Genomic DNA, 112,091 nt, shown 5'->3' with positions numbered 1-112,091 from the left:
CCGCTCCGCGTCGATGCGCTCCTCCAGCCTGGCCACGTCGTCACCCGCCAGCGGACGCCGCCCGCTCACCCGATGCGTGAGCTGCGACTCCTTCAGCGCCCGCCGCCGCTCGGCCGACAGCGTGTTGCGTGCCACGCCGTACAGCCAGGCGATCTCGCTGCCCTTGCCCGGCCGGTAGGTGTGGGCCGAGTCGAGCACCGCGAGGAAGACGTCGGCCACCAGGTCGGCGACCGTGTGCGGGTCGTCGATCCGGCGGGCCAGGAACCGGGTGACCGCTTCGATGTGCCGCCGGTAGAAGGCTTCGAACGCCACGGGGTCCGTGGCGAGTGCCGCCCGTTTCAACCGCACCGGCCATGCTCCCTTCGTCGATCTACACCCCTTCTTGGTAAGAAGCCGCCGAAGGCTTACAAAGCGGGACGGAGGTCCATGTCTTACGCCGCCCTGACCCGGCAACCCTGCTCCGCGGCGTACGGGAGCACAACGATTGAAGACCGCAACTAGTGGACCGTCCCCGGCGATCAGTACGGTTGATCACAAAAATCCAGGATCATCCAGGGGATTGCATGAGCGAGACCTCGACGATGCCGCTGCACATGCGGCGGGTGGAGTTCGATCCCGCGCCGGAGCTGGCGGCCGCGCGGGACGATGAGCGGGTCAAACGGGTCGCGACGGCGTTCGGAGACGACGCCTGGCTCGTGACGCGCCACGCCGACGTGCGGGAGGTGCTCGGCGACGCCGAGCGATTCAAGGTCGCCCCGCAGACCATGGGGCGGCTGCCCGGAGCGCCGCCGATGACGGAGGAGCAGCTCGCCAAAGTACGCGCGGGCAACCTGCTCGGCGTCGACCCGCCCGAGCACACGCGGCTGCGCAGGATGCTGACCCCCGAGTTCACCATCCGCAGGATGCGGCGGCTGGAACCGCGGATCGAGCGCATCGTGGCCGACCACCTCGACGCCATGGAGGCCGCAGGGGCGCCCGCCGATCTGGTGCCGTCGTTCGCGCTGCCGATCCCGTCGCTGGTGATCTGCGAGCTGCTGGGGGTGCCGTACGAGGACCGGGAGGGGTTCCAGCGGCGTACGAACCGGATGCTCGACATGACCGTGCCGGGCGAGGAGCGGATGAGGCTCCAGTTCGAGCAACGGGCGTACATGGAAGGGTTGGTCGCCCGCGTCCAGGCGGACCCGGGCGAGGAGCTGCTCGGCATGCTCGTCCGCGAGCACGGCGACGACCTGTCCACCGACGAGCTGGTGGGGATCGGCGGGCTGCTGCTGTTCGCCGGGCACGAGACCACCTCCAACATGCTCGCCCTGGGCACGCTGGCGCTGCTGCGCAACCCCGAGCAGCTCGACCTGCTCAGGCGGGAGCCGGAGCGCATCGAGGCGGCGGTGGAGGAGCTGCTGCGCTTCCTCAGCATCGTCAACTCGGGCACCACCAAGGTGGCGACTGTGGACACAGAGGTCGGCGGTCAGCAGATCAAGGCCGGGGAGCTGGTGCTCTGCGCCCTGCCCGCCGCCAACCGCGACCCGTCGCTCATGCCGGACGCCGACACGCTCGACCTCACCCGGGGCGCGCCTGGCCACCTCGCGTTCGGGCACGGCGTGCACCACTGCCTGGGGGCGCCGCTGGCCCGCATGGAGCTGCGCATCGCCTTCCCCGCGCTGCTGGCCCGCTTCCCCGGCCTGCGGCTCACCGACACCGCCGCGCGGTTCCGCACGTCCAGCATCGTGTACGGGCTGTCCTCCCTGGAGGTCGCCTGGTAGGGCCCGGCACCGGGAGCCTGGCGTCGTGACCCTGGCGGGGCTCGGCGCCGGGCTCCCGTCGCGTACGGCGCTGGGCGGCGTCCGGCGCTGGGCGGTGCCCGGCAGTGGGAAATTGTCGGAGCGCGCGGATAACGTGCAAGGGTCATGCCTATCGACGTCGCGGCCCACGAGCTGATCGGCAGGGAGCACCCCGCCGCGCTGCTGCGTGCCGAGATCGGCCGGGTCGTCGGCAGCCACGGCGGGCTGGTGCTGGTCACCGGCGAGGCTGGCATCGGCAAGACCACGCTCGTCACCAGCGCCGCACGTGAGGCCAGGAGCCGCGGCGCGCTGGTGGTGGGCGGCGCGTGCTGGGACTCCGGCAGCGCCCCGGGCTACTGGCCGTGGGTGCAGGTCATCAGGGCGCTGCGGCGCGCGGCCGAGCCCGCGGAGTGGGCCGCCGCCGAGGCGGCCGCTGGCGGCCGTCTGACCGCCCTGCTCGGCGAGGCCCCAGGCGCGAGCCGCCGCATCGAGGGCGAGCCGCCCGCCCAGGGCCAGGCACTCGACGGTTTCCAGCTCTTCGACGCCGTCACCTCCGCCCTGGTCGCGCTGGCCCAGCGCCACCCGGTGGTGATCGTGATCGACGACCTCCACGTGGCCGACCCGGCCTCGCTGCGGCTGCTGGAGTTCGCGGCGCAACAGACCTGGTTCGAACGGCTGCTGCTGATCGGCGCCTACCGCGACGCCGAGGTCGAGCCGGTCGACCACCCGCTGCGCGACCTGCTGTCGCCGCTCGTGGCCAAGGCCACCACGATCACGCTCACCGGGCTCGACCAGGCGGGCGTCGGCGCGCTGATGGCCCGCACCGCCGGTCACGAGCCGCCGCCCGACCTGGTAGCCGAGGTCCACCTGCGTACGGGCGGCAATCCGTTCTTCGTCGAGCAGACCGCCAGGCTGTGGCGCAGCGGCGGTTCGGCCAGCGCCATCGCGCCCGGCGTGCGCGACGCGTTGCTGCGCCGCCTGTCGCTGCTGCCGAGGCCGGTGTCCGAGCTGTTGCCGGCCGCGGCGGTGCTGGGCAGGGAGTTCCACCGCCAGGTGCTCGCCGCCGCCATCGCGGCCCCGGTCGCGCACGTCGATCGGCTGCTCGAGCTGGCGGTGGTGGCCAAGCTCGTGGTGACCAAGGGCGGCGGGGTGTTCGCGTTCGCTCATGACCTGGTGCGCGAGACCCTCTACGACTCCCTCGACGACCCGCGCGCCCGGCACGCCGCGGTGGTCGCCGCCCTTGAGGGCTCGCCCGGCCTGGCGGGCAAGCTGCCGCCCAGCGACCTGGCCAGGCACGCCTACCTCGCGGGCGACCGGTTGAGCCCCGACCGCGCGATCGACCTCCTGCTCGACGCCGCCCGCGAGGCCAAGGGCCGGCTGGCGGGGGAGGAGCAGATCGTGCACCTGCGCAGGGCGTACGAGCTGAGCGCGGCCGTGGCCCCGCGCAGGCGCGGCATGGTCGCGCTCGAGCTGGGCAGAGAGCTGCACCACCTCGACGAGCGCGACGAGGCCGCCCGCGTCTTCGCCGAGGCCGCCGCCATCGCCCGCGACGTCGACGACCCCGAGCTGCCCGCCAGGGTCGCGCTCGTCTTCCACAGCCACTACGGCAGAGACAAGGCCCTGTCCCAGCTCAGAGACGCCCACCACAGGCTGGTCGGCGGCGCGGCGCCCGACGAGCGGCTCGCGGTCGAGCTGGTCGTCCACCTGATCAACCTGGCCAGGGGGCGGGGCGACGACGACGGGCTGGCGTTCGGGCTGTGGGCCCACCACGACATCATCTGGGGGCCGGGCACGGCCGACGAGCGGGTGGCGCTGACGGGCGAGCTGATCCACGTGGCGCGGCGCACCGCCGACGCCGATCTCGAACACTTCGCCACCGCCCTGCGCTGGGTGGCCATGATCGAACGGGGCGACCCCCGCTACCTCGACGAGTTCCACACCTACGCCGCCAGGGCGCGCGGCGGCGGCCGGCCCCACCTCGCGATGACCGCAGACGTCGACGCGAGCATCATCGCGGGCCTCACCGGCCGGTTCGACGAGGCCGAGTCCCTGATCCGCGCCGTCCGGCCCGACCATCACCACGACCACTTCCTGTACATGATCGCGCATCACCGCTGGGCGATGATGGCGCTGCGGGGCCGCGTCGAGGAGCAGGAGCGGCTGCTGCGCGAGCTGAGGGGCACGAGCCACCCGTGCGTGCCGCTGCTGGAGTCCCTGACCGCCCTGCACGCCGGCGACCTCGACACCGCGCTGCGCCGATTCGACGACCAGGAGCCCGACGACCGCATGATCCAGCCGATCTGGGTGCGCCTGCAGGCGGAGCTGGCCGCCGCCACCCAGGACCCCGAGCTGTGCGCCAGGGCCCGGTCCCTGCTGGCGCCGCATCGGGGGCAGTGGGCGGTGGCGCTGTTCGGCTGGGAGATCGGCGGTCCTTACGACCTCTGGCTGGGCCTGGTCGACGCGGCCGAGGAGCGCTGGGCGGAGGCGGTGGAAGAGCTGACCGCGGCCTACCGGGCGTCCGACGCGATGGGGGCCCGGCCATGGTCCGTCCTGGCCCGTGCCCACCTGGCCGAGACCCTGCTCTCCAGCGGCGCCGCCACGGAGGCCCAGGGCCTGCTCGAAGGGGTGCGCCGGGAGGCGGAGGAGCTGGGGATGGAGTGGGTACGGCCGCAGCCGGGGTCGCTGTGGCGAGACGTCCACCCCGGCGACGTGTCCCTCACGGGCCCGGCGGCGCGGGGCACCCTGGCACTACTGGGCAACGACTGGCCCACCACCGCCTCCGCGCCCTCGGCCACCGCCTCCGCGTCCCCAACCACCGCCTCCGCGTCCCCGACCACTGCCTTCGCGCCCTCGACCACTGCCTTCGCGTCCCCGACCACTGCCTTCGCGTCCCCGACCGGCGGTGAAGGGCCCGCGCCGGAGCCCGCCCCGGCCGAGGGCAACGCGGTGCCCCCTTCGCCGGACGGCTCGGCGGCCCAGGCCCTGGGCGCGGGCGGACCGATGGCCCGGGCCCCGCTCGATGGAGAGCCGACGTCTTCGGCCTTGACCGATGAGGGGCTGGCGTCCTCGGCCCTGACCGATGAAGGGCCGGTGTCCCCGGTCCCGGTCGGCGGCGGGTCCGCGTCCGCGTCCCCGGGCTCGGGCGAGTTCCGGCGGGAGGGCGCCGTCTGGTCGCTGGCGTTCGCGGGCAGGGTGGCTCACGTGCCCGACGCCAAGGGCCTGCGCGACCTGCACACCCTGCTGAGCCGCCCGGGCGACGACGTACCCGCGGTCGTGCTGCTCGACCCCGCGGGCGGTGAGGTCGTCCTCGCGGCCCGCCGGATGGGCGGCGACGACGTGCTCGACGAGGAGGCCAAGACCAGCTACCGCCGCCACCTCGCCCGGCTCGACGAGGAGATCGACCGGGCCGCCGAGCTGGGCGACGACCGGCGGGCGGCAGAGCTGGACGAGGAGCGGGCCGCCCTGCTGGCAGAGCTGCGGGCGGCGGCGGGGCTCGGCGGTCGCGCCCGGCGGCTCGGCGACGAGACCGAACGCGCCAGGAAGACCGTCACGGCCCGCATCCGCGACACCCTGCGCAAGCTCGATCACGCCCACCCCGAGTTGGCCACCCACCTGCGCGCCGCCATCTCGACCGGCACCACCTGCCGCTACCAGCCCCAGCACCGGATCGCCTGGCGGCTGTAGGGCGTCACCGCCCACGCGGAGGGGCGGCTCGACGGTGGACCGCTCGGGCGCGGGGTAGGCCGGACTCGCGCGGCCTGCTCGCACTGCGGACAGCGACTGGCCGACCCGGGCGGGCGACGCCCGGCTTCGAGGTGCTGTGGCCGCCGGACCTGACCGTGCTGCTCTTCCGGCTGCTCGACACGGACGAACAGAACAGGCGTGTCCTGGGAAACGATCAAATCCGCCCGGCGGGTCCTCCTGAGCGGCACCCCATCGACGGGAGGTTCTTCCTGCGCCTGTGCGTGCTCGGCTTCCGTACCCATGCGGACCGCGTCGAGGAGTCGTTGGGCATCATCCGAACCGCGGCCTCCGGCTGAGCGGAGCCTCCACCGGGTACCGGCCCACACTGCCGCCGAACTGGCCCCTCCGCCCAGGGTGTTTCGGCACTTCAGGGCGGTTTCAGCGGACTTTCAGCACATGCCGTGATCGTGACTCGGAGCAGTTACCCAGATTCACGAGAGAAGAAACATGCGTATTCGTAAACCGTCGGCCGCCGTAGTCGGTGTCGCGATGCTCGCGACCTGGCTCATCTCCGCGACCGCTACTCCGGCGAGCGCGGCGGGTCCCTGCGGGGCCGGCTACAACCGGGTCGGTGTCTACAACATTCCGAAGACCGGGACGAAGAAGGGCACGCTGGAGGTCTACTACAACTCCGGTTCGGGGAAGAACTGCGCGCTCGCCTACGGCTACGGGAGCGCCAACGGCACCAAGACGTACAAGGCGGTGGGCATCTCCCGCGTCGGCGGCGGATCCGGCTGGGACGACTACGAAGCCGGCGACTTTGTGTACTACGCGGGCCCGGTGTACGTCGCGGCGAAGGGCGCGTGCATCGACCTCGTGGGCGCGGTCGGCACCGCCGTGCGGTATGCGACGAACGTTCACTGCGGCTGAGTACCCGCCGTTTCGCGAGATCAGGAACCCGTTCGCGCCGCGTGAGCGGTGGGCCGCGAAGGCGCGGATGGTCGAGGAAGGAAAAACATGCGAATCCGTGGCAAGCTCGCCGCCGTGGCGAGCGTGGCGATGGCTGCCGCCTGGCTGGTGGCGACCGCGGCTCCGGCCAGTGCGGCCGGTCCGTGTGGCGCCGGTTACAACCTGGTGGGCACGTACGACATCACGTTGGACGGCGCGAAGTACGGCAGCCTTGAGGTCCGGTGGAACTCCAGGGCCGGGAAGAACTGCGCGGTGGCCTTCGGCACCGGATCGAACTACGGCCGCAACGCCTACAAGTCGGTGTGGATCAAGACGTCCAGCGCGGGCTCCTGGGCCGACGGCGAATCCGGGAGTTACAAGTACTACGCGGGTCCCGTTTATGTGGGCGCCCGCAACACGTGCATCACCGTTCAGGGGTCCGTCAGGGGCGGGAACGGAAAGTTCGGCTTCGTGAAGAAGGAGCGGGTCCACTGCGGCTGACCCCCGCGCCCGGTCCCGGGCCCGGCGGTCAGCGACCCCCGCGGCCAGGTCCCGGCGGTCGCTGACCGCCGGGCCGGACCAGCCTCGCGCACGCGGCGGCGATCTCGTCGTCGCGTGCGCGTCGTCCAGCGATGACGAGATCGGCCCGCGCGTCCGTGCGTGTCGTCCGGCGAGGGAGAGGTCGGCCCGTGCGCCCGTGCGTGTCGTCCGGTGAGGGAGAGGTCGGCCCGCTCGCGGTGGCCGCCGTCAGAGGGAGACGGCCTGGCCGGTGAGGCGGGCCTGTTCGGCGGCCCATGCCACGCGGTGCGTCATCAGCGTCCGACCGCAGCAGGTCGGCGTCGCCCGAGGCCACGGCGGCGAGGAAGGCGTCCGTGAGACCCTCGCCGCCCCGCCCCGCCCCGCCCTCGCTCTGGCCTCGCCCTCGCCCCCGTAGACCATCGGCCGCCGACGGGCCCTGTGCCTCGTCGGCGTCCGTCGCGATGCTGTCTTGTCATCTGCTCGGCGACGGCGTTGTGGTGTGGCGCTCACGCGCGTCGTACAGAGGGCCGCACTCTGCCCGGCCTTCTCCGGAGTTGGCGAGCGGTGAGAGCGGCGCTCCGAAGGTGTCGCACAGCGTGCCATGGCGTACTGAGCGGCGTTCCGCAGGCGACCACCTATGAGACGCCGCTCACGGCCGAGCCCGTGCACCCGACTTCGAAAACCGGCATTGCCCGCCGCGCACGGTAGCCGTACGGTCACGGTGAGATGTTGTCACAGGTTGAGGGGAGCCGAGCATGGGCGGGAAGCACAGCGGCGAGCAGAAGAAGGACAAGCCGTTCGAACCGCCGCCGCCGTCGAAGGACCGTCAAGGCGGTGGCCGGCACGGCGGCGGCAACGGCAATGCGGGCACCGGTAACCAGGGCGGCGAGGGCAGCGGGAAGTGACGGGCCCCGACGACCGGACAGAGGCGCTGATCCGTGAGGTCAGCGCCCTCTCTCCCGCCGGCGGCCGGGTGTACGACGCCTTCCGCGCCGTGCACCGTCACCTGTTCATCCCGCCGGTCGGGCTCGCCGACGCCAGCGACGACAGCAAACGGATCATCGACCGGGCCGCCGACCCCCAGGACTGGATGGCAGCCGTCTACACCGACACCGTCATCGTCACCCAGTTGGACGACGGCGCCACCCCTCTCCGGGAAGGGGCCGGGGAGTACACGTCGTCGGCTTCCGCGCCCAGCACCGTCGCCGACCTGCTGGAATGGCTGGCCATCGAGCCCGGCCACCGCGTACTGGAAGTCGGCACCGGAACCGGCTGGACCGCCGCCCTGCTGTCTCACCTGGTCGGCGCGGGCGGGGCGGTGACGTCGATCGAGGTGGACGCCTCGGTCGCCGAGCAGGCGGCCAAGAGCCTCGCCGCGGCCGGCGTCCACCCGCACCTGGTGGTGGGTGACGGCGCGGAAGGTTACCCCGAGCATGCTCCCTTCGACCGGGTGCACGTCACCTGCGGCATCCGTACGGTGCCGTACGGGTGGGTCGAGCAGGCCCGGCCGGGCGGGGTGATCGTGGCTCCGTACCGGCCCGGATTCGGCGTCGACCACGCCCTGCGGCTCGTCGTCAGGTCTGACGGTGTCGCGCACGGGCGCTTCCCCGGCTTCGCCTCGTACATGCTGATGCGCGCCCAGCGGAAACCGCGAACCAGAGCGGCGCGGCGGCCGGAGGACAGGCACTGGTCGAGTACGGACATCGACCCGCGGACGGTCGCGTACGCCCCTCCCGGGGCGGGCCTGGCGATCTCGGCGTTGACCGGGATCGCCTCCGTCCACGCCGACGACCGGGACGAAGACGGGGAACTGTTCCGGCTGTGGCTGTCCGACCCGGCTGACCCGTACTCGTGGGGGACGGTGCAGTGGCGGCCCGGCGAAACCGAGTTCGAGGTGTACCAGGTGGGCGGCCGTCCCCTGTGGGACGAGGTCGCCGACGCCTACTTCCGCTGGGTGGGGTGGGGCGAGCCCGGCCCCGACCGGTTCGGCATGACGGTCGGCCCGGACGGGCAACGTGTCTGGCTCGACGACCCCGCCCGCGCGATCTGACCCCGCGCGTACGGCCGCGCGGGATTCCGCCTCCCCGACAGCTTTTGATCCCGGTCGGGGGCATCTGCCCGGGGCGGCCGACCCCTGTCGGCCGCGGCATGATCGGGTCAGGTGAGGCGGCCTACCTTTTGCAGCGTCGGGATGATCGGCCGCCAACTCTCGTGCCTGGGATCTGCGGGTGCAGGCTTGGCGTCGAGAGTCACTATGTCGTATTTGCGAAAGGCGTTCGGGTCGTCGAGAGCGCGGAAGTTGATGGGATACAGTCGCACCCATTGGCTCTTCTCGGGATTCATTCGTAGTGCTGCGACGCACACCGTTTCGCCGTACGTCTGCGATGGGTTTGGCGCTGCTTTGACAACGATCAGTAGTTTAAGTCTTTCTGGGAGGTTTCCTCCGGGCTTATGGGTTGCGGCGTTAGGGTCTGGTGCGAAGAGAGATTGTTGTGTCACGAGCGTGACCCCCTCGCGTTCCGGCCAATCCGGTGCGGCCTGGACCGTTACAAGACCACTATGACCTCATGCATAGCTCAACGAGAGACAGATGTCACTGTGTCTTGTCATGAGCGCGTTGTGAAGCGGCGGCGGGGTTCCTGCACTTGCCCGGCATCGTGGTCTTCGGCAAGATCGGGCGCATCATGGGTGACACATTTGTGGACTTGATGCCGCTGGTTTTCACTGCGATCATCTGGGCTGTGCTTGCGTCTGTGATTGAGGGCGTAAGTAGGCACACCCGGCGCGGCAAATCGCGTAGGGAGCAGCGAAGTGCGCTGTCCTCGGTGGCCATCGCAGGGCTTGTCATAGGCAGTGTGCTGATTGTCTATCTGGGCCTCACCGCAGGGTCCCGTTGACGGTGCCGCCTGAACAGGCGGGGTCTCGGGTCACCCTCTCCGTGGAGGGCCGGGGCTCGGGCGGCGCCCCATAGGCTTCTGCCCTCTGCGGGTTCACGCTCCGGACGTACGCGCACTTGGGTGTGCGTCCTCGACAACCGCGAGCGCCTCCTGCAGGCAGCACGGGCAGTGTTCGCCGAACAGGGCCCCCACGCCTCGCTCAACAAGATCGCCTAACGGGCGGGCGTAGGACCCGGCACGCTCTACCGCCACTTCCCCACCCTCCAAGCCCTCCTGGTCGCCATCATCGGCGGCGACGTCCAGGCCCTCTGCGCCCAAGGCCGCGAACTGCTCGAACACCCATCCCCCGACAAGGCGCTGCACGCCTGGCTACGCGCCGTCGCCCGCCACACGACATCCATGCGGGGCCTGGTCGCGGCTCAGATGATCGCCAAGCCCACCCCGGAGACCAGCACCGCCCTGGCCGCCTGCCACCAGGCGATCCACGCCACAGGAACCGCCCTGCTCACCCGTGCTCAACAGCACGGCAAGGCCCCTGCGCAACTCGACATGGCCGACCTCCTCATACTCGCCAACGCCATCGCCTGGGCCAGCGAGCAGTCCCCACCGACACCGGTCTCCTCGACCGCCTCCTCGCCCTGATCAACACCGGCGTTCCCCACCTCGACCATTCATGAGCCGGGCGTGGCAGACCGGGCGTGAAGGGCAGTGAATGCCTTCTTCGCGCCCGGTACGGCGAGGGCGAGTGCCCTGTGGTGCCTCCGACTGGTTCCCGCAGGTGTAGCGCGTGGGTGTCTACTTGCGGTTGTAGAGGCGCATCGTGAGGGAGCCGAAGATCGCGATGAAGGCGGCGGAGGCCACCAGGACCCAGATGATCTCGCCGGTGTCGGTCGTGCCCCCCATCAACGACCGGACCGCGCTGACCAGGTGGCTGATCGGGTTCGCGTTGACGAACACCTGGAGCCAGCCCGGCATCGTGGACGGGTCCACGTACACGTTGCTCAAGAAGGTCAGCGGGAACAGCACCAGCATGCTGACCCCCATGACCGCCTTCTCGCTGCGCATCAGCAGGCCGAACATCGTCCACACCCACGAGAACGCGAACGAGAACACCAGCAGCAGCAGGATCCCGACGAGTACCCCGGCGAGCCCGCCCTGCGGGCGGAAGCCCATCACCAGGCCGACCAGGAGGATGACGGTCGAGGCGATGGTGTAGCGCAGCAGGTCGCCCAGCAGGTAGCCGACCATCGTGGACGGCCGCCAGATCGGCAGGGTGCGGAAACGGTCGAAGACGCCCTTGTCGATGTCCTTGTTCACCTCCAGGCCGGTGTACATGGTGATCATCACGACGCTCGTCACCATGATGCCGGGCAGCAGGAACTGCAGGTATTCGGTCGGGGAGCCGGCCAGCGCGCCCCCGAACAGGTACGTGAACAGCAGCGTCATCATGAGGGGGAACGCGGTCACGTCGAAGAGCTGCTCGGGCACGTGCTTGATCTTCAACATCGCCCGCCAGCCGAACGTCATCGACGTCGACCAGGCGCTCGGCCGTGCCGGCTTGGCCGACGGGGCGAGGACGGTGGCCAGGGCCTCGGACGCGGGCACGTAGGCGGTGCCGCTCTCGGTGGTCGTGCTCATGCTGCTGCCTCCTCAGTGGCGGGGCGGTCGGTGAGGGCGAGGAAGACCTCGTCGAGGCTGGGCTGTCCGAGGGAGAAGTCGTCGACGACGATGCCCGCCTCGGACAGGTGGGCGAGGGCCCGTGCGGCCTGTGCCGCCTCGTCGCCCGTGCCGGTGATGCGGGCGGTGAGCGCCACCGGGTCGGCCTCCAGGTAGACGGGCGTGTCGAGGGATTCGGCGAGTACGCGTTCGGCGTCGGGGCGGGTGGCCGCGTCGCGCAGGCGTACGTGGATGGAGCCCGAGCCGACGGACGACTTCAGCTCGCCCGGAGTGCCCTCGGCGATGAGCCGGCCGTGGTCGATGACCGCGATGCGCTGCGCCAGCCGGTCGGCCTCCTCCAGGTATTGGGTGGTCAGCAGCACCGTGGTGCCGTGGGCCACGACGATGCGGACGATGTCCCAGACCTGGTTGCGGCTGCGCGGGTCGAGGCCGGTGGTGGGTTCGTCGAGGAAGAGCAGGTCGGGCGTGTTGAGGATGCTGGCGGCGATGTCGAGGCGGCGCCGCATGCCGCCCGAGTACGTCTTGGCCTGCCGCCCGGCCGCCTCCGACAGCCCGAACGCGTCCAGCAGTTGGTCGGCCCGCTCGCGCGCCGCCGGTTTGCGGTGGCCGAGGAGGCGGGCGAGCAGGACGAGGTTCTCGGCGCCGGTCATCTCCTCGTCGACGGAGGCGTACTGGCCGGTCAGGCTGACCCGCGACCGTACGGCGTCGGCCTCGCGCACCACGTCGTGCCCGAACACGGTCGCCTCGCCGCCGTCGGGCCGCGTCAGCGTGGCCAGCATGCGTACGGCGGTCGTCTTGCCCGCGCCGTTGGGGCCGAGCACGCCGTAGACGGCGCCGGCGGGCACGGAGAGGTCGAGGCCGTCCACGGCGCGCGTGTCGCCGAAGACCTTGACCAGGCCGGAGGTTTGGATTGCCAGGTCTGGCATGGACGTGTCCTTTCAGGAGACGTAAGGCTGGGTGCGGCGGCCCTCGCGCAGGGCGCGGCCCCACCAGGTGAGCTGGTCGAGCATGGCCGCGACGGCCCGCAGTCGGTCGTCGGTGTCACCGGGCCGGCCGTACGCGTCGATGCCGGGGCCCAGCAGGTCGAGTCCTACCCAGTCACGCACGGTGACGGCGTGCAGGGCGCAGAAGACCGTACGGAGGTGCTCGACCGCGTAGTGGCCGGACGAGCCGGAGCCGTAGGCCACGATCCCGACCGGTTTGGCGTGCCATTCGTCGTAGGCGAAGTCGATCGCCTGCTTGAGCGAGGCGGGGAAGCTGCGGTTGTACTCCGGCGTGACCACGACGAATGAGTCCGCGGCGCCGACGGCCGCGGCGAAGTCGCGCATGGCCGGCGCGGCCTCCTGCGGGTAGCAGGCCGGGAACGCGTAGTCGGCCAGGTCGAGCACCTCGACGGCGAGTTCGTCGCGGCGCCGGGCCCGCTCGGCGAACCAGCCGCCGACCGTGTCGCACATGCGGCCCGCCCTGGTGCTGCCGATGATCACCGTGACGCTGAGCCGGTCGTCGCCCGCCATGGTGTCACCCCCTTTCACCCAGGAGGCGCTAGATGCGCCGCTAGATCGGATCTAGCGGCGGGGCCTGCGGGTCGGGCAGGTGCGCGAAGCCGGCGAGCGCGCGGCGGCAGGCGCGGGTGGCCTCCGCCAGGGTCTCCTCGTCGGGCCTGCCCTCGGACAGAGAGACCGCCGCCGTCGCGCTCACCGCCCCGATCGCGGCCCCCACCATCGCGTACGCCGTCATCCGGTCGATCCCGCAGGCCGCGGAGAGCGCGGCGGCCAGCCGCTCCAGCCGGGCGTTCGACCGGTCGAGTGACGCCCGCGGCGACTCGATGGGCAGGTCGACCGCCGCGCCGACCAGCCCCGCCGTGAGCCCCAGCTCCCAGCTCTCGGCGAGCATCACCTCGAAGGCCCTGGCCAGCAGTTCGGCGGGCGTCTCGCTCGGCTCGGGGGAGCCGAGCACCGCCACGCCCGCGTCCAGGCGCTCGGCGCTGTTGGTGTGCAGCACGTCGGCCTTGTGCCGGAAGTAGGTGAAGAACGTGCGGGTGGACACCCCGGCCGCCGCCGCGATCTGGTCGACCGTCGTGGCCTCGTACCCTTGCTCGTCGAACAGCCGGCCGGCGGTGTCGATGAGCGCCTGTCGCGTCCGCTGCTTCTTCCGCTCCCGCAATGACATGACGACATGATATTGCATCTGATGCATATTTACAGGACTGCAATTTTAGGCGTACCGTGCCAGGCATGCATCCTGTGATCTCGGTGTCCGGTCTCGTCAAGTCGTACGGGCGGGTGCGGGCGCTGGACGGGCTCGACCTGCGGGTGGCCGACGGGGAGATCCACGGCTTCCTCGGCCCCAACGGCGCGGGAAAGACGACCACGTTGCGCGTGCTCCTGGGCCTGCTGCGGGCCGACGCCGGCGAGGTGCGGCTGCTGGGCGGGCATCCCTGGCACGACGCCGTACGCCTGCACCGGCGGCTGGCGTACGTCCCCGGCGACGTCACCCTCTGGGACGACCTGACCGGCGGCGAGACCATCGACCTGCTCGGACGGCTGCACGGCCGGCCGGACGAACGCCGCCGCGCCGACCTGATCGACAGGTTCGTGCTGGACCCCGGCAAGAAGGCGCGTACCTACTCCAAGGGCAACCGGCAGAAGGTCGTCCTGATCGCGGCGCTGGCGACGCGGTCGGAGCTGCTCCTGCTGGACGAGCCCACCTCCGGCCTCGACCCGCTCATGGAGGCCGAGTTTCGCCGCTGCCTGGCGGAGCGCCGCGACGAGGGCACCACGATCCTGCTGTCCAGCCACATCCTGGCCGAGGTGGAGGCCCTGTGCGACCGGGTGAGCATCGTCAGGCGGGGGCGCGTCGTCGAGTCGGGCACCCTGGCCGAGCTGCGCCACCTCACCTGGACCTCGATCACCGCCCGGCTGGACCGCCCACTCGAACGTGCTCCGGAGTGGCTCGACGGCGTACACGACCTGGAGATCTCGGACGGCATCGAGCGCGGCACCGGACAGGGCACCGAGGTGAGGTTCCGGGTGGACGGCGGGAAGGCGGGCGAGGCGCTGACCCGCCTGGCGGCGTACGGGCTGCGTGACCTGACGGCCCAGCCCGCGACCTTGGAGGAGCTGTTCCTGCGCCACTACCGCCAGGCCGAGGCCGAGGCGGTGACGCGGTGACCACCGGCCGCGCTGCCGACGGCGGGAGTGCCGGAGCGGGCTCGTTCGCCGGGACGGGGGTGCTCGTCCGCTTCGTCGCGCGCCGCGACCGCCTCCTGATCGCCGCCTGGATCGCGGTGGCCGTGGCCGTGCCGCTGTTCAACGCCTACTCCCTGGCCGCCCTGCTGCCCACCGAGGCGACCAGGACGGACTTCGCCGAGATGAGCGCCGCCAACCCGGTCACCACGGCGTTGCTCGGCCCCGTCCACGACAGCTCCATCGAGGGCCTGGTCGCCTGGCGGTCGAGTGTGCAGAGCCTGTTCATCACGGGTCTGGCCGGGCTGCTGTTCGCGATCAGGCACACCCGCGCGGAGGAGGACGCGGGCCGCGGCGAACTCGTGGCCGCCCGCGCCGTCGGCCGGCACGCCACCGCCGGCGCCGCCCTGGTCGTGGCCGCCGCCGTCAACCTGGCCGTGGCCGCGCTGCTGGCCGTCGCGCTGCCGCTCGGGTTCGGGTTCCCGTTCGGGGGGAGCCTGCTGTTCGGGCTGACGGCGGCGGTGGGCGGCACGGGGTTCGCCGCCTGCGGGCTCCTCGCCGCGCAGCTCTGCCAGAGCGCGGCGCTCGCGCGCGGCGCCGCCGTGGGCGTCCTGGCGGTCGGGCTCGTGCCCGGGGTCGTGGTGCCCGACGACTGGATCGGGCTCCTCCCCGCCGGGTGGTCGCGCCTGGCCCGCGCGTACGGGGCCGAGCGCTGGTGGGCGCCGCTGGTCCCGCTCGCGTTCACGGTCGTGCTGGCCCTGGTCGTGTACGCGCTCGCGGCCCGCCGCGACCTTGGCGCCGGGCTGCTGCCCGACCGGGCGGGCGGCACCGGCCCGGTCAGAGGCCGGCTCGCCGGCACGTCCGCCCTGGTCTGGCGGCTGTACGGAGGGCAGACGGTCGCCTGGACGGTCGCCCTGGGCACGGTGGCCGTCGGCGTCGGCTGGGTGTCGGCCTCGTTCGAGCTGCCCACGGTCACCGGGCAGACGCTGCTGGAGATCTTCACGTACGTCCTGTGCATGGCCGTGGGCTGCCTGACCGCGGCGGGGGCGCTGCGGCCGTACGCCGAGGAGCGCCGCGGCCGGGTGTCGCCGCTGCTGGCCACGCCCACCGGCAGGTCACGCTGGCTGATCGGGCACGTCGCGCTCGCCCTGGCCGGGCCGGCCGCCATGCTGCTGGCCGTCGGGCTGGGCACGGGAGCGGGCGACGCGCTCGCCACCGGCGGACTCGGCCCGGTGCTCGCCCGGACGGGCACGGTCCTGCTGTTCGCGCCCGCCGCGTGGGTGGTGGCGGGCCTCACGATAGCGGCGTACGGGCTGCGTCCCCGGGCCGCCGTCCCCGTCGCCTGGGTCACGGTGGTGGCGTCGGGGATCTGCGTGGCGTTGTGGGAGGCCGGGACGATCGGCGAGACGGTGTTCCTGTTCACGCCGTTCGGCTACGTCCATCCCATGGTTTCCGCCGGGTGGCCGGTCCCGGCCGCGTTCGCCGTGGTCGCGGCCGGGCTCGTGGCCGTCGGCGGGGGCGCGTTCGCCCGGCGGGACCTGTTCGCGTGAGGCGGGCAGGACCAGCGTGAACACCGTGTTCCCCGGAACGCTGCGCACCTCCACCCGTCCGTCGTGCGCCGCCGCGACCGCCGACACGATGGCCAGCCCCAGACCGCTGCTCCCGGCCAGCCGGGAGCGGGACCCGTCGCCCCGCGCGAACCGGCCGAACACGTGCGGCAGCACCTTCGGCGCGATGCCCGGCCCGTCGTCGGCGACCTGCACGGCGACCCGACCGGGGGCGAGCAGCACCGTCGTGGTGACCGTTGTGCCGGGCGGGGTGTGCGTACGGGCGTTGGCCAGCAGGTTCGTCACGACCTGGTGCAGCCGGTCGTGGTCGCCGACGACCAGGGCGGGCTGGTCGGGCAGGCTGACCAGCCAGCGGTGCCGGGGCGCGGCGGCGTACGCGTCGCTGATCGCGTTCACCACGATCGGCGACAGGTCCAGCTCCACCCGTTCGAGCGGGCGGCCCGCGTCCAGCCTGGCCAGCAGCAGCAGGTCCTCGACCAGTGTGGTCATCCGGCCCGCTTCGGAACGGATGCGGCCGAGCGCGTGCGCCGTCTGCGGGCCGCGCGGCTCACCGGTCCGCTCGGTCAGCTCGGCGTAACCTGCGATCGAGGCCAGCGGGGTACGCAGTTCGTGGCTGGCGTCCGCGATGAACTGGCGCAGCCGGGTCTCGCTCTCGTGCCGCACGGCGAAGGCCGTCTCGACGTGGCCGAGCATGCGGTTCAGCGCGCCGCCGACCTGGCCGACCTCGGTACGCGGGTCGGTGTCCACCTCGGGCACCCGGGCCAGCCGCACGGCGTCACCGGTGGCCAGCGGCAGCTCCGAGACCCGGGCGGCGGTGGCGGCGAGCCTGCCGAGCGGGCGTACGGCACGGCGGACGAACAGGGTGGACACGCCGGCGGTCACCGCCACCCCGGCGAGCGTCACCGCGGCCTCCACCATCACGAGCCTGGTCAGCGTGGACCGCACGTCGGAGAGCGGCAGCCCGGCCACGAGCACGTCGCCGTCACGGGTACGCGTGCCGACCATCCGGTAGTCGCCCATCGGACCCAGGCTGACCGTGACGGGCCTGCCGCCGACGCGGGCCACGGCGGGCGGGACGGACACGTCGCGTACGGTGCCGACGCCGGTCAGCACGGCGGCGCGGAGCACGACGCCCTCCCGCACCCGCGCCCCGAACGTGTCCACCGCCTGCCCCGGCGACAGCAGGAACGCCACCTCCCTGGCCTCGGGCGGCGGCTGCCCCGCCGAGCCGAGGGAACGGCGGGCCGCGGACGCGACCTGGAGATCGAGCCGGTCCATGAGGACGTCGTCGAACAGCAGCGTCGTCGCGGTGGCGATGGCGGCGGAGACGACGGCGAGCAGCGCGATGGCGGAGACCACGAGCTTGGCCTCCAGCGACATCGCCGGGCGGCGGATCCACCCGGGCCGTCGCCCGGCCTTCATCCGGCGGGGCGCAGGGAGTATCCGACGCCGCGCACGGTGTGGATCATCGGCTTGCGCTGCGCGTCGATCTTGCGTCGCAGGTACGAGATGTACAACTCGACCACGTTGCTCTGCCCGCCGAAGTCGTAGGCCCACACCCGGTCGAGGATCTGCGCCTTGCTGAGCACCCGGCCCGGGTTGTGCATGAGGAAGCGCAGCAGCTCGAACTCGGTCGGGGTGAGCCTGATCTCCTTGCCGTCGCGCCGTACCTCGTGGGTCTCCTGGTCGAGTTCCAGGTCGCCCACGACGAGCCCGGCGTCGGGCCGCGCCTGCGCCGCGCCCGAGCGGCGCAGCAGGCCGCGCAGCCGGATGACGACCTCCTCCAGGCTGAACGGCTTGGTGACGTAGTCGTCGGCCCCCGCCCGCAGCCCGATGAGGCGGTCCTGCACCGAGTCCTTCGCGGTCAGGAACAGCACCGGCACGCCCGGCAGCACCGCCCGGAGCCGGGGGAGCAGCTCGATGCCGTCCATGTCGGGCAACATGACGTCCAGGACGATCGCGTCGGGCCGGAACCCGCGTGCGGCGCGGATGGCCTCGCTGCCGTTGTGGGCGCAGCGGACGTCCCAGGACTCCTGGCGCATGACCATGGACAGCAGTTCGGTCAGCGACGCCTCGTCGTCGACGACGAGGATGTTGATCGAGCTGCCGTCCGCGCGGCGCACGGGCTCGGACAGGTGGTTCTGACGCGTCGTGTGCATAGTCGTGACGATGGCCTCCGTGCATGAGTGTTTGATGAAGGGCCGCTTATGAAACGCCTGTGAGTCCGGCCCCTGATCAGCGGAAGGACCCGGCACGCGGCCGGGCCCCTCCTAACCCTTTAAGGCGCTGTCCGAGCTACCCAGAACCCACCTCCCCTTTCTCTGCGGAACGTTCTCCCTGAACGCCCGGCGGTGGTCAGAACAGCTTTCCTGACCAGACCTTGGCGGCTTCGGCGTAGACGCTCTGGGTCTCGCCGTCGAAGTACGGGGAGCTGACGTAGTCGACCCGGTTGTTCTCGTCCTGGTCGTAGAAGCTGCTGGTCACACCGTTGAGGTAGCCGGTCCGCTTGGAGTTGTTGTAGTTCAGCAGCCAGGGGCCGCCGTCCGCGCCGGCGGTCATGGCGCACTTGAGGCCCACGTGCTCCTCGATCTTCTTCGCGGCCGAGCCCACGGTCTTGTCCGTGGTCGTGCCGTAGCACCACTTCGGCGTGACACCCGTGTACGGCTTGTTCCCGTCGGGGTGCGCGGCCTGCGGGTAGCCGAAGACGTAGTGCGCCTTCTTGAGCGGCTGGTTCCAGGCGATGCCCTGGCCGCCGACGTTGTCGCCCAGGCGACCCGCGTCCGCGACCTGGACCACGTGGTAGGCGTTCGAGGCGCTGTCGTGGTAGCTCAGCTCGCCCTTGGTGGTGTCGGTGGCGGCCTTGGCCTTGTCGGCGGCGTACTCGGACTCGGTGACGGTCGAGTCCTTGACCGTCACGCCGTTGTAGACCGAGACGAACGCGTAGTCGCGGTCGTAGTCCTCGTAGACGCTGTAGTCGTAGTGCACGAACGCCTGCTTGCCGACGTAGAGGCCGTACGGGGCCTTGCCCTGGTAGTAGCCGGGCACGAAGACCCAGTTGTCCACGAGTTGCTCGTCGTTGGAGGTGTCGTACACGCAGTGGCCGGCGGTGGCGACCAGGTTGCGGTAGTTCGACTGGATGGAGGAGGCCGAGCACCAGCGCTTCTCGCCGTCCTGGTCGACGAAGAAGACCTTGCCGATGGTCTTCGGCAGGTTGACGTTCTTCGACGTGGAGGTGGACGTGGTGGTGCCGGTCGGGGCCACCGAGCCCGCCTTGGTGTCGGTGGAGGCGGTGCCGGTGGACTTGAGCTGGTCGACGTCGGTGGTGTCCTCCTCGAGGTAGGTGGCGGCCTTCAGTGCCGCGCCGTTGTTCTGCAGCCAGAACGCGGCGATTCCCTTGGCGGTCGTGGCGCTGACGCTCTCGGACGGTTTCACCGGCGCGGTCTGCGCCTGGGCGGATCCGGCGAGCGAGGCGCCGAGCAGTGCCGCGGCGGCCAGGCCGCCGCCGAGGGGAGTGAGGGTGCGCTTGATCTTCAAGGGATTGCTCCTTGTTCGTCGCGGGAACGCGCGAGGCGTTCGGTGCGTCTATGGGGCAGGAACGTATCCCTCTTGACTGGGGCTTTATGTTCTCTTTGTCCGGATTTATCTGGCGCACAGCTCGTCGTGATCACGCCGTGATCTCAGGCGACGGACCGGCTCGTACGCGTCCGGCGAGGCGGGCGCGGCACCTGGGAGCGAATCCGGGAGAACGCTGAAGGTCGCATAAGAGAAGTTATGTGTCCCAGATCACCGGCCCCGGATCGTGAGCCCCAGGTCAGGCGGCCCGCCTCCGCTTACCGAACTCACAGGCCCGTGATAGGTCCTTCTCACGTTCGGTCGGCAGTGTGCTGGGTGTGGACGACCTTCGGGGCCGGATTCATGGGGGATTCGGCCGGGTCCGTCCAGGATGGGATTGACGACCAGTGCGCTTCGCCAAGCTTTTCACCGTGACCGTCGCCAGTGCGGCCCTCGTCGCCCTGCCCTTCGCCGGGTCGGCCCTCGCCGACGCCCCCCGCGTGCCGCAGACCGTCGCCGCCGCCGCCGTCACCACCGCCAATGCCACTGCCGCCGTCGTGAAGGCTCCGCAGTCGGCGGACTCGTCGGCCAAGCGCAAGGAGGCCAAGCCGCGCCAGGCGGCCTCACTGAAGGTGACGGTCGACCCGGGCCGCGTGAGCGCGGGCTCGTCGTACGACGTGGAGATCGTCGCCAAGGGCCTCTCCTCCGGCACGGCCACGGTCACCAGCCCCGAGGGCAAGACCTACCGCGTCGCGCTCACGGACGGCCAGGCTGCCAAGACCCTGAGCGTGCCGTCGAAGACCAAGGCCGGGAGCAGGACGGTGAGCGTCAAGGTCGGCAACAAGGTCGCCACCGCCTCGTTCACGGTCACCGCGCCGCGCCGCAAGTAGGGCCGGTCTCCGGGGCCGGGAAGGTCTCGGGGGCGACCGGGGGGCCGGAGGGCGCGGGTCAGGGCTTGCGGCCGACGCCCGCGTAGTACACGGCCTCCCGGTCGGCGTACAGGGTCTCGGGTACGGGGCGCCAGCGCGGCAGGGCGACCACCCCGGGCTCCAGCAGTTCGAGACCGTCGAAGAAGCCCGTCACCTCGTCGAGCGTGCGCAGGGTCATGGGGGTGCCGCCGCTCTCGTTCCAGTGCCGTACGCCCTCCTCCAGTTGCCTGCCCACGAGCCCGTGGGAGATGGCCAGGTGGCTGCCGGGGGCCATCGGGGACAGCAGGCGGCCGATGATCGAGCGGGCCGCGTCCGTGTCGGGGATGAAGTCGACGACTCCGAGGAGGGTCAGGCCGATCGGCCGGTCGAAGTCGAGCAGTTCGGCGGCGGCGGACAGGATCGCGTCGGGGTCGCGGAGGTCGGCGTCCACGAAGGAGGTCGTGCCCCCCGGCGCGCCGCGCAGCAGGGCGCGGGCATGGGCCAGAACCATGGGGTCGTTGTCGACGTAGACGACCCGGCAGGTGGGGTCCACCGACTGGGCCACCTGGTGGGTGTTGTCGGCGGTGGGGATGCCGGTGCCGATGTCCAGGAACTGGCGGACCCCCGCCTGCCCGGCCATGTGGCGGACGGCGCGGCCGAGGAACTCCCTGTTCGTGCGGGCCAGCACCGGTAACTCGGGCACGGCGGCGAGGATCTGCGCGCTGACGACGCGGTCGATCTCGTAGTTGTCCTTGCCGCCGAGCCAGAGGTCGTAGATGCGGGCCGGGCTCGGGACGTCGGTGTCGAGGGGGCGGTCGGTCATCGGTGGCGCCTTCCCGGAGATCGTGGGGGGGTTGGGGAGAGCGTACTGGTGCGGATCGCCCCGTACGCGGCGGCGTCCGGTGGGGTGCAAACGGGGGCGGCCCGGCTTTACCGTGAACAATGCCGCCCTAGAGTAATCGAATCACTACTCCTGGTTACGATGGCGAAGTTGGCGTTGCTATCGCTCCAAGGGGGCTGGAAATGAGTGATGAGACCCGGGCCGACAAAGCGCGGCTCGACACGGCGGACGACGCTGTGGAGGAGTCTGTGCTCGGTGGTGAGGCGGCGCTGCTGCACGCCCAGGACGACCCCGTGGCCTCGGCCGCCGTCGACGCGGCCGTCGAGACCGAGCTGCTGGAGGACGCCCCCGCTCGCGAGGCGGTCGAGGCCAGGGGGGAGAGCGAGCGGCAGATCGCCGGGCTCGCCGCCGAGAACCAGGAGCGGGTGCGGCGCCTCCAGCGCGAGCTGCGGACGATGGGCGCCGACGTCTGGCCGGTGTCCCGGTGGTGGGGCTACGAGGTGCACCTCAACGAGTCGGCCGCGCTGCTGGCCGCCGAGATCCCGCAGCTCGTCGGGGAGATCGCGGGCACGGTGCTGGGGTCCTGGCTGGCCCCGGTCGTCGAGCGCTCGGTGCGCGCCAAGGCGGGCTGGATCGCCGCGACCGCGCGTCCGTACGGGGTGAAGCTGGTCTCGCCGTGGAGCGCGCCGGGGATGCTCGTACCGGCCAGGCAGGACGGGCGGCGTACGGGTGGCGCGAGCCTGCAGTGGGCCGTGCACGAGCCGGGCGACGGCTGGAGCAGGGAGCAGCGGTTCGTCGGCCACTTCGCCGTGTCGAAGCCCGCCCTGGCCGTGTTCCAGGACCGCCTCTTCCTGGCCCACCGGGGCGACGCGGGCGACGCGAGCCTGTGGTGGACGGTCTACGACGCCGAGGAGGGCTGGAGCGAGGACCGCCGCTTCCCGCAGCACTTCAGCGACGCGGGGCCGGCGCTGGCGGCGTACGACGGGCGGCTCTACTGCGTACACCGTGGCGCGGACGGCGACGCGGCCCTGTGGTGGGCCCGCTGGGACGGTTCGGCCTGGACCGCCGACGAGCGGCTGCCGCAGCACTTCAGCGCGGCGGCTCCGGCGCTGGCGGCGTACGACGGGCGACTCCACTGCGTGCACCGTGGCGCGGGCGACGACTCGACACTGTGGTGGACGCAGTGGGACGGCGAGAAGTGGAGCCCCGACCAGCGGTTGCCCGGCCACGCCAGCCGGTCGAACCCGGCGCTGGCCGTCTACCGGGGCCACCTCTACTGCGTGCACCGTGGCGCGGGTGACGACACCGCGCTGTGGTGGACCCGTTGGGACGGCGAGAAGTGGAGCCCCGACCAGCGGCTGCCCGCCCACCACGCCGCCGAGGGCCCGGCCCTGACCGTCTACCAGGACCGCCTGTACTGCGTGCACCGCGACGCCGACGGCCAGGGCCTGTGGTCGTCCAGCTTCAACGGCTCCGGCTGGACCACCGACCAGCGGCTGCCCGAGCACTACAGCGCCGAAGGGCCGGCCGTCATCGCCTACCGCGACCGGAACGCCACCCGCGACCAGCTCCTCTGCGTGCACAGGAACGCCCGCTGACACGACGGGTGCCGGCTCGCCACGCGACGAGCCGGCACCCCGCTCCCCCTGCCGGTCACCAAGCCTCACCGGCCGGTCACCAACCGGCGAGCTGCTCCAGGAACCACTCGATCAGCGGCCCGGACACGCTGCCGTGCTCCGTGTCGACGGCGTCACAGCAGAAGGCGTCCAGGAACGTCTCGTCCTTCGGCAGGGCGCTGAGGTCCTGGTACAGGTCCGCCTGCCACTCGAACGGGTCCCTGGCCAGGGCGATCGCGCTGACCGAGGGCACGAAGCAACTGCTCCTGAACCGGTCCTGGATCGGCAGCCCGACCGCGTCGGCCAGGCGGCCCCACGAGTCGAGCGTGCCGCCGGGCGCCCCGTCGAACGCCGCCACGTGTGAGGTGGCGCTCGTCCACACCGGGGCGCCGATGGCGATGGCGCCGACGTTCTGCAGCTCGCCCAGGTCGGGCTGGATCCGGGCGGTGAGCTGCAGCGCCTCGTGCCGCAGGTCGATGACCGGCGTGCCGGGCGGCAGGTCGAGCCCGATGCCGTTGCCGGTCCCGTTGGCCAGACCCAGCTTGTACGGCCGCATCGGGAACCAGCCCACCCTGCGCAGATCCTCCAGGAACTCCTGGCGCAGCGGGCTCGAAGTCGTCACCGGGCCCGAGTAGTCGGCGTCGCCGACCCAGCCCCACAGGAGCTGCTGCGCGGCCGGGCTGCGGATCAGCTCGGCCTGCCCCGGCCCGTCGGAACGCGGGGCCAGCGCCTCGTGCAGGTAGGCGAGCTGCTGGAGCACCAGCGGGATCCAGGCGCCCAGGTGCGGGCTGTCGTACGAGAAGTACTTGTCGGTCTGGTGGTCGATGCGCTCGCTCTCCATGAGGGCCAGGGCGTACCGGGTGACGATGCCGCCCATGCTGACCCCGCCGACGACGAGCTGGTCGTCGCCCCTGCGCTCCTCGATCGCGCGCTGGACGCAGGTGACCGCCACGGCCGCGTTGGCCTGGATGGCGGCGTGCCGCTCGTCGAAGCCCAGCAGTACGACGTCGATGCCCATCCCCCTGAGCTGGTCGAGGAAGCCGGGCACGCCCTTGTGGTACGGCTGGTTGAAGTGCCGCCACAGCGCGTCCAGATCGCTCGGCCCGTGGTTGAAGCCGTCGGCCAGGACCAGCGGCCTGGTCAGCGTGTCGTGGCCGTCGGCCAGGTGCACGGCCGCCCGGCCGGTGGCGATGCGGCCCTGGTGCGGCCGGTCGCCCACCAGGTCCCAGACCAGCTCGGGCCTGCGGGCCTGGCCCTCGCGCTCCGGCGGCGCGGCGAACCACACACCCTGCTGGCCGAGCGCCTCGGCGATGTGCTCGACCTGTTCGGCGGTCAGGCTGTTCTCGATTCCTCGGGCCCTGGTCTCGACGTCGATTCTCGGTTCCTGCGGCATGCTCGCTCCTCTCGCTAGCTGCGGGGCCAACTGGGGCCTCTGACCTCACCTTACGTTCACTGTCAGTGACCATCCGGCTGCAACACGTGCGGGCCGGAGCAGTGTTTCCGCAGGTCAGGCGTGGGTCCGGGACGTGACAGCCGACGGACACGGGGCATAGGGGCATCGAAGGACGACATCGAGCGAGTCGGGGGAAGACCATGGCCGGCACCGGAACGCAGGCGTTCTGGATCGACGCCGCACACGGGGGCACCCAGGAGCGCTACGGCGAGCAGTTGCGCAGGTGGCGGCATGCGTTCGCGGCCTCGGAGGGGGAGTCGGCCGTGGCGGGAGTCACGCTGGATCCACGGCACTTCGCACTGGCCGCCTGGGAGGTGGCCACCCGCCCGGTGGCCGACTCACCCTACGTACGCCGTCACCCCCGCGTGCTGGACGCCACCTGCCACCGGCCGGAGCAGGCGCCGGGCCTGATGGCGGTGGTCGAGCTGGCCGCGCCCGCGCCGGTGAAGCTGCCCGCAGGGTGGGCGGGCTGGCAGCGCCAGGACGGGGGCGACGGGACGTACACCGCGCCGCCGTACGAACGGCCGACCGCGCTGTCCACGCTGGAACTGCGGGTGCCCCTCGGCGTCGAGCGCCTGCCCACACCGACGCACGCGCGGGCGAGCGGGCTGCCCAACCTCGACGACGCGCAGGCCGCGCTCGAAACGCTGGTGGCGGAGCTGAACGCCGTGGTCACCCCGTTCCTGCGGGAGCTGGACGGTGTGCGGGCGGAGAGCCCGCTGCCGGAGTGGCTGCGGACGCAGATCGAGGCGGACAAGGCCACCGCCGAGACGGCAGGGGGACGGGCCTGGCGGTACGTCCCCGCAGGTGACGGCAACCGGCTGGAGATCGACGGGGAGCGCGGGGTCCAGGCGATCGGCTTCCACCACGACGACGTACTGCAGCCGGTCGAGGCCATCCACATCGCCCTGCACGACCCCGCCGACGTCGTCGCGCGCTGCCAGGCCGAACTGGCGCTGCTGGCCGAGCACGGGCGCGACTGCCAGGAGTGCGCGTCCGGCTCACCCTGCGCGACGGTGCGGCGGCTGGCGACCGGCTATCACCTGCGCCCCGGCTGGCGGGACGAGTGGGCCGGATGACCGGCGCGACACCCCGACGACCGAACCGGCAAACGAACCGGCGACCTGAACGACAAGGCCGACGACAAGGCCGACGACGACCCGAACGACGAGGTGAATGACGAGGTGGGTGCGATGCACAGGCGACCTGACGACCCCGGCGACCCCGACGACGAGTTCTTCGCCCCGGTGCTGCGCGAGCCACCCCCTCGGGACGACGGCGACGTGAGCGACACCGGCGTGCCGCACGTCCACGGCGCCGGTCACGGGCAGTGGCCGCAGTCGCCGCCGCCCTCGAACAGGCTGGGCCTGCGCCTGCTGGCCGCCGCCCTGCTGCTGCTCGCCGGGGTGGTGCTGGCCGTGCTGGCGGTGCTGGTCGGGCTGCCACCGCTGGCCGTCCCGCCCGCCCTGCTGGCCGTGGCCGCCGCCGTCTACCTGGTGGACTTCGGCGTACGGCGGTCCCGCTCGGACGGCGGCCCGCCGACGTTCGGCTGAGGTTTCACGCCGGGTGGCAGGGTAAGCGCCCTGCTGGAGCCCATGACAGCCCATCATTGGAGGAGTGGCCCATGTCCGCGATGTCATTGATCGACAGGGAATGCGTCCGCCAGTTGCTGAACTCCCGGGCCCAGGACGCCACGCTCGTGTTCGTCAGGGGCGACTGCGTCGTGCTGCCCGCCTCCGAGGTGGACGAGGCGCACAAGGGCCTGGTCATCGCCCGGCGTGACGAGTTGCTGGCCCAGCTCCCCGACGCCGCCCCGACGGACCAGACGCTCGACGCGCTGGCCCACCGGCTGGACAACATCGTCCGGGACCTGGGCGCCTGAAACTCGGCCTGGAGCTCAGAGGTGTCCCCGGCTGCCGGCGGTCACGAAGGGGCGCAGGTCCTGGGGCAGGCTGTCGCAGACCTTCTCCATGACGTGGCCCTGCGTCGCCTCGCCGGTGACCTCCAGCACCACCCGCGCCAGGTACGTGGCCTGCGGTTTGCCGACCCCGGCCCGTCTGGCGACCCGCTGGACGAACTCCTCCCGCCCGAAGTGCTCCCCGCTGCCCAGGCCGCCCATGACTTCGGTGCGCCGGAGGTTCTCCGCGATCTCGTGCGGCAACTGGGCGGCGACGTGCTCGGCGAGCCCTTCGGGAATGCGCTCGCCGAGCGTCTCCAACGTCGCCCGGCACGCCCGCTCTGCCTGGCCACGGCCTCGGAGGTGCGCGCGTGCCTGTACCTTCGCAATGAATTCATCGTGGTTCACGATTCCTCCAGGGGTCCTTCGCGCGGCTCTGGCCCTCGCGACCCGCTACCCGGGCCCGCTGTGCGGAAACGGCCAGGCATCGCGGCGGCGTACGCGGCAGCGTGACGTGCGTCTGGACGCGCGAAGGTTCCTCGCCCGGCCGGTACGTCGGCAGGCACTGCCCGCCGTCGACCCTGGCTGATTGGTCAAACTTGATTAGTGAAGACTTTGGCTGCGGTGGGGTGTGCCTTCGCGGGTGATGGCAGAGAGTCGAACTGGGTAAAATTTCCCCTTCTGGGCGTGAAAGGGGATGTTTGCATGGAGAAAGCGGTAGAAGATCAGACTGATCAGGAAATGTTCGTACACAGTGAGCTGCAACGCCTCCGCGACAGCATCGACAATCTCGACGCCGCGCTCGTCCACCTCCTGGCGGAGCGGTTCAAGTGCACCAAAGAGGTCGGCCGGCTGAAGGCCGAGCACGAGCTTCCCCCCGCGGATCCGGAGCGGGAGGCGGCGCAGATCCGCCGCCTGCGCGCCCTGGCCGAGGAGTCCAAGCTCGACCCCGTCTTCGCCGAACGCTTCCTGAACTTCGTCATCGCCGAGGTCGTCCGGCACCACGAGCTGATCGCCAGCAGCCGGGCGGCGGCCCGCGCCGGCATGTGACACGGCCGAGGACGGCGAGCACCCCCGGTACGGGGTGCGTTCCCTAGGCGTCCACCAGAGCCACGCGGACGGCTTCCGGGTCGTCGCCGGTCAGGGGCACGGCGAAGATCGCCGTGCGCCCGCGGGCCCCGTAGACGACGAACCGCAGGCCCTCCTCGTCCCACGTCTCCTGGACGTCGGAGGTGAGCTGGTCGGAGGCCGAGCAGAACGCGGGGCTGCGGCGGAGCAGGTGCAGAGAGGTCTCCAGCGGGACCTTCGCCGACGGCCGGGCGGCCAGCGGGCGGCGCACGCGTACGAGGTGGGCGCGCAGCGGCGTGAGCCAGTGGCGGTCCAGCTCCGACGAGAGCGCCATCAGCAGCACCGCTTCCACCACGACCACGGCGGGAACGGGCGCCGCCGTCGCCGACGACGCCAGCAGCGCCACGACGGAGGCCACCAGCAGGAAGGCCGCGCGGGCGAAGGCGCGTACGTCCACGGGCCGGGAGTGGGTGCCGAGGCAGCCGCACGACGTGGTGGGCGCGGCGACGGAGGCGTAGGCGAGATAGCCGAGGAAACCGGCCGACAGCAGCGCCGCGGCGGCCCCGTCCAGCGGATGGAGCGGGGGCGTCAGCAGCGCGGCGGCCACCGCCACCTCGGCCAGCCCGACGAGCCGTAGCGCGGGGACCGCGCGCGCCGGGCCGACCAGCCGGGCCAGGGCGGTGCGCCCGGCCAGTGCCCGCATTCTCCGGCTGAGCAGCTTCAGCAGTCCTGCCCAGAGGAGGAAGAGGGCGATCACGTACGGCTGCGACGCGGCGATCCCTTGCATGCACTGGCTCCTTGACTAGGTCCCGGGGGTGGTTCCCGGAAGGTGGGGTCCCCGGAGTGAGGGATCAGTGGGGAGAGAAGACCGTGGCGATGTCGACCTCGTTCGTGTCCGGTCGCCAGGCGCCGAGGATCTGCACGTGCTGGCTGACCTTCAGCATCGACAGGTCCGCGGTGGGCGGCGACTCGGAGTGCACGGCGACCGACTTGCCGGGTACGACGTGGCACAGCACCTCGTGCCCGTTGTGGTCGAGGCGGAGGGTCTGGCCGGTGATGTTCTTGATGTGGCCCTTGATGTTGACGATGTTGAGCCACACCGACTCGGCGGCGAGCAGGCCGTCGGGCATGCGCACGCCTCTGGCGTACAGGCCGTCACCGGGTTTGGCCTGGTCGAAGCCGACCGGTCCGAGCTTCCACAGGCTCGTGCCGTCCACGACCCTGATGGTGTGGAAGACCAGGTTCGAGCCCAGGACCAGCAGCGTGTTGTCCTTGATCGAGCGGATCCGGCCCTCGGCGAAGTCGGGGTCGGGCGCGCCGGGCTCGACCTTCTGCGCCTTCTGGCCGGCGGCGAAGGCCGCCTCGGGGCCGAGCGAGCCCAGCGCGGTCGCGGCGACGACGCTCGCGCCACCGCCGAGCACGGCGGACCTGAGCACATCCCTTCTGCTGCGCATCGTTTCGCCCCCTCAGGCCGTCGAGATCTCCACCGGCCGCAGGCCGGAAGAGAGGCTGGCGATCTGGCTGTAGGCGGCGGGGGTGAGGTCGATCAGCCGGTTGCTGGCGCAGGTCGCGCCGCAGCAACTCCGCTCGCCGCAGAACAGGTCGGTCTGCGGGCCGCAGTCGGCGATGGCGGTGACGACGCTGCCGCCGCCGCACAACGACGTGATCTGGTGGCGGAAACCGCAGGTCCGGCGGGACAGGGAGACGCCGCAACTGTCCGGACGGGTGATCGCCCAGCAGGCGTCGGAGGTGTTGGGCCAGGCGTGCTGGAGGCTGCCGGAGTTGCAGGTGCCGCAGGCTCCCTTGCCGGTGCTGCTGCACGGGCCCCAGGCGGTGCCGCAGCAGAACCAGGAGACCTCTCCTGTGACGGGGCCGAGTAAGTCGGCGGGCGGGTCGGTGGACTTGCTTCGCGCCATGCGCGTCCTCCTTGGGTGAGCTCGTGAACGATCTCAGCGAGGGGTTTGAAGCTTTCCGACTCGATCCATGAGTACCATGTAAGGATTTTTCGTCAATGCCTGATTTGTGAAAATTGTGATCGTACCGATGGGTTCGATTCAGCGCCGCGCCCGCGCGAGTGTCCCGCCGGAGGTGTGGCGAGGGGGTATCAGGCGGCCGGAAGTTGCAGGTGCCACACGACGATGACGGGGGAGCCGGCGATGGCGGCGTCGGCGGCCTCCGGGACGAGGTCGGTCAGGACCCAGGGCCACACGTCCCACGGCCCCAGGACGCCGGGGACGCGGGGCCGGGGCGGCGGCTGGGGGCGATCGGCGGCGGGCGTCCGGGGTTCTTCGCAGCGGCGCACCTGGAAACCCGCCTTCAGCGCGGCGCGTACGTAGTCGCCGATCCGGTGGTGGTAGGTGGCCACGCGCGCGGGGCGGCCGTCGGGCAGGCGTACCGGGGGGACGACGCCCCGCGCCACCCCTTCCGGATGGATGTCCGAGATCACCACGCTCCCGCCCGGCCGCAGCACCCGCGCGAACTCGGCGAGCACCGGGTCGAGCGCGGGCACGTGCGTCAGGGCCAGGGCGCACACCACCAGGTCGGCGGTGGCGTCGGGTACCGGGAGGCGGGAGAGGTCGCCCCGCAGGAACTCCGCCTGCGGCACGCGCGCCCGCGCCCGCGCCAGCATGTCGGGCGAGCCGTCGACCCCGATCACCTGGTGGCCGTCGCCGGACAGCAGGGCCGCATAGCGCCCGGTGCCGCAGGCGGCGTCGAGCGCCACGCCCTTGGGCAGCCCGGCGACGATCTCCTTCACGAGGGGCTCGTCGTAGTCGAACGTCAGGTTGGGCCCGTCGTACGTCTCCGACCAGATGCGATAACCCTCGGCCGGGTCCAGCCGGACGACGTCGACGCCCGCCTCCGCCAGAGACGCGTCGTCGAGCAGGCGGCGCACCTCGGCCAGCCGGGCCTCGACGAACTCGCGCCCGTGCTCGCCGGTGAACGACCGCATCAGGGCCATGCCCTGCAGACCCAGCACGTAGGCCAGGGGATGCTCGTAGATCATTGTGAAAAGGCTAGCCATGCCCATCGGCTGATCGCCATCGAGTTTCCGCCGGACATCGCGTGCCCGGGGCCGATGAGCGCCGCACCCGAGAGCGGCGGGCGAGCGGATCAGGCGCAGAACTCCGTGATCGTGGCGGCGAGGACGTCGGTGACCCGGTGCACTGAGGCGATGTCGGCCCATTCCGTGTCGGCGTGCGCGCCGCCCCCGTCGACGCCGAAGAGCAGGCACGGGATCCCGGCGCGGGCCAGCAGGGCGCAGTCGGTCCAGAAGGGCTCGGCGCGGATCACCGGCGGATGGCCGAGCGCCCGCTCGGCCTGGCGCAGCAGGATGCGGGCGATCGCGGAATCGGGATCGGCCTCGAAGGGCTCGCGGTGCAGCCCCTCACGCAGCCGGTACGCGAACTCGGGGACGGCGCCGACGAGCCGGTCGAGGATCTCGGTCAGCTCGGCCCGTACGGTCAGCGCCGTCTCACCCGGCACCGTACGCCGCTCGATCGTGATCAGGCACCGCGCCGGGTACGTCGAGACGCCCTCCCCGCCCTCGATGAGCGAGGCGTGCACGGTGCCCGGCCCCAGCAGCCGGTGCCCGCCGGAGGCGGCGAGCCGGCGGCCGAGGTCCTCTAGCGCCACCAGGAAGTGACCGGCCTTGGCGATCGCGTCCACGCCGAGGTCGGGACGCGAGCCGTGCGCGGCCCGGCCCAGCACCTCCACCTCGAACCACGCGAACCCCTTGTGCGCGAGCGTCACCTCCAGCAGGCTCGGCTCGGTCACGACGGCCGCGTCCGCGGTGAACCTCTCCAGCACCTCCTCGGTGCCGAAGCTGGCGTGCTCCTCGTCGGCGAGGCAGGCCAGGATGACGTCCCCGCGCAGCGGGCCGCCGACGGTCGTGGCGCGAACGGCCGCGGCCATCATGGCGGCGATGCCGCCCTTCATGTCGAAGGCGCCGCGGCCGTAGATCTTCCCGTCGTGGATGCGCGGGGTGAGCGCGTCACCGTCGTACGTGCCGTACGCGACGGTGTCGAGGTGCCCGTTGAGCATGAGCGAGCGCCCGCCGCCGGTGCCCCTGGCCACGGCCACCAGGGACGGCCGGCCGGGCCGCCGCTCCAGCTTGTGCGGCTCGAACCCACGCTCGCCCAGCCACCGCGCGCAGAACCCGGCGACGGCCGACTCGCCCGCGCCGCCGGGGGAGAGGTCGGGGTTCACCGAGTCGATGGCGATGAGCTGTTCGAGCAGCGGCAGCGGATCGGCGGTGGGCGCCACGGCTGGCCTCCTGACGAGCGGGCCTCCCGGCGAGCGGGCCTTTGTCGAGCCAGCCTCCCGGCGAGCGGCCCCTTTGACGAGCGGGTCTCCCGGCGAGCGGGCCCTTTGACGAGAGGGTCCCCGCCATCATGCCCCACCGCCCCGGGCCGCCGTCAGAGCGCGTCGGCGTTCTGCGCGGCCTGGTAGACGGCCATCGCCTCGTCGCCGAAGAAGGGGCCGAACATGAAGTTCGGGGCGAAGTTGTAGGTGAAGCTGTTGACCGAGTTCAGCCAGCCCAGCCCGGTGGACTCGTCGAACCCGCGGAACCACGGGCCGCCGCTCGATCCGCCGGTCATGGCGCAGCGCAGCCCCTGGTCCTGCGTCATGACGGTGTCGTTGAACGCGCGTCCGCTGCAGTAGATCAGCTCCGACCCGTCGAACGGCTCGGCCGCCGGATACCCGAAGGCGTACATCTGCTGCTGCCTGGACTGGTTGAACGCCACTCCCTGCCCGCCCACGACGTCGGTCAGCGTACGGCCGTTCAGCGGCGCCATGACGACGGCGGCCAGGTCGAAGTTGATGTCCTCGCGGGCGTTCCACTGCTGGGTGGTGAGCATCCTGGTGGCCACCCACGTGCCGAACGGGGTGCGGCCGTCGTCGAAGGCCGGGACGAACACCCAGTTGCGGTGGGCCGCCCCGTTCAGCTTCACGCAGTGCCCCGCGGTGATCACGACGCTCTCGTTCGCGCTGGTCACGGCCGAGCCGGAGCATGAGGCGTTGCGGCCCTCGGCGGTGGTGAAGAAGACCCGCCCGGTGGTGCGGACGATCGCGCCGTCGTCCGTCCACTGCAGGCCCGGGCTGTTGGGCACCAGCGCCTGCCGCTGGACGGTGGCGGGCCTAGCGATGGGCTCAGTGATAGGTGCGGTGAGAGGCCCAGTGAGAGGCGCAGTGATGGGCAGGGCTGCGGGAGTGGTGCCTGACACGGCCCATGAGGTGCCGGTGCCGCGGGTGGTCCGCGGCGTTCCGCGGGTGGTCGTGTCGGAGGAGCCGCGGGTGGCCCACGGGCTGCCCTCGGACGGCCCGCTCGACTGGGTGCGGCGCTGGGGCGCGGGGGCCGACAGCGGTCGCGCGGCGAGCAGGCGGCCCGTGGTCCAGTACTGCGAGACGGTCCGGCGCTCCGACCACGAATCCGCGGCGTTCCACCGGACGGGCCTGGGGTCGAGCCCCTCCGTGGCGGTGCCTGCCTGCGCTGTGCCCCCGGGGACCAGGGCGCCCGCCAGGGCGAGCGCGATGGCGGGGAACAGGGCGACTCTGCGGTGCATTTGCGTACCTCCAGAAACCCGGAATCTGCCGTAGGGAGGTACGTACGGATCGGTTCATCCTCCTCAATGCCCGCACAATCGGATATAGGTTAATTACCTGGCGAACACGAATGGACACTCAGCGTCACGCCAGTGGGCCGACTATGCCGACGCATACGCATATTCGCTCTTTGCCAAATGGCGGACCGGTATTGACGCTCTTTCACCGCTTCTTTCCCGGTGCGGGAAATTCGACTTCGGCGTGGCGTTGTCATCTGGCTCGCGGCAACTGTAAGCATCGAACCGGTCTGGCGAACATGGGTCGCATTCCGAAGGGAACGGGAAATGCTCACCCCAATGAGAAGGATGGCGAGGCCCGCAATGCGTGGCCTGCTCGCGGTGACTCTTGTGGTCACGATGAACCCGCCGGTGAGCGCGGACGACCCAGTCAGGGACACACTTCGCAGATTCCGCGGCATTCACAGCGACCGCGGCTTCCACACCACCCGCCTCGACGAGGACGGCGGCCGTAACTGCAGACCACGTACGTTCTTCCGGATCCACGAGCTGTCGCCGCGGAACTTCTTCCTGCCCCGTACCCGCTACATCGACGGCCCCGGCGGTTCGATGACGGTGTCGGTCACGCGGGAGCACGAGGTGCTCGCCTTCCTCGAAGCCGAGAACGAGAAGCAGAAAGAGCTCGGAAAGACCTTCGAACCGCGCGAGCCGAGCGCCCCCGCGGCGGACACGGCCGCGGCCGAGGCAGAGGCAGAGGCAGAAGGTGAAGCGGAGGGCGAGGCGGAGGCAGAGGCCGCGGCTGAGGCAGAGGGCGAGGCGGAGACCAGCGAGCAGGCGGAGCCCTCCGCGAGCCCGAAGCCCACGGCGACTCCGAAGCCCTCGGCGACTCCGGAGCCCTCGGCGACTCCGGAGCCCTCGGCGAGCCCGGAGCCCTCCGCGAGCCCGGAGCCGACGAACCGCCGCCTGACCCTCACCACGAAGACGGTGGTCGAGAGGCTGCGCCGGCTCGGGCTGCCGCACCTCGAAGAACGGCACATGGTCTTCAGCGGCCACGAGTACACCAGGGAAATCACCGACGGCAAGTACGGCAACATGTGGTACCGGGTGTTCGGATACCGCATCGGCTGGTCGGCCTGGTCGGTGCTCGGCGCGTGCAACCACCGCAAGGTCGCCGCCGGCATCGCCAACGTGCCCGCCCGGGTCGAGGGCTGGCGCTACTGGGAGACCAAGCACCCGATGTTCAGGCGTCGCCTGCTGTCCCTGAAGTAGTGAGAAATCCCAGGTCGGATGGGTTTCCTGGCGAGTTCGTGGGTAGGTTGGGGTGAGCCCGGCAGTGTCCGGCCGCGCAGCAGACCGGCGCGCCGCACCCCACGGATTCACGAGGGGGACACTATGGCGATTCAGCGATATCTGGGATTCGGGGTCTTCCGTGTGCCCATGCCCACTGTTCCGGATCCTGGAAACGGGCAAGACACCTACGGGCGCGCACGCCGGCGCAGGAGGCGTCGCCGTGGGTGAGGTGGAGCCGCAGGGGATGTGAGGGGCGACCCTCGCATCCCGGGCCGCCGAACCAATCGCTGAAGCCCTGGAAAACACTGAAAAACGCTGTAAAACGCGGTAAATAGTGAAATTTCCCCTAAAAAGGTGTTTCGGGCAACCTGCTCAAAGATGGCGGTGTCGCCGCCGCGCCCTGGGACCCGTAGTCGGACGAGGCGTACCGAGGCTCATCCATGGACCTGATCGGCTGACCGGGTTAACGTCAGATCGTTTCGCCTGCTAACTCGGATCCCACCTGCCGGGAGTACGTCGTGAGAGTCAAGTCGGTCGCCCGTGTCGTCGTCCTGAGCCTTTTAGCGCCTCTGGCGCTGCTCGCCACCGCCGCCACACCCGCCCAGGCCGTGCCGGTGTGCGCGCCCGAGGAACGGGTGTGCGCGAACGTCGAGGGCGGCAGATTCGTCTTCACCATCAAGCCCCCGCCCACCACGCTCACGTTCAGCGCCACCGTGAACGGCGCCCCCGCCACCGGCACCCTCACCCACCAGGGGATGCCCGGCTACCTGCTCGGCTGGTTCAACCCGACTGTCCCCTTGGTCGCCGGTGACGTCATCTGCCTGACCTTCTACGCGAACGGGTTGCCGCCGGGGCCGTACTGCGAGACCGCGCCGTAGATTTTTTTCGCCGGTCGAGATCATGCGCTGCCAGCGGTGATAAGGCCGGTGTCAGGGCCCGGCGGGTGCGGCGATCAGCGGCTTAGTCGGTGTTTACGCGCCATGGATCACTCTCGTGTCATCGGGACACAAGGAGATGACATGGACGCGAACGAGCCGAGCGAGCCTCGTACCGATGGTTGGAGCCAGTTCGGCGACAAGCCGCCCTCGGCCGGAGAGTTCACCCGGCCGAACCCTTCGCTCCCGCCGCCGCCCCCGCCGGCGCGCAAGACCGCGTTCACGCTGACCCGCAAGGCGGTCGCGGGGCTCGCGGTGGCCGCCGTGGCGGCGCTCACGGTGGCGGCGCTGGGCGGTGGCGCGATGGGCGCGTACCTGACCGCGGAGAGCCGTCCGGCGGTGACGACGACGGTGAGCAACCCGAGCCCGGTGTTCCGTACGGCGGCCGATCAGTACACGGTCGCGCAGGTGGCGGCGACGGTGCAGCCGTCCGTGGTGATGATCCAGGGCCAGACGAGCGAGGGCTCGGGCGTGGTGCTGTCGGCGGACGGGCTGATTCTGACCAACAACCACGTGGTGTCCGGTCAGACCGGCGGGCTGACGGTGAAGTTCAACGACGGCAAGACGGCCAAGGCCAAGGTGATCGGCACGGACCCGACCACCGACCTGGCCGTGATCAAGGCCGAGGGCGTCTCAGGGCTGGCCAAGGTGACGCTCGGCGACAGCGACCAGCTCAAGGTGGGCGACGACGTCCTGGCGATCGGCAGCCCGCTGGGCCTGGACGGCACGGTGACCTCGGGCATCATCAGCGCGCTCGACCGTACGGTGACGGCGGGGGGTGGCCCGCAGGAGGGCCAGTTCCCGCCGGGCTGGGGCGGGCGGGAGCAGACGCAGGCGGCCGAGACGACCACGCTGGGCGGCATGATCCAGACGGACGCGGCGATCAACCCGGGCAACTCCGGCGGCGCGCTCGTGAACGCCGCCGGCGAGCTGGTCGGCATCAACAGCGCGGTCGCGGCCGACGGGGTCAACCTGGGCTTCGCGATCCCCGTGAACACCGCCAAGCACGTCTCGGAGCAGCTCATCAGCAAGGGCACGGTGAGCCACGTCTACCTGGGCGTGAGCGTCGCCGACGGCACCGGCGACACGCTCGGCGCGCTGGTCCGCGAGGTGACCCCGGGCAGCCCCGCCGAGAAGGCCGGGCTGAAGCAGGGCGACCTGATCACCAAGATCGGCGACACGGTGGTCGAGAGCGGTGAGACGGTCGTCGGGCAGGTGCGCGGCTACAAGGTCGGGCAGCAGGTCGAGGTCACCTACCAGCGTGACGGCAAGCAGAGCACGGTGACCGTGACCATGGAGGAGAAGAAGTAGCCACCGCCCCGTAAGGAGGGCCGTCGCCCCCTGTCCGCGAACCGCGGGCAGGGGGCGATCTTCGTTCTGGCGCGTCCCGCCGATCGCGCCCTGCCCGATCGCGCCCTGCCCGATCGCGTCCTGCCCGATCGCGTCCTGCCCGATCGCGCTCCATGCCAGGCGCGTCCGATCGCACGAGGTCCGGCCGCACTTAGTCCGATCGCGCGCGAAAGATGCGCGAAAAGACGCGATTACCCTCTCGTCGATCGGCGTAACTCGGGTTACATTCACGTTACTTTGCCCTCTCTTATCCCCCCGAGTAGACAGAAAGGGAGAGGCATGAGCGTAAGAACCGTGATCGCGGCCCTGACTGCTGCGGCGATCCTCACGCCCATGGGCGCCGCGCAGGCCGGGACCACCGGTACGGCGGCACCACCACCCGACGACCAGTTCCAGAAGGTGACACTCAACGACCGTCCGGGCGAGCCGATGGACCTCGCGGTGTTACCGGATTCGAGAGTCCTGCACACCACCCGGCGCGGCGAGATCTGGTTGCACGACCCGAAGACCGGCCTCAACACGCTGGCCGCCGACGTCGACGTCTACCAGCACGACGAGGAGGGACTCCAGAGCATCGCCCTCAGCCCCGGCTTCGGCAGGGGTTCCACGAAGGACGACTGGGTCTACCTCTACTACTCCCCGCCGCTCGACACCCCGGTCGACGACCCGGCCACGCCGGGCGTCAACGAGGGCGACGCCCCTCTCACCGGCACGCCCCAGGACTTCGCCCCGTTCAAGGGGCTGATCCGGTTGTCCAGGTATCGCCTCACAGGCAACACCATCGACCTGCGCACCGAGCAGCGCATCCTCGACGTGCCGGTGGACCGGGGCATCTGCTGCCACGTCGGCGGCGACATCGTGTTCGACGCCGCGGGCAACCTCTACCTGTCCACCGGCGACGACACGAACCCGTTCGCCTCCGACGGCTTCACCCCGATCGACGAGCGGGCCGACCGCAACCCGTCGTACGACGCCCAGCGCAGCTCCGGCAACACCAACGACCTGCGCGGCAAGATCCTGCGCATCAACGTCCGCGACAACGGCTCCTACACGATCCCCAAGGGCAACCTGTTCCGGCCGGGCACGGCGGGCACGCGGCCGGAGATCTACGCGATGGGCCTGCGCAACCCGTTCAGGATCGAGCTGAACCGCGAGAGCGGCGAGCTGTACGTCGCCGACTACTCGCCCGACGAGCAGCAGGCCGACCCCCTGCGCGGCCCGGCGGGGCACGGCAAGTGGACGGTCGTGCGCAGGGCGGGCAACTACGGCTGGCCGTACTGCTCGACGGCGCGGCTGCCGTACGTGGACTACGACTTCGGGACCGGCGCGTCCGGGGCCGCGTTCGACTGCGCGGCGCCGGTGAACGAGTCGCCGCACAACACGGGCCTGCGTGAGCTGCCTCCGGTGGTGCAGCCCGGCGTCTGGTACTCGTACGGCGCCTCGCCGGAGTTCCCCGCCCTGGGCACCGGCGGCATCGGCCCGATGGCGGGACCGGCGTACGACTTCGACCCGAGCGACACCCGCGGCCGCGCCGCCGTGGGCTGGCCGAAGTACTACGACGGGGTCCCGCTCTTCTACGAGTGGACCCGCGACTACGTCAAGGCGTTCCACCGCGACGGACGGATCGAGGGCGTGCTGCCGTCGTTCGTCATCGACAACCCGATGGACATGGAGTTCGGCCCCGACGGCGCGCTCTACGTCCTGGAGTACGGCGACGGCTACTTCCGCGAGAACCCGGACGCCCGGCTCTCCAGGATCGACTACATCGGCAACACGGGCAACCACTCGCCGATCCCGAAGGTCACGGCGTCCGCGACGAACGGCCTCGCGCCGCTCACCGTCGACTTCACCAGCACGGGAACGAACGACCCCGACGGCGACAGGCTCGGCTACGCCTGGGACTTCGACGCCGACGGCAGGGTGGACGCGCGCGGCGCGGCGGGGTCGTACACGTTCAGGGAGAACGGCATCTACCAGGCCACGCTCCGGGTCACCGACCCCAGCGGCAGGTCCGCGGCCACCTCGGTACGGATCGTGGTCGGCAACTCCGCCCCGGTCGTCGAACTGGTCCGGCCCGTGGCAGGCCAGGGGTTCACCTTCGGCGACGTGGTCGAGTTCGAGGTACGGGTCACCGACGACCAGCCGGTGAACTGCGCCAACGTGACCGTCGACTACGTACTCGGCCACGACGACCACGGCCACCCGCAGACCACGGCCCGCGGCTGCACGGGCTCCATCCAGACCACGGAACCGAGCGGGCACGACCCGGAGACCGACGAGCTGAACGGCGTCTTCGTGGCCACGTACACCGACCCGGGCACCGGCGGGCTGCCCCCGCTGACCAGCAGCGACCAGGTCGTTCTCGAGCCCACGAGTTAGGAGACCCCCATGTGTTACGGCTACGGCCCCAGCAGGCGTTCCCTGCTCGCCGCGGGCCTCGGGCTCGGGGCGGCGGCTCTCGCCGGAGCGGCCGCCGCTTCGCCCGCCGCCGCGGCGACGCCCCACCACGGCGGCAGGCAGCGGGTGCCTCCCGGCCAGATCAGCGTCCAGCTCTGGACGGTCCGCGACGACCTCGCCCAGAACTACGACAGCACCCTCGCCTACCTGGCCGAGATCGGCTATCCGAAGGTGGAGCTGGCGCTCGGCTACTTCGGCAGGACGGCGCGGCAACTGCGCGAGTTCCTCGACGGGCTCGGCCTGCACGCCAGCTCCAGCCACGACGGCATCAGCCCCGACGACGCCGCGCTGAACACGAAGATCGAGAACGCGCTGGCCCTCGGCCAGTCCTACATCGTGGTGCCCTACCTGCAGTCCGCCAGCCTGGACGAGTGGAAGGGCTGGGCCGAGCGGATGAACGTGGAGGCGCGCGCCGCCCGTTCGGCCGGGCTGCGGTACGGCTACCACAACCACGCCCACGAGTTCACGACCGACCTCGGCGGCGGCGTCACGCCCTGGGACGTGCTCACCCGTGAGCTGGACCCGCGCCTGGTCCACCTGGAGATCGACATCTACTGGGCGGTCACCGGCGGCGTCGGGCGCGGCGCCAAGGATCCCGTGAAGTTCGCGATCGACGTCATCCGCAGGGCGCCCCAGCGCGTGCTGCAGTACCACGTCAAGGACCGGCACCTGGACGGCGACATGGCCGACCTCGGCACCGGGACGATCGACTTCCGCCGGGTCTTCGAGGCGCACAAGGTGAAGGAGTACATCGTGGAGAACGACACCCCGGACGTCACGCCCCGGCAGACGTCCGACGTCGGCTACCGCTACCTGCACAAGCTCCGGTTCTAGCCGGGACGGCGCGCGGGCGCGCCACGGCGTCGGGCCAGGGTCCGGACCGGCACCGTGGCGTCCCGTGGTCGCCCCCGTCGTATCCTCAGCGGGAAATCAGCAGGGGATCCGCGGGGGATCAGCAGGGGATCAGCGGGACGCCTCGCCCGGTTGCACGAGGCCGCTCTCGTAGGCGAGGTGCACGAGCTGGGCCCGGTCGCGGGCGTCCAGCTTGGTCAGCAGGCGGCTGACGTACGTGCGGGTGGTGGACGGGCTCAGGAACAGCCGGCCGGAGATCTCGTCGTTGGACCGCCCGGCCGCGATCTCGACCAGTAACTCCTGCTCGCGGTCGGTGAGCCGGTCGAGCAGCCGCCGGTCCACGGGGCGCGGCTCGCGGGCGACGGCCGCCAGCACGCGCCGGGTCACCGCGGGCGACAGCAGCGCCTCGCCCCCGGCCACGGTCCGTACGGCGGCCCGCAGGTCGTCGGGCGCCGTGTTCTTCAGCAGGAACCCCGACGCGCCCGCCCGGATGGCGTCGAAGAGGTGCTCGTCGGTGTCGAACGTGGTCAGCACCACCACCCGGACCGAACGCAGCCGTTCGTCGGCCACGATGCGCCGGGTCGCCTCGATGCCGTCCACCCCGGGCATGCGGATGTCCATGAGCACGACGTCGGGCCGTTCCTTGAGCGTCAGCTCGTACCCGGCCCGGCCCTCGGCGGCCTCCCCGGCGACGGTGATGTCCTCGGCGCGCTCCAGCAGCGCCCGCAGCCCGGCCCGCATCAGCTCCTGGTCGTCGACCAGCGCGACCCGGATCACCGTGCGACCTGCCGGGCCGACGGCGTCAGCGGCAGCCACGCCTCGACCAGGAAGCCGCCGCCCGGTTCCGAGCTGACCGTCAGGTGGCCGCCGAGCAGCGCGGTCCGCTCACGCATCCCGTCCAGGCCCCGGCCGGTCCGCTCGGCCCGCAGGTCGGCGCCGCGGCCGTCGTCGGCGACGCTGATGCCGAGCCGGTCGTCCTGGTAGCGCAGCCGCACCTCGGCCCGGGACGCGCGGGCGTGCCGCAGGCAGTTCGTCAGCGACTCCTGCACGATCCGGCAGGCCGTGGCGTCCACGACCATGGGCAGCGGCACGGGGTCGCCCTCCGTGGACAACTCCACCGCCAGCCCGCTGGCGGTGGTCGTCGCCACGAGCGCGTCGAGGTGGTTCAGGCTGGCGGTGGGCGCGCGGCCGTCGCCGTTGCCCTCGTCCCTGAGCAGGCCGAGCGTGTGGTGCAGCTCGCGGTTGGCGTTGTCGCCCGCGCGGCGGATCACGCCCAGCGCGGCGCGGGCCGCGGCCGGGTCGTCGTCGAGTGCCTCACCGGCGACGTCCGCCTGAACCGAGATCACCGCGATGGTGTGGCCGAGCACGTCGTGCAGGTCGCGGGCGATGCGCAGGCGTTCCTCCTCCACCCGCAGGCGCGCCTCGCGGGCGCGTTCCGCCGCCGCCCGCTCGGCCGCGCGCCGCTGCTCGGCGCGTAGCAGCCGGGTCGCGCGCAGGGCCGCGCCCGACCCGATCACGCCCATCATGAGACCGACCGTGGAGGCCAGCTCGAACCCCAGCAGGTACGCGGGGCTCTCGCCGTCGTGCAGCCGGAACACGGTGCTGACCAGCACGAGCGCGCCGCCCACCGCGCAGGCCACGAGGAGCTTGCCCGCCTCGGCCGCCGAGTAGAGCGCCGCCGCCACCGGCAGGGCCAGCCCGATCGCCGGGTAACCGGCCGCGTAGTAGGCGAGCAGGCCGACGGCCGTGGCCATCAGCGCCAGTACGGGGAAGCGCCGCCGTACGAGCATGAGCGCGCCCAGCCCGACCGCGAACACGTAGGCCACGAAGTCGGGGCTGCGGGCGCCGCCGAGGTCCATCGTGACGGCCACGGCGACGACGACCGACACGGCCACGCCCAGAGCCGCGTCGACGAGCACCCGGCGGTTCCCCACGGGGCAGAGGATAACCAGTGCGGCGGGCTGTTCACCATCGTCCGATGTTGATGACAGGTGTCGCCTTCAGCCGGTTAGCGTCCGCGGTCGGGGTGACTAGCGTGGCGCGCATGAGAACGCTTGGGGTCGCCATCCTGGGTCTCTTCGCCGGGCTGGCGGTGGGATTCCTGCTCTTCAACGATCTCGTGGCCAGGCTGTTCGTGTCCGACGGCACGGTACGGCCGCCGTGGACGTTCGTCCTGGGGTTCGGGCCGATGATCCTGGCGGTCATCGGAGCCGCGGTCGCGGTCGCGATCGACAACCGGCGAAGGGGGAGATCATGACGCTGTCCAGACGGCAGATGCTGCGCGCGGCGGCGGGCGGTCTGGTGCTGGCTCCGCTGGCCGGCTGCTCCGACGGCAGCCCCGTCGGCAGTGGCAACGGCGGCACGCCCGGGGGCATCCTGGACGGTCTGGCCGTCGGCGGCGGCGCCAACGTGGAGGCCGAGTCCAGCGCGGGCGCCCTGGTACGCAGCACCGCCCGCCTGCCACAGCCGTTCACCGTGCCGCTGCCGATCCCGCCGGTGCTGCGCCCCACGGGCGGCGGCGCCGACGACCGCTACGAGATCACTCAGCGGGCCGCCGAGGTGGAGATCCTGCCCGGCCTGCGTACGCAGGTGTGGGGCTACGACGGCATCTTCCCCGGCCCCACGATCGTCTCCAGGAGCGGCCGCCAGACCGTGGTCCGCCACCGCAACGAGCTGCCCGAGCCGGTCGTGGTGCACCTGCACGGCGGACGGACCCCGGCGGAGCACGACGGCTATCCCACCGACCTCATCGACCCGGGCGGCTCGTTCGACTACGTCTATCCGCTCGACCAGGCCGCGGCCACCCTCTGGTACCACGACCACCGCATGCAGTTCACCGGTCCGCAGGTGTACAAGGGGCTCGCCGGGTTCCACCTGGTGCAGGACGCCCAGGAGGACGCCCTGCCCCTGCCGAAGGGCGAGCGCGACGTCCCGCTGATGATCGTCGACCGGGCGTTCGCGGAGGACGGCTCGATGATCTACCCCGACGTGCACAGCGACTACATCAGCGGCGTGCTGGGTGACGTCGTCCTGGTCAACGGGGCCCCCTGGCCGCTCATGGAGGTGGACGCCGCCCGCTACCGCTTCCGGCTGCTCAACGCCTCGAACGCGCGCCGCTACCGGCTCGCCCTCGACCCCGCGCCGCCGAGCGGGCCCGCGTTCGTGCAGGTCGGCAGCGACCTGGGGCTGCTCAGCGCGCCGCTGCCGCACGACGAGCTGCAGATCGCCTCGGCCGAGCGGTTCGACGTCGTCGTGGACTTCTCCCAGTATCCGGTCGGGCAGGAGGTGACGATGGTCAACCGGCTGGGCGACGGCGGCAGCGCGAACGTGATGCGGTTCAAGGTCGCGCGCCGGGCCGCCGACGACAGCACCATCCCGGCCAGGCTGGTGGAGGTGCGGCCGCTGTCGCCGTCCGACGCCGTGGTGGAGCGCACGTTCACGTTCCAGCGGGGCAGCGTGCAGCACGAGGGCATGCCGATGTGGACGGTCAACGGCCAGGCGTTCACCCCCGACACCATCGCCGCCGACCCGGCGCTCGGCACGGTCGAACGCTGGCGGCTGCACGCGCTCAACGTCTACCACCCCATCCACATCCACCTCGCCCCCTTCCAGGTGATCGAGCCCTCCCCGTACGCGACCGGCTGGAAGGACACCGTCGACCTGGCCAGCGGCGACCAGGTGGACGTGCTGCTCAGGTTCGAGGGCTACCGCGGCAAGTACGTCTTCCACTGCCACAACCTGGAGCACGAGGACATGATGATGATGGCCAACTTCCAGGTTCGCTGACCCTGCTCCCGCCTCCTCAATCGGTTCCCTCCCTCCGACAAAGACTTCGTGCAGACTCGGCCGACACGCCGGTTGATAACAGTCGTTCCGCTCCTTTGTGGGCACTTGTCCTGCATAGCTCGACATAACACGTGCGTGTGGGTTCGAGGGATATTGCATGGGCCCAGTTCGGGGGAGGAACATGGACCGCTCGATCGGCGTCGTCGCCGTCGCCACCGCCACCGCCACTGTGGCCGCGGTGGCCGTCCTGGCCGTCACAGTCAGACCCGCGTCCGCCGCGCCACGCCACTTGGACGACCTCACCAACCAGGCCGCCCCGGCGGTCGAGTCCGCGCCCGCCGCGCCCCGCCTGGACAACATCGCCCATCGGGGCGGCGCGGCCCAGGCTCCTGAGAACACGATCGCGGCCTGCGCCCTGTCCAGGGAGCAAGGGGCCGACACGTGCGAGTTCGACGTCCAGCAGACCAAGGACCACCGTCTCGTCCTGATGCATGACGAGACGCTGGCCCGTACCACCAATGTGGAGCAGGTCTTCCCCAAGCGGTCGCCGTGGCGGGTCGCGGACTTCACGCTCGCGGAGATCCAGAAGCTGGACGCGGGCTCGTGGTTCTCCTCGCGCTTCCGCGGCGAGGGGGTGCCCACGCTCAAGCAGGTGCTGCAGGCGGTGCGCGGCTCCGGCACCGGGCTGCTGCTGGAGATCAAGCACCCGCCGCACAGCCCCGACATCGACCGCCGCGTGGCCACCGAGCTGCGGGAGGAACGCGACCTGTGGCGGGGGCAGCGGCTGGCCCTGCAGGCGTTCGGCTGGCAGTCGATGCGCGTCCTGCACAGCGTGCTGCCCGACGTGCCCGTCGCGCTGCTCGGCAAGCCCGAGGAGGGAAAGCTGGCCGAACTCGCCCGCTACGCCGACGGCATCACGACCCCGCACGGCAACCTCACCCCGGCCTACGTCAGGAAGATCCACGAGCACGGCATGCGGGTCTACACCTGGACGGCGGACAAGCCGGTCGTGATGCGCCGCCTGATGTCGTACGGGGTGGACGGCATCATGACCAACCGGCCCGACATCCTCCACTCCGTCAGGTCGGCCTGACGGCCGATCGTCTCTCCCGGCACGCCGGTGGAACCGGCCCTGCTCGAAGTCGCCCAGGTCATCGGGCACCGGATCGTGCAGGGCTATCGGCGGCGCCGGATCGTCCGTCAGACTGGTACCGGTGTCGTCGTCCTCGTCCTCGTCCCTGATCTCGGTCACCGCGCTGCTGCCCGTGGCCGTCGTCGCGCTGACCGCCCTGGGCGCGCTCGTGGCCTGGCTGGGCCGGTTGGGACACGGCCGGGGCGTCGTGACGGCCTGCCTGCGGGCCGCGCTGCAACTGGGCGCCGTGTCCGTGGTGATCACCTGGGTCGTCGCCTACTCGACGGCGGTGGTGGCGTTCATCCTCCTCATGTTCGGCGTGGCCACGTTCACGGCGGGGCGGCGCGTCACCGGCACCCGTACGGGGTGGTGGTGGGCGGGTCTGCCGATCGCCGCGGGCACCGTTCCCGCGCTGGCCGTACTGACGGGCACAGGGGTGATCTCCGTGACCGGAATCGTGATCATCCCGATCGCCGGGATCCTGCTGGGCGGCTGCCTGACGGCCACGGCGCTGGCGGGCCGGCGGGCGGTGGAGGAGCTGTTCCAGCGCAGGGGAGAGGTGGAGGCGGCGCTGTCACTCGGCTTCCTGCCCAGGGACGCGGCCATGGAGATCTGCCGCCCGGCCGCTGCCGGGGCGCTGGTGCCGGCCCTCGACCAGACCAGGACCGTGGGGCTGGTCACGCTGCCGGGGGCGTTCGTGGGCGTGCTGCTCGGCGGGGCGAGCCCGATCGAGGCGGGCATCGTCCAGCTCGTGGTGCTGGTGGCGCTGCTGGCCGCCGAGGCGATCGCGATCGTGGTCACGGTCGAGCTGGTCGCGCGCGGCCGCTTCACCACCTCCGGCGGCTCCGCGTAGGGTGGGTGGTGCGCGCCCAGGGCGCCACCGGTCCGCGGAAAGGGCCAAGCCCACCTGATGTTCACCACGCTGTTCGGCTCGACCTCTTTTCCGGCCTGACCATGCGGACACCAGGCCACTCGGAAAGGAGGCCCGCGTGCCCACCCAACGCCTGCCCGACCACCCCAGCCTCGAACTGCTCCGCAAGCAGGCCAAGACCCTCCTGCGCCGCGTACGGGCCGACGTGCCCGAGTCCCTGGCCCTCGTCGCCGAGTTCCACCCCCGGCCGCCTCGGGCGTTCCGGCTGGCCGACGCGCAACTCGTCACCGCCCGCCGGTACGGCTTCGCGAGCTGGCCCAGGCTGAAGGAGCATCTGGTCACCGTCGAGCGCTACACGCGTTCACCACACCTCGTCGAGCCGAGTCAGGAGCCGTGGGCGGAGTTCCTGCGCCTGGCCTGCCTCAACTACGGCGCCGACGACCCCCGCAGGAGGCAGGAGGCCGGCCTGCTGCTGTCCCGGCGGCCCCACCTGGCCACCGTGAACGTCCACACCATGGCCGCCACCGGCGCGGCCGACGCGCTCGCGGACCTCCTGGCCGCCGACCCGGGGGCGGCTCGGGCACAGGGCGGCCCCTTCGGCTGGGAGCCGCTGCTGTACCTGGCCTACGCCCGGCTCGACGGGCCCGGCCGGTACGTCGCGGCGGCCCGGCTGCTCCTCGACCACGGCGCCGATCCGGACGCCGGGTTCCTGTGGGACGGGCTGACCTCGCCGTTCACCGTGCTCACCGGCGCGTTCGGCGGCGGCGAGGGCGACCAGCCGCCGCACCCCGAGGCAATGGCGCTGGCCAGGCTGCTGCTGGAGGCCGGGGCCGACCCCAACGACGGCCAGGCCCTCTACAACCGCGGGCTCGGCGGCACGTTCTCCGACGACACCGCCCACCTCCGGCTGCTGCTGGAGTTCGGGCTGGGCCAGGGGGAGGGCGGCCCGTGGCACGCCCGGCTGGGCCCGGCCCTGCCCTCGCCACGGCAGCTCCTGCGCGACGAGCTGGCCACCGCCGCCCTGCGGGGCGGTCCACGGCGGGCGCGGCTGCTGCTCGACCACGGGGCCGAGGTGGACGGGCTCGGCGGACACCCGGTGTACGGCGGCCGCACCCCGTACGAGCTGGCCCTGCTGAACGGGCACACGGAGGTCGCCGAACTGCTCGCCGCGGCGGGTGGCTCAATGGGCGGCTCAGTGGGCGGCTGAGTCGGCGTCGAGTGCGCGCAGCACGGTGGGGAGGTCGTCGGCGGCGAGCCGTTCCAGGCAGTCCGTGACGAGGTCGCGGAAGACCCGGTCGTCCCGGAGGTCGGCGCCGAAGATCTCCTCGACGGCCAGCAGGCGGCGCACGGTGGCGGCGGCGGTGCTGGAGAAGGAGGCCGTCTCGGCACCGCGCAGCCGGGCGGCCAGCGGGTCGTCCAGCTCGCGGCACGTGGTGACGTGGCGCATCCATCCGGCGACGGCGAGCGCGATCCAGCGGGGCTCGCGGCCGGCGGCCAGCCGGTCGCGCGCCGGGTCCAGCAGGCGCTGCGGCAGCTTCTGCGAGCCGTCCGCCGCGATCTGCGCGACGCGGTGCCGCAGGCCGGGGTTGGCGAACCGGGCCAGCAACGACTCCTTGTACGCCGGCAGGTCGAACCCGTCCAGCCCGCCCAGGGTCGGCGTGAGGTCGTCGTCCATGAGCCGGCGCAGGAAGGCGGCGAACGCGGGATCGGCCACGGCCTCGGACACGTACGTCGCCCCTGACAGGTAGGCGATGGCCGAATGGCTGCCGTTGAGCAGGCGCAGCTTCATCCGCTCGTACGGCCGCACGTCGTCCACCAGCAGCGCGCCCGCCCGCTCCCAGGCCGGGCGGTCCCCGGCGAAGCGGTCCTCGATCACCCACTGCGTGAACGGCTCGGTGACGACCGCGCCCAGGTCGGTCACGCCGAGCCTGGCGGCCACGTCGTCCAGGTCGGCCGCCGTGGTCGCGGGGACGATCCGGTCCACCATGGTCGCGGGGAACGTGACGTTCTCCTCGACCCAGCGCAGCAGCGGCGGCTCGCACAGCTCCGCCACGAGCCTGGCCAGGGTCGCGCCGTTGTCGGGCAGGTTGTCGCAGGAGACGACGGTGAGCGGGCCCGCGTCGGCGGCGGCGCGGGCGCGCAGCCCGGCGACCAGCCTCCCGACCACACCGTGCACCGGGCGACCGGGCACAGCGCCGGACATAGCGCCGGGCACCGTGATGGGCACAGCGCCGGGTACGGCTTCGCGGCGGTACGCCTTCTCCGTGACGGTCAGCGTGACGACCGCGGTCTGCGGCGCGGCCAGTCGCGCGGCGAGGTCGTCACCGGGGACGAGCACCTCCCGCACGGATCCGACCACGCGCACCTCGTCGCCCGCGCGCACGCCGTACAGGCAGTCCTGCGGGCGGAGCCGGTCGGCCACGTCGGTGCTGCGCTGGCTGACCCCGCAGATGCCCCAGCGGTCGTCGCCGGTCGCCGCCATGGCCCGCTCGGTGTAGACGGCCTGGTGGGCCCGGTGGAAGGCGCCGATGCCCAGGTGCACGACGCCGGTCAGGCGCGGGAGCGCCAACGGGCGGGCGTCGGGCGCGACCCTGGGCAGGGTGGCGCGGCTGAGCCTCACCAATGGTGCATGCTCCCGTCCATCAGCCGGTTGACCGGCAGGTACGCCGGTTCGTACGGGTATCGGGCGGCCAGTTCCTCGTCGATGTCGACGCCGAGACCCGGCTCCTCGCTCGGGTGGAGGTAACCGTCGGCGTAGTGGTAACCGTGCGGGAACACCTCGTCGGTGGCCTCGGTGTGCCGCATGTACTCCTGGATGCCGAAGTTGGGGACGGCGAGATCCAGGTGGAGCGCCGCGGACATGCAGACAGGGGACAGGTCGGTCGCGCCGTGCGAGCCGGTGCGCACGTGGTGCAGCGCGGCGAGGTCGAAGATCCGGCGCAGGTGGGTGATCCCGCCCGCGTGCACGACCGTGGCCCGGATGTAGTCGATGAGCTGCTCGCGGATGAGCTGCTCGCAGTCCCAGATCGAGTTGAACACCTCGCCGACCGCGATCGGCGTCGTGGTGTGCTGCCTGATCAGCCGGAACCCGTCCTGCAGCTCGGCGGGCACCGGGTCCTCCAGCCAGAACGGCGCGTACTCCTGCAACCGGGAGCCCAGCCCGCCGGCCTCGATCGGGGTGAGCCGGTGGTGGACGTCGTGCAGGACGTGCAGGTCGAAGCCGAACCGGTCGCGTACGGCGGCGAACAGCTCGGGCACGACCCGCAGGTAGCGCTCGGTCGACCAGTTGGCCTCGCTCGGCAGCCGCGCGTCGGCGGGCTCGTAGAACATCTTGTCCTTGCCCACGCCGTAGGTCGCGGCGAGACCGGGGATGCCGGCCTGCACGCGGACCGCCCGGTAGCCCAGGTCGACGTACTTGGCGACCTCGTCGAGCACCTCGGGGATCGTCTCGCCGTTGGCGTGGCCGTACACAGTGACGCCCTCGCGCGAGCGCCCGCCGAGCAACTGGTAGACGGGCAGCCCCGCGACCTTGCCCTTGATGTCCCACAGGGCGGTGTCGACGGCCGCGATCGCGGTCATCGTGACCGGGCCGCGCCGCCAGTACGCGCCGCGGTAGAGGTACTGCCAGGTGTCCTCGATGCGCGCCGGGTCGCGGCCGATGAGCAGCGGGCAGACGTGGTCGCGCAGGTAGGACGCCACCGCCAGCTCCCTGCCGTTCAGCGTCGCGTCGCCGACGCCGGTGACGCCGTCGGAGGTGGTGATCTTCAGGGTGACGAAGTTCCGCCCGGGGCTGGTGACGATGACCTTGGCGTCGGTGATTCTCACTGGTATGCCTCCAGGTCGGCGAAGAGCGTGCAGTCCGGATGGGTACGCAGGACGGAGGCGGGGCAGCTCTCGTCGATCGGCCCGTCGAGCGCGGCGGCGAGCGCGGCCCGCTTGCTCGGTCCCGGCACCGTGGCGACCAGGGTACGGCCGGCCATCAGCGCGGGCACGGTCAGCGTGATCGCCCGTCGTGGCACGTCCGCGAGCGTGGCGAAGCATCCGTCGCCGACCTGTTGGCGGCGGCAGGCGTCGTCGAGCTCGACCACCTTGACCGCGAGGGGGTCGGCGAAGTCGGCCACCGGGGGGTCGTTGAACGCCAGGTGGCCGTTGTCGCCGATGCCCAGGCAGACCAGGTCGATCGGGCCGCGGCCGAGCAGCTCGGCGTAGCGGGTGCTCTCCGCCTCCGGGTCGTCGCCCGGCTCGATGACGTGGACGGCGCCGGGCCGTACGGTGTCCCACAGCTCCTGGTGGAGGAAGCGGCCGAACCGCTCGGGCGCGTCCTGGGGCAGGCCGATGTACTCGTCCATGTGGAAGACGGTGACCCTGGACCAGTCGATCCCCTCGGCGGTGCGCAGCCCGGCCAGCGTCTCCCGCTGCGAGGGCGCGGCGGCGAAGACGGCCCTGGCCGCGCCGCGGGTGGCGAGCGCCGTGCGCAGCGCCTCCGCCGCGGCCCGCGCCGCCGCGGCGCCGGACTCCGCCCTGTCGCTGAATACGCGGACGTCGAGTCGTCCGGCGACCCGCTCGATCACGGGGCCGGTGTTCGTGGCTGTCACTGCTGTTCTCCCTGAGCGCCGAGCCGGGGAAGCTCGACGATTTGCATGAGGTTCCTGGCGATGTGGTACGGGTCCTTGACCGGCAGGGCGACGACCTCGTCGAGCGGGGCCCCCGCCCGGTCCCTGATCTGGATCCACTCCTCGCCGTCCGCGCCGCCGGGGAACGTGCGCAGCGTGTAGTCCCAGATCCGGTCGAACCAGCCGGCCGCCTCCCGGTCCGCGTAACGCTCGGCCGCCAGCCGGGTGGCGTAGGCGGCCTCCGTGTGGACCCACCACAGCTTCGTCGACCACGTCCGCCTGACCAGGTCCTCGTACGGCCCGCCGTACGGCCGCCCGGAGACGCCGACGTAGCGGAACAGGCCGCCGTGCTCGTCGTCCCACCCGGCCTCGCACAGCGCGGAGACGGAGGCGAGCAGGTCACCGTGGTCGCCGGTCTCGCCGAGCAGTTCGCCGGCCTCCAGCGCCATCCAGATCCCCTCCAGCGCGTGGCCGGGGGTGCGGTGCCGGGCCAGGACCGTGTCACGCAGGCCGGGATCGGCCACGAACGTCTCGGTGAACAGGCCGCTCTCCTCCCGGTGCGCGACCATGGCCCGGCGGGCGGCCCGCAGCTCGTCCGCGTACGGGTTCGTCCGCTCTGCGGCGGCCGCCTGGTGCGCGCGGGCCTGGTCGAGCCGGGCGTTGAGGACGATCATGCGCGCGCCGAACCCCGAGCAGCCGGGCGGCAGCGGGTACGGCGGCGTCGGCGGATCGCCCGCCGCCACGTCGTCCGCGACCCGCTGGACGATCAGGTCGATCGTGGGCAGGTGCTCGGGCGAGCCGGTGTGGCGGGTCAGCTCGGCCAGCCCCATGGCGACGAAGGCGTCGGCGAAGACGCTGCGCTCCGCGGGCAGGGGCGCGCCCCGCTCGTCCACGACGTACGCGCACCGCCCGTCCGGATGCACGGCGTGGTCGAGGAGGAAGGCCGCGCCGCGCTCGGCGTGCCGTACGAGGGCGGCGGAGCTGACGGGCAGGGTGAGCAGCCCGCGGTCGGCCAGCCGGGCGGCGCGGGCGAGCAGCCAGACGAAACGGCCCTGTGACCAGGTGAACTTGTCCGTCGACAGCCGGCGTCGGCCCCTGTTGTCGAAGCAGGTGAAGAACCCGCCGTGCACGGTGTCGATGCCGTGCTCCAACCAGAACGGGAGGATGACGTCTTCGAGTTGCCTGCGGGCGATCTGGTCGGGCTGCTCGGAACCCATGCCGTCCTTTTCGTAGCGGGATGCGGGTGATGTCGGAGAAGGGGGTTCGTCTGAAACAATGAAAGCGATTGCATGATTCTGGCTTCGCTAGAGTACTCCGGTCAAGCCCGGTCGAGCCAATGCTGAGGAGCGCGGTGTGAGCAAGCCGACGATCTACTCCATCGCCCGGCGGTGCGGCGTCTCGGCCGCGACCGTGTCGCGCGCGTTCAACCGGCCCGAGCTGGTCAGCGCGCCCGTCAGGGAGCAGATCATGGCCGTCGCCGCCGAGCTGGGCTACCAGCCCAGCTCCGCCGCGCGCGGCCTGGTCACGGGCCGGGCCGAGATGATCGGGCTGATCGTGCCCGACATCACCAACCCGTTCTTCCCGCAGCTCGTACGCGCGATCCAGCAGGCGGCGGAGCGGATGGGCAGCTCGGTCATGCTGGTCGACGCGGAGGAGAGCGCGGCGGCCGAGGTGCGGCACGTCGCCCAGCTCCGCAGCAGGGTGGACGGGGTGATCGTGGCCTCGCCGCGCTCGTCGTCGTCGGCGCTGCGCGAGGCCGCGAGAGGGCTCCCGTGCGTGCTGCTCAACCGGCCGCTGCGCGACCTGTCCTCGGTGATCTGCGACAACACCAGCGCGCTCTTCGACGCGGGCGACCATCTCCACAAGCACGGCCACCGGTCGTTCGCGCTGCTCGCCGGGCCGAGCGCGTCGTGGGCGGCGGCCCGCCGCGCGCAGGCGATCCGCAGGTGGGCGCGGGGGCGCGGGGTGGAGCTGACGGAGCTGGGCCCGTTCCGCGCGACGTTCAAGGGCGGCAGGCAGGCCGGCGCCGCGCTGCTCGGCACCGACGCCACCGCGGCCTTCGCCTTCGACGACCTCACCGCGTGCGGCGTGCTCGCCGAGCTGGCCGGGCGCGGCGTCTCCGTGCCCGGCGAGCGCAGCGTCGTGGGCTGCGACGACGTGCTGCTGGCCCGTACGGTGACGCCGAGCCTGACCACGGTGACCGCGCCGACGGGCGACCTCGGCGCCACCGCGGTCCAGGTGCTGAGCAGGCAGATCGAGGCCCCGGGCGGCGCGCCCGAGCACGTCAGGCTGCCCGGCGTGTTCGTCGCGCGTGATTCCACGGGGCCGCGGTCGGACTCTTGACCGGGATTCGGCCATGGTCTTAAATGCCTGCAATCGCTTACATCGGTCACGAGGAGCCTGCAGGTGCAAAACGGACGGCACACGTCACTCATGCGGACGTACGCCGAGCAGGTCGTGGGCCTGATCGGCAGGATCGAAACCGAAGAGGCCGACGCCATCGGCGCGGCGGCCGTGCTCATCGCCGACCACATCACCCGGTACGGCGCGGACCGGCTGATCTACGTCTACGGCCCAGGCGGCCACTCGAACCTCGCCGCGCAGGAGGTGTTCTTCCGCGCCGGCGGCCTGGTCAACGTCAGCGCCATCCTCGACGAGGGCACGCTGCTCTCCGGTGGTGCGCTGCGCTCGATGGCGATCGAACGCACCCCCGGCTACGGCCGCGTCGTCATCGAGGACAACGGGCTCGCCGAGGGGGACCTGCTCATTCTGGTCAACGCGTACGGCATCAACGCCGCGCTCATCGACGCCGCGCTGACCGCCCGCGAGCGCGGCGTCACCGTGATCGGCGTCTCCTCCAGGGAACACGCCGACCGGACCGCCCCCGGTCACCCGGCCAGGCACCCCACCAAGCGGAACCTGCACGACCTCGTCGACCTGCACATCGACACGAAGGTGCCGATCGGCGACGCCGTTCTGGAGATCGAGGGGGTTCCCGACCGGGTGGGCGCGATCTCGACGTTCGCGAACGCGTACACGCTCAACTGCCTCATGGCCGCGGCGATCGCCGAGCTGGCCGGGCGCGGCACGGTCCCCGAGATCTGGCGCAGCGGGAACGCGCCGGGCGGCGACGAGCGCAACGCGCTCTTCCTCGATCGCTTCCGCGGGCGGGTTCGATGGCTGTGAGCAGGGGCGGGGCGTCGCTGCTCGCCGGGGTCGCGGTCGCCGACATCACGCCGCCGGTCGGCGGCTCGCTCGCGGGGTACGCGGCGCGCGTCTCCGCGTCCACCGGGGTGCACGATCGGCTGCTGGCCAGTGCCGTGGCGGTCTCCGATGGGGCGACCACGTCCGTCGTGATCTCCGCCGACCTCATCGCGCTCGACCCGGACACCACCCGCCGGATCGCCCGTGACCTGCGGGAGCGTACGGGGATCCCGGAGGAGGGGGTGGCCGTGGCGGTGACGCACACGCACGCGGGCCCCGCGGTGACCAGGGGCGGCATCGGCGGCGTGGCCGACCCGCGCTACGTCGAGGACACCTGCGCGCGGATCGTCGGCGCGGCCGTCGCGGCGCTCGACGCGCTCGCACCCGCCGTGCTCCGCCGGGGCTGCGGATCCCTCCACGGCGTCGCCCACAACCGGCGCGGCGGAACCCTCACCGACCCGGCGGTCCCCGTCGTACGCCTGGAGCGCGCGGACGGCGAGCCCCTCGCCACCGTGTTCTCCCACGCCTGCCACCCGGTGACGCTCGGCCCCGACAACCTGCGGCTCACCGCCGACTGGCCCGGGTACGCGCGGCGGCACGTGGAGGACGCGCTCGGCGGCGTCGCGGTGTTCCTCCAGGGCTGCTGCGGCCAGCTCAACACCGGCCACACCGCGCTCGACAGCCTGCGCGGCGCCGAGCCGCGTCCTGGCCGGACCTTCGAGGCCGCTCAGCGCATCGGGACCCTGGTCGGCGAGGCCGCGCTCGCCGCCGTGCTCACCACCGTGCTCGCCGCCGGGACCGAGGCGGTGGCGGGCCCGGTGTCGGTGTCCGCCACCCGCGTCGAACTGCCGCTCGGAGACCCGCTCACGCCGGACGAACTGCGCGCGCTCGCCGTCGACCGCGATGGGCCGTGGGCGGGGTGGGCGGTCGCCCAGCTCGCCGATCCGGGGCCGGAGTCGGTCGAGGTCCAGGTCGCCGTGCACCGGTGGGGCGGCGTGCCGCTGGTCTTCCTGCCCTGCGAGCCCTTCGTCGAGCTGGCGCTGGAACTGCGGGCCGCGCTCGGCGACCCCGGGCTGCTCGTCGCCGGCTACACCGGTGGCGTGCCCGGCTACCTGCCCTACCCGGAGACGCACTACGCCGCGGGCGGCTACGAGATCGACGAGGCCCACCGGGCGTACGGGCTGCGTGCCGCGTTCACGCCCGACGCCGGTCGCCGGGTGCTGGCCGCCGCGGCAACGCTCGCAGGGGAGGCCCCGTGACGATCGAGGGCAGGCTCGCGGACGGGCGTCCCGTACGCGTCGAGCTGGACGGGCCGCGGATCGCCGCGGTCACCGAGAGCCCCGGCGCGCCCGACGTGCTCGTCCTCCCCGGGCTGGTGGATCTCCAGGTCAACGGGTACGGCGGGCACGACTTCAACGCCGACGACCTCACGACCGGCGACGTCGCCGCACTCGTACGGGAGCTGTGGAAACGCGGCACCACGACGCTGTGCCCCACGATCATCACCGCCCCGGAAGACAGGATCACCAGGAACCTGCGCGTGATCGCGGCGGCGCGAGAGGCCGACCCGCTGGTCGGGCACGCCATCGCCGCCGTGCACGTGGAGGGTCCTTACCTGTCGGCCGAGGACGGCCCGCGGGGCGCGCACGACGCCGCCCACCTGCGCGATCCCGACCTCGCCGAGTTCGGCCGCTGGCAGGAGGCGAGCGGCGGGCTGGTGCGGATCGTCACGCTGGCCCCGGAACGGCCGGGCGCCCTCGACTACATCGCCGAACTCGCCCGGCGCGGCGTCATCGCCTCCATCGGGCACACCGCGGCGACGCCCGCCGAGATCGAGGCGGCCGTACGGGCGGGCGCGCGGCTCTCCACCCACCTGGGCAACGGCGCGCACACGCTCATCCGGCGGCACCCCAACTACCTCTGGACCCAGCTCGCCGCGGAAGGCCTCACCGCGACGTTCATCGCGGACGGGCACCACCTGCCCGCCGACACCTTCACCGCCATGCTCCGCGCCAAGGGGACCGGCCGCGCGCTGCTGGTCAGCGACTCCGTGGCGCTGGCCGGATGCGCCCCCGGCGACTACACGACCCCGGTCGGCGGCCGGATCACGGTGGGCGAGGACGGCCGGGTCACGCTGCCCGGCGGCGAACTGCTCGCCGGGTCGGGCCGCTCGCTGATCGAGTGCGTCGCCTGGGCGGTCGCGCGTACCGAGGTCGGACTCGGCACCGCGGTGCGGCTGGCGGCGGCGAACCCGGCGCGGCTGCTCGGAACCGCCCGCGGCCGTCTCGAACCTGGCGCGCCCGCCGACCTGATCGTCACCACTCCCGACCTGTCCGTCCTGCGCACCTTCGTGAACGGCGTGCCCGTCCACGACGCCTGATCCGCACCACCTCACCTACCACCCCTTCGTCCGCTTCCGTTCCTTCCGTTCCTTCCTTCCTCCCTTCCGACTCGCACTGCTCCCCACACCCCCACGCTGGGAGATCTCATGGGTGTTCTCGACTGGCTAGTGATCTGCGGCTACTTCGTCGTGATGATCGTGATCGGCGTCTGGGCGAAGTCCCGCATCCGCGACGCCAAGGACTTCTTCACCGCCGGGGGCAAGATGCCCTGGTGGTTGTCCGGCATCTCCCACCACATGTCGGGTTACAGCTCGGCGGTCTTCGTCGGGTACGCGGCCATCGCCTACACCGCAGGTTTCACCCTGTACGTCTGGTGGGCGATCGGCATCACGTTCGCGATGGTGGTCGGGTCGTTCCTGTTCGCGCCGCGCTGGCCCCGGCTGCGGCAGCGGCTCGGGATCATCTCGCCGCTGGAGTATCTCGCGACCCGCTACAACGTGCCCGCGCAGCAGGTGCTCGCGTGGAGCGGCACCGCGCTCAAGGTCTTCGACGTGGGCGCGAAGTGGGCGGCGACCGCGCTGCTGCTGCAGGTGTTCGCGGGCGTGCCGATCGGCTGGGGCGTGCTGCTCACCGGCGGCGTCACGCTGATCTACTCGACGATCGGCGGGCTGTGGGCCGACGCGCTCACCGACCTCGGCCAGTTCTTCATCCAGCTCGTCGCGGGGATCACGTTGTTCGTCGCCGTGCTCGCCCAGCTCGGCGGCCCGTCGGCGATCTGGACGCTGTGGGACCGGCTGCCCGAAGGCCACAGCCAGCCGTTCAACGACAAGTACACCGTGGGCTTCGTCATGGTCTACCTGCTGATCAACACGCTTTCGTACAACGGCGGGACCTGGAACCTCGCCCAGCGCTTCATCGCGGCCCCGACGGGAGGCTCGGCCAGGCGGGCCGCGCTGTTCTCGGCGAGCCTCTACCTCTTCTGGCCGCTCGTGCTGTTCTTCCCGATGTGGGCCGCGCCGGTCCTGCTGCCCAACCTGGCCGAGCCCGACCAGTCGTACGCGCTGCTGACCCAGCAACTGCTGCCCGGCGGGCTCATCGGCCTCGTGCTCGCCGGGATGTTCGCGCACACGATGGCGATGACGTCCTCCGACGCCAACGCGATCTCCTCGGTCGTGATCAGGGACATCATCCCCGCGGTCTGGAAGCGGGCGCACCGGATGTCGTCGGCGTCCGAGCTGCTGGCCGGGCGGGTCTCCACGTTCCTGTTCATCGCGCTGTCGATGGGCATCGCGCTCGGCGCGGACAGCTTCGGCGGCGTGCTCGGCCTGCTGATCCTCTGGTTCGGCGCGCTCGTCGGCCCGATCGCCATCCCGATGCTGCTCGGCATGCTGCCGATGTTCCGCCGCTGCGGTCCGGCCGCCGCGATCGGGTCGTGGGCGACAGGGCTCGTGGTCTTCGCCCTGCTCAAGTACGTCTTGCCCGATCAGGGCCAGACCGTGCAGGTGGCCGCGCCCGTCCTGTCGGCGCTGGTGGTGTTCGTCGTCGTCGGACTCGTCGTCCCGGTCCGCAACGCCGAGGCCGACGCGCTGATCGACTCCCTGAACACCGAGCACCCCCAACCGCGGAACGACGAGACCGCGTCGACCCCCACCGGGCGCTGACCCTCGCGGCCCGGGGCTGCGCTCAGGCGTAGCCCCAGGCCGCGGCGTACCTGGCGAGCTTGGGCGGCAGGTCGCCGGCGTCGTCGAAGACGCGGGCGGCCTGGATCTGGCCGGACTTGATGTTGTCGCTGCGGTCACCCAGGTTCGGCGTGAACTGGCCCTGGTGGTGCCGGCCGTATTCGAGCATCCCCGGCTCCCAGTCCACCCCCAGGTACGTGCACACCTCGCGGGTGACGTGCTCGGGCTGCGCGGTCAGTTGCTCGTAGCGCACCGTCAGGCCGTCGAGGGCGCGGCGGGCCTTCTCCAGGGGCGCGAAGTACTTCAGCGCGGTCGCCTCCAGTGACTCCCGGGTGGCGGTGTTGTCCTTGCGGTTCTCCAGGGAGGAGACCACGCCGCGCGGGTGGCGTACCAGGAAGATGAACCTGGCGCCGGGCCAGACGTATTTCAGCCGCTCCCAGACGAAGACGTTGCCGGGGGTCTTGTCGACCACGATGTCCTTGCCGCTGCGCAGCAGCTCCAGGTGCAGGATGCGGTCCCACACCACGTGCTCCAGCTCCACCCGGTCGAGCCCCAGCTCCTGCATGGACGCCTCGGAGAAGCCGGGGGTCAGCTCCACCCCGATGGTACGCAGGTGCAGCTCGTGCGGCGCGCGGATCCGGGAGTGGCTGTTGAGCAGCATGCGCAGCAGCGTGGAGCCGGAGCGCACCGGGGAGATCACGAAGACGGGCGACCGCACCAGCCGAGGTGCGGCGGGAAAGGCGTAGTCGACGACCTGCGTACGCTTCGGGGGCCGCCGAACCCCGGCGCTCGCGGAGCCGTTCGTCTCAGGCCCCGCCGGTTGCCACGGTGGACGCAGCGCCTCGCGCAGAAGTCGTGCCCTTCGCTTGAAACCCTTTTGTACGACTCCCATGCGCGACTTTCTTTCCCTTTCACCCCCGCGTCCCTATTCCCGATAAATGCAAATGGCAGGGGCCCCTGTGACATGATTACACATTTGGCACCGGACATTACATATGAGAAAGCTGAGAATTTCCTCCGAAAAAGATGGGAGGAAATCCATCCCGCCGCAGGTGACGGGCGGTGCCCAGCCGGTTAACCTGCCAATAACCTGGTCGGAGCTAGCCTCCACGACATGAGTCCAGGCTTCGGCAGTGGCGGCCTCGCACGCCGGGCATCCCACCTCGCGAGGTGGGCGGCGATCCTGCCCCTCCTGCTGGCGGCCGGCGAACTCGGCGAGCCCGCCCTGCCCTCCCCGCACATGCTGATCCCCCTGCTGATCGGGCTGGTCGTGGCCGTGACCGGGCTGGTGCGCGAGCACCCGCCCGCCTCGCTCAACCGGGCCTCGCAGGCGCTGCTCGGCGTGCTCATGGGCACCTACCTGAACGTCCCCGCGCTGGGTCACGTGGCTGGGTCGATCGCGCCCTTCGTGGTGGCGACCCTGATGACGCTGCTCATCTGCCAGGGTGCGGCATGGGCGATGATCCGGTTCGGCGGGGTCGACCGGGCCACGGCCACGCTCGGCATGATCGCCGGAGGGTCGGCCGCGGCCGTCGCGTCCGCCGAGGACCTCGACGCCGACGGCCGCCAGGTGGCCTTCATGCAGTATCTGCGGCTGGGCTTCGTGGTGGCCAGCGCGCCGCTGCTGCTGAGCCTGATCCTGCCACCACCGGCAGGGGGCGGCGGCGGGCCGGGCACGGAGAGCCCCTGGCACGTGGTCGCGGGGACCGACCAGGTGAGGGGCCTGGCCGTGCTCGGGGCCGTCGCCGTGCTCGGTGTGCTGGTGGGCCGCCTCCTGAGGCTGCCCAGCGCGGCCCTGATGGGGCCCATGCTGGTGTCCGCCGCCGTCACCGTGACCGGCGTCGCGAGCGGGTTCGCCCCGCACGGGGTGCTTCGCGGGCTGCTGTTCACCATGATCGGCCTCGACGTGGGTCTCCGCTTCTCCCGCCGGGCCGTACGGAGCCTGCGCCGGATCCTGCCCGCCGCGCTCGCCTGCACGCTGGCCGTCAGCGCCACCTGCGGCGCGCTGGCCTGGGGGGTGTCCGCCCTCACCCGGATCCCGTTCGGCGACGCCTATCTCGCCACCACCCCCGGCGGGATCAACGCGGTCCTGGCGACCGCCTCGTCGACGCACGCGAACCTGCCGCTGATCTCCAGCGTGCAGAGCCTGCGGCTGTTCGAGATGGCCTTCCTGGCCCCGGTGCTGCTCCGCACGACCTTCAGGGAGCGCCGCACCGGGGGCTCCGAGTGTGCCCGGGGCTCCGGGAGTAGGGCGCGTAACTGCGGGTAGCGGCGTTCTCGACCGACTGGTGGGGGTTGCGATGGAGCAGTGGACCCGGCGTGAGGACCGGCGGCTCCTCACCGGCCACGGTCGTTACGTCGCCGACCTGGAGGTCCCCGGCTGCCTGGACGCGGCCTTCGTCAGGAGCGGCGTCGCCCACGGCATCGTGCGGGAGGTGGACTGCGCGGCCGCCCGGGAGGTGCCCGGCGTGGTCGGGGCCTGGTCGGCGGCGGATCTGTCCGGGCTGCCCGCCTGCGCGCACGCCGCCGCGCGGCTGCGGGACCTGCCGCCGGTGCCGCGCACCCTGCTCGCGAGGTTGTCCAACGAGGAGGCCGTCGCCGGACGCGAATGGCCGGCGCTGGCGAAGGACCGGGTGCGGTACGCGGGGGAGGCCGTCGCGGTCGTCGTGGCACCGGACCGCTACCGGGCCGAGGACGGGGCCGCCGAGGTCATCGTACGGATCGATCCGCTCCCCGCCGTGGTCACGCCCGCTCAGGCGGCCGACGACTCGGTCACCCTGTTCGACGGGCTCAGCAACACCGCGTTCACGGGCGAGGCGGGGGAGCCGATCGAGGAGACGGTGTGGCAGCAGGCGGACGCCGTGGTCGAGGCCCGCTACCGTCAGCAACTCCTGCTGCCCGCGCCGATGGAGTGCCGGACCATCCTCGCCGTCCCGGAGGAGGACGGACGGCTGAGCGTGTGGTCGGGGCACCAGATGCCCTATCGGCTGCGGCGCGAACTGGCGGCGCTGCTGGAGCTGCCGGTGGACCGGATCCGCGTGGTGGTGCCCGACACCGGAGGCGCGTTCGGGTCCAAGAGCGCCACGTTCCCGGAGTTCGTCACGGTGGCCTACCTGGCGCTCACCCTCGGCCGGCCGGTCCGCTGGATCGAGGACCGCATGGAGTCGATGACGGCCGCCACCCGAGGGCGCGGCCAGGACCAGCGGATCCGGCTCGCCGCCGACGCCGACGGGCGCCTGCTCGCCTACGAGCTGCGGATCGACGCCGACGTGGGGGCCTACCCACATCTCGGGGTCGGCCTGCCCATGCAGACCGCCTGGATGGCCACCGGCCCGTACACCACGCCGCGCGTCCACGCCACCGTACGCTCGCTGCTGACCAACACGATGGTGACCTACCCGTATCGCGGCGCAGGCCGGCCGGAGGCGACGATCGCGCTGGAGCGGTCGATGGACCTGCTGGCCAGCAGGCTCGGCCTCGACCCGGCGGAGCTGCGGCGGCGCAACCTCATCCCGGCGGGGAGCTTCCCCTACCGGACGCCCACCGGCCGCTGCTACGACAGCGGCGACTACGCGACCGCCCTCGACCTGGCCCTGACGACCATCGGCTACGACACGTGGCGGGAGGAGCAGGAACGCCGCAGAGCGGACCCCGACGCGCTGCCGCTCGGCATCGGCCTGTCCTGCTACGTGGAACGCTCGGGCGGGGAGCCGGGCGGGCTGCACGACTTCGCCGGCCTCGAAGCCCACGAGGACGGCACGATCACCGCCCGCTGCGGCGCCGCGCCCAGCGGGCAGAGCCACGAGACGACCTTCCCCGCGCTCGTCGCCCACACCCTCGGCGTCGAGGAGGCCCGCGTACACCTGGTCGAGGGCGACACCGACGCGCAGCCCGACGGCCTGGGCTCGTTCGCCAGCCGGTCCGCGCAGGTGGACGGGGCCGCCCTGCACCACGCCTGCGCGCTGCTCATCGGTCTGGCGCGCGAGCGGGCGGCGGAGCTGTGGCGGACGTCGGTCGAGGAGGTGGAGTGGTCCGACGGGACGCTCCGCCTCGCCAGGGACGGCTCGTCCGCCATGGGGCTGGCCGAACTCGTCAAGGGCACCGGGCCGCTGCGGGTCGACGACCGGTTCGAGTCGGGCATGGGCTTCCCGTTCGGCGCGCACGCCGCCGTGGTCGAGGTCGATCCCGAGCTGGGCATCGTTCGCGTGTTGCGCCTGGTGGCGGTGGACGACTGCGGGGTCGCGCTCGACCCGGCCGTGGTGCGCGGGCAGACGTTCGGCTCGGCCGTCCAGGGCCTCGGCCAGGCCCTGTACGAGGGCATCCCGTACGGCGACGACGGCGTTCCCCTCCTGGCCGACGGCCTGCTCGACTATCTCCTGCCGACGGCCGCCGAGATTCCGCCCATCGAGGTCAAGGAGATCCGCACGCCGAGCCCCGTCACCCCGCTGGGGGCGAAGGGGGCAGGCGAGTCGGGCTGCATCGGCACCCCCGCGGCGATCGTCAACGCCGTGGCCGACGCGCTCCGACCGGCGGACCCCGACCTGCTGCAGATGCCGCTCACCCCGGACGTCGTCTGGCGCGCCGCCCGTGCCCAGGAACACGGCGCCTCAAAAGCGGAGGAGGCCCGGTGAAGCCCGCGGCCTTCGACTACGTCGCACCGCGTACGCTGCCCGAGACCCTGGACGCCCTCGCCGACACCGCCCGCGACGTCCGCGTCCTCGCCGGTGGGCAGAGCCTGATCCTGGAGATGCACCTGCACCGGATTCGCCCCGAGCTGGTGGTCGACATCAACGGCGTGGCCGGGCTCGACCGCCTGAGCCTGGACGGCGGCACCGTAACCGTCGGCGCCCTGGTCCGCCACGGCTTCTTCGACTCCCCGCAGGCCGTCCCCGGCGCGCTCGGCAGGCTGTGCTCGCTGGCCGCAGGGAACATCGCCCACCCGCCGATCCGCGCCCGCGGCACGATGGCGGGCAGCCTGGCCTGGGCTCACCCGGCGTCGGAGTGGTGCGGCGTCGCCCTCGCGCTCGACGCGACCGTGCAGGTGCGCAGCGCCGGGGGCACCCGGGAGATCGCGGCCCGCGACTACTTCCGCGGCCCGCTCAGGACCGCGCGCGCCCGGGACGAGCTGATCACCTCCGTACGGCTCCCGCTGCTGGGCGACGACACCGGGGTCGGCTTCGTCGAGCACCGCCGTACGCACTTCTGCTTCGCCCAGGTGGCCGTGGCCGCCGCGCTGACCATGCGCGACGGGGTGATCGAGGAGGCCAGGATCGGGCTGGTCAACTGCGCCGACCGGCCGGTACGGGCGCACGCCGCCGAACAGGCGCTGGTCGGCGTCGAGCCGGGCTCGACCGGCACCGGCCTCCGCCTGCCCGACGGCCATCCGTTCGCCCGCGCGGGGCGGATCGCCGCGGAGCGGGACGCCGCGCCCCTGCCGGAGCCGTACGCCGATCTGGAGTACCGGCGCAACGCCATCGCCGTGCTGGTCGGCCGGGCACTCCGGCAGGCGCTGGCGGACCACCGGGAGCACAGCGGGACCTCGGGCGGCCGCCCATGAAGATAATCCTCACCGTGAACGGCGAACGGCACGCACTCGACGTGGAGCCTCGGCGCGTCCTCGCCGACGTCCTGCGGGAGGACCTCCGGCTCACCGGCACGCACCTCGGCTGCGAGCAGGGCGTCTGCGGCTCCTGCACGGTGCTGGTGGACGGCGAGGCCGTCCGCGCGTGCCTCATGCTGGCCGTCCAGTGCGACGGCAGGTCGGTACGCACCGTCGAGGGCCTGTCCGCGCCCGACGGCGAGCCGCATCCGCTCCAGCGGGCCTTCTCCGCCGAGCACGCCCTGCAGTGCGGTTTCTGCACCCCGGGTTTCCTGATGGTGGCGGCGGGCGCCCTGGAGGCCGACCCGACGATCGCCGACGACCGGGAACGCATGGACGGTCTGGTCGAGTCCAACCTCTGCCGGTGCACCGGCTACGAACCCATCCGCCGCGCGATCATGCGCGCCGCGGCGGAGTACACCTCACACGCCCGGCTGTGAGCCCCCGGCCCCGCCCTCATGCTGTCTGAGCTGGCTGAACACGTTCATGACCGGGCCGAGGAAGAGCCCAGAATCTCGGGGATTATCCTCTGAATCGGCACAGATTGGGTGGGGTGCTGCGCATCACAAAGTGTGTGTACCACCTTTCTGTCAAATTTCCCGACATAGCGGTTGTAAGATCTGCGGAATACTGCATACTGCATACATGTCAAATAAGATCTTGAGTCGCCGGGTCATGTTAGGCGCCACCGGGCTGGCGGTCGGCGGGCTGCTCTTAGGCGGCGGGTCGGCACATGGCCTGACGCGGGTCCGCCGGTCCGCCACCCCCGACGAAGCCTGGGCCAAGCTCAGGGAGGGCAACCGGCGCTGGGCCGCCGATGCCGCGATCCACCCCCATCAGGACCTCGCCCGACGGGCCGAGGTCGCGCAGAAGCAGGAGCCGTACGCGGTGATCGTCTCCTGCATCGACTCCCGCGTGGGCCCGGAGATCGTCTTCGACGCGGGGCTCGGTGACGTGTTCAGCGTGCGGAGCGCCGCCCAGACGATCGACCCGCTCGTGACGGGAGCCGTCCAGTACGGGCCGGTCGAGCTGGCCACCCCCCTGATCGTGGTCCTCGGCCACCAGCGCTGCGGGGCCGTCACCGCCGCCGCGGAAGCGCTGAGCGAGGGCACCACGCTCCCCGGCGACCTCCAGCGCATCGTGGAGGCTCTGCGTCCCGCCTACAAGAGCGCCCACGGCGACGTCGACAAGATGATCAGGATCAACACCACGCAGACCGTGGCCAAGCTGAAGGACGACGAGCTGCTCGCCCCTCGCATCGCCCGCGGCCAGCTCAAGATCGTGGGTGCCTATTACTCCCTCGACACCGGGCAGGTCACCCGCCTGGTCTGACGGCACCAGTCTGACAGCACCGGTCTGACAGCGCCGATCCGAAACGGGCTGTTCGCGGCGGGCGGCTTCACCGCCGCCCGCCAGCCCGGCCCGTCCACGGTGCTACGCGCCGGTGATCAGGCGTCGTTCCAGTTCGATGATGGGCATGAGGTTCTGCAGGTCGTAGTTGCACAGGACGATGGCCGTCCAGTCCATGTCGATGTAGACGGACCAGCTCGTCGAGATGCCGCCCGCGCCGCCTCCGTGGGTGATGAGGCGCTGGTTGTTGTAGATGGGGGCGACCGGTCCGTACGCCTGGAAGCTCTCGCCGCGTACCAGGCTGCCGGAGGTGTCCTCCTTCAGGGGCTTGGCGGAGATCTTCCCGTTCACGAACAGCTCCGTGTAGGGCCGCGCGGTGAGCTTGCCCGCCTGCAGCGCGAGCGCGAAGCGGACCAGGTCGGGGGCGGTGGCGAAGCCGTTGCCGCCGCCGGTTCCCATCCAGCCGCGCGCCGAGTTGCTGCCCTGGCCGGCCTCGCCGTAGACGGAGCCCTTGTCGAGGTTGCGGACGGCGTCCACGCGCGTGCCGTCCGCCTGGTACATGTACGGATGCGCGAGGCGCTCGTCGGTCAGCCACTGGCGGCGGTTGTAGTAGCCCGAGCTCTTCATGCCGGAAGGAAGGAAGATGTTCTGGCGGACGTAGTCCTGGAACGACATGCCCGAGACCTTCGCCACCAGCTCACCGAGCAGGATGTAGCCCATGCTGCTGTACGCCTTCCTGGCGCCCGGGGTGAACTCCAGCTCGAACGTCTTCAGGTTCGTCCAGAACTCCGCCATCTGCTCCTCGTAGGAGTCGTGCACCTTCTCCGACGGCGGCTTCTCGCCCGGCCGCCGGGCGTCGCCCAGTCCGCTGGTGTGCGTGAGGAGATGGTGCACGGTGATCTGCTGGGCCATCGGCGCCGGCAGGCCGTCGATGTACTTGCTCACCAGGTCGTAGAACTTGAGCTTGCCCCGCTGCACGAGCTGCACCACGGCCAGGCCGGTGAACGGCTTGGAGGCCGAGGCCAGGGGGTAGATGGTGTCAAGCTTGTTCTGGACCTTCTTCTCCTTGTCCGCCCAGCCGTAGGCCCTGGCCAGCACCTGACGCCCGCGGTGCGCGATCAGCACGGTGCCGGAGAACTCGTCCTTGTCCGCCAGCGCCTTGATGTGCCGGTCGAGCTCACCTCCGGGGCGCAGGTCCTTCGGGATCGCGCCGGTGCCGGACGTGGCGCTCGTGTCCGCCACGGCGGTCCCCGACGCGGCCATGAGCCCGCCGGCGGCCAGCGGGACCGCGCCCAGGAAACCGAGCGCGGAACGGCGCGAAGGGGTGTCTACAGAGGAGGAATGCTGCATTGCCATGGGAATCCTTTCGCGAATAGCGATCGGCGAGGCATTCAAGCAGTCGGCCCGTTTCCTCAGCGTTTCCATCCGCACACCCACCGTCGTGCTCCGTCGAACGCGAAGATCCCCTCCGGCCCGCCGCCGTGAGCAGCGGCGGGGCCGGAGGGGATCAGGGCGCGGCGGTCACCCGGTTAGGCGCCGAGCGCGGTCACCCGGTCGAGCGCGGGCGGCGCGATCGTCTCGTTGGCCTGGAGGTAGGCGCGGAACGCCTCATAGTCGCGCGAGTTGCGCACCGCGTCGGTGAACCCGGTCAGGGCGCTGAACCCGTCGGCCCCGATCAGCGTGTACGCGAGCGCGGCCACCCGATAGGTCCGCCCGGTGTCCAGCGGGGCGTCGCCGATCCGCACGTCCGCGGGGTCGACCCGGTCGCCGACCTGCCGCGAGGCGTCGAAGGAGTAGCGGACGCCGGACGAGACGGCCAGCGGGCTGAACCGTACCGTGCCGTCGGCCTGCGTCTGCCACTGCTGCTCCAGCGCCTCTTCGAGCTGCCGGCCGGTGAGGGAGACGGTGAGCACCGGGTTGGCGTAGCCGTAGGCGGCCCAGGCTTCCCCGAACAGGACGGTTCCGTCGGCGTCCGCCGCGTTCGTCCCCTTGGCGAAGCGCAGGTCGCCGCGCAGGCTGTTGGAGCCCTTCACCGGCGCCGTGGCCACCAGCGCCAGGTCGACGGGGCCGCGGTCGGCCTGTACGGCGTCGGCGTACTCCGCGTCCGCGAGGAGGTTGCCCAGCGTGCTCTCGCCGTCGGCGGCGCGGGCCCGGGTGATGTCACCGGTGATCCGGCCGACCGGGCGCGCGTACGTCTGCGCGGCCCGGCCCTTCCAGTAGTCGACCAGCCGCACCATCGCGGGGTCGGGGGTGACGTCCCGGGTGACCGGGTGGTTCACCGAGGTGGTGGCGGAGCGGATGACGTCGCCCGTCCTCGGGTCGAGCTGGAGGTTCAGCTCGTTGATCAGACGCCCGTGGTTGGCCGCCTCCACCACCGGGCGGGGGTTGCCGGCCGGGTCCTGGATCACGCAGTTGTTGAACAGCGCGTGCCAGTGGCCGGTGATGATCGCGTCGATGTCGGGGGACGCCTGCCTGGCGAAGTCGAACACCGGCCCCGAGGGGTTGCCGCACCGGTCGTAGACGTCTCCCGCGGACCCGCCCTCGTGCACGTTGGCCACGATGGCCTCGACGCCCCGGCGCTTCAGCTCCGCCGCGTACTTGTTCGCGGTCTCCACCAGCGGCAGGTTGTCCAGCTCCGGCTGGTACGACGTGGACCCGGTGACCGTGGTCGGCGTGGTCAGGTTGATGAACCCGATCCGGACGCTCTTGCCGCCGGACACCTTCACCCGCTTGATGACGTACGGGTCGAAGATCGGCTTGGTGGAGCCCTTGCGGGTGATGTTGGCGGAGGAGAACGTGTAGTCCGCGCCGTCGAAGCGGCGGCCGGTGGAGTCGGTGAAGCAACTGTCCACGTCGACCTCGCCGAAGCAGCGGCCCTTGCCCATGTGGTCGCGCAGGAACTCCAGGGACCGGTCCAGCTCGTGGTTGCCGATCGCGGAGAACTCCACGCCGATCGCGTTGAGGAACTCGATGGTGGGCTCGTCCTGGTGGTAGGCCACCTCGGTGGGCCAGCCGCTGAAGTCGTCGCCGGTGGTGAAGGTGATCGAGTTCTGGTGGCCCTGCCGCAGGTTCTTCAGATGGGTGGCGATGTACGAGGCGCCTCCGACCACGATGGTCTTGCCCTCGGCGTCCTTCACGGTCCCGTTCGCGGTGTCGTTCATCGGCGTCAGGTAGCCGTGGAAGTCGGTGATGGACAGGAGCTGGACGTCCACGGGGCGCTGCGCGGCCGTGGCGGTGCCGGGCTGCAGGACTGTGATCGCCGACACGGCCAGGGCGGCCGAGACCGTCGCCCAGCGCCGGATGCTGCTGTACTGCATGGGTACCTTCACTTGCGTTCGCTTGTTGGCTGCGGCATTCGACCACCAGCAGGTGACGGCAGGCGGGCCGTTGATCGCCAGGAAGGTGAAGATCGGGAGAAGGCGGTCAATGACCGCCAAAGCGTACTAAGGTGATCGACTTCCTGTGAAGGTGCGTTCCTCCTTCATCGCGAACTTCATCGCGAACAAAAGCATCCAGGTGGGCGTCCAATCCTCCGTGATCAGCGTGACACTCTCCCTGGTGCTGGCCCTGTCTCCCGCGACCGCGACCGCGACCGAGATCCCGAAGAACTTCCTGCTCACCGAGCCCGAGGCCAGGCAGCGCCTGACCCCGGAGGAGGCGGCGGAAATGGGCTACGAGATCAGCGACAAGCTCACCAGGCCCCTCGAGCTGAACCCGTGCGTGCACCGCAAGGCCGTCGACCGCGGCCGGGTCGCGGCCCGTACGATCACCCGCTGGACCAGCGCCCCCAGCGGCTCCTCGGAACAGCTCGTCCTCTACCAGAACGCCCGCGCCGCCCACACGGCGTTCACCCGCCTGCTCGCCGAGGCCGGGCAGTGCGCGCGCAAGAGCGACCCCGCCTCGCCCGACCTGAAGATCCAGTGGCGGACGAGCAAGGTCAAGGTGGGGGACGAGTCCATCGGCCTGGGCTTCCAGACCAAGCAGGACGGCGACGTGAACCAGACGATCACCGGACTCGTCGCGCGCAGGGGCAGCGCCCTGATGATCTACACGACCACCGAGGGAGACTGGCGGCCCGGCGGGCTGACCAAGGACGCCAAGAAGATGGCCGCCAAGGTGTGCAAGCTGCGAGGTGTCTGCTGAACAGCCGGGTGACAGGTGTCGTCTAGGCCAGGTGCTCGCGGGCGAGCCGGTCGAGCACCTCGCGCAGGTCCAGCTCGCGGGCCAGGTCGAGTACGGCCCTGGCCATCACCGACTCCGGGCCGGTGCCGGTCATGACGAGCCCGACCAGGGGCTCGCGGGCCGCACGTTCCAGGCGGACCACCCGCATGCCCTCGGGCACGCCGAACATGTGCAGCCACGCGTGTGAGATCACGCTCGACCATCGATGCGTCGCCACGTGCGCGAACAGGGCCGAGACGGTGTCGGTCTCGATCGCCGGGACGGCCACCGCCCCGGCCGCGTGGAAGTTGGCGTCCAGGATGCGGCGGTTGCGCATCTCGGGGGTGAGCAGGCACAGCGGCAGCGCGGCGACCTCCGCCCAGCGCGCCACCGGCCGCTCCGCCAGCTCCCCGTCGGACGGGGTGAGCAGCAGGTAGCGCTCGTCGTACAGCGGGCTGGTCCGCACGTCGCCCAGCTCCTGCTCGTCGTCGATGTACGTCATCGCCATGTCGATCTCGAAGTCGGCCAGCCGCCGCTTGATCTCCCTCGACGACAACGACGTCAGCACCACCCGTACGTGCGGATACCGCTCGCAGAAGGGCGTGGTCAGCAGCGGCGCGGCGGTCAGCGCGGTGGGGATCGCCCCCATGCGCAGCGTGCCCGACAGGCCCTCGCGCATCCTGGACAGGTCCTGACGCAGCGCGTCGGCGTCGGCGAGGATGCGGTGCGCCCACAGCACCACCCGCTCACCCTCCGGGGTCAACCCGGCGAAGCGCTGCCCACGGCGGACCAGGGGCACGTCCAGCTCCCGCTCCAGCTTGCGGATCGCCGCCGACAGCGACGGCTGGGAGACATGGCAGGCCGCGGCGGCACGGGCGAAATGCCGCTCTCGTGCCAGGGCGACGAGGTACTCCAATTGACGCAACACCACGTCACAGAATGCCCGTTACGCACCCACTCCGTCCATCCCCGTCGCAGCAGGACACGCCAGGCGGCGGAGGGTGGCGGGCGGAGAACGTGCGGTGAAGCACCCATGAATATCTTGATCATTTCCCAAGGGCTCTCGGCCGCCTCTGCTTGGATCGCCTCTAGTCGAAAACAGCAGAAATTGCCTCTATGAGGGGGAGTGGCGCATATGGCAGCGGCGGAGCCGCCTGACTTCGTCGATCAGTTCACCGCTCTGCGGGAGACGGCTGTGGCGGCGAACGGCCTGGTCGAGGTGGCGGTCGACGGCACCGGCGACCTGGTCGGGCTGAACCTCGACCCGAGGGCGATGCGGCTGTCCTCGGACGAGTTGGCGGCGGCGATCAGAGAGGCGTTCGGGAAGGCTCGCGCCGCCGCGCAGGAACGGGCCATGCGGGCCGTCCCCGAGGCCCTGCGCCAGGAGACACCCGAGTTGACCGCCCTGCTCCAGGACGTCAAGTCCGATGCCCACGCCCGCATGGACGACATCCTCGTGGTCGCGAACGAGCTGACCTCGAGGCTCGACCGGCTGATGCAGCCGCGGTCGTGACCGGGCGGCCGGACGGGAACGGCGAAGCACAGGAAATGGACGGAGTAAGGGTTCCACGATGAGCGCCACGGACAGGGAACTGCGGACCGTCTACGGCACCCGGCTGGATTCGGCCGGCCGGTTGTCGGAGGCCGCCGACAATCTCGAACGCGCCCTCCAAGCCTCTCTCCATCGCGCTCTCAAAGCGGGCGCCGGCGAGCGCGACGACCTCAGCGAAGAGTTCGACGCGGAATTCGCCGAGCTGCCCGGCCTGGCGCGGGACGCGTACGCCACCACGGCCAGGCTCCTGCGCGAACGCTCGGACAAGCTCGGTCTGTCCGAGCAGACCTACGTGAGCGCCGAACAGGCCAACCTGCAGTCCGCCGGCCGCCACGTCACCACCGTGGAGGAGCGATGAGCTGGGAGTTCCCCGCCTCGCTGGAGTGGGTGCGCAGCCTCGTCGGGCCCGAGGCCGACTGGCCGGGCGACGAGATGACCCGCCTGGACGGGGCAGGCGGGTGGATGGACCAGGCCGCCGCGGGACAGGGCGCCCAGTCGCAGGCGGGGGCGGCTGTCGACGGTGTGCGGGCGTCCGGCAACACCGGCGAGGAGGTCAACGTCTTCCGGGACACCTATGGCCCCACCGAAGAGCGGATGAACGACGGCGCGGGGGCCAGCCTCCTGGCCGGCGGTGCGACGACCATCCACGTGGTGTTCAAGGTCATGTGGAAGTGGATCGTCCTCATCGCCCTCATCGTGTTGCTGATCGACCTCATCCGCCTCATCCGCGCCTACGCCGTGAACCCGGGGCTGGGCGTGGCGCTCAGCAGGATGCGCGTCCTGGCGACGCGCCAGGGGCTCAGGAAGGCCAGGAACCAGGTCAAGAAGGCCATCTCCGGCGGAGCGGTCCACCCGCTCCAGACCGCGAAGGCGATTCTGCGGGCGCAGGCGGACTATCTGCTCAACGGGGTTCACCGGGTGCTCGGTGTGTTCGCGACGGTGCCGCTGACGATCCTCAATGCGGCCGGGACCGAACGCATCGACGCCTTCGACGACAACCCGAACGCGCAGAGGGACGCCGAGCGCGTGCTGGAGCAGACCCCCGAGGGCCGGGCGGCGCTCGCCTTCGCCAGGGAACACGGGATCACCACTCTCTGGCAGAGCGGCCCCGACAAGAGCTACATCAGCGCGTCCTCCTACAACCCGACCTACAACGTCATCCAGATCGGCGGAGCCGGCATCTCCAGACCCGAGGCTCTCGCGGCGGAGTTCGTCCGCCAGGTCCAGGTCGCCGAGGACAGGTGGGACACCCAGTCGGCGTCGGGCTGGCTCTCGGCACGCGACAGCGAGGAGAAGGCGGCCAACGAGGCCGCCTATCGGATGGGCAGCCAACTCGGCTACGAGGAGGACGCCCGCAACGTCTATCTCCGGAACAACGACAACCCCGACGCGAACTACGGCGCCGATCAGTTGAACTACACGAGGGAGTGGTACGAGGAGGACAGCCCGCGGACGAACTTCCTCGACTGGGCGCCGAGGACGCTCGACGGACTGTTCAACGGCGGCCCACTCGACCTGAAGCCCTGACCCCCTCGGCCGTTCACACAGCCATCGAGCAGGCCCTGCGCGGTAATGCAGGTGAGCCCTTCGTCCAAGTACAGGGTGTAAGAACTCGACGACGAAGGGAGCTGGGCCGTGCGGCTCAGACAGGCGGCCCCTCCGGGCCCGCTAGCGGGGCCGGAGGCTTTCGAGGCCTTCTACCTGAAACACTATGACGCGGTGACGCGGTTCCTCGCCCGGCGGGTCATCGCCCCGCACGCGGTGGCGGATCTGACGGCGGAAGTGTTTCTGGCGGCGCTCCACTCACGCGACACCTACCGGCCGGGGCGGGGCAGCGAGACCGGGTGGCTGTACGGAGTGGCGCGCAACGTGCTGGCGGCCGAACGGCGGCGCAACGAGCGTGAGGCTCGCGCCATGGAGCGGGCCGCCGGCCACCGGGTTCTGGACAGCGATGACGTGGCCGAACTGACCGACCGCATCGACGCCGAGGAGCCCGCCCGGCAGGCGCTGATGGCCATAGCCCACCTGCCCGAGGGCGAAAGCGCTCTGCTCGAACTGGTGGCGATCGACCAGTTGACGGTGGCCGAGGCGGCCGAGGCGCTCGGCATCAAAGTGGGCACGGCCAGGGTCCGGCTCCACCGCGCACGCCGCGCGTTGCGGAACGTTCCCGGCGTGGCGACGGCTCTAGTTACGGAAGGACTGGGATGACGATGACGTTCAAGGACAAGCTGCTCGAAGAGCTGCGTGCTGAGGCCGCCCAGGTCACCTGGGAGCCCGTACCGGCTCGCCGATCCCGCCGGCCGCTGCTGATGGGGGCGGGGCTGGTCGCCGCGGCGGCCGCCGCGGCGGTGGTGGTGACCGCGACGCCGCTGCTGCCCGGTACCCCGGCGTTCGCGGTCGAGAGAAATCCTGACGGCACGGTCACCGTACGGATCCACGAGCTGGTCAAGTCGGAGGAGTTGGAGAGCAAGCTGGCCGAGGCGGGCGTCCAGGCCGTGATCGACTACCTCCCCGACGGCCAGACCTGTCAGCTCGACCGAGGCGAGAAGGTTCCCGCACCCGTGGACCCGCTGCAGGACACCGGGGAGTACGGGACGTTCCTGATCGACCCGAAGAGCCTGAGACCGGATGAGACGCTCGTCGTCGTGATGCACTTCAATCAGGACGATCCGAGCAAGGGCTTCGGCGGAAGCAGCGGGATCATCCGGGGGCCGGTGACGCCCTGTGTGCCGACCCCGATGGACCACGAACGCGGGCCGGACGGCGGAGGGCCCGTGTCGTAGCCGCAAGCGCGACCGGCACGAAGTCTGACCTGATCGTTTGACAGTGAGAAGGATGCGCTGACCACCCGTCGCCAGCCATTGCATAGGAAGCTTTCCTATTTAATACTGCGATCAATGCAGCGTATCGCGGTGCGCATTGCCCCAACATGCCGCCGGTGCGCGGGACGCCGCGCCCAGCCGACTCGGCAACTCACCCGTCCGGAGGTTCCCGTGACTCGTCGTGTCCTCGCCCTCCTCACCACCGTGCTCTCCTGTCTCGGAGCGTTCTCCATCTCGGCCGCGCCCGCGCAGGCGGCGATCGTGGAGGTGGTCTACAGTCCGCTCTCCCTCGGCGACTACTGCGCCGCCAACGTCAACTCCACCTCCACCATCGGCTTCTACAACGGCAGCCTGGGCTGCTACCGCTGGGGTACCGGCGGCAGCCTGACCTACATCGGCAGCGGCAGCGCCTCGGCCGCGTGCGTGTACTTCAACCCCACCTACACCTACGTCGGCTACGCCCAGGGCGTCAGCCAGGCGCTGATCTGCAGGTACTCGGTCTGACCCCCGGGTCCGGCGCCGTCCCCTCCCCGGGGCGGCGCCGGGTTCGTCCTCGTCGCGGACCACGCCTGCCGGACGCGCTTGTGCCACCAGAACGTACTTATGTCACCAGAACGTACCTGAACCGGCATATCGCTGCCGTCGAGCGGACATCTCGCCGGATCAGGATCGTGCGCGCATCGAAGATCTTCGAAAGGGACCGACATGCTCGCACGAGGTCGCGCCACCGTAGCCTCCTGCCTCTCCCGGAAGTCATGGTTCGTACCGTTCGCCGCCGTGGTCAGCGTGCTCACCGTCGCGCTGACGACGCTGACGGCCGCCGGCCCCGCGTCGGCGAGTGACGCCCGCGTCCGCGTCATGACCTACAACATCCGATACGCCTCCGACACGCCGCCCAACGCCTGGCCGGACCGGCTGCCGGTGATGAAGCGCCTCCTGCGCGAACACCGTCCGGACGTGCTCGGTGTCCAGGAGGCGCTGTGGCGCCAGATGCGGGACATCGAGGGCGCCTTCCCCGAGTACGACTGGATCGGGATGGGCCGGCAGGGCGGCACCCGGGACGAGTTCTCGGCGATCTTCTACCGCAAGGACCGTTTCGAGGTGCTCGACTTCGACCACTTCTGGCTGTCCGACACCCCGAACGTCATCGGGTCGGCCACCTGGGGCAACAACATCACCAGGATGGTGACGTGGGCGAAGTTCCGCGACCGGCGCACCGGCACGGAGTTCTACCACGTGAACACCCACTTCGACCACCAGTCGGAGAACGCCCGGGTGAAGAGCGCCGAACTGGCCCTCCAGCGGGTACGCGGCTTCGAGGCCGGCCGGCCGGTCATCTTCACCGGCGACTTCAACACGGCCGCCGAGAAGTCGCAGTCGTACACCATCCTGACCGGCGAGGACGCCTTCGCCGACACGTGGAAGACCGCGCAGCGCCGCGGCCCCGCGTACAACACCTTCGGCGCCTGGAAGGCCCCGGTGCCCGACGGTGACCGGATCGACTGGATCCTGTCGCGGGGCAACGTCGAGACGCTCTGGGCGGAGATCGACCCCTTCGAGCAGAACGGCCAGTACCCGTCCGACCACTACCCCGTGATCGCCCACGTGAAGATCGGCGCGTAGGCGCGGACGCCGCCGCTGCGGCACGAGTCTTCCGCGCACCCCTGGCGAGGGCCGAGCCCTCGCCAGGGGTGTCGTCGCCCAGCGTTGTAGCTCAGTTGGAGAAGAGCGCGCTGTGCAGGTCGACGGGGTTGGCGGCGTCGTCGGTGGACACGCCGTACACGGCCGTGAAGGCGTTGCCGACCGAGACGAGTCCGGTGTAGTCACCGAGCAGGCGTCCCGCGCTGGTCAGCGGAACCTTCCGGGTGTCGAACGGCCCTTCGACGTGCTGTTCGCGCCATGACCCCGGCTGCGTGCAGTTGCTCGCGCAGGTGATCGCCCACAGGTCGGTGGGCAGGGTGGCCGGGTCGGGCGTGTTGTTGCGGAAGTCGTAGTACGTGATCGCCACGGTGCCCGACTTGGACGCGGCGATCACCGGCACGGCGGCCGAGCCGGTGGGCGTCTTGTCCACGCGTACCGGGCTGGACCAGGTCTTGCCGCCGTCCGCCGAGCGCGAGTAGGCGACGTGGAAGGTGCCGTCGGCGTCCTGGCTCGGCCAGACGGCGTTGACCACCTGGGAGTCGGGCTGCGCGGCCAGCAGCGGCAGGGCGGCGTTGCGTACCGGGTCACCCGAGTTGTCCGGGTCCGGGATGCGGGGGCCCACCGCCATCGGGGCCGGGACGTTCAGCGTCGGCTGCGACCAGGTGCGGCCGCCGTCGGTCGACCGGATGACCTGGGTGGAGGCTTCGGTGCTGGTCTCGTGGTGCATGACGATCAGCAGCGTCCCGTCCGGGAGCGTCACCAGTTGGGTGCCGATGACGCCGCTGTTGGTGGGCACGTCGTACACCTTGCTCGTGGTCCACGTACGGCCGTCGTCGGTCGACTTCGCCAGGTAGACCGGCTGGACCCAGTTCTCCGTGGTCTCGGTCGACTGGTTGTCGATGCGGTCCCACACGGCGTAGACCACGCCGGGACGGTAGGGGTCGGCCGTCACCGAGGGGCGGTCGTTGAAGAACTGAGGGTTGTCGTCCCGTCCCAGGGTGACCGGCTTGTCCCAGGTCCGGCCACCGTCAGCGGATCGGGACACCAGGATGGCCGTCACGTCACCGGCCCGGGACATCGACAGCGACGCGGCCACCGCCGCGCCCGACGGCGTGACCGTGACCCAGTGGTCGGTCGCGACGTCGTAGTCTCCGCCGTTGGCGGACGAGCCGCCGTTGCACCGGGAGAAGGCGGGCACGTTCTTGGACGGCTTCCAGGTCTGGCCGTAGTCGTCCGACACGGCGACGCCTGTGCCGTTGCTGCCGTACCGGCTCCAGCGGTCCTGCTGGAAAACGGTGACAAGGCGCTGCGGGCGCTTCGGGTCGCGCGCCACCATGGGCAGGACTTCGGTGTTCGGGTTGAGGGTGTAGCCCTCGGCCGGGGGAAGTCCACAGTCCGGGGACAGCGGGCTGACACCCGAGACCGGCCGTACGATGGCGGATCCGGGGGTCGCGGTGTCGTCCGCGGCGGCGGGCTGCGCGACGGTGCAGGCGAGCAAGATGGCCGCTGGAACTAACAGCGTCTTGGAGCGTCGGATCACGAGCTCTTCCTCATCTTCGTCGTGGTTACGGGACGTCACCGCCTCGCAGAGGGCAGCACAGAACCCCCCAGAAGTCGGCAAACGCCGCAGGAAGATTACAGCGGCAAGATCAGATCCGTCTGCCCCTTGATCGTAAACACCGACGAAACCCCGTCCGACCTGCGCTTTCACTCTGCCCGCGACGCTGACCGCCCCTTCGACGAGGCCGCCGCCACGCAGTCAGCGCAAGCCCGCCACGACCCCCGCCCCCGTCACTCCGGCAGCGCGTAGGCCCCGGCGGCGATGTCCTCGAAGAGCGTCGGGCCCGTCGGCGTCCAGCCGAGCGACTCCTGCGTACGCGCGCTCGACGCGGTGATGTCCGTGCCGAAGAAGCGTCCGATCCAGCCGAAGTGGGCCTCGGCCTCCTCCGGCGCGACCGGTACCGTCGGCAGCCCCAGGTGGCCGCCGATGGCGGCGGCGATGTCGCGGGACAGGAGGCCGCCCTCGGCCACCGCGTGCACCCGCGAACCCGCCGGGGCCTTCTCCAGCGCGAGCCGGACCAGCCGCCCGGCGTCCGAACGGTGCACGGCGGCCCAGCGGGTCGAGCCCTCGCCGAGGTACCCGGCCGCGCCGCGCTCCTTCGCGATCCTGGTCAGCACCGCGACGAAGCCGTGGTCGCCCATTCCGTGCACGATCGGGAAGCGCAGCGCCACCGGATGCACGCCGCGGTCGGCGTACTCCAGGGCCAGGGTCTCGCTGCCGCCGCGCATCGAGTCGGCGCCGTGGTGCGGCGACGGGTCGTCCTCGGTCATCGGCCGCCCGGTGACGCCCGAGGCCAGCCCGGACGCGAGCAGGAAGGGCCGGCCGCTCCCCTCGACGGCGTCGAGCATCCGCTGGACGGCGGCCCGCTCGCTGCGGCCCGCGCCGGCGTAGTCGGAGAAGTCGTGCTTGAAGGCGAGATGAACGACGGCCTCTGCGGCTGCCGCGGCCGAGGCCAGGCTGTCGAGGTCGTCGAGGTCGCCCCGGTGGGCGACCGCGCCCTTGGCCGTGATGGCGGCGGCCGCCTCGTCGGAACGGGCGAGGCCGACGACCTGGTGGCCGTGGGCGAGGAGTTCGTCGGTGACGGCCGAGCCGATCCAGCCGGAGGCACCGGTGATGAAAACGCGCATGGCGAAGCTTCCTTCCAAAGCCATGTCAGTGACTGACATCAACGGTAGCATTGGATGTCAGCCACTGTCATCACTAGAATTCCGGGCATGGGCCGATGGGAGCCGGACGCAAAAGGACGGATGATCCGCGCCGCGATGGAGCTTTTCGCCGAGCGCGGGTTCGACGAGACCACCGCCGGCGACATCGCCGAGCGCGCGGGGGTGACCGAGCGCACCTTCTTCCGGCACTTCACCGACAAGCGCGAGGTGCTCTTCGACGGCTCCAAGATCATGGAGCGGACGGCCCACGACGCGATCCTGGCCGCACCGGCCGATCATTCACCGCTCGACGCGGCGCTGGCCGGGGTGGTCGCGGGCGCCGGTCCGCTGGAGGATCGGCGCGACCACGCCGTACGCCGCTCCTCCATCGTCGCGGCCCACCCGAGCCTGCGGGAGCGCGAGTTGCTCAAGCTCGCGGCGCTGGCCGGCGCGATGACCGAGGCGCTGCGCGCGCGGGGGGTCGCCGAACTCGACGCCGGCCTCGCCGCCCACAGCGCGGTGGCGGTCTTCCAGGTCGCGTTCGTGCGCTGGGTCTCGGCGGACGAGCCGCCCGCCATCGCCGCCTGCATCGCGGAGGCCGCGGCGGCACTGCGCGCCCTGAAATAGGGCCGCAGGTCGTTCGGGTGAGCCTTCGGTCAGGTGACGGGAGGAGTGTTCCAGGGCTGTTGTCCGGCCGGTGAGTGCGGCGGGCCGGGCGCGGGCGGCGGCACGGGCGCGGGCCGCCGGGTCAGGAGCAGTACGAGTCCGCTGACGGCGGCCGCGATCAACGCCACGACCAGCGGAAGCACCGTGATGAGGTATCCCATCCGCCACGTCAGCGCGGTCGTCAGCACTTCGTTGACGAGCGGGCCGAGAACCAGGGACAGGACGCCGAGACCCGCCAGGGTCGCGACCACCGCGCCCCGGTGGCGGCCCGCCCGCCGCGCGAACACCACCGTCGCCCCCACCACGCCGCCGGCGCCGAGCCCGCTCAGCACCCGGCCGGCCCCGAAGAATCCGGCGTCGGGGGCGAGCGCGTCCAACAGCACACCGACGATCAACACGGCGATGGCCGTCAGGCCCACCGTCGTCAGGAAGCGTCCGCCGAGGCCGGCGCCCAGCGCCCCACCGGCCGCCGCGCCGACCACGAAGGTGACGAGAACCGTGAGCAGGACGGTCTGGCTGGACAGACCGAGGTCCATCCGCAGGGAGCCCCAGGTCCTGGGCCCCAAGGGCATCGTCAGCAGGTACAGACCCGTGAGCGCGGCGATGCCTGGGCCGACCAGCGCCCAGACCGGTCGTTCCCCGCCCGGCAGAGCGGCGGTTTGTCGTGGTTGACCATCATGCATGGGGATCAGTTTGCATCGGTGTTGACTGTCCCGTCCATCCGTCGTCAGCCCGCCGGACGCTCGCCGGGCACGTCGGCCCAGCCCACGTCCGTCCCTGCGAACGCCGTCGGATTACCGCCTTCCCTCTGATTGTTGGACCTCTGCCAGAGTCTCGGCTCCAGCGCCTCGGTCCATGGGCGCGAACGTCGCCGCCGCGGTCAACCCGGGTGGCGTCCTGGGTGGTGTTCAGGAAGTGACGCGAAAACCCGACACGGAGTTCTCGGAGTTCGTACGGCGGCGCGGGAAACATCACCTGCGCACCGCCGTGCTGCTCACGGGTGACTGGCACAGCGCGGAGGACCTGGTCCAGAGCTGCCTGCTGAAGCTCTACCGCGTGTGGCCCAGGCTGGACACCGGCACCGACCCCGACGCCTACCTGCGCAGGATCCTGGTCAACACGCACCGGTCGTGGTGGCAGGTGCGCTGGCGGCGCGAGGTGCCGATCGCGAGCGCGCCCGACGTGCCGGACGAACAGGACGATCGCGCGGTGGCGATCGCCCTGCGCGCCGCGCTGCGCCGGCTGCCCGCACGCCAGCGGCTGGCGCTGGTGCTGCGCTACTTCGAGGACCTGCCGGAAGCGCAGGTCGCCGAGCTGATGGGCTGCTCGGTCGGGAGCGTGAAGACGCACGCGCATCGCGGCATCCGCCGGTTGCGGGAGCTGCTCCCCGACGTCAACGAACTGCCGGCGCCGGCACGTGGGAAACGGTGAGGTGAGACGAATGGACAGAACAGAAGAGCAGATCGTACGCGCGCTGCTGGCACGGGCCAGCGCCGACCTTCCCCCCGAGCCCGACCTCATGGCCAAGGTCAAGAGAGGCAGGCGGCCGATCCTCGTCCCGGCCCTGGTCTCGGGACTGGCCGCGATGGTGGTGGCGGTCACGCTGGTGACCTCGCAGTTCGTCACGGCGCCGTCGGCGCAGGCGGCCGTGGCGGCGGCGGCGGAGCGTACCGCGACCGAGAGCTTCCGCAGCCACGTGGTGACGACGCAGGAGATCCCGGACGGCCGGCCGTACGAACGGGTCGTCGACGGCTTCTTCGACCCGGCCACCCGGTACGGCCACGCCCAGGTGCGCGAGCCGGCCTACGAGGTGATCTTCATCGGCGACACGGTCTACCGCCGGCTCCCGGCCGACCTGCCGGAACAGATCCTGGCCGGGATCCCGGAGGGCAAGCGGTGGGTGGCCACCGAAAAGGTGGAGGATCGGGGGCCGGTGCACGCCCTGGCCAAGCAGGGCTTCCCGGACCCGGCCGCCGCGTTGCGGCAGCTCGAGGCGGCCGACAAGGTGGTGGAGACGGGCCAGGGGCGCTACACGTTCGAGCTGCCCGTCGCCGAGGAGCTGGGCCAGGCGCTGACGGGCACGGTGGAGGTCGACGAGGAGGGCCGCGTACGCAGGCTGGAGATCGTCGCGGGGCCCGCGCGTACGATCCTGGAGTTCCGCGACCACGGCGTACGGGAGCCGGAACGCGCGGCTCCCCCGGAAGCGGAGGTGCAGCGCCTGGGCGAGGCGATCAGGCCCGCGCAAAGGGCGACAGAGCCCGCCGCGCAGGGGTCCCCCGCTTGACTCTCACATCCATGTGAGGGATTAGCGTGACCGCCCCAGGGCCGCTCGATCGAGCGGCCCTGATCCCTCTTCGACGCGGGAGAAGGTCATGGCTGACAAGAAGGACGCCGTGGTGGCGATGATCGGGACGAACCCTCGGGGCGCGGCCCTGGCCCGCGCCCTCGCGGCGGCGGGGCGGAACGTCATGGCCTGGGACGAGGCCGGTCCCGAGACCGGGGCGCCGCAGGTCACGGCAGGGACAGCTTCGCCGGCCTGATCGAGCTGATCCGGGAGCGGGCCCAACCCGGCTGACCGGCCGCGCCCGGCGGGGCTATCGTCCTTGGCCATGACCGAGTCCGCCTATCTGCACTCCACCCGCGTGGCCTACGACACCGTCGCCGCAGACTACGCCGAGCTTCTCCGGGACGAGCTCGACACCAAGCCTTTCGACCGCGCCATGCTGGCGGCGTTCGCCGAACTCGTGCGGGCGCCGGGCGCCGGGGAGGTCGCCGACCTCGGCTGCGGCCCCGGCCGCGTCACCGCCCATCTGCGTTCGCTCGGCGTGCCCGCCTTCGGCATCGACCTGTCGCCTGAGATGGTCGCCGTCGCCCGCAGGAGCCATCCGGACCTGCGGTTCGAGGTGGGCTCGATGACCGGTTTGGAGCTGGCGGACGGGGCCGTCGGCGGCGCGGTCGCCTGGTACTCGACCGTGCACACCCCTCCGGAGCTGTTGCCGACGGTGTTCGCCGAGATCCATCGGGTGCTGGCGCCCGGCGGTCATCTGCTGCTGGCGTTCAAGGTCGGTGACCAACGGCGCCATCTCGACCGGGGCTACGGCCACGAGCTGTCACTCGACGTCTACTGGAATCCCCCCGAGCAGATCGCCGAGCTGCTGGGCAAGGCCGGACTCGTCATGGACGCCCAACTGATCCGCGAGCCCGACGAGAGCGAGCGGCCCCGCTCGGGCCGGCAGGCGTTCTTCCTGGCCCACAAGCCCGCCGAGTCCTGACCGCGCGGTCTCATCCCCCGAGCCGAGGCCCGTACGTACCCGAGGTACGCACGGGCCCGGCCGGCTACTCGCGGGCCAGTGCCGTGGCGAGCCGCGACCTCCCGGCGACGGTCGCGGGGACGGCCGAGGAGACGACGGCCAGCACGACCGCCGCGCCCCCTGCGGCCAACGCCCCGGCGACCGCCACGCCCGGCAGCCCGCCCGCCAGCGCGGCCGCTCCCGCGAGCCCGGCGACGGCCCCCGCCAGCCCGCCGAGCAGCCCGATGCCCGCGCCCTCCGACAGCACCAGGCGCAGCACCGTACGGGCCCGCCAGCCGGTGGCGCGCAGGGTGGCCAGCTCCGCGTCCCGCTCGCGTACGCCCAGGTAGAGGACGTCGGCCACGGCCAGCGCGCCGAGCGCGAACATGATCGCGATCGCCACGTAGTCCGCGGGCCTGGCCTGGACCACGATCGCGTCGCCGAGCAGGGAGCCGATGACCCGGCCGTGGAAGCCGTAGGTGACCGCGAGCAGCACGGTGAGCGCGAACACGCACACCATGAGCGTGCTCGCGCCGAGCAGCGTCCGGCCCGGCACCCTGACCAGTTGCGCGAGGGCCAGCCCCGTGACGCCGCGCGGGGAGGCGGCCCGGCGCGGTGGCCGGGCCCCTGCGCGCACCGCCGCCATGGGAGGTACGGCCGAGGCCCGCCAGGCCGGCACCGCCCCCGCCGCGAGCGCCAGCACCAGCGCGGCGGGCACGGCCAGCAGCGCGCGGGGCAGCGACACCTCCAGCCCGGACCACGAGGACAGCGGGACGGCGAGTGCGGCCGACAGCAGCCCGGCGACCAGCCCGACCGCGCCCACCTCCCACAAAACTGACCCGAACACCCGCCTCCTGCTCCACCCGAGACAGGACAGCACGCCCAGCTCCGAGCGCCGGGTGCGGACCATGGCCGAGGCGGCGTTCAGCACGAACATCGCGCACACGGCCAGGATCAGCACGAACAGGACGACGGACTTGCGGTCGGCCTCGTCCAGGATGCGGTACGCGGCGCCCTTGCCCACCCAGCCCTCCTGGAGGGTGAGCGCCGGGCGGCCGTGCGAGCCGGCGGGCAGCGCGACCGTGACCGGTGTGGGGGAGGCGCCCATCGTGATGTCCACCTCCAGGCCGGTGGCGGCCACGATCTCGCGGGCGACCTGCGCGATGCGTTCCCTGCTGACCGGGTCGGGCCCGGTCACACCGGCCACCCGGACCCTGACCACGCTCAGCGGCGCCCGGGCGAGGTCGCCGTCGCGGTCCCGCCGCACGATCTTGTCCAGGCCGCCGAGGTCGGTCAGCAGGAGCGGCGGCGCCTGCAGGTAGCCGGCCACGTTGTCGGTGGGCAGCAGGTCCTTCCCGCCCAGCAGCTCGCCGGTACGCCCGTCCGCCGCGGTCACGGCCGGCGGATGGTACGTCTCCATCGGCACCTGCGCCAGCTCGGAGAAGCCGGGCAGCCGCGTGGCGTCGAACCGTCCCATGAGCTTGAACATCAGCGGGCCGCCGAGCCCGTCCTCGCCGCTCAGGCCGGTGGCCAGCCGGTGCACGGTCAGCTCGCGGAACTGGGCGTCGGCCGCGCCGACGGGAGCGCCGCCCGGCCATTCGTCGTCCTGCCAGACCTTCGGGTCGTTGGTCACCTGCTTGGGGATCAGGGCCCCGTTCGCGTCGCGTTCGTAGGTGACGGGACCCGCGGTCCAGTAGCGGGTGAGCGGCGCGAACACGCCCGACTGGAGCCCGCTGCCCTGGTTGGTCCAGGTGTCGAGGAGGTCCTCGTAGAACGCCTGCGGCTGCACGGTCACTTTCTTCACCGGTGTGCCCCGCTGCCCTTCCAGGTAGTCGCGTACCTTGGCGGCGGACGCGCCGTCCGCGACCAGCTCGGCCGCGGCGGCGGGCAGCCGGTTGACGACGACCTCCTCGCGCTGGTCCATGAGCGGCCGGGTGGTGGCCAGCAGCGGCACGTCCCACTTGGTCAGCCCGGCCCCGGTCCCGGTCCCGAAGTACGAGCCCGACACCACGGCCTGGTCCAGGCCCGCGAGCCGGGCCTCGGCCACCGGGTCGACGGCGGCGAGCAGGAGCGGGAAGTCCTGGGTGAGGTCCACCACGGCCTCGCCCTTCTTGGCGCCGCCCTTGCCCCACGGCAGGGGCGCCCCCTCTCCTCTGCCGTCGCGGGTGGACCAGGCGTCGGCGGTCGGGCCGGGGTGGGCGGTGTTGTCGGCGGGGTCGTCTTTATCGCGCCAGGTGAGCGAGTCGCCCAGGGTGACCTCCTTGCCGGAGGGCAGGCGTTCCGTGGTGAGGTCGAGCCTCTCGCCGCCGTCCTCCATGGTGAAGGTCAGGGGGCGGCGGGTGACGTACTGGTAGTGGGGCGCGCCCTCGATCCTGGTGAGGCCGCGGTCGGCCACCCGGGTACGGTCCACGCGCAGCATCGTCCGCTCGCCGTCGGCCAGCGTCTCGGTGACCGGCACCTGTACGGTTCCGCTGCCGGTGAAGTAGCCGACCATGCCGATCGGCGCGGCCACCTCGATGCCGTCGAGCCGTTCGACCGCGGCGAGCTGGTCGAGCGTGATGCCGCCGTGGATGCCGGACAGGTAGTTGGCCCTGACCAGGCCGGTCGAGCGTTCGATGGCGGTGGTCGAGCCCTTGGGCCGGACGAGGATGTCGTACTGGGCCCGGTAGTTGTCCTTGACCGTGCCGGTGATCTCCAGACGCTGCGTCTCGGCGGTGCCGGTCAGCACGCTGAACCCGGTCGCGGCCACCACGATGCCGAGCAGCAGCACCAGGGCGCGCCCCGCGCGGTGCCTGAGCTGGGCGCGGACGAGCCGGATCATCCGAGCCTGCCGATGCGGTCGAGCACGTCGGAGGCGGGTGCCACGACGTCGTCGCCCACCACCCGGCCGTCGGCGAGCCGTACCAGCCGGCCGCAGGTGGCGGCCAGCTCGGGGTTGTGGGTGGCGATGAGCATGGTCATGCCGTAGCGCTCGCGCAGGCCGAACAGCAGGTCCACGATCTCCTGGCCGGTGGCGCTGTCGAGGTTGCCGGTGGGCTCGTCGGCCAGCAGCAGCGGCGGCCGGGCGATCAGCGCGCGGGCGATGGCCACCCGCTGCTGCTGGCCCCCGGAGAGCTGTGACGGGAGCGCGCGTTCCCGGCCCGCCAGCCCGACCGCCTCCAGCAGCTCACGCCCGCGCGCCTGCCGGTCGAAGCCCACCCGGTACGGCAGCACCGGCGCCAGCACGTTGTCCAGCACGCTGAGCGCGGGCAGCAGGTGGAAGCGCTGGAACACGAACCCGGTCCGCCGGCGGTGCGTGTCGAGGCCGCGGCGCGGTAAGGGCGTGCCGTCGACGACGATCTCCCCGGAGTCGGGCAGGTCCATGCCCCCGACGAGTTGCAGCAGGGTGGACTTGCCCGCGCCGGAATGTCCCATCAGCGCGGTCGCGCCGCCCGCGGCGAACTCCAGGCTCACGTCGTCGAGCGCCTTGGCCGTCCCGTGGACACGGCTCACGCCCCGAAGGGTGATTGCTACTCCCATGCCCCCCTACATTGTCACAATGTAGAAGCGATCTCTACCGATACATTGCGACAATCTAGGAAACCGGGAAATGATCTGACAATGCCGCTCAGTCACGCCGTCCTCGCCCTGCTCGCCGACGGCCCCAGCCACGGGTACGAGCTGAAGAGCCGCTTCGAGGCGGCCATCGGCCCCCAGTGGGGCGGGCTCAACATCGGCCACCTCTACCAGATCCTCGATCGCCTGGTCAGGGACGGGCACGTGGTCCGCAGCCACGTCGCCCAGCAGGACCGGCCGGACAAGACGCTCTACCAGCTCACCCGGGCCGGCGCGACGGAGCTGACCGGGTGGGCCACCGCGCCGCACGTGCGTACGGGCGGTTTCAGGGACGAGCTGTTCCTCAAGCTGCTGGCCGCCACCCGGCTGGGGCGCGACACGCTGGACGCGTTCACGGCGGCGCAGCGGCAGGCGTACCTGTCGGACCTGGCCGGGCTGGCCGCGCTGCGGCGGCAGGCCGAGCCCGACCCGCTGGTGGGGCTGCTGATGGACGCGGCCGTCGCGCACCTCAAGGCGGACCTCCAGGTCGTCGAGAGCGCCGAACGCCGCCTCGCCGCGATCGCGGAAGAGGCCGTGGCGCCGTCGGTGGCGCCGGAGGCCACCGAGCCGGGCACGGACCAGGAGCGGACCGGCTGACCCGGGCGGGCCGCCGCTCGGGGAGCGCCGGGCGGCGGCGTTGACCTGCGACGGGGGCGGGCCTCACCCCTCGGCGCGGGGCGCGCCGCGGATCACGACCAGAGCCAGGAGGGCGAGGACGGCGCCGATCCAGAGCACGCTCGCGGTGCCGATGCCGTCGACGGCGAGACCGCCGGCGAACGCGCCGAACGCGATGGCCAGGTTGAACGTGGAGACGTACAGCGAGGAGGCCGCCTCACCGGCGTCGGGCGCGGCGTCGAGGATCCAGGTCTGGAACGTGACCGGCACCGCGCCGTAGCCCAGACCCCACAGCACCAGGACGGCGCCCGCGGTGACGGCGCTGTCGCCGACGAGCGCGAAGAGCACCATGGCGGCGGGGAGCACTACGGCGATGCCCGCGACGGTCCGCCGTAGCCGCCTGGCGACGAGCGCCCCGGCGATGAAGTTGCCGCAGATGCCGGCGACGCCGAAGGCCAGCAGCAGCACGCCGATCAGGCCGTCGCCGACGCCGTCGTCCTGGAGGATCGGCCGGACGAACGTGTAGGCCAGGAAGTGACCGGTGATCACGAGGAAGGTGACGGCGATCCCGGCGCGTACGCCCGCGTTGCCCCTGAAGACCCTCGGCAGGTCCGCGAACGTGATGCCCCGCTCCGCAGGCACCTTCGGCATCAGGAAGAGCATGCAGGCCAGCGAGGTCAGCCCGAGAATCCCCACGACGGCGAACGCGGTGCGCCAGCCGCTGAGGTCACCGATGAACGTCCCCGTGGGCACCCCCAGGACGGACGCGGTCTCGACGCCGCCGAAGATGACCGCGGTGGCGCGCGGGACGTGCTGCTCCGGCACCAGCCGCAGCGCTATGCCGCCCGCGATGGACCAGAAGCCGCCGACGCTGACGCCGATCAGGAACCGGGCGACCAGGACGACGGCGAAGCCGGTCGCGAAGGCGGAGGCCAGGTTCGCCGCGCCCATCAGGCCGATCAGCAGCGCCAGCACGACGCGCCGGTCGACCCGGCCGGTGGCCACGGTGACCAGCGGCGCGGTGACGGCCGCGACCAGGCCGGGCACGGTCACCATGAGCCCGGCGGTGCCTTCGGAGACGTCCAGGTCGGAGCCGACCGGGGTGAGCAGGCCCACGGGCAGCAGTTCGGAGGTCATCAGGGAGAAGATGCCCAGGGTCACCGCGAGGACGGCGAGCCAGCCCTTGACCGGCGAACGGCCCGCGCCCGCGGGCACCGGTCTCTCGACGGTGGTCACGCGCCGGGCGTCTTGCGGGTGGTGACGTTCATCCGGTTCCACGCGTTGGCGGTGAAGACGAGCGCGATGAGCTGGGCCAGTTCCTTGTCCTCGAAGTGCCGCGCGGCCTCGTCGTAGACGTGGTCCGGCACGCCCTGAGGCAGCAGGGTGACGGCCTCGGCCAGCGCCAGGGCGGCCCGCTCCCGCTCGGTGAACAGGCTCGACTCCTCCCAGGCGGAGAGCTGGTAGACGCGTTCCTCCGTCTCCCCGGCCTTGCGGGCGTCGGTGGTGTGGTAGTCGATGCAGTAGGCACAGCGGTTCACCTGGGCGATCCGGATCTGCACCAGCTCCAGCAGGACGGGGTCGAGCCCCTCCCTGGCGGCGGCGTCAAGAGACAGGACGGCCTTGAAGACCTTGGGGGCGACAGTGGCGAAGTTCATGCGCTGAGGCACCTGGAACGTTGTCATGCCCCGACCCTAGAAACCGAAGCGACCCAGGATATGGTGCATTCCGATGGCAGAAATCTGGGTCAATCCCCCGGAGCCCGACGCCGCGCGAGCCGAGCCCGGCCGGGCCGCAGGGGCGGATCTCCACCTGGAGCTGTCCGGCGAGGGAAGCCTGCGGAGTCAGCTCATGCACGCGCTGCGCGAGGCCATCCGCTCCGGCCGGCTCGCCCCCGGCACCCGGCTGCCGCCCTACCGCACCCTCGCGCAGGATCTGGGCATCGCCCGCAACACCGCCGCCGACGCCTACGCCGAACTCGTCGAGGAGGGCTGGCTCTCGGCTCGCCAGGGCTCCGGCACCCGGGTCGCCCGGCGGGCCACCCCGCTCACTCCTGACCGGTCGCGCCGCCCGCAGCGCCCGGCCCGCCGCCGTGTCCAGCACGACCTGATGCCCAGTTCCCCCGACGCGGCCACGTTCCCACGGGCCGCCTGGCTCACCTCCGCGCGCCGGGCCGTCGCCGCGGCTCCCAACGACGCCTTCGGCGTGGGCGACCCGCGCGGCAGGGCGGAGCTTCGCGAGACGCTCGCGGAGTACCTGGCCCGCGCCAGGGGCGTGCGTGCCGAGCCGGACCGGATCGTGATCTGCTCCGGGTTCGCGCATGGGCTGACGCTGCTGGGTGACGTGCTCGACGGGCCGGTCGCGGTGGAGTCGTACGGGCTGGAGTTCCACCGGGGTCTGCTGGAGGAGGCGGGCCTGCGTACGGTTCCGCTGACGGTCGACTCCCGCGGGGCCAGGATCGACGAGTTGCCGGGCACCGGCGCCGAGGCCGTCCTGCTCACGCCCGCGCACCAGTTCCCCACCGGCGGCCCGCTGCACCCGGAGCGCCGCGCGGCGGTCGTCGACTGGGCCCGTTCGCGCGGCGGACTGCTGGTCGAGGACGACTACGACGGCGAGTTCCGCTACGACCGGCAGCCGGTCGGCGCGGTGCAGGGCCTCGACCCCGACCGGGTCGTCTACCTCGGCTCCACCAGCAAGAGCCTGTCTCCGGCGCTGCGGCTGGGCTGGATGGTGCTGCCGGGGCGGCTCGTCGACGACATCGTCGCCGCCAAGGGGCCGAGGGAGCTGTGGTCGGGCGTGCTCGACCAGCTCACCCTGGCCGACTTCATCGCCCGCGGCGCCTACGACCGGCACCTGCGCCGCATGCGGCAGCACTACCGGCGTCGCCGTGACCTGCTGGTGGGCACGCTGGCCCAGCGCGCCCCGCACATCGAGGTCAGCGGCATCGCGGCGGGGCTGCACGCCGTGCTCGAACTGCCGGAGCACACCGAGGACGCCACCCTGCGCGCGGCCAGGAGACAGGGGCTGGCCCTCGACGGGCTGCGCCCCTACCGCCACCCCGACAGTACGATGCCGCCGCGCGACGGCCTCGTCATCGGCTACGGCACGCCACCGGACCACGCCTTCGCCGCGGCGCTGGACGCGTTGTGCCTGGCCCTGCCCGACCGGCCGGAGCACGACGGCTGACGCGGCCCCGCGCGGATCGCCTGTCGAATTGAAATCATTTGGGCGAAAAGTCGCGATGAACCGCGATGTCACCGAGCCGACCACGTACGATCATGTGCGCGAAGCCCCAGCGTCTTCTCCCACAGAGAGCCCGATGATGAGCAACGATCGCTCCGACCTCGCCGCGAAGTTCAAGCCCGAGATCCCGCACGCCGCCCGGATCTGGAACTACTGGATGGGCGGCAAGGACAACTTCGCGGCCGACCGCGCCGCGGGCGACGCCGTGGCGAAGGTCTACCCGGAGATCGTCCAGATGGCCGTGCAGTCGCGCCGGTTCCTCACGCGGGCGGTGCGCCACCTCACCGCCGAGGCCGGGATCTCCCAGTTCCTCGACATCGGCACGGGCCTGCCCACGATGCAGAACACCCACGAGGTCGCCCAGTCGATCGACCCGTCCGCGCGCATCGTCTACGTCGACAACGACCCGCTGGTGCTCGTGCACGCCCGCGCGCTGCTCAAGAACACCTCGCCCGAGGGCGTCACCGCCTACGTCGACGGCGACTACCACGATCCCGAGCGGATCGTCGCGGAGGCCCGCAAGGTCCTCGACTTCACCAAGCCGATCGCCGTGATGTTCATGGGCGTGCTCGGCTACGTGGAGGAGATGGGGGTGATGCGCTCGATCATCGACCGGGTCGTGCGGACCGTGCCGTCAGGCAGTTACCTGGTGCTGTGGGACGGTACGGCGACGGGCGAGGCGGTCTCCGAGGGCAGCGACAAGCTGGCCGAGACCGGGGCGGTCCCGTACTATCTGCGCTCGCTGGAAGAGCTGACCAGTTGCTTCGAGGGGCTGAGCCTGGTGGGGCCGGGACTGGCGCCGATCAGCCGGTGGGGGCTGGCGGGCGACGAGGAGGCGCCGTTCATCGACGCGTACGGGGGCGTGGCCCGCAAGCCGTGACCACGCCGCGCGGATGGACGCCGCGCAAGTCGGCACGGCGCGAATTTACATCGAGCGGATAAACACCCGGGAAACATCGCTCCTGGTGTCATGACTCCTCACCGGCCACAGAGGAGATCATGATGAGCAACGAGAGATCCGCAGAAGGCATGCGTCGCCGGCGGTTCCTGAAGCAGGCGGGCCTGGCCGCCGCGGCGGGCGCGGCGCTGCCCCTGCTCGACGTCGGCGGCGCGGGCGCCCTCGCCGCCGCTGAGCCCACTACTGGGCCCACCACTGGACCCACCGCCGACCCAGACCAGTTGTTCAAGGACGGCCGCTTCAAGGAGGCCGAACTCGGCTACCGCCGCCGGTTGCGCGACAACGCCGACGACGCGCACGCCGCGGGGCAGATCGGGTACATCGCGCTGCTGTCCAACCGGTTCGCGGACGCCGAGCGGTTCCTGACGAAGGCCGCCGAGCTGAAGCCCGACGACCAGTTCGTCCTCTACCAACTGGCGGACTGCTACGTACGTCAGGACCGGCTGACGGAGGCCGTGCCGTGGCTGCGCAGGCGCGGCACCGCCACCGACCTCGCCCACGCCACCCTGTACGAGCGCATCGAGGGCAAGCCCTGGCAGGTGCACGGGCCGCAGACCACCCGGATCCCGTTCCTCGGGCTCGACCCCCTGCCGCACATGGAGATCTCGATCAACGGGACGGCCCCGAAGATCTTCCAGCTCGACACCGGCGGCACCACGGCCGGCCTGACCATGGAGCTGGCCCGCGAGGCCGGTCTGAAGGTGGTGTCCACCAGCACGGGCAGCGCGGACGGGCAACTGTTCACCATGTACTACGGCATTGCCGAGTCGGTCCGCATCGGCGACATCGAGGTGCGCAACGCGCCCGTCCACTGGAACGAGGCCATCCGGCCGCCCCTGCCCGACGGCTCCCAGGCGCAGGGCACGATCGGGACCGTGCACTTCTACCATTTCCTGACCACCATGGACTACGGCCACAAGCAGTTCGTGCTGCGCCGCAAGACCGAGGACAACCTCCGCCGATTCCGCGCCGAGGCCCGGCGCGTGCCCGGCGACGTGCTGCCGTTGTGGCTGGCGAAGGACCATTTCCCGCTCACCCTGGGCAGCCTCAACGACTACGGCCCCAGGGTCGCCACCTTCGACACCGGCGGACCCGGCCGCGGCATGGGCACCTCGCTGGCGATGGCAGAGCGGGCCGGGATCCAGCTCGGCGCGCCCGAGGAGATCAACGGCAAGGTGCGCTACGCCATCTACCCCGAGCGGATCAGCCTCGGCAAGGCGACGAGGCGGCGCGTCAAAGGATGGGCGGAGGAGAACCCCCGCGTCGACGACAACATGGGGTTCGACACCATCGCCAACTTCACGCACGACTTCTTCAAACCGTTCGCCATCACCTTCGACTACGCCAACATGAACCTGTACATCACCGGCGACTCCATGACCCCCGACGCCGCCCGATGAAATGACGTCCTTTTGAGTTCTCCCCGCGACTTTACGGAACGGGAGGGAAAAGCCGGAGACCGTTGGCAAAGGCGTGGCACCGCGCGATGAACCCATGTCCCGACCAGGGTACGTAAGTCGGGACTGGCCCTTGTCGGCAGGAGACATGCGATGTACCTCGACCTCACGGAGAACTCGATCACCGAGGCGGTGCAGCGGACTTTCGACGGCGCGCAGGATGAGCGTTTCAAGGAGTTGTTCGTCCACCTGGTGCGGCATCTGCACGACTTCACCCGCGAGGTTCGGCTGACCGGCGACGAATGGTTCACGGCGCTCGACTTCCTGCGGCGGGTGGGCGACATCACCAGTCCGACGCGGCAGGAGTTCGTGCTGCTGTCCGACATTCTCGGCCTGAGCGTCCTCGTCGACCTGATCAACCACGAGGACGGGCCGTCGGTGACGGACTCGACGCTGCTCGGCCCCTTCTACGTCGAAGGCCGGCCGACGGCGGCGAACGGGTCGGACATCTCCGGCGAGGCCGAGGGGACCCCGCTGTTCGTGAACGGCAGGGTGCTCGACACGGAGGGAAATCCCGTGGCCGGGGCCAGGGTGGACACCTGGCACAGCGACGGGAACGGCCTCTACGACGTGCAGATGCAGGAGAAGCTGCACCACCACCTCGCCATGCGCGCCCTGCTGATCGCCGACGACGAGGGGCGGTTCTGGTATCGCTCGGTGGCCCCGCGCTACTACCCGGTCCCCACGGACGGGCCGTGCGGGGAGATCCTGCGGGCCGCGAACCGTTCCCCGATGCGCCCCGAGCACCTGCACTTCTGGCTGCACGCCGACGGCTTCGAGCCGCTGATCACCATGCTGGTCCGCAGCGACGACCCCTACCTGGAGCGCGACGCGGTCTTCGGGGTCAAACGGTCTCTCGTGGTGGACTTCGTGCACCACCAGGCGGGCGAGACCGCCCCCGACGGCACCCGCGTGGACGAGCCGTTCCAGACCGTGGAGTGGACGTTCGCGCTGGCCCGCAAGGAGAGCTGAGGATGACGCCCGGCCTGCTCGACCGCGCGAGCTGCTCGGCGACGAGCGACTGCTGGAAGTACTGATGATCATCAATCGGTGGAGCGGGCTAAGGACGGCGAGCATGCGCGCGCTACGCTTCGAGCGGTTCGGCGGCCCCGAGGTGCTGTCCGTCGGCGAGGTCGCGGACCCGGTCGCCGCCGACGGCGTCGCGGTGGTCGCCGTGCGGGCGGCCTCGGTCAACCCCTCTGACGTGATGAACGTCTCGGGCAGGATGGAGGACACCACGTTGCCGCGCGTTCCCGGCCGCGACTTCGCCGGGGTCGTACTCGACGGACCCGACGAGTGGCTCGGCGCCGAGGTGTGGGGCACCGGGGGCGACCTCGGCTTCACCCTCGACGGCTCGCACGCGCAACGCCTGGCCCTGCCGGTCGGCGCGCTGGCCCGCAAACCCGAGGTACTCGACTTCGCCGAGGCGGCGACCGTCGGCGTGAACTTCGTGGTCGGCTGGCTCGGCGCGATCGAGACCGCCGGGCTCGCCGCGGGCGAGACCATCGCCGTCTTCGGCGTCTCAGGGGGCGTGGGCGGGGCCGTCGCGCAGATCGCCCGCTCCGTCGGCGCCGCGCGCGTCCTGGGCGTCGACCGCCACGCCCCGGCCGACGACACCCCGGCGGCCGGACTCGTCGACGAGTTCGTGCGCTTCGGCGACGACACCGACGTCGCCGCCGAACTGCGCCGTCTCACCGGCGGCCGGGGCGCCGACGTCGTCTACGACGCGGTCGGCGGCGTCACCACGCCCGCAGCGCTGGCGTCGCTCGCCCAGCGTGGCCGCCTGGTCGTCATCAGCGCCGGTGGCACCGCCACCGTCGAGATCGACCTCACCGGCTTCTACCACCGCGAGGCGCGGATGCTGGGCGCGGACAGCAGGAAACTGGACGCCACCGCCTCCGCCGAGTACCTCGACCGGATCACCCCTCACTTCGAGAGCGGCGAGTTCCGGCCGCTGCCGATCAGGCAGACCTTCGACCTCGACCACGGCCAGGACGCCTACCGCGCCGTGGCGGAGCGGAAGGTACGCGGCAGGGTCGTCATCGAACCCTGACGCCGCGGGGAACGCGGGAGCCCGCCCCCGCGGCGGTCGGCCGAAGGAGCGGGCGGGGAGGGGCGGTGCGGTGCGTTATCGCTGCTCGACGACGCGGAACCGCAGGGTGTCGGTGAACTGGCGACCGTAGGAGTCGGTCGCGGTCACCACCGCGCGGTGCTCGCCCTCGGACAGGCCGGCGGGCAGCTCGAACCGCCACAGGTGCATCGCCCGGTCCGCGACGCTGCCGCCGTTGACGAGCTGCTGCGCCACGGCGTGCGGGTCGGACCACTCGGGGCCGACGCGCTGCGCCTCACCGCGCAGCTCCTGGGTACGGACCGCCGGACGCGCCCGCTCGCCGTCGATCTTCACCTTGACGGTGGAGCCGGTGGCGCCCATCCAGAAGTTGGTGGTGAGCCAGGTGCGCCCGGCCAGGTCGGCGCGGGTCACCACGTTCGGGTCGCCCAGTTCCGGCGCCGCGCCCTCGCGGGTCTTGTTCCACGCCTGCCGGTCGACGTACCACTGGCGGTAGGTGGGGCTGTTGACGCCGAGCTGCGTCTGCACCCGGTCGCTCTCGCCGGTCACCGTGTACCGCTCCTTGAACGAGCTGCCCTTGACGTCGAGGGTGAGCACGCCGGGACGGCCGCCGTCACGCCCGACCGCGACGGGGTAGCCGTCCTCGGTGATCGCGCCGGAGTACCAGTCGCCCGCGATCGCGCCCGCCGTGATGTGCGGGAAGGGCAGCCGGTCGACGCCGAAGACGTCCTGCCAGCCCTTGACGCGGTCGCCGGTCCTCATGTTCTCGATCGAGTGGCTGTGCCCGGCGACGGCGACGGCCTTGCGGCCCTTGAGCAGGTCGTACACCTGGCCGACCTGGTCCACCTGGTGGATCGGGCTGCTCTCGTCGGCGAAGTTCAGCAGCCCGATGTGGCTGGCGACCACCACGAGCTTGTCGCGGTCGACCTTGGCCAGGTCGCGCTCCAGCCAGGCGAGCTGGTGCTCGTCGAGCCGGCCGTTGTAGGCCGGACGGTTCGCCGGGTCGGCGCACTGCGGACGCCGCCCGTCGGCGTTGTCGACGTCGGGGGTGCACGGGTAGCGCACGGTGTTCAGCGCGACGACGTGCACGTTGCCGACGTCGTACGAGTAGTACGCGGGCGCGAGCTGGGCGCGGAAGGTGTCGAAGGAGTGCTCGGCGGTCTCGGCGTCGAAGTCGAGGTCGTGGTTGCCGGGCAGGAACCTGGCCGGCCCGTTGGTCAGGCCGGTGAGCCCCTTCACGTCGGGGTAGAGCGACAGGTCGTCGCCGACGACGTCACCGATGAACAGGGTGCCGCAGCCCTGGTAGTCGTTCCGCTTCGACAGGTCGCCGATCGCTCCCTTGCGGGCGTACTCGACCTCCTCCTTGTCGTACGTCTGCAGGTCGCCCGCGATCACGCAGTGCTGCTCCGACGACTGGGTGAGCGAGCTGCGCACGAGCGGGAAGTTCACCGCGGACGGGAGCGGCCCGGTCGGCGCGATGCCGCCGTAGCGCAGCGCGGGCGAGCCCTCGGGCAGGTGGTTGTAGTGGAACTGGGCGACGTTCGACTCGTCGACGGGCACTTGGTAGCCGGACGGCTGGGTGACGAAGACCGTCATGTTGTCGTGGACGGGCAGCCGGTAGCCCCCACGGGAGTCGGTGGTGACGACGTCGCGGCCGTTCGACACCAGGACACCGCCGAGCCCGCGCTCGTTCCTGTCGCTCGCGCTGTCGCGGTCGTCGTCGACGAACACCCTGCCGGTCAGAACGGCGGGGTCGGCCGCGCCGTCCTGGGCGCGGACGACCTCGACGCGGCCGCGGTAGGCGGTCTCGTTCCAGGTCCTGCCCGTCGCCGAGGTCGCCGAGGTGGTCGAGGTCGCCTGGGCGGCCGTGGCGGGGACGATGGTCACGGCCGAGCTGACGACCGCGAGGGCTGCCAGGGCCAAGGGGACACGGGGCTTGTTGCGGTCTCGGGATGAGGCACTCAACATGCGCACTGTTCTCCGATGCGTCGTCGGGGAAAGCGCCGGCCGTTCCTGGGCCGGCGGGGCGATCTTTTACGACGCTCCTGAACAGCGACCCGTGAGCGAGAGAACGCGCACCATATGGAGGCCGACTCGCAGATGAGATCTCACCGTGCGGAGCACCTCCGGTCAGGGCCGTGGTAAGGACGTTTCATGGCCGGGCGGCCCCTGGACCGCCCGGACGACGGTCATGACAGACGTCTCCGCCCGCCGTGCTCGACGGCGCGCAGGGTCCCGACGTCGAGGAGACATTGACGGGGGCTCCGTCGTCGTTGGCGGCGGGAAGCGCGCGTCCGGACGGGTCGAGCAGGTCGCTGGACAGCACCCAGGCGCCCGCGTGACCGGGAACGCTCCAGGAAGATCCGCGGGGAGCCGCCTCCTTCGCGGGGGAGGCTCAGGCTGTCCGCGTTCGCCCTCCCGAGCTCGAAGGGCGCGGTGATCAGCGGGGCGTGTTCACGCCATACACCATGCATCTAGGTTGCTAGCACTTTAGGAACGCGACTGTCAGAGGACCATAAGGAGGGAGACGGTCTTCCCGGTCACTCGTCCTTGGCGGGGGCGTCCGATGCGGCCGCACGCCGCTCCCACAGGTCGGCCGCCAGCCCTTCCTTGCGGATGCGGATGTCGATGTAGAGCAGGACCAGGACGGCGACGGACCAGGCGTAGAACACGGCGAGCGCGGCGTTCCCCGGCAGGGAGATCAGGTCCTGCACCCAGGGAAGGTCCTCGGCGGATACCGGGAACACGGTCGTGATCAAGGCTAAGCCGCCCAGACTCGCCAACCACAGCGGAGCCATCGTCAGCGAGAGCGGCAGCGCGATCAGGACCTCAAGGAGGAGTATCCCCACGATCCGCCACAGGTTGTTGGCGAACAGCAGGGCGGAGCGGCCCAGCGCGCCGCCGAAGCCGAGCGGCTCCAGCGCCGCGGTGACCGGCGCGAACATGAGTGCCAGCGTCATCAGCAGCCACACCACGATCACCAGCGCTTGGACCGCCGCCACAGTGATCAGCACGGTGCTGAGGGCGTCCGATGAGGGAAAGGCGGGGGCGCGGTCGCTTCCTGAGGACGGCAGCCCGTCGGGCAGCGGGGGGACGAGGCCGTTTCCTGAGGACGCCGGCGCATCGAGCATCGGGGCCAGCGTCGGCCAGAAGAATGCCACAAGGGCCACGACCAGCCCGAGAATGACGAGCTGTGGGACCACGGTCAGCAGCGCGGTCACCCCGAGCACCGCCCGCATCCTCCGCGCCAGCAGGCGCAACGCGCCGCGGATCGTCACGGGTCGCCCCACCATCGCCTGCACGACGAGCACCGCCTGCAGAGCGCCGGTCAGCGCGAAGGCCGCCAGGGAGACGGCCGTGGATATCAGCGCCGACAGGCCCTGCAACTGGAAGTATTGCGCCAGATCGGTGTCTGGCGCGGTTTCCAGCGGGCCGACCAGCCACCGCCACGCCTCCTGGAGGAGGTAGCTCACGGAGGTGAGGACGAGCGCGGACCCCACGAACTGGAGTGGATGACGCCGCAGCAGCACGATGGCGACCGCCCAGATCTCCGTGATGTTGTGCGGCGCGATCACCAGGGGAGGGTGCCGTACGGGCCTCATGGGGTCGGCTCCTTCGGGTCGGCCTCGCCGCCGAGCCGTTCGTACTGGTCGGCGAACTGGAGTACGGCGAGCATGGCGGCCGTCGCGAGGACGTAGGTGAGGACGGCCCACTTGACGGCGATGAGCACGGCCCACTCGATCGGCCGGAGATCGTCGGAGGAGCCACCGGCGCCCATGCGCAGCAGCACCGCCGCGCCCAGCACCCCGCCGAATCCCTCCAGGAGCGCCCGCAGCGCGCAGCGGGAGCCGAGGATCTTGAAGAACTGGCCGCGGGTCAGCCGCCGGGACAGCTTGACGGCTCCGCGGACCCGCAGTTCCTTCATGGTGACGCCGGGCGCGGCGAAGGCGAAGCGGATCTCCACCGCGCCGACCAGGACGAGTGCGGCCAGGAAGAACAGCAGCCCGGCACCGGGGACCTCGGCGACCGGACTGTCCCAGCGTGGGGCGTACGGGATGAGCGCGTACATGGTCAGGCCCAGGGCGCTGAGCAGGAAGGTGAGCCCGCACAGCCGGGCCAGGGCGCGCAGTCGGCCCGGCCGGGGCTTCCCGCCGACGACCACCGGAGCCAGCAGGCCGCTGAGCACGACGATCGCGGCGCTGTTCATGGTGAGGATCGCGATCGTGCTCAGGGCCTCGTGGAACTTCGTCCACAGGAACGTGTACTCGTTCAGGATCGCCGGCCGCTCGATCACCTCGGCCAGTGACAACTGTGCGGCGAGGGTGGGCACGGCCACCGCCGCAGCACGCCACAGAATGGTGGCGGGTTGTCGCCGCACCGCCTTGAACGCCGCGACGAATTGCTCTTCGGCGGGTTTCCACGGTGGTGGCGGGGGTGGTTCCCTTTCTCGATGGAGGGGGAGTGCGGTTGACGGTTGTTGTTCGGCACGCTCTCGGCTGTGCGCCACATTTCCCATTGAACCGCAAAGTACGGCGAAGGACTATGATCACCCATCGCCCCATATGTTGGAGAAACGTATGAGCACCACGAAAGCGAATGAGATGGACGGCCGCGGTATGCAGCACTGCGAGACGACGGCGCTGGGAGTGCTGCTGCGCCACGAGGGTCTCGATCTGTCCGAGCCGATGTTGTTCGGGCTGGGTTCCGGCCTGTCGTTTCTCTACTGGGACAGCAAGGGCATGGACTTTCCCTTCCTCGGGGGCCGGGTCAAGCCTTTCGAGCTGACCAGGAATCTGACGGCCCGGCTGGGGCTGACGTTGCGGGTCGAGGAGACCTCCTCCCCGCGTAAGGCGTGGCAGAACGTGGTGCCCCACCTCGACGCCGGGCGGCCGGTCGGGCTGCAACTCGACAGCTACCACCTGGACTACTTCACCTCGAAGGTGCACTTCGGCGGCCACGTCGTCGCGATGTACGGCTACGACGACCAGCACGCCCACCTGCTGGACACCGAGCAGCAGGGCGGAGCGGTGACCACCACCCTGACCAGCCTGGCCGCGGCCAGGGCCGAGCGCGGGCCGATGACGGCCAGGCACCGATCCTTCACCGTCACGGTGCCGGAGGGCCTGGCCGTCTCTCGTGACCTGCTCGTCGCCGCGATCAGGGGCTGTGCCGAGGCGTTCCTCGCCCCGCCCATCGCGAACCTGGGCTGCCGGGGCATCGCTAAGGCCGCTGGGCAGGTGCCCAGGTGGCTGCTCCGTACCGATGATCCGGGCCACCACCTGCCCCGGGCCGCCATGCTCATGGAGCGGGCCGGCACCGGCGGCGCCCTGTTCCGCAACCTCTACCGCGACTTCCTCGGCGAGTGCGCCCAGGTGATCGACGACGACAACCTGCGCACCGGCCACGCGCTGTACGCCGAGGCCGCGTCCCTGTGGACCGACGTGGCCGCGCTGGTCGCGAAGGCAGGGGAGAGCGCCGACGCGAGCCATCTCGGGCAGGCCGGCGACGTCCTCCACGAGTTGTCGCGGGTGGAGACGGACGCCATGCGGGCGCTGAGCGCCTGCGGGTCATGACGGTCACCGGGCGCGCCGGGCGTCGCGGGCTCACGCCGTACGGATCATGCGCCTCCCGGTGAACGACGCGACGCCGAGCGTGACGCCGGCCCCGATCACGATCGTGATCGCGTAGGGGAGTGGCGCCGCCGCCTGCAGGGCATCGCCGGTCTTGACCACGGCGAAGGGCAGAACGCTGACGAACGCCCCCACGCTGCCCGCGACGGTGCTCACGACCACGGCGGCGGCGATCTCCCGTACGAGCATCCGATGCGTCTGCGCCCCGGTCGAGCCGATGAGGGACATGACCGAGAACTCGGCTCGGCGTCGGCTGATGGAGGCGACGAGGTTGTTGGTGAGGGCGATGGCCATGAACGCCGCGATCAGGGCGACGACGAAGTAGTTGATCGAGGCGATGACCTGGCCGGTGCTGTTCGCCACGCCGACGGTGTTCTCGATGCCCTGCATGCTGAGCGTCCCGGCGGCGACGCCGACGAACAGGGTGAGGAAGGTCACGGTCGGGCGTACCCGCTCCGGGGCGGCGGAGAGGTTGGTCACGGCCAGGTGGGAGGCGGCGCCGCGGGCTCCTGGGACGGCCCGGAGCACGCGGTTCACGGCCGTGATCAGCTCCGGGGCGAGTACGCACAGGCCGACCGCGACGAGTACGCAGCCGGGCCCGGTCATCGCCGTGGTCAGCACGTCGGCCGGATCCAGGCCGAACACCGCGGCCGATGAGCCCAGCCCGGCGACCACCATGATCGTCGCGGCGACGCGGCGGCCGTTTCCCCTGCGGCGCCCCGTACGGCGGCGCGGGGGCGGGGCCGCGTCGGCGACCGGGCTGCGGCAGGCGAGCGAGCGGCTGCCCAGCCACGCGGCGAGCACGCTCGCGGCCAGCACGGCGAGCACCCCGAGGGTGGGGAGGAGCACGCCGGGCGCGAAGACGGAGGCGGCGTCGGTGAGCCCGGCCGAGTGGATGCCCCGGGTGACGATCCAGCCGAGGAGGTAGCCCCCGGCCAGGCCGGGGAGCGCGACGACGGCCGAGATGACCGCTGTCTCGACGACGAGCATCCGCTGCACCTGTCGCGGAGTCGCGCCGATGAGCCGGAGGCCGGCGATCTCCCCGGCCCGGCCGCCGAGTGCGACGCCGATCGTCGAGACCATGGCGAACAGCACGATCCCGACCGCCCAGCCCCCCATGATGAGCGGGAACTGGACCAGGAAGGCGCGGTCGGCCTCGGCCGTACTGGCGGCCAGTCCGGTGCCGAGCAGGCTCGTCATGCCCGAGACCAGGACGGTGCCGACGAGCGCCACCAGGCCGGTGGCGACCGCGGCGGCGCGGTGGTGCGCGAACGAGCGAAGGGCGAGCTTGACCATCAGCTCGCCGCCGGACCGTTCGCGGCCTGCTCGGCCGACTCGACCAGGACGGCCATCCGGGCGGCCACCTGCTGCGCGGTGGGGGTGTGGAGCCGGTCCACGATCCGGCCGTCGGCGAGGAAGAGCACGTCGTCGGAGTACGAGGCGGCGACCGGGTCGTGGGTCACCATGATGATCGTCTGGCCGTGGTCCGCCAGCTCGCGCATCAACGTCAGGACCTCTCTGGCGCTGCGCAGGTCAAGTGCGCCCGTGGGCTCGTCGGCGAAGACGACCTCGGGCTCGGTGATCAACGCCCGCGCGACCGCGACGCGCTGCCGCTGGCCGCCCGACAACTGGTCGGGGCGGTGACCGCCGCGGTTGCCGAGTCCCACCCTGGCCAGCAGCTCGGTGGTGCGCGCCGGGCGCGGCCTGCGCGAGTCGAGCCGCAGCGGCAGCTCGACGTTGTCGACGGCCGAGAGCGCGGGGAGGAGGTTGAACGACTGGAAGACGAACCCGACGCGCCGCCGGCGCAGCAGCGCGAGCTGGGTCTGGTCGAGCGCGCGCAGGTCCTGCCCGTCGAGCTCGACGGTGCCCGAGGTCGGGGTCTGCAACCCGGCGGCGCAGTGGAGGAGGGTGGTCTTGCCGGAGCCCGACGGTCCCATGATCGCGGTGAAGGACGACCGGGCGATGTCGAGGGTGATGCCGCGCAGGGCGTGCACCGGCCCGGCCTCTCCCGGGTATTCGCAGCGGAGGTCGCGTACGCGCAGCACGGGCGGCGCGGGCGCGGCACCGGAGTACGGGCCGGTGGAGTGAGGAGCTGTGGAGTACGCAGCCATGAGGGCCTCTCTGGAGCACGACGTGGGTAAACGTCCATATGAAATGATCGTTTAAAACGAACGTTTATATGATACGGTAGGTCAGGTGAGTGCAAAAGACAAGCTGCTGCGGGCGGCCCGAGAGTGCCTGCTGACCAAGGGCTACGCGCACACCACCGTGCGAGACCTGGTCGCGGCGTCGGGCGCGAACCAGGCGTCGATCAACTACCACTTCGGGTCGAAGGAGCACCTGCTCACCCGTGCCCTGCGCGACCTCAACACGGAGTGGGGCGAGCTGCTGTTCGCGATCCTCGAAGACCCCGACGCCTCCGACGCGGCGCGGTCATCGGCGGGCGACCAGGAGGCCCGATGGGGCCGGATCATCGACTCGATCCAGGCCAACCGGTCGTTGTGGTTCGTGAACTTCGAGTCGGTCGCGTCCGCGCGGCACGACGACGAGATCCGCGCCATGATCGCGAGCGGTCAGGAGCTGGCGCGGGCGTCGTTGGCTGAGGCGTTCGCGGGGCTCGGCCCCGACGCCGATCCGGTCGCGGTCCGGGCGGCAGGATCGCACTACTACGCCCTGCTCGTCGGGGTCGCCGCGCAGTGGCTCACCGACCCCGAGCACGCGCCGTCGGCCGCGCAGGTCGTCGCGGGCGGCTGAGCGCCTGTGGCGGATCCGGCGAGATCGGCGTCGTCTGCTCGCGCCGGGCTCGCGCAGGGGCTCTTGGTCAGGGGCTCTTGGTAAGGGGCAATCTTTCGTTTGATGGAACGATGGTCTAATGTTCGGAACGTGTCCGAACAGACTCCGGCGGACAGGCTCGTCGGCTCCGACCGCGTGCTGGCGGTGCTGGCCGAGCTGGCGCGCCACCCCGACGGCATCGGGCTGGAGGAGATGGCGCGGGCCGTGGCCAGCCCGAAGCCGACGGTGCACCGGGCGCTCGCCGCGCTGCGCCGCGCCGGGTTCGCCGCCCAGCACGGACACGGCCGCTACGTCCTGGGCGACGAGTTCCTCAGGATGGCCTTCGCGCATCACGAGGCGCGGCCCGACCACGTCCGCGTCATGCCGGTGCTCAAGGCACTGTGCGAGCGGTACGGCGAGACCGTCCACTACGCCGTGCTCGACGGCCACTCCGTCGTCTACCGGTCCAAGCTGGACCCGGCCGCCGGGGCCGTACGGCTGACCTCGGTGGTGGGCGGTCGCAATCCGGCGCACTGCACGGCGGTCGGCAAGGTGCTGCTGGCCCACGCGCTGCCCGACGAGGGCGCCGTCCTGGCCTGGGCGGGCGGGCGCACGCTGGAGCGGCGGAGCGAGCGTTCGATCGCCACGGCCGAGCAACTGCACGCCGAGCTGGTACGCATCCGCGAGCAGGGCTACGCCGCCGACGACCAGGAGAACGAGCCGGGCGTCAACTGCGTGGCGGTCGCGGCGTACCTGACCTCGCCCACCGTGCCCAGCGGCGCGATCAGCGTCAGCGGCCTGGCCTACCGCACCCCGCTGCGCAAGCTCGTCACCGACCTGCCCGCCATCCGCGCCATCGTCCACGGAGAGGACCTGTCGTGACGTTCACCGCCGTCCCGGCCTCGGCCGACGTCTACGCCCTGGGTGAGGGTCCCGTGTGGGACGCCGCCCGGCAACGCCTGCTGTGGGTCGACATCGTCGCGGGCACCGTGTACGAAGGGCGGCTCGACCCGGCGACCAGCCAGGTCACCGTCACCGGCCGGCACGTCTTCGACTCCACCGTGGGGTCGGTCGCCGTCGCCGCGGACGGCGGCCTCGTCGTGGCCGAGCGGGCGACCCTGACCCGGCTCGGCCCCGACGGGAGCCGCGACGAGCTGGCGCGGGTGCTGCCCGAGGGGGTGCGCAGCCGGCTCAACGACGGCGCAGTCGATCCCGCAGGGCGGTTCCTGATCGGCAGCCTGGCCCAGGACGACCGCGTGGGGCAGGAGGTGCTGGCCCGGCTCGACGGTACGGAGGTGACCTACCTCGACGCCGACCTGGTGCTGTCCAACGGCCTGGCCTGGGTCGGCGACCGCCTCTACAACGTGGACACCGTCCCCGGCACCGTGTGGGTACGCGACTACGACCCCGAGAGCGGCGAGACCGGGCCGCGGCGGGAGGCGTTCACGGTCACCGACGGCTCGCCCGACGGGATGTGCGCCGACGCCGACGGTAACCTGTGGATCGCCAACTGGGGGCTCGGCCGCGTCGAGTGCCGCACTCCGGGCGGCGAGTTGCTGGCCACCGTCGAGACCGGCGCGCCGCACACCTCCTGCCCGGTGTTCGCGGGGCCCGACCTCGACGTCCTCGTCATCACCACCGCCACCGCCGACCTGACGGACCCGGGCCCCGGCGACGGCCGCCTGTTCACCGCCCGCGTCGGCGTACGCGGCCTGCCCACGCCCTACTGGATCTCCCGGTAGGCCCCACCTGTAACCGTAGGCCCAGTCAACGGAGAGAGAACCGTGTATCTCATGCGCATCGGCGCGCCCGGCGCCGAGAAGCCCGTCGTCCGCGTGGACGACACCCACTACATCGACGTCTCCGACGTCACTCCCGACTTCGACGAGAGATTCTTCGCGGCGGGAGGTGCCGCCCTGCTCGCCGAGCGGGTGGGCCGTGGCGACGTCAGGGCCTTCGCGGGTGAGCGGATCGGCGCGCCGATCGCCCGGCCGCACCAGATCCTGTGCATCGGCCTCAACTACAGCGACCACGCCGCAGAAACCGGCCAGGCCGTGCCCGCCGAGCCGATCCTGTTCACCAAGTCGCCCAACACGCTCGTCGGCCCCGACGACGACGTACGCATCCCGCGCGGCGCCACCAAGACCGACTGGGAGGTGGAGCTGGGCATCGTGATCGGCCGCCGTACCTCCTACCTGGACTCGGTGGAGGAGGCCCGCGACGCCATCGCCGGGTACTGTGTGGTGAACGACGTCAGCGAGCGGGCGTTCCAGATGGAGCGCGGCGGGCAGTGGAGCAAGGGCAAGTCGGCCGAGACGTTCAACCCGGCGGGTCCCTGGCTGGTCACTCCCGACGAGATCGCCGACGTCACGAATCTGGGCATGTGGCTGGACGTCAACGGGGTACGCCGCCAGACCGGCACCACGAAGACGATGGTCTTCGACCCGTACGTGATCGTGCACCACCTGAGCCAGTTCATGGTGCTGGAGCCGGGCGACCTGATCAACACCGGCACCCCGCCCGGCGTCGGCATGGGCCACGACCCGCAGCTCTGGCTCCAGCCGGGCGACGTGATGGAGCTGGGCATCGACGGGCTCGGCAGCCAGCGCCAGCAGGTCGTCGGCCCCCGCTGACCGCCCCGCAGAAAGACGCCCCCGCAGAAAAGACGCCTCCGCCGGAAGACCACCGCAGGAAGACCGCCCCCGGAAGACCGCACTGCTGAAAGACTGAGAGAGCATGAGCCTGACCGCATCCGACCCCGCCGTCCTGGCCACGGTGGAGGCCGCCGTCCCCGGGATCGCCAGAACGCGGGCCAGCGACCGGCTGGGCATGGCGCACGACGCCTCGCACTACCTGCTCACCCCACAGGCCGTGCTGGTGCCGGAGAGCGCCGAGCAGGTGGCGGCGCTGCTGCGTACCGGCCTGCCGCTCACCTTCCGGTCCGGCGGCACCAGCCTGAGCGGGCAGGGTGTCAGCGAGCACCTCCTCGTGGACACCCGGCGGCACTTCCGCGGCATCGAGGTGCTGGACGAAGGGAAACGGGTGCGGGTGCAGCCGGGCGCGGTGCTGCGGCAGGTCAACGCCCGGCTGGCGGCGTACGGGCGCAAGCTCGGCCCCGACCCGGCCAGCGAGTCGGCGTGCACGATCGGCGGCGTCGTGGCGAACAACTCCAGCGGCATGACCTGTGGCACGCACGCCAACACGTACCGGACGCTGGAGTCGATGACGCTGGTGCTGCCCAGCGGCACGGTCATCGACACCGGCGCCCCGGACGCCGACGAGCGGCTGCGCGCCCTGGAGCCCGACCTCGCGGAGGGGCTGCTCAGGCTGCGCGATCGAGTCCGGAAAAATCCGGACTCGGTGGAGCGCATCCAGGCCCAGTTCTCACTCAAGAACACCATGGGCTACGGCCTCAACAGCTTCCTCGACCACGACACGCCAACCCAGATCCTCGCCCACCTGATCGTCGGCAGCGAGGGCACGCTCGGCTTCGTCGCCGAGGCGGTCTTCCGTACGGTCCCCGCGCACCGGTTGGCCGCCACCGGTCTGCTCGTCCTCCCGACGCTGCGGGCGGCCATGGCGGCGATGCCGCAACTCGTCGAGGCCGCCCCCGCCGCAGTCGAGCTGCTGGACGCCGAGTCCCTGCGTGTGGCCCAGACCGATCCCCAGGCCGACGACGTGCTGCGGACGCTGGCCGTGGCCGACCACGCCGCGCTGCTCGTCGAGTGGCAGGAGCCGCACGACGACCTGCTGGCCGAGCGCGAACGCGCGGCCGAGCAGGCGTTCGGCGACCTGCACCTGTCCGCGCCGGCCCGCTTGAGCAGGGACGCGGGCGGCCGGGCGGCGCTGTGGCACATCCGCAAGGGCCTGTACGCCTCCGTCGCGGGCGCCCGCCCCAGCGGCACCACCGCGCTGCTGGAGGACGTCGCCGTCCCCGTCCCCGCACTGGCCGACCTGTGCGACGAACTGACCGCCCTGTTCGCCCGGCACCGGTACGAGCGCAGCGTCATCTTCGGCCACGCCAAGGACGGCAACCTGCACTTCATGCTCAACGAACGCTTCGACGCCGACCTCGGCCGCTACGCCGACTTCACCGAGGACATGGTCGAGGCCGTGCTGAAGCGGGGCGGCACGCTCAAGGCCGAGCACGGCACCGGCCGGGTCATGGCCCCGTTCGTCCGCCGCCAGTACGGCGACGAGCTGTACGAGGTGATGCGCGAGGTCAAACGCCTGTGCGACCCGGCGGGCACGCTCAACCCCGGCGTGGTCCTGACCGACAGGGAGGACGCCCACCTGCGCGACCTCAAGACCGTCGTCACCGTCGAGCCCGAGGTCGACCGCTGCGTGGAGTGCGGCTACTGCGAGCCGGTCTGCCCCAGCCGCGACCTGACCACCACCCCCCGCCAGCGCATCGTGCTCCGCCGCGAGCTGGCCGCCGCCCACGAGGCGGGCGACCACGCGCTCGCCCGGGAGCTGGAGTCCGAGTACGCCTACGACGCCGTCGACACCTGCGCCGTGGACGGCATGTGCGCCACCGCCTGCCCCGTCCTGATCAACACCGGCGACCTGACCAAGCGCCTGCGCGCGGAACGGCACGGCCGCGCCGCGCAGCGGGGCTGGAAGACGGCCGCCAAGCACTGGGACGGCGTCACCCGGGCGATGAACCTCGCCCTCGACGCGGCCGCGGTCACCCCGTCCGGGCTCGCCGAGGCCGCCAGCCGGGCCGCCCGTGCCGTCACCGGTTCCGAGACCGTCCCCCAGTGGAGTCGTGACCTGCCTCGGGGCGGCACCCGCCGTCGGCCCGCCCCCGTACAGGACGCCGACGTCGTCTACCTCCCGTCCTGCCTGAACACGCTCTTCGCCCCGGCCGACGGCGGCCCCGGCGTGATGGCGGCATTCGCCCGGCTGGCCGAGCGGGCGGGCGTGCGGCTGCACGTTCCCGTGGGGATCGGCGGCCTGTGCTGCGGCACACCCTGGTCGTCCAAGGGCTACACCGACGGCTACGAGGCGATGGGCGACCGCGTCCGCGAGGCTCTCGCCGTCGCCACCGACGGCGGCCGCCTCCCGATCGTCAGCGACGCCGCCTCCTGCACCGAGGGCTTCCACCGCCTCGCCGCCGCCGCCGCCGACGACGACGCGGGCGGCGCGGGCGGCGAAGACGGCGGCTCGACCGTGCTCCGCGTGCTCGACGCCGTCGCCTACACCGCCGACCACCTGCTGCCCCGCCTGACCGTGGAACGCCGGCTGCCGTCCCTGGCCCTGCACCCCACCTGCTCCTCCACCCGCCTGGGCCTCGACGCCGCCCTGCGCAGGATCGCCGAGGCCGTCGCCGACGAGGTGGTGATCCCCGACGGCTGGCAGTGCTGCGCGTTCGCCGGTGACCGCGGGCTGCTCCACCCCGAGCTGACCGCCTCCGCCACCCGGGCGGAGTCCGCAGGCGTACGGGCCGGGGACTTCGCCGCCCACGCGTCGGTCAACCGCACCTGCGAGCTGGGCCTGACCCGGGCCACCGGCGAGCCGTACCATCACGTGCTCGAACTGCTCGACCGCGTCACCGCACCGTCGGTGCAGGATTCCGCTTGACGCGCTAGCATTCCATCAAGCGGAACAGAACGGAGTGAGTGGTGGCAGAGGCCCAGTCCCCGGTGGGGAGCGTCGACCGCGCCCTGCTGATCCTTCAGGAGATCGGCAAGCACAGCAGGGGCGTCACGCTCGACGAACTCGCCATCCGCCTCGGGCTGCCCAAGAGTTCGCTGCACCGGCTGCTCGGCGCGCTGAAACACCGGGGGTTCGCGGCGCAGCCCGAGCCGAGCGGGCCGTACTTCCTCGGCACCGAGCTGCTGGCCACGGCCTTCAGGTTCTACGAGACGATGGACCTGCGCACGCTCGTCCGTCCCCTGCTGCTGCGGGTGAGCGAGGAGTTCGCCGAGACCGTGCACATGGCCACGCTCGACGGCGGGGAGGTCGTCTACGTCGACAAGGTGGAGGCCGTGCGGTCGATCACGATGACCTCCGTGATCGGCGGTCGCAACGCGGCCCACTGCACGGGCGTCGGCAAGGCGCTGCTGGCCTGGACCTACCCCGCGGACGACGCGGTCAAGGCGTGGGCCGAGCGGTTCGGCCCGCTGACGGGCCGGACCCGCAGCACGATCACCAACCCGGCCAAGCTCGCCACCCACCTCGACCAGGTACGCCGGCGCGGTTACGCGCTCGACCTGGAGGAGAACGAGCCGGGCGTGCGCTGCGTGGCCGTGCCGGTGTTCATGGGCAGGACGGCGCCGGTCGCGGCGGTGAGCGTGACGGCGCTGAAAGACCGCATGTCACCGGCGCGGATGGAGGAGATCGGCCACGGCCTGCGCCGCGCGGTCGCCGAACAGGTGTGACGCCGAGGCCCCCGGCCCAGGTCACTCGTTTCCGCTATATGGAACGCTGATGCGCGATGCGGAATGCGCGTGCTATCTTCGGGAAGAACTTCTCCCAGAGGAGCCGTGCATTCATGTACCTCGAGCTCGATACTCCTTCGCTCGTCATCGACCTCGACGCGGTCAGGGGCAACATCGCCGAGATGGCCGAGACGGCCGCCACGCACGGCGTCAGGCTGCGACCGCACATCAAGACCCACAAGATGCCGGAGCTGGCGCGGATGCAGCTCGACGCCGGAGCGAGCGGCATCACCTGCGCCAAACTCGGCGAGGCCGAGGTGATGGCCGACGCCGGGATCGACGACATCCTGCTGGCCTTCCCGATCTGGGGTGAGCCCAAGCTGCGCCGCCTGGCCGCGTTGCGCGAGCGCGCCCGGGTGCGGGTCAGCCTCGACTCGGTGGAAGTGGCCGCGGGGCTCGGCCGGCTGGGCGGGCCGCCGGTGGAGGTGCTGGTGGAGGTGGACACCGGGCAGCACCGGCTGGGCCGCCCGCCGGGCCGGCCCACCGCCGACCTGGTCGCCGAGATCGCCGCCGTCCCTGGGGTGGAGGTCGTGGGCCTGCTCACGCTGGCCGGGCACGCCTACCATTCGCGCACCCCGGCCGAGCTGGCGCGGACCGCCCGCCGCGAGGGCGAGGACCTCGTGGCCACGGCCGAGCTGTGCCTGCGCGACGGCATCGAGCTGCGGGAGATCAGCGTCGGCTCCACCCCGACCGCCCGGCACGCGGCCGGGGTCGCCGGCGTGACCGAGATCCGGCCCGGCACCTACATCTTCAACGACACCGCGATGATGCGCCTGGGCGTGGCCACCGAGGAGACGGCGGCCGCCCGCGTGCTGACCACCGTGATCGCCCGGTCGACCCCGGAGCGCGTCGTCTTCGACGCCGGCACCAAGTGCCTCACCTCCGACGGCGTCGGCTCGCCCGGCTGGATCCGGGCCGTCGGCCTGCCGCACCTGCACATGGACTTCCTCAACGAGGAGCACGGGGTGGCCAGGCTGGCGGCCGGGCACCACGGCGAGCTGCCGGTCGGCACGCGGGCCCAGCTCATCCCCAGCCACGCCTGCGCGGCCGTCAACCTCTTCGACGTCGCCCACGGCGTCGAGGGCGGCCAGGTCACCACGGAGCTGCGCGTCGCCGCCCGCGGCGCGGTGCGCTGAACGGAGGAAACACCATGCGCGGACTCGCGGGCAAGCGGGTGCTGATCAGCGGGGGCAGCAGCGGCATCGGCGCGGCCACGGCCAGGAGGTTCCTGGAGGAGGGCGCCAGGGTGGTGCTCGGCGGGCTCGACCCGGCCGAGGTGGACGCCACGGTGACCGGGCTGTCCGGGCTGGGCGAGGTGAGCGGCCTGGCCGGCGACGTCAGCGTCGCGGGCGACGTCACCCGCCTGGTCGAAGGGGCCGTGGCGGCGCTGGGCGGGCTCGACGTCCTGGTCAACAACGCCGGCGTCGCCTGGCGCGAGCCGTTCCTGGAGATCACCCCTGAGCACTGGGACCAGATCATGGCGGTCAACCTGCGCGGCATGTTCCTGGTCGCCCAGGCCGTCGCCCGCCACCTGGTCGAGCAGGGCACCGGCGGGGTCATACTCAACATGTCCTCCACCAACGGGCTGGGCGGCGAGGCCGACTACGCCCACTACAACGCCAGCAAGGGCGGCGTGCTGCTGCTCACCAGGACCATGGCCGTCGAGCTGGGCAGGCACCGCATCCGCGTCAACGCGCTGTGCCCCGGTTACATCCGGACGCCGCTCAACGCCTCGATCTCGGCGGGGCTGGCGGAGGACTTCGTGTCCTCGTACGAGCGCGACCACATCCCCCTGGGCCGGGCCGGGCTCGCGGAGGAGGTCGCGGCCGGGTACGCCTTCCTGGCCTCCGACGACGCGGCCTTCATCCACGGCACCGAGCTGGTCATCGACGGCGGCCAGCTCGCGATCATGTGAGGGCGCGGCCACGGCGAAGGCCACCGCGTCCGGGTGGCGCGGTCGTAGAGGTTCTCGCCGTTCCGCTCGAAGCGCAGGACGAACGCCTGGTGGTTGACGCCCGCGGTGCGGAAGGAGACCTCCTCCTCCGGCACGCCGACCATCCTGGCCAGCGCCTTCTGCGTGTCGCGGGCGGCGTGGCAGACGCCGACGACGTTCTTGAACGGGGTCCCCGCGTACACCGACCACGGGATCATCGACATCGGGTTGGTGTAGGTGAACAGGGTCGCCGGCGGGGCCAGCTCGGTGTCGAGGCGGGCCGGGGCGATGTCGTGGAGCACGATCGCCGACTCCGACAGCTCGGGGAACGTCAGGAGGTCGGAGGGCAGGTTCTTGGCGAACGTGATGCTGCCTGCGCCCACGGGGACGATGCGGGCCATGCTCCGGTTACCTCGCTTCCGGGGTCAGCAGGGCCTTGACGGGGGTGGAGCGGCCGTTCATCAGCGCGGTGAAGACCTCCGCGCCCTCGTCGAGGGGGAACGTCCCGACCCAGCTCAGGTCCCACCCGGTGACCAGGTCGATGGCCCCGGCGAAGTCGGCGTCGTCGTAGGCGAACGAGCCCAGCACCCGCTTCTCGCCGCGGACCAGGTCGCTCGCGTCGTATCCGGCCACGTGGTCGGCCAGGCCGAGCCAGACCGCCACGCCGCCGGGGCGCAGGCGGGCCAGCGACTGCTCGTGGGTGGCGGCGGCGCCCACCGCGTCGAAGACGACGTCGTACTCGCCGGTCAGCTCGGGGCCGGTCGCGCGGGCGCCGAGCCGGGCGGCGATCTCCAGTCGGTCGGGCGCGCGGTCGGCCACCTCGACCGAGGCGGCACCGCCGGAGAGCGCGACCTGCAGGCAGGTCAGCCCGATCGCGCCGGCGCCGAGCACCCCGACCCTGGCGCCGGACGGGCGACCGGCCAGCCGCCAGGCGTGTACGGCGTTGGCGGCGGGCTCGACGACCCCGGCGGCGGTCCAGCCGAACCCGTCGGGCAGCGGCACCAGGGCGCCCGCGGGCACCGCGACGCGCTCGGCGAACGCGCCGGCCCGGTGCACGCCGATGATCCGGCGGTTTCTGCAGACGTTGCGCAGCCCGGCCGCGCACACGTCGCACGTGCCGCAGGACAGGATCGGGTTGACCGCCACCGCCCGCCCGTCCTCGGTGCGACCGGCGAACTCGTGCCCCATCACCAGCGGCGGCACCCGGAAGCCCGGGGTCTTGACGCCGTGCAGCTCACTGCCGCAGATCCCGGACGTGACCACGTGCACGAGGACCTCGTCCGGGCCGACCTCGGGCTCCGGTACGTCCTGCGGCTCGACCACCCCCGGCCCGGTGAAGACGAGAGCCTTCATCGCGGATCTCCGGCCGTCGAAAGCGCGCGTTCCATGGGGCTCCGTTCTCCTCAGGTTTGCGGCCGTTCCGTATGGCAGAATGGCGTTCCGAACTTGACGCTAGCAGACCACTACCGCGAAGAGCGTGTCAAGAGGTTCGGGGGTGCTCACTGTCTTCACAGGTCGGGAGGGGTCCTTGTGGGTTGCGGCGATATCGAGCGGGTTCGCCGCCGTAAGCGTCTACTTCGTGACTTTCACGAGTACGCCGTCTTTCGTCAGAGTGCCGGGCGGAAGGAGGTGTTCTCGGGGAAATGGCAGGCGACGCGGTGCCGGTCGCCGGTCAGCACGGGCTCCTCGGCCGAGCACCGTTCCTGGGCCTTCCAGCAGCGCGTACGGAAGCGGCAGCCCGACGGCGGGTTCGCCGGGCTCGGCACGTCACCCGTGAGCACGATCCGCCCGCGCCCGCCGCGCTGCGACGGATGAGAGATCGGCACGGCCGAGATGAGCGCCCTGGTGTAGGGGTGGGCGGGCCGGGTGAAGATCTCCGCCCGCTCGCCCTCCTCCACGATCCGGCCCAGGTACATGATCGCCACCCGGTC

Annotated in this window: 105 protein-coding genes and 1 pseudogene (2 of these 106 cut by a window edge); 64 read left to right on the top strand and 42 right to left on the bottom strand. The window is 71.6% G+C overall.

Going from position 1 to position 112,091, the window contains the following annotated elements:
• Nucleotides 1–348 carry the 5' portion of an RNA polymerase sigma factor gene (locus tag ACZ6S0_RS35820; RefSeq protein ID WP_465923764.1) on the bottom strand. It extends 201 nt beyond the left edge of the window, so only the first 348 of its 549 coding nucleotides appear in the window; it begins with the start codon at nt 346–348; its stop codon lies off the left edge, out of view.
• 215 nt (nt 349–563) lie between these two features.
• Between ACZ6S0_RS35820 and ACZ6S0_RS35815 the strand changes: the two genes are divergently transcribed.
• The 9 genes from ACZ6S0_RS35815 to ACZ6S0_RS35775 all read left to right on the top strand — a co-directional run bounded on the left by ACZ6S0_RS35815 (nt 564) and on the right by ACZ6S0_RS35775 (nt 10,468).
• A complete protein-coding gene (locus tag ACZ6S0_RS35815; RefSeq protein WP_465923763.1) occupies nt 564–1,760 on the top strand; it encodes a cytochrome P450 in 1,197 nt (398 codons plus the stop codon).
• A gap of 144 nt (nt 1,761–1,904) precedes the next feature.
• Nucleotides 1,905–5,462: an ATP-binding protein gene (locus ACZ6S0_RS35810; RefSeq protein ID WP_465923762.1), complete on the top strand. Its 3,558-nt coding sequence runs from the start codon at nt 1,905–1,907 to the stop codon at nt 5,460–5,462.
• A 131-nt stretch (nt 5,463–5,593) separates the two neighbouring features.
• Nucleotides 5,594–5,818: a hypothetical protein gene (locus tag ACZ6S0_RS35805; protein WP_465923761.1), complete on the top strand. Its 225-nt coding sequence runs from the start codon at nt 5,594–5,596 to the stop codon at nt 5,816–5,818.
• A gap of 151 nt (nt 5,819–5,969) precedes the next feature.
• The gene (locus ACZ6S0_RS35800; RefSeq protein WP_465923760.1) at nt 5,970–6,392 is read left to right on the top strand and encodes a hypothetical protein; all 423 of its coding nucleotides are present in this window, start codon (nt 5,970–5,972) and stop codon (nt 6,390–6,392) included.
• 87 nt (nt 6,393–6,479) lie between these two features.
• Nucleotides 6,480–6,911, top strand: a complete 432-nt coding sequence (locus ACZ6S0_RS35795) for a hypothetical protein (protein ID WP_465923759.1) — start codon at nt 6,480–6,482, stop codon at nt 6,909–6,911.
• Nucleotides 6,912–7,684: 773 nt separating this feature from the next.
• Complete coding sequence (locus ACZ6S0_RS35790; RefSeq protein ID WP_344887773.1) at nt 7,685–7,834, top strand: hypothetical protein; 150 nt, start codon at nt 7,685–7,687, stop codon at nt 7,832–7,834.
• Nucleotides 7,831–8,979 (top strand): methyltransferase domain-containing protein, encoded by a 1,149-nt coding sequence (locus ACZ6S0_RS35785; RefSeq protein WP_465923758.1) that lies wholly within the window; start codon nt 7,831–7,833, stop codon nt 8,977–8,979. The genes ACZ6S0_RS35790 and ACZ6S0_RS35785 overlap by 4 nt, the downstream gene beginning before the upstream one ends.
• A gap of 595 nt (nt 8,980–9,574) precedes the next feature.
• On the top strand, nt 9,575–9,826 hold the full coding sequence (locus ACZ6S0_RS35780) for a hypothetical protein (protein WP_465923757.1): 252 nt from the start codon (nt 9,575–9,577) through the stop codon (nt 9,824–9,826).
• A gap of 273 nt (nt 9,827–10,099) precedes the next feature.
• Nucleotides 10,100–10,468 carry an SbtR family transcriptional regulator gene (locus ACZ6S0_RS35775; protein ID WP_465923778.1) on the top strand — a complete coding sequence of 123 codons (369 nt, stop codon included), beginning with the start codon at nt 10,100–10,102 and terminating at the stop codon, nt 10,466–10,468.
• A 153-nt stretch (nt 10,469–10,621) separates the two neighbouring features.
• Here ACZ6S0_RS35775 and ACZ6S0_RS35770 read toward each other — a convergent pair whose 3' ends face one another.
• The 4 genes from ACZ6S0_RS35770 to ACZ6S0_RS35755 are packed head-to-tail and all read right to left on the bottom strand — an operon-like array spanning nt 10,622 to nt 13,672.
• Nucleotides 10,622–11,464, bottom strand: a complete 843-nt coding sequence (locus tag ACZ6S0_RS35770; protein ID WP_465923756.1) for an ABC transporter permease — start codon at nt 11,462–11,464, stop codon at nt 10,622–10,624.
• On the bottom strand, nt 11,461–12,429 hold the full coding sequence (locus ACZ6S0_RS35765; protein ID WP_465923755.1) for an ATP-binding cassette domain-containing protein: 969 nt from the start codon (nt 12,427–12,429) through the stop codon (nt 11,461–11,463). Before ACZ6S0_RS35765 ends, ACZ6S0_RS35770 begins: the two co-directional genes overlap by 4 nt.
• Nucleotides 12,430–12,441: 12 nt before the next feature.
• Nucleotides 12,442–13,017: an NADPH-dependent FMN reductase gene (locus tag ACZ6S0_RS35760; protein WP_465923754.1), complete on the bottom strand. Its 576-nt coding sequence runs from the start codon at nt 13,015–13,017 to the stop codon at nt 12,442–12,444.
• 40 nt (nt 13,018–13,057) lie between these two features.
• Nucleotides 13,058–13,672, bottom strand: a complete 615-nt coding sequence (locus tag ACZ6S0_RS35755) for a TetR/AcrR family transcriptional regulator (RefSeq protein ID WP_465923753.1) — start codon at nt 13,670–13,672, stop codon at nt 13,058–13,060.
• A 65-nt stretch (nt 13,673–13,737) separates the two neighbouring features.
• On the opposite strand from ACZ6S0_RS35755, the gene ACZ6S0_RS35750 reads away from it, so the two are divergent.
• The gene (locus ACZ6S0_RS35750; RefSeq protein ID WP_465923752.1) at nt 13,738–14,673 is read left to right on the top strand and encodes an ABC transporter ATP-binding protein; all 936 of its coding nucleotides are present in this window, start codon (nt 13,738–13,740) and stop codon (nt 14,671–14,673) included.
• Between the two features lie 1,130 nt (nt 14,674–15,803).
• Here ACZ6S0_RS35750 and ACZ6S0_RS35745 read toward each other — a convergent pair.
• The 3 genes from ACZ6S0_RS35745 to ACZ6S0_RS35735 all read right to left on the bottom strand — a co-directional run bounded on the left by ACZ6S0_RS35745 (nt 15,804) and on the right by ACZ6S0_RS35735 (nt 19,790).
• On the bottom strand, nt 15,804–17,678 hold the full coding sequence (locus tag ACZ6S0_RS35745; RefSeq protein ID WP_465923751.1) for a sensor histidine kinase: 1,875 nt from the start codon (nt 17,676–17,678) through the stop codon (nt 15,804–15,806).
• A complete protein-coding gene (locus ACZ6S0_RS35740) occupies nt 17,675–18,415 on the bottom strand; it encodes a response regulator transcription factor (protein ID WP_465923750.1) in 741 nt (246 codons plus the stop codon). Before ACZ6S0_RS35740 ends, ACZ6S0_RS35745 begins: the two co-directional genes overlap by 4 nt.
• A 196-nt stretch (nt 18,416–18,611) precedes the next feature.
• Nucleotides 18,612–19,790 (bottom strand): trypsin-like serine peptidase, encoded by a 1,179-nt coding sequence (locus ACZ6S0_RS35735; protein ID WP_465923749.1) that lies wholly within the window; start codon nt 19,788–19,790, stop codon nt 18,612–18,614.
• A gap of 449 nt (nt 19,791–20,239) precedes the next feature.
• Here ACZ6S0_RS35735 and ACZ6S0_RS35730 point away from each other — a divergent pair, with 449 nt between their 5' ends.
• On the top strand, nt 20,240–20,698 hold the full coding sequence (locus ACZ6S0_RS35730; RefSeq protein WP_465923748.1) for a hypothetical protein: 459 nt from the start codon (nt 20,240–20,242) through the stop codon (nt 20,696–20,698).
• Between the two features lie 58 nt (nt 20,699–20,756).
• Here the strand turns inward: ACZ6S0_RS35730 and ACZ6S0_RS35725 are convergent, their stop codons facing one another.
• The gene (locus tag ACZ6S0_RS35725) at nt 20,757–21,539 is read right to left on the bottom strand and encodes an SAM-dependent methyltransferase (RefSeq protein ID WP_465923747.1); all 783 of its coding nucleotides are present in this window, start codon (nt 21,537–21,539) and stop codon (nt 20,757–20,759) included.
• Between the two features lie 200 nt (nt 21,540–21,739).
• Here ACZ6S0_RS35725 and ACZ6S0_RS35720 point away from each other — a divergent pair, with 200 nt between their 5' ends.
• On the top strand, nt 21,740–23,155 hold the full coding sequence (locus ACZ6S0_RS35720) for a PLL family lectin (RefSeq protein ID WP_465923746.1): 1,416 nt from the start codon (nt 21,740–21,742) through the stop codon (nt 23,153–23,155).
• 76 nt (nt 23,156–23,231) lie between these two features.
• Here the strand turns inward: ACZ6S0_RS35720 and ACZ6S0_RS35715 are convergent, their stop codons facing one another.
• The gene (locus ACZ6S0_RS35715; RefSeq protein ID WP_465923745.1) at nt 23,232–24,566 is read right to left on the bottom strand and encodes a hypothetical protein; all 1,335 of its coding nucleotides are present in this window, start codon (nt 24,564–24,566) and stop codon (nt 23,232–23,234) included.
• A gap of 200 nt (nt 24,567–24,766) precedes the next feature.
• On the opposite strand from ACZ6S0_RS35715, the gene ACZ6S0_RS35710 reads away from it, so the two are divergent.
• The 3 genes from ACZ6S0_RS35710 (at nt 24,767) to ACZ6S0_RS35700 (ending at nt 26,508) form a co-directional block, all read left to right on the top strand.
• Nucleotides 24,767–25,705, top strand: a complete 939-nt coding sequence (locus ACZ6S0_RS35710; RefSeq protein WP_465923744.1) for a DUF6221 family protein — start codon at nt 24,767–24,769, stop codon at nt 25,703–25,705.
• 114 nt (nt 25,706–25,819) lie between these two features.
• Nucleotides 25,820–26,179, top strand: coding sequence for a hypothetical protein (locus tag ACZ6S0_RS35705; RefSeq protein ID WP_465923743.1), 360 nt, complete (start codon nt 25,820–25,822; stop codon nt 26,177–26,179).
• A 71-nt stretch (nt 26,180–26,250) separates the two neighbouring features.
• On the top strand, nt 26,251–26,508 hold the full coding sequence (locus tag ACZ6S0_RS35700) for a hypothetical protein (protein WP_465923742.1): 258 nt from the start codon (nt 26,251–26,253) through the stop codon (nt 26,506–26,508).
• 15 nt (nt 26,509–26,523) lie between these two features.
• Here the strand turns inward: ACZ6S0_RS35700 and ACZ6S0_RS35695 are convergent, their stop codons facing one another.
• Entirely contained in the window at nt 26,524–26,931 is a 408-nt protein-coding gene (locus ACZ6S0_RS35695; RefSeq protein WP_465923741.1) for a DUF2267 domain-containing protein, read from the bottom strand.
• Nucleotides 26,932–27,264: 333 nt separating this feature from the next.
• Between ACZ6S0_RS35695 and ACZ6S0_RS35690 the strand changes: the two genes are divergently transcribed.
• On the top strand, nt 27,265–27,573 hold the full coding sequence (locus ACZ6S0_RS35690; RefSeq protein WP_465923740.1) for a chorismate mutase: 309 nt from the start codon (nt 27,265–27,267) through the stop codon (nt 27,571–27,573).
• 43 nt (nt 27,574–27,616) lie between these two features.
• Here the strand turns inward: ACZ6S0_RS35690 and ACZ6S0_RS35685 are convergent, their stop codons facing one another.
• From ACZ6S0_RS35685 to ACZ6S0_RS35660, 6 genes are all read right to left on the bottom strand, one after another.
• Nucleotides 27,617–28,378 (bottom strand): MauE/DoxX family redox-associated membrane protein, encoded by a 762-nt coding sequence (locus tag ACZ6S0_RS35685; protein ID WP_465923739.1) that lies wholly within the window; start codon nt 28,376–28,378, stop codon nt 27,617–27,619.
• A gap of 64 nt (nt 28,379–28,442) precedes the next feature.
• Nucleotides 28,443–29,045: a cell wall protein gene (locus ACZ6S0_RS35680; RefSeq protein WP_465923738.1), complete on the bottom strand. Its 603-nt coding sequence runs from the start codon at nt 29,043–29,045 to the stop codon at nt 28,443–28,445.
• Between the two features lie 12 nt (nt 29,046–29,057).
• Nucleotides 29,058–29,507, bottom strand: a complete 450-nt coding sequence (locus ACZ6S0_RS35675) for an RlpA-like double-psi beta-barrel domain-containing protein (RefSeq protein WP_465923737.1) — start codon at nt 29,505–29,507, stop codon at nt 29,058–29,060.
• Nucleotides 29,508–29,695: 188 nt separating this feature from the next.
• Nucleotides 29,696–30,595: a class I SAM-dependent methyltransferase gene (locus tag ACZ6S0_RS35670; protein ID WP_465923736.1), complete on the bottom strand. Its 900-nt coding sequence runs from the start codon at nt 30,593–30,595 to the stop codon at nt 29,696–29,698.
• A 107-nt stretch (nt 30,596–30,702) separates the two neighbouring features.
• A complete protein-coding gene (locus ACZ6S0_RS35665) occupies nt 30,703–31,854 on the bottom strand; it encodes a M20/M25/M40 family metallo-hydrolase (RefSeq protein WP_465923735.1) in 1,152 nt (383 codons plus the stop codon).
• Nucleotides 31,855–32,006: 152 nt separating this feature from the next.
• The gene (locus ACZ6S0_RS35660) at nt 32,007–33,155 is read right to left on the bottom strand and encodes a trypsin-like serine peptidase (RefSeq protein ID WP_465923734.1); all 1,149 of its coding nucleotides are present in this window, start codon (nt 33,153–33,155) and stop codon (nt 32,007–32,009) included.
• A gap of 345 nt (nt 33,156–33,500) precedes the next feature.
• Here ACZ6S0_RS35660 and ACZ6S0_RS35655 point away from each other — a divergent pair, with 345 nt between their 5' ends.
• From ACZ6S0_RS35655 to ACZ6S0_RS35635, 5 genes are all read left to right on the top strand, one after another.
• Entirely contained in the window at nt 33,501–34,421 is a 921-nt protein-coding gene (locus tag ACZ6S0_RS35655; RefSeq protein WP_465923733.1) for a hypothetical protein, read from the top strand.
• Nucleotides 34,422–34,960: 539 nt separating this feature from the next.
• Nucleotides 34,961–35,320 carry a hypothetical protein gene (locus ACZ6S0_RS35650; protein WP_465923732.1) on the top strand — a complete coding sequence of 120 codons (360 nt, stop codon included), beginning with the start codon at nt 34,961–34,963 and terminating at the stop codon, nt 35,318–35,320.
• A 141-nt stretch (nt 35,321–35,461) separates the two neighbouring features.
• Nucleotides 35,462–36,688: a S1C family serine protease gene (locus ACZ6S0_RS35645; RefSeq protein WP_465923731.1), complete on the top strand. Its 1,227-nt coding sequence runs from the start codon at nt 35,462–35,464 to the stop codon at nt 36,686–36,688.
• Nucleotides 36,689–37,006: 318 nt separating this feature from the next.
• On the top strand, nt 37,007–39,106 hold the full coding sequence (locus ACZ6S0_RS35640; RefSeq protein WP_465923730.1) for a PQQ-dependent sugar dehydrogenase: 2,100 nt from the start codon (nt 37,007–37,009) through the stop codon (nt 39,104–39,106).
• Between the two features lie 9 nt (nt 39,107–39,115).
• The gene (locus ACZ6S0_RS35635) at nt 39,116–40,018 is read left to right on the top strand and encodes a sugar phosphate isomerase/epimerase family protein (protein ID WP_465923729.1); all 903 of its coding nucleotides are present in this window, start codon (nt 39,116–39,118) and stop codon (nt 40,016–40,018) included.
• Nucleotides 40,019–40,147: 129 nt separating this feature from the next.
• Here the strand turns inward: ACZ6S0_RS35635 and ACZ6S0_RS35630 are convergent, their stop codons facing one another.
• On the bottom strand, nt 40,148–40,813 hold the full coding sequence (locus tag ACZ6S0_RS35630) for a response regulator (protein ID WP_465923728.1): 666 nt from the start codon (nt 40,811–40,813) through the stop codon (nt 40,148–40,150).
• Nucleotides 40,810–41,970 (bottom strand): sensor histidine kinase, encoded by a 1,161-nt coding sequence (locus tag ACZ6S0_RS35625; RefSeq protein ID WP_465923727.1) that lies wholly within the window; start codon nt 41,968–41,970, stop codon nt 40,810–40,812. The genes ACZ6S0_RS35630 and ACZ6S0_RS35625 overlap by 4 nt, the downstream gene beginning before the upstream one ends.
• Nucleotides 41,971–42,080: 110 nt before the next feature.
• On the opposite strand from ACZ6S0_RS35625, the gene ACZ6S0_RS35620 reads away from it, so the two are divergent.
• The 5 genes from ACZ6S0_RS35620 (at nt 42,081) to ACZ6S0_RS35600 (ending at nt 47,032) form a co-directional block, all read left to right on the top strand.
• The gene (locus ACZ6S0_RS35620; RefSeq protein WP_344875934.1) at nt 42,081–42,293 is read left to right on the top strand and encodes a DUF5957 family protein; all 213 of its coding nucleotides are present in this window, start codon (nt 42,081–42,083) and stop codon (nt 42,291–42,293) included.
• On the top strand, nt 42,290–43,822 hold the full coding sequence (locus tag ACZ6S0_RS35615) for a multicopper oxidase family protein (RefSeq protein ID WP_465923726.1): 1,533 nt from the start codon (nt 42,290–42,292) through the stop codon (nt 43,820–43,822). The genes ACZ6S0_RS35620 and ACZ6S0_RS35615 overlap by 4 nt, the downstream gene beginning before the upstream one ends.
• Nucleotides 43,823–44,003: 181 nt before the next feature.
• Nucleotides 44,004–44,915: a glycerophosphodiester phosphodiesterase gene (locus ACZ6S0_RS35610; RefSeq protein ID WP_465923725.1), complete on the top strand. Its 912-nt coding sequence runs from the start codon at nt 44,004–44,006 to the stop codon at nt 44,913–44,915.
• Nucleotides 44,916–45,036: 121 nt separating this feature from the next.
• The gene (locus ACZ6S0_RS35605) at nt 45,037–45,807 is read left to right on the top strand and encodes an ABC transporter permease (protein ID WP_465923724.1); all 771 of its coding nucleotides are present in this window, start codon (nt 45,037–45,039) and stop codon (nt 45,805–45,807) included.
• 136 nt (nt 45,808–45,943) lie between these two features.
• The gene (locus tag ACZ6S0_RS35600; protein WP_465923723.1) at nt 45,944–47,032 is read left to right on the top strand and encodes a hypothetical protein; all 1,089 of its coding nucleotides are present in this window, start codon (nt 45,944–45,946) and stop codon (nt 47,030–47,032) included.
• Here ACZ6S0_RS35600 and ACZ6S0_RS35595 read toward each other — a convergent pair.
• Genes ACZ6S0_RS35595 through ACZ6S0_RS35580 form a run of 4 tightly spaced genes read right to left on the bottom strand, consistent with a single transcriptional unit; the run spans nt 47,018 to nt 51,655 of the window.
• Entirely contained in the window at nt 47,018–48,445 is a 1,428-nt protein-coding gene (locus ACZ6S0_RS35595) for a mannitol dehydrogenase family protein (RefSeq protein ID WP_465923777.1), read from the bottom strand. The two genes, ACZ6S0_RS35600 and ACZ6S0_RS35595, sit on opposite strands and share 15 nt — an antisense overlap.
• Entirely contained in the window at nt 48,442–49,650 is a 1,209-nt protein-coding gene (gene manD / locus ACZ6S0_RS35590) for a D-mannonate dehydratase ManD (protein ID WP_465923722.1), read from the bottom strand. The genes ACZ6S0_RS35595 and manD overlap by 4 nt, the downstream gene beginning before the upstream one ends.
• Nucleotides 49,647–50,420 carry a 6-phosphogluconolactonase gene (locus ACZ6S0_RS35585; RefSeq protein ID WP_465923721.1) on the bottom strand — a complete coding sequence of 258 codons (774 nt, stop codon included), beginning with the start codon at nt 50,418–50,420 and terminating at the stop codon, nt 49,647–49,649. The genes manD and ACZ6S0_RS35585 overlap by 4 nt, the downstream gene beginning before the upstream one ends.
• Nucleotides 50,417–51,655: an AGE family epimerase/isomerase gene (locus ACZ6S0_RS35580; protein ID WP_465923720.1), complete on the bottom strand. Its 1,239-nt coding sequence runs from the start codon at nt 51,653–51,655 to the stop codon at nt 50,417–50,419. Before ACZ6S0_RS35580 ends, ACZ6S0_RS35585 begins: the two co-directional genes overlap by 4 nt.
• 136 nt (nt 51,656–51,791) lie before the next feature.
• Here ACZ6S0_RS35580 and ACZ6S0_RS35575 point away from each other — a divergent pair, with 136 nt between their 5' ends.
• The 5 genes from ACZ6S0_RS35575 (at nt 51,792) to ACZ6S0_RS35555 (ending at nt 57,645) form a co-directional block, all read left to right on the top strand.
• The gene (locus ACZ6S0_RS35575) at nt 51,792–52,781 is read left to right on the top strand and encodes a LacI family DNA-binding transcriptional regulator (RefSeq protein ID WP_465923719.1); all 990 of its coding nucleotides are present in this window, start codon (nt 51,792–51,794) and stop codon (nt 52,779–52,781) included.
• 63 nt (nt 52,782–52,844) lie between these two features.
• The gene (locus ACZ6S0_RS35570) at nt 52,845–53,624 is read left to right on the top strand and encodes a sugar isomerase domain-containing protein (RefSeq protein ID WP_465923718.1); all 780 of its coding nucleotides are present in this window, start codon (nt 52,845–52,847) and stop codon (nt 53,622–53,624) included.
• Nucleotides 53,615–54,901, top strand: a complete 1,287-nt coding sequence (locus ACZ6S0_RS35565) for a neutral/alkaline non-lysosomal ceramidase N-terminal domain-containing protein (RefSeq protein ID WP_465923717.1) — start codon at nt 53,615–53,617, stop codon at nt 54,899–54,901. The genes ACZ6S0_RS35570 and ACZ6S0_RS35565 overlap by 10 nt, the downstream gene beginning before the upstream one ends.
• A complete protein-coding gene (locus ACZ6S0_RS35560) occupies nt 54,898–56,022 on the top strand; it encodes an N-acetylglucosamine-6-phosphate deacetylase (protein ID WP_465923716.1) in 1,125 nt (374 codons plus the stop codon). The genes ACZ6S0_RS35565 and ACZ6S0_RS35560 overlap by 4 nt, the downstream gene beginning before the upstream one ends.
• A gap of 108 nt (nt 56,023–56,130) precedes the next feature.
• The gene (locus tag ACZ6S0_RS35555) at nt 56,131–57,645 is read left to right on the top strand and encodes a sodium:solute symporter family protein (protein ID WP_465923715.1); all 1,515 of its coding nucleotides are present in this window, start codon (nt 56,131–56,133) and stop codon (nt 57,643–57,645) included.
• A 22-nt stretch (nt 57,646–57,667) separates the two neighbouring features.
• Here the strand turns inward: ACZ6S0_RS35555 and ACZ6S0_RS35550 are convergent, their stop codons facing one another.
• Nucleotides 57,668–58,555 carry a sulfotransferase family protein gene (locus ACZ6S0_RS35550; RefSeq protein WP_465923714.1) on the bottom strand — a complete coding sequence of 296 codons (888 nt, stop codon included), beginning with the start codon at nt 58,553–58,555 and terminating at the stop codon, nt 57,668–57,670.
• A 222-nt stretch (nt 58,556–58,777) separates the two neighbouring features.
• On the opposite strand from ACZ6S0_RS35550, the gene ACZ6S0_RS35545 reads away from it, so the two are divergent.
• From ACZ6S0_RS35545 to ACZ6S0_RS35525, 5 genes are all read left to right on the top strand, one after another.
• Nucleotides 58,778–59,932, top strand: a complete 1,155-nt coding sequence (locus ACZ6S0_RS35545; protein WP_465923713.1) for an AbrB family transcriptional regulator — start codon at nt 58,778–58,780, stop codon at nt 59,930–59,932.
• 31 nt (nt 59,933–59,963) lie between these two features.
• Nucleotides 59,964–62,294 (top strand): xanthine dehydrogenase family protein molybdopterin-binding subunit, encoded by a 2,331-nt coding sequence (locus tag ACZ6S0_RS35540; protein WP_465923712.1) that lies wholly within the window; start codon nt 59,964–59,966, stop codon nt 62,292–62,294.
• Nucleotides 62,291–63,220, top strand: a complete 930-nt coding sequence (locus ACZ6S0_RS35535; protein ID WP_465923711.1) for an FAD binding domain-containing protein — start codon at nt 62,291–62,293, stop codon at nt 63,218–63,220. The genes ACZ6S0_RS35540 and ACZ6S0_RS35535 overlap by 4 nt, the downstream gene beginning before the upstream one ends.
• Before the next feature lie 14 nt (nt 63,221–63,234).
• Nucleotides 63,235–63,702 (top strand): (2Fe-2S)-binding protein, encoded by a 468-nt coding sequence (locus ACZ6S0_RS35530; RefSeq protein ID WP_465923710.1) that lies wholly within the window; start codon nt 63,235–63,237, stop codon nt 63,700–63,702.
• A 235-nt stretch (nt 63,703–63,937) separates the two neighbouring features.
• Nucleotides 63,938–64,594 (top strand): carbonic anhydrase, encoded by a 657-nt coding sequence (locus ACZ6S0_RS35525; protein WP_465923709.1) that lies wholly within the window; start codon nt 63,938–63,940, stop codon nt 64,592–64,594.
• A 102-nt stretch (nt 64,595–64,696) separates the two neighbouring features.
• Here ACZ6S0_RS35525 and ACZ6S0_RS35520 read toward each other — a convergent pair whose 3' ends face one another.
• Both ACZ6S0_RS35520 and ACZ6S0_RS35515 read right to left on the bottom strand, forming a co-directional pair.
• A complete protein-coding gene (locus ACZ6S0_RS35520; protein WP_465923708.1) occupies nt 64,697–65,968 on the bottom strand; it encodes a serine hydrolase domain-containing protein in 1,272 nt (423 codons plus the stop codon).
• 173 nt (nt 65,969–66,141) lie between these two features.
• Nucleotides 66,142–67,929 carry a bifunctional metallophosphatase/5'-nucleotidase gene (locus ACZ6S0_RS35515; protein WP_465923707.1) on the bottom strand — a complete coding sequence of 596 codons (1,788 nt, stop codon included), beginning with the start codon at nt 67,927–67,929 and terminating at the stop codon, nt 66,142–66,144.
• Nucleotides 67,930–68,074: 145 nt separating this feature from the next.
• On the opposite strand from ACZ6S0_RS35515, the gene ACZ6S0_RS35510 reads away from it, so the two are divergent.
• Nucleotides 68,075–68,755: a hypothetical protein gene (locus ACZ6S0_RS35510; RefSeq protein ID WP_465923706.1), complete on the top strand. Its 681-nt coding sequence runs from the start codon at nt 68,075–68,077 to the stop codon at nt 68,753–68,755.
• Between the two features lie 22 nt (nt 68,756–68,777).
• Here ACZ6S0_RS35510 and ACZ6S0_RS35505 read toward each other — a convergent pair whose 3' ends face one another.
• Nucleotides 68,778–69,701: a LysR family transcriptional regulator gene (locus ACZ6S0_RS35505; protein WP_465923705.1), complete on the bottom strand. Its 924-nt coding sequence runs from the start codon at nt 69,699–69,701 to the stop codon at nt 68,778–68,780.
• A gap of 207 nt (nt 69,702–69,908) precedes the next feature.
• On the opposite strand from ACZ6S0_RS35505, the gene ACZ6S0_RS35500 reads away from it, so the two are divergent.
• The 7 genes from ACZ6S0_RS35500 (at nt 69,909) to ACZ6S0_RS35470 (ending at nt 74,770) form a co-directional block, all read left to right on the top strand.
• Nucleotides 69,909–70,286 carry a YbaB/EbfC family nucleoid-associated protein gene (locus tag ACZ6S0_RS35500; protein ID WP_465923704.1) on the top strand — a complete coding sequence of 126 codons (378 nt, stop codon included), beginning with the start codon at nt 69,909–69,911 and terminating at the stop codon, nt 70,284–70,286.
• 58 nt (nt 70,287–70,344) lie between these two features.
• Complete coding sequence (locus tag ACZ6S0_RS35495; RefSeq protein WP_465923703.1) at nt 70,345–70,683, top strand: hypothetical protein; 339 nt, start codon at nt 70,345–70,347, stop codon at nt 70,681–70,683.
• Entirely contained in the window at nt 70,680–71,852 is a 1,173-nt protein-coding gene (locus tag ACZ6S0_RS35490) for a hypothetical protein (protein WP_465923702.1), read from the top strand. Before ACZ6S0_RS35495 ends, ACZ6S0_RS35490 begins: the two co-directional genes overlap by 4 nt.
• A 108-nt stretch (nt 71,853–71,960) precedes the next feature.
• Nucleotides 71,961–72,533 (top strand): RNA polymerase sigma factor, encoded by a 573-nt coding sequence (locus tag ACZ6S0_RS35485; protein WP_465923701.1) that lies wholly within the window; start codon nt 71,961–71,963, stop codon nt 72,531–72,533.
• Nucleotides 72,530–73,108, top strand: a complete 579-nt coding sequence (locus ACZ6S0_RS35480; RefSeq protein ID WP_465923700.1) for a hypothetical protein — start codon at nt 72,530–72,532, stop codon at nt 73,106–73,108. The genes ACZ6S0_RS35485 and ACZ6S0_RS35480 overlap by 4 nt, the downstream gene beginning before the upstream one ends.
• 210 nt (nt 73,109–73,318) lie before the next feature.
• Nucleotides 73,319–73,651: a hypothetical protein gene (locus ACZ6S0_RS35475; protein ID WP_465923699.1), complete on the top strand. Its 333-nt coding sequence runs from the start codon at nt 73,319–73,321 to the stop codon at nt 73,649–73,651.
• A 273-nt stretch (nt 73,652–73,924) separates the two neighbouring features.
• Nucleotides 73,925–74,770 (top strand): endonuclease/exonuclease/phosphatase family protein, encoded by an 846-nt coding sequence (locus ACZ6S0_RS35470; RefSeq protein ID WP_465923698.1) that lies wholly within the window; start codon nt 73,925–73,927, stop codon nt 74,768–74,770.
• A gap of 91 nt (nt 74,771–74,861) precedes the next feature.
• Here the strand turns inward: ACZ6S0_RS35470 and ACZ6S0_RS35465 are convergent, their stop codons facing one another.
• On the bottom strand, nt 74,862–76,286 hold the full coding sequence (locus ACZ6S0_RS35465) for a sialidase family protein (RefSeq protein ID WP_465923697.1): 1,425 nt from the start codon (nt 76,284–76,286) through the stop codon (nt 74,862–74,864).
• Nucleotides 76,287–76,579: 293 nt separating this feature from the next.
• Nucleotides 76,580–77,476 (bottom strand): NAD-dependent epimerase/dehydratase family protein, encoded by an 897-nt coding sequence (locus ACZ6S0_RS35460; protein WP_465923696.1) that lies wholly within the window; start codon nt 77,474–77,476, stop codon nt 76,580–76,582.
• An 87-nt stretch (nt 77,477–77,563) separates the two neighbouring features.
• Here ACZ6S0_RS35460 and ACZ6S0_RS35455 point away from each other — a divergent pair, with 87 nt between their 5' ends.
• Entirely contained in the window at nt 77,564–78,121 is a 558-nt protein-coding gene (locus tag ACZ6S0_RS35455; protein ID WP_465923695.1) for a TetR/AcrR family transcriptional regulator, read from the top strand.
• 29 nt (nt 78,122–78,150) lie between these two features.
• On the opposite strand, the gene ACZ6S0_RS35450 is transcribed toward ACZ6S0_RS35455, so the two are convergent.
• On the bottom strand, nt 78,151–78,843 hold the full coding sequence (locus tag ACZ6S0_RS35450) for an MFS transporter (protein WP_465923694.1): 693 nt from the start codon (nt 78,841–78,843) through the stop codon (nt 78,151–78,153).
• A 232-nt stretch (nt 78,844–79,075) separates the two neighbouring features.
• Here ACZ6S0_RS35450 and ACZ6S0_RS35445 point away from each other — a divergent pair, with 232 nt between their 5' ends.
• From ACZ6S0_RS35445 to ACZ6S0_RS35430, 4 genes are all read left to right on the top strand, one after another.
• Complete coding sequence (locus tag ACZ6S0_RS35445) at nt 79,076–79,591, top strand: SigE family RNA polymerase sigma factor (protein ID WP_344876009.1); 516 nt, start codon at nt 79,076–79,078, stop codon at nt 79,589–79,591.
• A 10-nt stretch (nt 79,592–79,601) separates the two neighbouring features.
• Nucleotides 79,602–80,444 (top strand): hypothetical protein, encoded by an 843-nt coding sequence (locus tag ACZ6S0_RS35440; protein WP_465923693.1) that lies wholly within the window; start codon nt 79,602–79,604, stop codon nt 80,442–80,444.
• An 88-nt stretch (nt 80,445–80,532) separates the two neighbouring features.
• The gene (locus tag ACZ6S0_RS35435) at nt 80,533–80,700 is read left to right on the top strand and encodes a hypothetical protein (RefSeq protein ID WP_465923692.1); all 168 of its coding nucleotides are present in this window, start codon (nt 80,533–80,535) and stop codon (nt 80,698–80,700) included.
• Nucleotides 80,701–80,769: 69 nt separating this feature from the next.
• A complete protein-coding gene (locus ACZ6S0_RS35430; RefSeq protein WP_465923691.1) occupies nt 80,770–81,432 on the top strand; it encodes a class I SAM-dependent DNA methyltransferase in 663 nt (220 codons plus the stop codon).
• 64 nt (nt 81,433–81,496) lie between these two features.
• On the opposite strand, the gene ACZ6S0_RS35425 is transcribed toward ACZ6S0_RS35430, so the two are convergent.
• Both ACZ6S0_RS35425 and ACZ6S0_RS35420 read right to left on the bottom strand, forming a co-directional pair.
• Nucleotides 81,497–84,271 (bottom strand): FtsX-like permease family protein, encoded by a 2,775-nt coding sequence (locus tag ACZ6S0_RS35425; RefSeq protein ID WP_465923690.1) that lies wholly within the window; start codon nt 84,269–84,271, stop codon nt 81,497–81,499.
• Nucleotides 84,268–84,942 carry an ABC transporter ATP-binding protein gene (locus tag ACZ6S0_RS35420; protein WP_465923689.1) on the bottom strand — a complete coding sequence of 225 codons (675 nt, stop codon included), beginning with the start codon at nt 84,940–84,942 and terminating at the stop codon, nt 84,268–84,270. Before ACZ6S0_RS35420 ends, ACZ6S0_RS35425 begins: the two co-directional genes overlap by 4 nt.
• A gap of 108 nt (nt 84,943–85,050) precedes the next feature.
• Here ACZ6S0_RS35420 and ACZ6S0_RS35415 point away from each other — a divergent pair, with 108 nt between their 5' ends.
• The gene (locus ACZ6S0_RS35415; RefSeq protein WP_465923688.1) at nt 85,051–85,641 is read left to right on the top strand and encodes a PadR family transcriptional regulator; all 591 of its coding nucleotides are present in this window, start codon (nt 85,051–85,053) and stop codon (nt 85,639–85,641) included.
• A gap of 63 nt (nt 85,642–85,704) precedes the next feature.
• Here ACZ6S0_RS35415 and ACZ6S0_RS35410 read toward each other — a convergent pair whose 3' ends face one another.
• Nucleotides 85,705–86,895: an MFS transporter gene (locus ACZ6S0_RS35410; RefSeq protein WP_465923687.1), complete on the bottom strand. Its 1,191-nt coding sequence runs from the start codon at nt 86,893–86,895 to the stop codon at nt 85,705–85,707.
• Nucleotides 86,892–87,341: a carboxymuconolactone decarboxylase family protein gene (locus ACZ6S0_RS35405; RefSeq protein ID WP_465923686.1), complete on the bottom strand. Its 450-nt coding sequence runs from the start codon at nt 87,339–87,341 to the stop codon at nt 86,892–86,894. Before ACZ6S0_RS35405 ends, ACZ6S0_RS35410 begins: the two co-directional genes overlap by 4 nt.
• A 46-nt stretch (nt 87,342–87,387) precedes the next feature.
• Between ACZ6S0_RS35405 and pdxR the strand changes: the two genes are divergently transcribed.
• From pdxR to ACZ6S0_RS35380, 5 genes are all read left to right on the top strand, one after another.
• Nucleotides 87,388–88,842, top strand: a complete 1,455-nt coding sequence (gene pdxR / locus ACZ6S0_RS35400; protein ID WP_465923685.1) for a MocR-like pyridoxine biosynthesis transcription factor PdxR — start codon at nt 87,388–87,390, stop codon at nt 88,840–88,842.
• 133 nt (nt 88,843–88,975) lie between these two features.
• Nucleotides 88,976–89,779 carry an SAM-dependent methyltransferase gene (locus ACZ6S0_RS35395; RefSeq protein WP_465923684.1) on the top strand — a complete coding sequence of 268 codons (804 nt, stop codon included), beginning with the start codon at nt 88,976–88,978 and terminating at the stop codon, nt 89,777–89,779.
• Between the two features lie 122 nt (nt 89,780–89,901).
• The gene (locus tag ACZ6S0_RS35390; RefSeq protein WP_465923683.1) at nt 89,902–91,257 is read left to right on the top strand and encodes an aspartyl protease family protein; all 1,356 of its coding nucleotides are present in this window, start codon (nt 89,902–89,904) and stop codon (nt 91,255–91,257) included.
• A 150-nt stretch (nt 91,258–91,407) separates the two neighbouring features.
• Nucleotides 91,408–92,286: a dioxygenase family protein gene (locus ACZ6S0_RS35385; protein ID WP_465923682.1), complete on the top strand. Its 879-nt coding sequence runs from the start codon at nt 91,408–91,410 to the stop codon at nt 92,284–92,286.
• Between the two features lie 103 nt (nt 92,287–92,389).
• Nucleotides 92,390–93,367: a quinone oxidoreductase family protein gene (locus ACZ6S0_RS35380; protein WP_465923681.1), complete on the top strand. Its 978-nt coding sequence runs from the start codon at nt 92,390–92,392 to the stop codon at nt 93,365–93,367.
• Between the two features lie 75 nt (nt 93,368–93,442).
• Here ACZ6S0_RS35380 and ACZ6S0_RS35375 read toward each other — a convergent pair whose 3' ends face one another.
• The 3 genes from ACZ6S0_RS35375 to ACZ6S0_RS35365 all read right to left on the bottom strand — a co-directional run bounded on the left by ACZ6S0_RS35375 (nt 93,443) and on the right by ACZ6S0_RS35365 (nt 97,718).
• A complete protein-coding gene (locus tag ACZ6S0_RS35375; protein WP_465923680.1) occupies nt 93,443–95,350 on the bottom strand; it encodes a calcineurin-like phosphoesterase C-terminal domain-containing protein in 1,908 nt (635 codons plus the stop codon).
• Nucleotides 95,351–95,922: 572 nt separating this feature from the next.
• A complete protein-coding gene (locus tag ACZ6S0_RS35370) occupies nt 95,923–96,984 on the bottom strand; it encodes a DUF7847 domain-containing protein (protein WP_465923679.1) in 1,062 nt (353 codons plus the stop codon).
• Complete coding sequence (locus ACZ6S0_RS35365) at nt 96,981–97,718, bottom strand: hypothetical protein (protein WP_465923678.1); 738 nt, start codon at nt 97,716–97,718, stop codon at nt 96,981–96,983. Before ACZ6S0_RS35365 ends, ACZ6S0_RS35370 begins: the two co-directional genes overlap by 4 nt.
• 241 nt (nt 97,719–97,959) lie before the next feature.
• Here ACZ6S0_RS35365 and ACZ6S0_RS35360 point away from each other — a divergent pair, with 241 nt between their 5' ends.
• Nucleotides 97,960–98,955 (top strand): BtrH N-terminal domain-containing protein, encoded by a 996-nt coding sequence (locus tag ACZ6S0_RS35360; RefSeq protein WP_465923677.1) that lies wholly within the window; start codon nt 97,960–97,962, stop codon nt 98,953–98,955.
• A 30-nt stretch (nt 98,956–98,985) separates the two neighbouring features.
• Here the strand turns inward: ACZ6S0_RS35360 and ACZ6S0_RS35355 are convergent, their stop codons facing one another.
• Together ACZ6S0_RS35355 and ACZ6S0_RS35350 are read right to left on the bottom strand one after the other, a co-directional pair.
• Nucleotides 98,986–100,308 (bottom strand): FtsX-like permease family protein, encoded by a 1,323-nt coding sequence (locus ACZ6S0_RS35355; protein WP_465923676.1) that lies wholly within the window; start codon nt 100,306–100,308, stop codon nt 98,986–98,988.
• On the bottom strand, nt 100,308–101,123 hold the full coding sequence (locus ACZ6S0_RS35350; protein WP_465923675.1) for an ABC transporter ATP-binding protein: 816 nt from the start codon (nt 101,121–101,123) through the stop codon (nt 100,308–100,310). Before ACZ6S0_RS35350 ends, ACZ6S0_RS35355 begins: the two co-directional genes overlap by 1 nt.
• A gap of 85 nt (nt 101,124–101,208) precedes the next feature.
• Here ACZ6S0_RS35350 and ACZ6S0_RS35345 point away from each other — a divergent pair, with 85 nt between their 5' ends.
• From ACZ6S0_RS35345 to ACZ6S0_RS35310, 8 genes are all read left to right on the top strand, one after another.
• The gene (locus ACZ6S0_RS35345) at nt 101,209–101,766 is read left to right on the top strand and encodes a TetR/AcrR family transcriptional regulator (protein WP_465923674.1); all 558 of its coding nucleotides are present in this window, start codon (nt 101,209–101,211) and stop codon (nt 101,764–101,766) included.
• Between the two features lie 129 nt (nt 101,767–101,895).
• Nucleotides 101,896–102,666 (top strand): IclR family transcriptional regulator, encoded by a 771-nt coding sequence (locus ACZ6S0_RS35340; RefSeq protein WP_465923673.1) that lies wholly within the window; start codon nt 101,896–101,898, stop codon nt 102,664–102,666.
• A complete protein-coding gene (locus ACZ6S0_RS35335) occupies nt 102,663–103,526 on the top strand; it encodes an SMP-30/gluconolactonase/LRE family protein (RefSeq protein ID WP_465923672.1) in 864 nt (287 codons plus the stop codon). Before ACZ6S0_RS35340 ends, ACZ6S0_RS35335 begins: the two co-directional genes overlap by 4 nt.
• Before the next feature lie 42 nt (nt 103,527–103,568).
• The gene (locus tag ACZ6S0_RS35330) at nt 103,569–104,417 is read left to right on the top strand and encodes a fumarylacetoacetate hydrolase family protein (protein ID WP_465923671.1); all 849 of its coding nucleotides are present in this window, start codon (nt 103,569–103,571) and stop codon (nt 104,415–104,417) included.
• 103 nt (nt 104,418–104,520) lie between these two features.
• On the top strand, nt 104,521–107,367 hold the full coding sequence (locus ACZ6S0_RS35325; RefSeq protein ID WP_465923670.1) for an FAD-binding and (Fe-S)-binding domain-containing protein: 2,847 nt from the start codon (nt 104,521–104,523) through the stop codon (nt 107,365–107,367).
• A gap of 41 nt (nt 107,368–107,408) precedes the next feature.
• Entirely contained in the window at nt 107,409–108,167 is a 759-nt protein-coding gene (locus tag ACZ6S0_RS35320) for an IclR family transcriptional regulator (protein ID WP_465923669.1), read from the top strand.
• A 113-nt stretch (nt 108,168–108,280) separates the two neighbouring features.
• Nucleotides 108,281–109,363, top strand: coding sequence for an alanine racemase (locus tag ACZ6S0_RS35315; RefSeq protein ID WP_465923668.1), 1,083 nt, complete (start codon nt 108,281–108,283; stop codon nt 109,361–109,363).
• 14 nt (nt 109,364–109,377) lie between these two features.
• A complete protein-coding gene (locus ACZ6S0_RS35310) occupies nt 109,378–110,142 on the top strand; it encodes an SDR family NAD(P)-dependent oxidoreductase (RefSeq protein WP_465923667.1) in 765 nt (254 codons plus the stop codon).
• Nucleotides 110,143–110,288: 146 nt separating this feature from the next.
• On the opposite strand, the pseudogene ACZ6S0_RS35305 reads toward ACZ6S0_RS35310, so the two are convergent.
• The 3 genes and pseudogenes from ACZ6S0_RS35305 to ACZ6S0_RS35295 form a co-directional block, all read right to left on the bottom strand.
• Nucleotides 110,289–110,561, bottom strand: a pseudogene (locus tag ACZ6S0_RS35305) (family 4 glycosyl hydrolase); the annotation flags it as partial.
• A 7-nt stretch (nt 110,562–110,568) separates the two neighbouring features.
• Nucleotides 110,569–111,513 carry a zinc-binding dehydrogenase gene (locus ACZ6S0_RS35300; protein WP_465923666.1) on the bottom strand — a complete coding sequence of 315 codons (945 nt, stop codon included), beginning with the start codon at nt 111,511–111,513 and terminating at the stop codon, nt 110,569–110,571.
• A gap of 254 nt (nt 111,514–111,767) precedes the next feature.
• Nucleotides 111,768–112,091, bottom strand: partial view of an ABC transporter ATP-binding protein gene (locus ACZ6S0_RS35295; RefSeq protein ID WP_465923665.1) — the 3' end only. The gene runs 666 nt beyond the window's last position; the window shows 324 of its 990 coding nt (coding positions 667–990); its start codon lies beyond the right edge, outside the window — the gene reads right to left on this strand; the stop codon is at nt 111,768–111,770.

Source organism: Nonomuraea sp. NPDC051298 (assembly GCF_055586305.1).
Note: the sequence above shows the minus strand (reverse complement) of the source record. Positions and strands in the feature narration are given on the sequence as shown.

What these genes read in the sequence shown, in the direction of transcription:
- ACZ6S0_RS35815 (WP_465923763.1), top strand. Translation starts at nt 564, where the DNA reads ATGAGCGAGACCTCGACGATGCCGCTGCACATGCGGCGGGTGGAGTTC.
- ACZ6S0_RS35810 (WP_465923762.1), top strand. Translation starts at nt 1,905, where the DNA reads ATGCCTATCGACGTCGCGGCCCACGAGCTGATCGGCAGGGAGCACCCC.
- ACZ6S0_RS35800 (WP_465923760.1), top strand. Translation starts at nt 5,970, where the DNA reads ATGCGTATTCGTAAACCGTCGGCCGCCGTAGTCGGTGTCGCGATGCTC.
- ACZ6S0_RS35795 (WP_465923759.1), top strand. Translation starts at nt 6,480, where the DNA reads ATGCGAATCCGTGGCAAGCTCGCCGCCGTGGCGAGCGTGGCGATGGCT.
- ACZ6S0_RS35790 (WP_344887773.1), top strand. Translation starts at nt 7,685, where the DNA reads ATGGGCGGGAAGCACAGCGGCGAGCAGAAGAAGGACAAGCCGTTCGAA.
- ACZ6S0_RS35770 (WP_465923756.1), bottom strand. Translation starts at nt 11,464, where the DNA reads ATGAGCACGACCACCGAGAGCGGCACCGCCTACGTGCCCGCGTCCGAG.
- ACZ6S0_RS35765 (WP_465923755.1), bottom strand. Translation starts at nt 12,429, where the DNA reads ATGCCAGACCTGGCAATCCAAACCTCCGGCCTGGTCAAGGTCTTCGGC.
- ACZ6S0_RS35760 (WP_465923754.1), bottom strand. Translation starts at nt 13,017, where the DNA reads ATGGCGGGCGACGACCGGCTCAGCGTCACGGTGATCATCGGCAGCACC.
- ACZ6S0_RS35755 (WP_465923753.1), bottom strand. Translation starts at nt 13,672, where the DNA reads ATGTCATTGCGGGAGCGGAAGAAGCAGCGGACGCGACAGGCGCTCATC.
- ACZ6S0_RS35750 (WP_465923752.1), top strand. Translation starts at nt 13,738, where the DNA reads ATGCATCCTGTGATCTCGGTGTCCGGTCTCGTCAAGTCGTACGGGCGG.
- ACZ6S0_RS35745 (WP_465923751.1), bottom strand. Translation starts at nt 17,678, where the DNA reads ATGAAGGCCGGGCGACGGCCCGGGTGGATCCGCCGCCCGGCGATGTCG.
- ACZ6S0_RS35740 (WP_465923750.1), bottom strand. Translation starts at nt 18,415, where the DNA reads ATGCACACGACGCGTCAGAACCACCTGTCCGAGCCCGTGCGCCGCGCG.
- ACZ6S0_RS35725 (WP_465923747.1), bottom strand. Translation starts at nt 21,539, where the DNA reads ATGACCGACCGCCCCCTCGACACCGACGTCCCGAGCCCGGCCCGCATC.
- ACZ6S0_RS35720 (WP_465923746.1), top strand. Translation starts at nt 21,740, where the DNA reads ATGAGTGATGAGACCCGGGCCGACAAAGCGCGGCTCGACACGGCGGAC.
- ACZ6S0_RS35715 (WP_465923745.1), bottom strand. Translation starts at nt 24,566, where the DNA reads ATGCCGCAGGAACCGAGAATCGACGTCGAGACCAGGGCCCGAGGAATC.
- ACZ6S0_RS35710 (WP_465923744.1), top strand. Translation starts at nt 24,767, where the DNA reads ATGGCCGGCACCGGAACGCAGGCGTTCTGGATCGACGCCGCACACGGG.
- ACZ6S0_RS35705 (WP_465923743.1), top strand. Translation starts at nt 25,820, where the DNA reads ATGCACAGGCGACCTGACGACCCCGGCGACCCCGACGACGAGTTCTTC.
- ACZ6S0_RS35700 (WP_465923742.1), top strand. Translation starts at nt 26,251, where the DNA reads ATGTCCGCGATGTCATTGATCGACAGGGAATGCGTCCGCCAGTTGCTG.
- ACZ6S0_RS35690 (WP_465923740.1), top strand. Translation starts at nt 27,265, where the DNA reads ATGTTCGTACACAGTGAGCTGCAACGCCTCCGCGACAGCATCGACAAT.
- ACZ6S0_RS35685 (WP_465923739.1), bottom strand. Translation starts at nt 28,378, where the DNA reads ATGCAAGGGATCGCCGCGTCGCAGCCGTACGTGATCGCCCTCTTCCTC.
- ACZ6S0_RS35680 (WP_465923738.1), bottom strand. Translation starts at nt 29,045, where the DNA reads ATGCGCAGCAGAAGGGATGTGCTCAGGTCCGCCGTGCTCGGCGGTGGC.
- ACZ6S0_RS35675 (WP_465923737.1), bottom strand. Translation starts at nt 29,507, where the DNA reads ATGGCGCGAAGCAAGTCCACCGACCCGCCCGCCGACTTACTCGGCCCC.
- ACZ6S0_RS35670 (WP_465923736.1), bottom strand. Translation starts at nt 30,595, where the DNA reads ATGATCTACGAGCATCCCCTGGCCTACGTGCTGGGTCTGCAGGGCATG.
- ACZ6S0_RS35660 (WP_465923734.1), bottom strand. Translation starts at nt 33,155, where the DNA reads ATGCACCGCAGAGTCGCCCTGTTCCCCGCCATCGCGCTCGCCCTGGCG.
- ACZ6S0_RS35655 (WP_465923733.1), top strand. Translation starts at nt 33,501, where the DNA reads ATGGCGAGGCCCGCAATGCGTGGCCTGCTCGCGGTGACTCTTGTGGTC.
- ACZ6S0_RS35645 (WP_465923731.1), top strand. Translation starts at nt 35,462, where the DNA reads ATGGACGCGAACGAGCCGAGCGAGCCTCGTACCGATGGTTGGAGCCAG.
- ACZ6S0_RS35640 (WP_465923730.1), top strand. Translation starts at nt 37,007, where the DNA reads ATGAGCGTAAGAACCGTGATCGCGGCCCTGACTGCTGCGGCGATCCTC.
- ACZ6S0_RS35635 (WP_465923729.1), top strand. Translation starts at nt 39,116, where the DNA reads ATGTGTTACGGCTACGGCCCCAGCAGGCGTTCCCTGCTCGCCGCGGGC.
- ACZ6S0_RS35620 (WP_344875934.1), top strand. Translation starts at nt 42,081, where the DNA reads ATGAGAACGCTTGGGGTCGCCATCCTGGGTCTCTTCGCCGGGCTGGCG.
- ACZ6S0_RS35615 (WP_465923726.1), top strand. Translation starts at nt 42,290, where the DNA reads ATGACGCTGTCCAGACGGCAGATGCTGCGCGCGGCGGCGGGCGGTCTG.
- ACZ6S0_RS35610 (WP_465923725.1), top strand. Translation starts at nt 44,004, where the DNA reads ATGGACCGCTCGATCGGCGTCGTCGCCGTCGCCACCGCCACCGCCACT.
- ACZ6S0_RS35580 (WP_465923720.1), bottom strand. Translation starts at nt 51,655, where the DNA reads ATGGGTTCCGAGCAGCCCGACCAGATCGCCCGCAGGCAACTCGAAGAC.
- ACZ6S0_RS35565 (WP_465923717.1), top strand. Translation starts at nt 53,615, where the DNA reads ATGGCTGTGAGCAGGGGCGGGGCGTCGCTGCTCGCCGGGGTCGCGGTC.
- ACZ6S0_RS35555 (WP_465923715.1), top strand. Translation starts at nt 56,131, where the DNA reads ATGGGTGTTCTCGACTGGCTAGTGATCTGCGGCTACTTCGTCGTGATG.
- ACZ6S0_RS35550 (WP_465923714.1), bottom strand. Translation starts at nt 58,555, where the DNA reads ATGGGAGTCGTACAAAAGGGTTTCAAGCGAAGGGCACGACTTCTGCGC.
- ACZ6S0_RS35545 (WP_465923713.1), top strand. Translation starts at nt 58,778, where the DNA reads ATGAGTCCAGGCTTCGGCAGTGGCGGCCTCGCACGCCGGGCATCCCAC.
- ACZ6S0_RS35540 (WP_465923712.1), top strand. Translation starts at nt 59,964, where the DNA reads ATGGAGCAGTGGACCCGGCGTGAGGACCGGCGGCTCCTCACCGGCCAC.
- ACZ6S0_RS35525 (WP_465923709.1), top strand. Translation starts at nt 63,938, where the DNA reads ATGTTAGGCGCCACCGGGCTGGCGGTCGGCGGGCTGCTCTTAGGCGGC.
- ACZ6S0_RS35520 (WP_465923708.1), bottom strand. Translation starts at nt 65,968, where the DNA reads ATGGCAATGCAGCATTCCTCCTCTGTAGACACCCCTTCGCGCCGTTCC.
- ACZ6S0_RS35515 (WP_465923707.1), bottom strand. Translation starts at nt 67,929, where the DNA reads ATGCAGTACAGCAGCATCCGGCGCTGGGCGACGGTCTCGGCCGCCCTG.
- ACZ6S0_RS35500 (WP_465923704.1), top strand. Translation starts at nt 69,909, where the DNA reads ATGGCAGCGGCGGAGCCGCCTGACTTCGTCGATCAGTTCACCGCTCTG.
- ACZ6S0_RS35495 (WP_465923703.1), top strand. Translation starts at nt 70,345, where the DNA reads ATGAGCGCCACGGACAGGGAACTGCGGACCGTCTACGGCACCCGGCTG.
- ACZ6S0_RS35490 (WP_465923702.1), top strand. Translation starts at nt 70,680, where the DNA reads ATGAGCTGGGAGTTCCCCGCCTCGCTGGAGTGGGTGCGCAGCCTCGTC.
- ACZ6S0_RS35480 (WP_465923700.1), top strand. Translation starts at nt 72,530, where the DNA reads ATGACGATGACGTTCAAGGACAAGCTGCTCGAAGAGCTGCGTGCTGAG.
- ACZ6S0_RS35460 (WP_465923696.1), bottom strand. Translation starts at nt 77,476, where the DNA reads ATGCGCGTTTTCATCACCGGTGCCTCCGGCTGGATCGGCTCGGCCGTC.
- ACZ6S0_RS35455 (WP_465923695.1), top strand. Translation starts at nt 77,564, where the DNA reads ATGGGCCGATGGGAGCCGGACGCAAAAGGACGGATGATCCGCGCCGCG.
- ACZ6S0_RS35450 (WP_465923694.1), bottom strand. Translation starts at nt 78,843, where the DNA reads ATGCATGATGGTCAACCACGACAAACCGCCGCTCTGCCGGGCGGGGAA.
- ACZ6S0_RS35440 (WP_465923693.1), top strand. Translation starts at nt 79,602, where the DNA reads ATGGACAGAACAGAAGAGCAGATCGTACGCGCGCTGCTGGCACGGGCC.
- ACZ6S0_RS35435 (WP_465923692.1), top strand. Translation starts at nt 80,533, where the DNA reads ATGGCTGACAAGAAGGACGCCGTGGTGGCGATGATCGGGACGAACCCT.
- ACZ6S0_RS35430 (WP_465923691.1), top strand. Translation starts at nt 80,770, where the DNA reads ATGACCGAGTCCGCCTATCTGCACTCCACCCGCGTGGCCTACGACACC.
- ACZ6S0_RS35425 (WP_465923690.1), bottom strand. Translation starts at nt 84,271, where the DNA reads ATGATCCGGCTCGTCCGCGCCCAGCTCAGGCACCGCGCGGGGCGCGCC.
- ACZ6S0_RS35415 (WP_465923688.1), top strand. Translation starts at nt 85,051, where the DNA reads ATGCCGCTCAGTCACGCCGTCCTCGCCCTGCTCGCCGACGGCCCCAGC.
- ACZ6S0_RS35405 (WP_465923686.1), bottom strand. Translation starts at nt 87,341, where the DNA reads ATGACAACGTTCCAGGTGCCTCAGCGCATGAACTTCGCCACTGTCGCC.
- pdxR (WP_465923685.1), top strand. Translation starts at nt 87,388, where the DNA reads ATGGCAGAAATCTGGGTCAATCCCCCGGAGCCCGACGCCGCGCGAGCC.
- ACZ6S0_RS35395 (WP_465923684.1), top strand. Translation starts at nt 88,976, where the DNA reads ATGATGAGCAACGATCGCTCCGACCTCGCCGCGAAGTTCAAGCCCGAG.
- ACZ6S0_RS35390 (WP_465923683.1), top strand. Translation starts at nt 89,902, where the DNA reads ATGAGCAACGAGAGATCCGCAGAAGGCATGCGTCGCCGGCGGTTCCTG.
- ACZ6S0_RS35385 (WP_465923682.1), top strand. Translation starts at nt 91,408, where the DNA reads ATGTACCTCGACCTCACGGAGAACTCGATCACCGAGGCGGTGCAGCGG.
- ACZ6S0_RS35380 (WP_465923681.1), top strand. Translation starts at nt 92,390, where the DNA reads ATGCGCGCGCTACGCTTCGAGCGGTTCGGCGGCCCCGAGGTGCTGTCC.
- ACZ6S0_RS35375 (WP_465923680.1), bottom strand. Translation starts at nt 95,350, where the DNA reads ATGTTGAGTGCCTCATCCCGAGACCGCAACAAGCCCCGTGTCCCCTTG.
- ACZ6S0_RS35370 (WP_465923679.1), bottom strand. Translation starts at nt 96,984, where the DNA reads ATGAGGCCCGTACGGCACCCTCCCCTGGTGATCGCGCCGCACAACATC.
- ACZ6S0_RS35360 (WP_465923677.1), top strand. Translation starts at nt 97,960, where the DNA reads ATGAGCACCACGAAAGCGAATGAGATGGACGGCCGCGGTATGCAGCAC.
- ACZ6S0_RS35355 (WP_465923676.1), bottom strand. Translation starts at nt 100,308, where the DNA reads ATGGTCAAGCTCGCCCTTCGCTCGTTCGCGCACCACCGCGCCGCCGCG.
- ACZ6S0_RS35350 (WP_465923675.1), bottom strand. Translation starts at nt 101,123, where the DNA reads ATGGCTGCGTACTCCACAGCTCCTCACTCCACCGGCCCGTACTCCGGT.
- ACZ6S0_RS35325 (WP_465923670.1), top strand. Translation starts at nt 104,521, where the DNA reads ATGAGCCTGACCGCATCCGACCCCGCCGTCCTGGCCACGGTGGAGGCC.
- ACZ6S0_RS35315 (WP_465923668.1), top strand. Translation starts at nt 108,281, where the DNA reads ATGTACCTCGAGCTCGATACTCCTTCGCTCGTCATCGACCTCGACGCG.
- ACZ6S0_RS35310 (WP_465923667.1), top strand. Translation starts at nt 109,378, where the DNA reads ATGCGCGGACTCGCGGGCAAGCGGGTGCTGATCAGCGGGGGCAGCAGC.
- ACZ6S0_RS35300 (WP_465923666.1), bottom strand. Translation starts at nt 111,513, where the DNA reads ATGAAGGCTCTCGTCTTCACCGGGCCGGGGGTGGTCGAGCCGCAGGAC.